The sequence below is a fragment of the Pseudomonas sp. 18-147 genome, assembly GCF_051048045.1.
Lineage (GTDB): Bacteria > Pseudomonadota > Gammaproteobacteria > Pseudomonadales > Pseudomonadaceae > Pseudomonas > Pseudomonas aeruginosa.
The window spans coordinates 1,943,653-2,052,213 of the sequence record NZ_CP182296.1; the positions used below are offsets into that span (position 1 = coordinate 1,943,653).

Annotated in this window: 109 protein-coding genes and 2 tRNA genes (2 of these 111 cut by a window edge); 59 read left to right on the forward strand and 52 right to left on the reverse strand. The window is 66.2% G+C overall.

Going from position 1 to position 108,561, the window contains the following annotated elements; all coding sequences use genetic code 11:
* The 3 genes from ACM0M4_RS09390 to ACM0M4_RS09400 all read right to left on the reverse strand — a co-directional run.
* Nucleotides 1–1,136, reverse strand: partial view of an MFS transporter gene (locus ACM0M4_RS09390; protein ID WP_003117592.1) — the 5' portion only. Its footprint begins 40 nt before the window's first position; 1,136 of the gene's 1,176 nt are visible here — the first part of the coding sequence; the start codon lies at nt 1,134–1,136; its stop codon lies off the left edge, out of view.
* A gap of 150 nt (nt 1,137–1,286) precedes the next feature.
* Nucleotides 1,287–1,757: a MaoC family dehydratase gene (locus tag ACM0M4_RS09395; protein WP_003117593.1), complete on the reverse strand. Its 471-nt coding sequence runs from the start codon at nt 1,755–1,757 to the stop codon at nt 1,287–1,289.
* Nucleotides 1,754–2,704: an alpha/beta hydrolase gene (locus ACM0M4_RS09400; protein WP_004345097.1), complete on the reverse strand. Its 951-nt coding sequence runs from the start codon at nt 2,702–2,704 to the stop codon at nt 1,754–1,756. Before ACM0M4_RS09400 ends, ACM0M4_RS09395 begins: the two co-directional genes overlap by 4 nt.
* A 246-nt stretch (nt 2,705–2,950) precedes the next feature.
* Between ACM0M4_RS09400 and fadD2 the strand changes: the two genes are divergently transcribed.
* The 4 genes from fadD2 to hrpA all read left to right on the forward strand — a co-directional run bounded on the left by fadD2 (nt 2,951) and on the right by hrpA (nt 11,049).
* Nucleotides 2,951–4,639, forward strand: coding sequence for a long-chain-fatty-acid--CoA ligase FadD2 (gene fadD2 / locus ACM0M4_RS09405; protein WP_034001235.1), 1,689 nt, complete (start codon nt 2,951–2,953; stop codon nt 4,637–4,639).
* Between the two features lie 234 nt (nt 4,640–4,873).
* A complete protein-coding gene (gene fadD1 / locus ACM0M4_RS09410; protein ID WP_003091643.1) occupies nt 4,874–6,562 on the forward strand; it encodes a long-chain-fatty-acid--CoA ligase FadD1 in 1,689 nt (562 codons plus the stop codon).
* A gap of 122 nt (nt 6,563–6,684) precedes the next feature.
* Nucleotides 6,685–6,894: an addiction module protein gene (locus ACM0M4_RS09415; protein ID WP_010791866.1), complete on the forward strand. Its 210-nt coding sequence runs from the start codon at nt 6,685–6,687 to the stop codon at nt 6,892–6,894.
* Between the two features lie 174 nt (nt 6,895–7,068).
* Nucleotides 7,069–11,049, forward strand: a complete 3,981-nt coding sequence (gene hrpA, locus ACM0M4_RS09420; RefSeq protein ID WP_003124328.1) for an ATP-dependent RNA helicase HrpA — start codon at nt 7,069–7,071, stop codon at nt 11,047–11,049.
* Nucleotides 11,050–11,121: 72 nt separating this feature from the next.
* On the opposite strand, the gene phoA is transcribed toward hrpA, so the two are convergent.
* The gene (gene phoA, locus ACM0M4_RS09425; RefSeq protein WP_019396313.1) at nt 11,122–12,552 is read right to left on the reverse strand and encodes an alkaline phosphatase; all 1,431 of its coding nucleotides are present in this window, start codon (nt 12,550–12,552) and stop codon (nt 11,122–11,124) included.
* A 204-nt stretch (nt 12,553–12,756) separates the two neighbouring features.
* Between phoA and ACM0M4_RS09430 the strand changes: the two genes are divergently transcribed.
* The 9 genes from ACM0M4_RS09430 (at nt 12,757) to ACM0M4_RS09470 (ending at nt 20,571) form a co-directional block, all read left to right on the forward strand.
* Entirely contained in the window at nt 12,757–13,194 is a 438-nt protein-coding gene (locus ACM0M4_RS09430; RefSeq protein ID WP_003160751.1) for an HIT family protein, read from the forward strand.
* Nucleotides 13,195–13,422: 228 nt separating this feature from the next.
* Nucleotides 13,423–15,489: a type VI secretion system tip protein TssI/VgrG gene (gene tssI / locus ACM0M4_RS09435; RefSeq protein WP_010791865.1), complete on the forward strand. Its 2,067-nt coding sequence runs from the start codon at nt 13,423–13,425 to the stop codon at nt 15,487–15,489.
* A 9-nt stretch (nt 15,490–15,498) separates the two neighbouring features.
* A complete protein-coding gene (locus ACM0M4_RS09440; protein WP_003107607.1) occupies nt 15,499–16,314 on the forward strand; it encodes a DUF4123 domain-containing protein in 816 nt (271 codons plus the stop codon).
* A complete protein-coding gene (locus ACM0M4_RS09445) occupies nt 16,311–16,832 on the forward strand; it encodes a DUF3304 domain-containing protein (RefSeq protein WP_004351092.1) in 522 nt (173 codons plus the stop codon). Before ACM0M4_RS09440 ends, ACM0M4_RS09445 begins: the two co-directional genes overlap by 4 nt.
* Nucleotides 16,817–17,074 carry a DUF3304 domain-containing protein gene (locus ACM0M4_RS09450; RefSeq protein ID WP_079384284.1) on the forward strand — a complete coding sequence of 86 codons (258 nt, stop codon included), beginning with the start codon at nt 16,817–16,819 and terminating at the stop codon, nt 17,072–17,074. Before ACM0M4_RS09445 ends, ACM0M4_RS09450 begins: the two co-directional genes overlap by 16 nt.
* Nucleotides 16,996–17,166, forward strand: a complete 171-nt coding sequence (locus tag ACM0M4_RS09455) for a DUF3304 domain-containing protein (protein WP_306767816.1) — start codon at nt 16,996–16,998, stop codon at nt 17,164–17,166. Before ACM0M4_RS09450 ends, ACM0M4_RS09455 begins: the two co-directional genes overlap by 79 nt.
* Nucleotides 17,163–17,366 (forward strand): DUF3304 domain-containing protein, encoded by a 204-nt coding sequence (locus ACM0M4_RS09460; RefSeq protein WP_071543491.1) that lies wholly within the window; start codon nt 17,163–17,165, stop codon nt 17,364–17,366. Before ACM0M4_RS09455 ends, ACM0M4_RS09460 begins: the two co-directional genes overlap by 4 nt.
* Entirely contained in the window at nt 17,354–17,905 is a 552-nt protein-coding gene (locus ACM0M4_RS09465; RefSeq protein ID WP_033875117.1) for a DUF3304 domain-containing protein, read from the forward strand. Before ACM0M4_RS09460 ends, ACM0M4_RS09465 begins: the two co-directional genes overlap by 13 nt.
* On the forward strand, nt 17,890–20,571 hold the full coding sequence (locus ACM0M4_RS09470) for a T6SS phospholipase effector Tle1-like catalytic domain-containing protein (protein ID WP_079741948.1): 2,682 nt from the start codon (nt 17,890–17,892) through the stop codon (nt 20,569–20,571). Before ACM0M4_RS09465 ends, ACM0M4_RS09470 begins: the two co-directional genes overlap by 16 nt.
* Before the next feature lie 38 nt (nt 20,572–20,609).
* On the opposite strand, the gene ACM0M4_RS09475 is transcribed toward ACM0M4_RS09470, so the two are convergent.
* Complete coding sequence (locus tag ACM0M4_RS09475) at nt 20,610–21,023, reverse strand: hypothetical protein (protein ID WP_003104441.1); 414 nt, start codon at nt 21,021–21,023, stop codon at nt 20,610–20,612.
* Between the two features lie 79 nt (nt 21,024–21,102).
* Here ACM0M4_RS09475 and ACM0M4_RS09480 point away from each other — a divergent pair, with 79 nt between their 5' ends.
* Nucleotides 21,103–21,606: a cysteine hydrolase family protein gene (locus ACM0M4_RS09480; protein ID WP_003119669.1), complete on the forward strand. Its 504-nt coding sequence runs from the start codon at nt 21,103–21,105 to the stop codon at nt 21,604–21,606.
* Nucleotides 21,607–21,609: 3 nt separating this feature from the next.
* Here ACM0M4_RS09480 and ACM0M4_RS09485 read toward each other — a convergent pair whose 3' ends face one another.
* Complete coding sequence (locus ACM0M4_RS09485) at nt 21,610–22,125, reverse strand: ankyrin repeat domain-containing protein (protein ID WP_031684419.1); 516 nt, start codon at nt 22,123–22,125, stop codon at nt 21,610–21,612.
* Between the two features lie 490 nt (nt 22,126–22,615).
* Between ACM0M4_RS09485 and ACM0M4_RS09490 the strand changes: the two genes are divergently transcribed.
* The 13 genes from ACM0M4_RS09490 (at nt 22,616) to ACM0M4_RS09550 (ending at nt 33,232) form a co-directional block, all read left to right on the forward strand.
* On the forward strand, nt 22,616–23,737 hold the full coding sequence (locus ACM0M4_RS09490; protein WP_003104436.1) for a beta-ketoacyl-ACP synthase III: 1,122 nt from the start codon (nt 22,616–22,618) through the stop codon (nt 23,735–23,737).
* A 2-nt stretch (nt 23,738–23,739) separates the two neighbouring features.
* On the forward strand, nt 23,740–24,351 hold the full coding sequence (locus ACM0M4_RS09495; protein WP_003104434.1) for an RNA polymerase sigma factor: 612 nt from the start codon (nt 23,740–23,742) through the stop codon (nt 24,349–24,351).
* Nucleotides 24,345–24,584, forward strand: a complete 240-nt coding sequence (locus ACM0M4_RS09500; RefSeq protein ID WP_003104432.1) for an anti-sigma factor family protein — start codon at nt 24,345–24,347, stop codon at nt 24,582–24,584. Before ACM0M4_RS09495 ends, ACM0M4_RS09500 begins: the two co-directional genes overlap by 7 nt.
* Before the next feature lie 405 nt (nt 24,585–24,989).
* Nucleotides 24,990–25,304, forward strand: coding sequence for an HvfA family oxazolone/thioamide-modified RiPP metallophore (locus ACM0M4_RS09505; protein ID WP_003091625.1), 315 nt, complete (start codon nt 24,990–24,992; stop codon nt 25,302–25,304).
* A gap of 18 nt (nt 25,305–25,322) precedes the next feature.
* Nucleotides 25,323–26,177: an HvfB family MNIO-type RiPP peptide maturase gene (locus ACM0M4_RS09510; protein ID WP_003124330.1), complete on the forward strand. Its 855-nt coding sequence runs from the start codon at nt 25,323–25,325 to the stop codon at nt 26,175–26,177.
* Nucleotides 26,174–26,908, forward strand: coding sequence for an HvfC family RiPP maturation protein (locus ACM0M4_RS09515; RefSeq protein WP_023096521.1), 735 nt, complete (start codon nt 26,174–26,176; stop codon nt 26,906–26,908). Before ACM0M4_RS09510 ends, ACM0M4_RS09515 begins: the two co-directional genes overlap by 4 nt.
* A gap of 2 nt (nt 26,909–26,910) precedes the next feature.
* On the forward strand, nt 26,911–27,501 hold the full coding sequence (locus tag ACM0M4_RS09520; RefSeq protein WP_221345531.1) for an HvfX family Cu-binding RiPP maturation protein: 591 nt from the start codon (nt 26,911–26,913) through the stop codon (nt 27,499–27,501).
* 246 nt (nt 27,502–27,747) lie between these two features.
* Nucleotides 27,748–29,064, forward strand: coding sequence for an outer membrane porin OprO (gene oprO, locus ACM0M4_RS09525; RefSeq protein WP_003104423.1), 1,317 nt, complete (start codon nt 27,748–27,750; stop codon nt 29,062–29,064).
* A 458-nt stretch (nt 29,065–29,522) separates the two neighbouring features.
* The gene (oprP, locus tag ACM0M4_RS09530) at nt 29,523–30,845 is read left to right on the forward strand and encodes an outer membrane porin OprP (protein WP_003122437.1); all 1,323 of its coding nucleotides are present in this window, start codon (nt 29,523–29,525) and stop codon (nt 30,843–30,845) included.
* 168 nt (nt 30,846–31,013) lie between these two features.
* On the forward strand, nt 31,014–31,313 hold the full coding sequence (locus ACM0M4_RS09535; RefSeq protein WP_003091621.1) for a hypothetical protein: 300 nt from the start codon (nt 31,014–31,016) through the stop codon (nt 31,311–31,313).
* A gap of 125 nt (nt 31,314–31,438) precedes the next feature.
* The gene (locus tag ACM0M4_RS09540) at nt 31,439–32,251 is read left to right on the forward strand and encodes an SDR family oxidoreductase (protein WP_003091619.1); all 813 of its coding nucleotides are present in this window, start codon (nt 31,439–31,441) and stop codon (nt 32,249–32,251) included.
* 232 nt (nt 32,252–32,483) lie between these two features.
* Nucleotides 32,484–32,906, forward strand: a complete 423-nt coding sequence (locus ACM0M4_RS09545; protein WP_003091617.1) for a hypothetical protein — start codon at nt 32,484–32,486, stop codon at nt 32,904–32,906.
* Nucleotides 32,903–33,232, forward strand: a complete 330-nt coding sequence (locus ACM0M4_RS09550; protein WP_003111657.1) for a YnfA family protein — start codon at nt 32,903–32,905, stop codon at nt 33,230–33,232. The genes ACM0M4_RS09545 and ACM0M4_RS09550 overlap by 4 nt, the downstream gene beginning before the upstream one ends.
* Before the next feature lie 78 nt (nt 33,233–33,310).
* On the opposite strand, the gene ACM0M4_RS09555 is transcribed toward ACM0M4_RS09550, so the two are convergent.
* Nucleotides 33,311–33,598 (reverse strand): hypothetical protein, encoded by a 288-nt coding sequence (locus ACM0M4_RS09555; protein WP_003091615.1) that lies wholly within the window; start codon nt 33,596–33,598, stop codon nt 33,311–33,313.
* 166 nt (nt 33,599–33,764) lie between these two features.
* Here ACM0M4_RS09555 and ACM0M4_RS09560 point away from each other — a divergent pair, with 166 nt between their 5' ends.
* A complete protein-coding gene (locus tag ACM0M4_RS09560; protein ID WP_003091614.1) occupies nt 33,765–34,148 on the forward strand; it encodes a hypothetical protein in 384 nt (127 codons plus the stop codon).
* Nucleotides 34,149–34,216: 68 nt separating this feature from the next.
* Nucleotides 34,217–38,563: a DEAD/DEAH box helicase gene (locus tag ACM0M4_RS09565; protein WP_034070682.1), complete on the forward strand. Its 4,347-nt coding sequence runs from the start codon at nt 34,217–34,219 to the stop codon at nt 38,561–38,563.
* 7 nt (nt 38,564–38,570) lie between these two features.
* Here ACM0M4_RS09565 and ACM0M4_RS09570 read toward each other — a convergent pair whose 3' ends face one another.
* Nucleotides 38,571–42,050: a PAS domain-containing hybrid sensor histidine kinase/response regulator gene (locus ACM0M4_RS09570; protein ID WP_003117605.1), complete on the reverse strand. Its 3,480-nt coding sequence runs from the start codon at nt 42,048–42,050 to the stop codon at nt 38,571–38,573.
* Between the two features lie 265 nt (nt 42,051–42,315).
* On the opposite strand from ACM0M4_RS09570, the gene ACM0M4_RS09575 reads away from it, so the two are divergent.
* The 4 genes from ACM0M4_RS09575 to ACM0M4_RS09590 all read left to right on the forward strand — a co-directional run bounded on the left by ACM0M4_RS09575 (nt 42,316) and on the right by ACM0M4_RS09590 (nt 48,135).
* Nucleotides 42,316–42,903: a GNAT family N-acetyltransferase gene (locus ACM0M4_RS09575; RefSeq protein ID WP_012613851.1), complete on the forward strand. Its 588-nt coding sequence runs from the start codon at nt 42,316–42,318 to the stop codon at nt 42,901–42,903.
* A gap of 66 nt (nt 42,904–42,969) precedes the next feature.
* Nucleotides 42,970–43,824 (forward strand): AraC family transcriptional regulator, encoded by an 855-nt coding sequence (locus ACM0M4_RS09580; RefSeq protein WP_012613852.1) that lies wholly within the window; start codon nt 42,970–42,972, stop codon nt 43,822–43,824.
* 96 nt (nt 43,825–43,920) lie between these two features.
* A complete protein-coding gene (locus tag ACM0M4_RS09585) occupies nt 43,921–46,086 on the forward strand; it encodes a TonB-dependent receptor family protein (RefSeq protein WP_003091606.1) in 2,166 nt (721 codons plus the stop codon).
* Nucleotides 46,087–46,260: 174 nt separating this feature from the next.
* Nucleotides 46,261–48,135 carry an MFS transporter gene (locus ACM0M4_RS09590; RefSeq protein ID WP_023128709.1) on the forward strand — a complete coding sequence of 625 codons (1,875 nt, stop codon included), beginning with the start codon at nt 46,261–46,263 and terminating at the stop codon, nt 48,133–48,135.
* A gap of 60 nt (nt 48,136–48,195) precedes the next feature.
* Here ACM0M4_RS09590 and ACM0M4_RS09595 read toward each other — a convergent pair whose 3' ends face one another.
* The 4 genes from ACM0M4_RS09595 to rdgC form a co-directional block, all read right to left on the reverse strand.
* Complete coding sequence (locus tag ACM0M4_RS09595; RefSeq protein WP_003091604.1) at nt 48,196–48,405, reverse strand: cold-shock protein; 210 nt, start codon at nt 48,403–48,405, stop codon at nt 48,196–48,198.
* A gap of 214 nt (nt 48,406–48,619) precedes the next feature.
* Complete coding sequence (sugE, locus tag ACM0M4_RS09600; RefSeq protein ID WP_023115145.1) at nt 48,620–48,934, reverse strand: quaternary ammonium compound efflux SMR transporter SugE; 315 nt, start codon at nt 48,932–48,934, stop codon at nt 48,620–48,622.
* Between the two features lie 139 nt (nt 48,935–49,073).
* Nucleotides 49,074–50,000: a bile acid:sodium symporter family protein gene (locus ACM0M4_RS09605; RefSeq protein WP_016852625.1), complete on the reverse strand. Its 927-nt coding sequence runs from the start codon at nt 49,998–50,000 to the stop codon at nt 49,074–49,076.
* A gap of 86 nt (nt 50,001–50,086) precedes the next feature.
* Nucleotides 50,087–51,007 carry a recombination-associated protein RdgC gene (gene rdgC / locus ACM0M4_RS09610; protein ID WP_003091601.1) on the reverse strand — a complete coding sequence of 307 codons (921 nt, stop codon included), beginning with the start codon at nt 51,005–51,007 and terminating at the stop codon, nt 50,087–50,089.
* 164 nt (nt 51,008–51,171) lie between these two features.
* On the opposite strand from rdgC, the gene ACM0M4_RS09615 reads away from it, so the two are divergent.
* The 4 genes from ACM0M4_RS09615 to ACM0M4_RS09630 all read left to right on the forward strand — a co-directional run bounded on the left by ACM0M4_RS09615 (nt 51,172) and on the right by ACM0M4_RS09630 (nt 53,159).
* Nucleotides 51,172–51,247 (forward strand) — tRNA-Val (locus ACM0M4_RS09615).
* 16 nt (nt 51,248–51,263) lie between these two features.
* Nucleotides 51,264–51,340, forward strand: a tRNA-Asp gene (locus tag ACM0M4_RS09620).
* Nucleotides 51,341–51,596: 256 nt separating this feature from the next.
* Nucleotides 51,597–52,358 (forward strand): FKBP-type peptidyl-prolyl cis-trans isomerase, encoded by a 762-nt coding sequence (locus ACM0M4_RS09625; protein WP_003091600.1) that lies wholly within the window; start codon nt 51,597–51,599, stop codon nt 52,356–52,358.
* A 369-nt stretch (nt 52,359–52,727) separates the two neighbouring features.
* Nucleotides 52,728–53,159, forward strand: coding sequence for a YkvA family protein (locus ACM0M4_RS09630; RefSeq protein ID WP_003091599.1), 432 nt, complete (start codon nt 52,728–52,730; stop codon nt 53,157–53,159).
* On the opposite strand, the gene ACM0M4_RS09635 is transcribed toward ACM0M4_RS09630, so the two are convergent.
* Entirely contained in the window at nt 53,147–53,893 is a 747-nt protein-coding gene (locus ACM0M4_RS09635; protein ID WP_003091598.1) for a substrate-binding periplasmic protein, read from the reverse strand. The genes ACM0M4_RS09630 and ACM0M4_RS09635 overlap by 13 nt on opposite strands.
* Nucleotides 53,894–53,996: 103 nt before the next feature.
* On the opposite strand from ACM0M4_RS09635, the gene ACM0M4_RS09640 reads away from it, so the two are divergent.
* Genes ACM0M4_RS09640 through ACM0M4_RS09650 form a run of 3 tightly spaced genes read left to right on the forward strand, consistent with a single transcriptional unit; the run spans nt 53,997 to nt 55,145 of the window.
* Nucleotides 53,997–54,308, forward strand: a complete 312-nt coding sequence (locus ACM0M4_RS09640) for a helix-turn-helix domain-containing protein (protein WP_003114792.1) — start codon at nt 53,997–53,999, stop codon at nt 54,306–54,308.
* 2 nt (nt 54,309–54,310) lie between these two features.
* Entirely contained in the window at nt 54,311–54,676 is a 366-nt protein-coding gene (locus ACM0M4_RS09645; protein ID WP_003114793.1) for a hypothetical protein, read from the forward strand.
* Nucleotides 54,666–55,145, forward strand: coding sequence for a tetratricopeptide repeat protein (locus ACM0M4_RS09650; protein WP_003091595.1), 480 nt, complete (start codon nt 54,666–54,668; stop codon nt 55,143–55,145). The genes ACM0M4_RS09645 and ACM0M4_RS09650 overlap by 11 nt, the downstream gene beginning before the upstream one ends.
* 13 nt (nt 55,146–55,158) lie before the next feature.
* Here ACM0M4_RS09650 and ACM0M4_RS09655 read toward each other — a convergent pair whose 3' ends face one another.
* Nucleotides 55,159–56,907 carry a bifunctional diguanylate cyclase/phosphodiesterase gene (locus ACM0M4_RS09655; RefSeq protein ID WP_034011643.1) on the reverse strand — a complete coding sequence of 583 codons (1,749 nt, stop codon included), beginning with the start codon at nt 56,905–56,907 and terminating at the stop codon, nt 55,159–55,161.
* Between the two features lie 95 nt (nt 56,908–57,002).
* On the reverse strand, nt 57,003–59,099 hold the full coding sequence (locus tag ACM0M4_RS09660) for a carboxy terminal-processing peptidase (protein WP_221345532.1): 2,097 nt from the start codon (nt 59,097–59,099) through the stop codon (nt 57,003–57,005).
* 129 nt (nt 59,100–59,228) lie between these two features.
* Between ACM0M4_RS09660 and ACM0M4_RS09665 the strand changes: the two genes are divergently transcribed.
* On the forward strand, nt 59,229–60,191 hold the full coding sequence (locus ACM0M4_RS09665) for an NAD(P)H-quinone oxidoreductase (RefSeq protein WP_003091592.1): 963 nt from the start codon (nt 59,229–59,231) through the stop codon (nt 60,189–60,191).
* Between the two features lie 60 nt (nt 60,192–60,251).
* Here the strand turns inward: ACM0M4_RS09665 and ACM0M4_RS09670 are convergent, their stop codons facing one another.
* Genes ACM0M4_RS09670 through ACM0M4_RS09695 form a run of 6 tightly spaced genes read right to left on the reverse strand, consistent with a single transcriptional unit; the run spans nt 60,252 to nt 65,442 of the window.
* Nucleotides 60,252–60,869: an HAD family hydrolase gene (locus ACM0M4_RS09670; RefSeq protein ID WP_134568645.1), complete on the reverse strand. Its 618-nt coding sequence runs from the start codon at nt 60,867–60,869 to the stop codon at nt 60,252–60,254.
* A 32-nt stretch (nt 60,870–60,901) separates the two neighbouring features.
* Nucleotides 60,902–61,897 (reverse strand): ABC transporter ATP-binding protein, encoded by a 996-nt coding sequence (locus ACM0M4_RS09675; RefSeq protein WP_003109170.1) that lies wholly within the window; start codon nt 61,895–61,897, stop codon nt 60,902–60,904.
* A 2-nt stretch (nt 61,898–61,899) separates the two neighbouring features.
* Nucleotides 61,900–62,697, reverse strand: a complete 798-nt coding sequence (locus ACM0M4_RS09680) for an ABC transporter permease (RefSeq protein ID WP_003091589.1) — start codon at nt 62,695–62,697, stop codon at nt 61,900–61,902.
* Nucleotides 62,684–63,523: an ABC transporter permease gene (locus tag ACM0M4_RS09685; RefSeq protein ID WP_016263228.1), complete on the reverse strand. Its 840-nt coding sequence runs from the start codon at nt 63,521–63,523 to the stop codon at nt 62,684–62,686. The genes ACM0M4_RS09680 and ACM0M4_RS09685 overlap by 14 nt, the downstream gene beginning before the upstream one ends.
* Nucleotides 63,520–64,329: an alkaline phosphatase family protein gene (locus tag ACM0M4_RS09690; RefSeq protein ID WP_003114798.1), complete on the reverse strand. Its 810-nt coding sequence runs from the start codon at nt 64,327–64,329 to the stop codon at nt 63,520–63,522. Before ACM0M4_RS09690 ends, ACM0M4_RS09685 begins: the two co-directional genes overlap by 4 nt.
* Before the next feature lie 54 nt (nt 64,330–64,383).
* Nucleotides 64,384–65,442, reverse strand: coding sequence for an ABC transporter substrate-binding protein (locus ACM0M4_RS09695; protein WP_023089360.1), 1,059 nt, complete (start codon nt 65,440–65,442; stop codon nt 64,384–64,386).
* 363 nt (nt 65,443–65,805) lie between these two features.
* Between ACM0M4_RS09695 and ACM0M4_RS09700 the strand changes: the two genes are divergently transcribed.
* Together ACM0M4_RS09700 and ACM0M4_RS09705 are read left to right on the forward strand one after the other, a co-directional pair.
* On the forward strand, nt 65,806–66,522 hold the full coding sequence (locus tag ACM0M4_RS09700; RefSeq protein WP_003122232.1) for a UTRA domain-containing protein: 717 nt from the start codon (nt 65,806–65,808) through the stop codon (nt 66,520–66,522).
* Between the two features lie 65 nt (nt 66,523–66,587).
* Nucleotides 66,588–67,139 carry a GNAT family N-acetyltransferase gene (locus ACM0M4_RS09705; protein WP_003122233.1) on the forward strand — a complete coding sequence of 184 codons (552 nt, stop codon included), beginning with the start codon at nt 66,588–66,590 and terminating at the stop codon, nt 67,137–67,139.
* A 42-nt stretch (nt 67,140–67,181) separates the two neighbouring features.
* Here ACM0M4_RS09705 and ACM0M4_RS09710 read toward each other — a convergent pair whose 3' ends face one another.
* The 5 genes from ACM0M4_RS09710 to minC form a co-directional block, all read right to left on the reverse strand.
* Nucleotides 67,182–68,471, reverse strand: coding sequence for a M18 family aminopeptidase (locus tag ACM0M4_RS09710; protein ID WP_034016914.1), 1,290 nt, complete (start codon nt 68,469–68,471; stop codon nt 67,182–67,184).
* 168 nt (nt 68,472–68,639) lie between these two features.
* Entirely contained in the window at nt 68,640–69,275 is a 636-nt protein-coding gene (locus tag ACM0M4_RS09715; protein ID WP_003114801.1) for an RluA family pseudouridine synthase, read from the reverse strand.
* 103 nt (nt 69,276–69,378) lie between these two features.
* Nucleotides 69,379–69,633: a cell division topological specificity factor MinE gene (gene minE, locus ACM0M4_RS09720; RefSeq protein ID WP_003091581.1), complete on the reverse strand. Its 255-nt coding sequence runs from the start codon at nt 69,631–69,633 to the stop codon at nt 69,379–69,381.
* Nucleotides 69,630–70,445, reverse strand: a complete 816-nt coding sequence (gene minD / locus ACM0M4_RS09725; protein WP_003091579.1) for a septum site-determining protein MinD — start codon at nt 70,443–70,445, stop codon at nt 69,630–69,632. Before minD ends, minE begins: the two co-directional genes overlap by 4 nt.
* A 61-nt stretch (nt 70,446–70,506) precedes the next feature.
* Nucleotides 70,507–71,298: a septum site-determining protein MinC gene (gene minC, locus ACM0M4_RS09730; RefSeq protein ID WP_003114802.1), complete on the reverse strand. Its 792-nt coding sequence runs from the start codon at nt 71,296–71,298 to the stop codon at nt 70,507–70,509.
* A 159-nt stretch (nt 71,299–71,457) separates the two neighbouring features.
* Between minC and ACM0M4_RS09735 the strand changes: the two genes are divergently transcribed.
* Both ACM0M4_RS09735 and ACM0M4_RS09740 read left to right on the forward strand, forming a co-directional pair.
* Complete coding sequence (locus tag ACM0M4_RS09735; RefSeq protein WP_003114803.1) at nt 71,458–72,396, forward strand: lipid A biosynthesis lauroyl acyltransferase; 939 nt, start codon at nt 71,458–71,460, stop codon at nt 72,394–72,396.
* Between the two features lie 67 nt (nt 72,397–72,463).
* The gene (locus ACM0M4_RS09740; protein ID WP_003091575.1) at nt 72,464–73,633 is read left to right on the forward strand and encodes a patatin-like phospholipase family protein; all 1,170 of its coding nucleotides are present in this window, start codon (nt 72,464–72,466) and stop codon (nt 73,631–73,633) included.
* Nucleotides 73,634–73,696: 63 nt separating this feature from the next.
* Here the strand turns inward: ACM0M4_RS09740 and ACM0M4_RS09745 are convergent, their stop codons facing one another.
* From ACM0M4_RS09745 to ACM0M4_RS09760, 4 genes are all read right to left on the reverse strand, one after another.
* Nucleotides 73,697–74,554, reverse strand: coding sequence for a pirin family protein (locus tag ACM0M4_RS09745; RefSeq protein WP_003116397.1), 858 nt, complete (start codon nt 74,552–74,554; stop codon nt 73,697–73,699).
* Nucleotides 74,555–74,693: 139 nt separating this feature from the next.
* Complete coding sequence (locus tag ACM0M4_RS09750) at nt 74,694–75,497, reverse strand: MlaA family lipoprotein (RefSeq protein ID WP_003114806.1); 804 nt, start codon at nt 75,495–75,497, stop codon at nt 74,694–74,696.
* A gap of 3 nt (nt 75,498–75,500) precedes the next feature.
* Nucleotides 75,501–76,862, reverse strand: a complete 1,362-nt coding sequence (locus ACM0M4_RS09755) for an alpha/beta fold hydrolase (protein ID WP_003114807.1) — start codon at nt 76,860–76,862, stop codon at nt 75,501–75,503.
* A gap of 142 nt (nt 76,863–77,004) precedes the next feature.
* The gene (locus ACM0M4_RS09760; RefSeq protein ID WP_003091551.1) at nt 77,005–77,226 is read right to left on the reverse strand and encodes a DUF2061 domain-containing protein; all 222 of its coding nucleotides are present in this window, start codon (nt 77,224–77,226) and stop codon (nt 77,005–77,007) included.
* Between the two features lie 293 nt (nt 77,227–77,519).
* On the opposite strand from ACM0M4_RS09760, the gene ACM0M4_RS09765 reads away from it, so the two are divergent.
* The 7 genes from ACM0M4_RS09765 (at nt 77,520) to ACM0M4_RS09795 (ending at nt 84,912) form a co-directional block, all read left to right on the forward strand.
* Nucleotides 77,520–78,377 (forward strand): glycine betaine ABC transporter substrate-binding protein, encoded by an 858-nt coding sequence (locus ACM0M4_RS09765; RefSeq protein WP_115288733.1) that lies wholly within the window; start codon nt 77,520–77,522, stop codon nt 78,375–78,377.
* 217 nt (nt 78,378–78,594) lie between these two features.
* The gene (locus ACM0M4_RS09770; protein WP_003091547.1) at nt 78,595–78,906 is read left to right on the forward strand and encodes a DUF485 domain-containing protein; all 312 of its coding nucleotides are present in this window, start codon (nt 78,595–78,597) and stop codon (nt 78,904–78,906) included.
* On the forward strand, nt 78,903–80,558 hold the full coding sequence (locus ACM0M4_RS09775) for a cation acetate symporter (protein ID WP_003091546.1): 1,656 nt from the start codon (nt 78,903–78,905) through the stop codon (nt 80,556–80,558). The genes ACM0M4_RS09770 and ACM0M4_RS09775 overlap by 4 nt, the downstream gene beginning before the upstream one ends.
* An 89-nt stretch (nt 80,559–80,647) precedes the next feature.
* On the forward strand, nt 80,648–82,447 hold the full coding sequence (locus ACM0M4_RS09780) for a CBS domain-containing protein (protein ID WP_221345533.1): 1,800 nt from the start codon (nt 80,648–80,650) through the stop codon (nt 82,445–82,447).
* Nucleotides 82,444–83,070 carry a 3'-5' exonuclease gene (locus tag ACM0M4_RS09785; RefSeq protein ID WP_003114810.1) on the forward strand — a complete coding sequence of 209 codons (627 nt, stop codon included), beginning with the start codon at nt 82,444–82,446 and terminating at the stop codon, nt 83,068–83,070. The genes ACM0M4_RS09780 and ACM0M4_RS09785 overlap by 4 nt, the downstream gene beginning before the upstream one ends.
* Nucleotides 83,071–83,178: 108 nt before the next feature.
* Nucleotides 83,179–83,337: a DUF3309 family protein gene (locus ACM0M4_RS09790; protein ID WP_003109182.1), complete on the forward strand. Its 159-nt coding sequence runs from the start codon at nt 83,179–83,181 to the stop codon at nt 83,335–83,337.
* Between the two features lie 450 nt (nt 83,338–83,787).
* On the forward strand, nt 83,788–84,912 hold the full coding sequence (locus ACM0M4_RS09795) for a GNAT family N-acetyltransferase (RefSeq protein ID WP_003114811.1): 1,125 nt from the start codon (nt 83,788–83,790) through the stop codon (nt 84,910–84,912).
* Between the two features lie 32 nt (nt 84,913–84,944).
* On the opposite strand, the gene ACM0M4_RS09800 is transcribed toward ACM0M4_RS09795, so the two are convergent.
* From ACM0M4_RS09800 to ACM0M4_RS09820, 5 genes are all read right to left on the reverse strand, one after another.
* Complete coding sequence (locus tag ACM0M4_RS09800) at nt 84,945–85,211, reverse strand: DUF2790 domain-containing protein (RefSeq protein WP_003091540.1); 267 nt, start codon at nt 85,209–85,211, stop codon at nt 84,945–84,947.
* A 281-nt stretch (nt 85,212–85,492) separates the two neighbouring features.
* Nucleotides 85,493–87,325 (reverse strand): ABC transporter ATP-binding protein, encoded by a 1,833-nt coding sequence (locus tag ACM0M4_RS09805; protein WP_115288735.1) that lies wholly within the window; start codon nt 87,323–87,325, stop codon nt 85,493–85,495.
* A gap of 62 nt (nt 87,326–87,387) precedes the next feature.
* Nucleotides 87,388–87,951: a peptidylprolyl isomerase PpiA gene (gene ppiA, locus ACM0M4_RS09810; RefSeq protein ID WP_003114812.1), complete on the reverse strand. Its 564-nt coding sequence runs from the start codon at nt 87,949–87,951 to the stop codon at nt 87,388–87,390.
* Complete coding sequence (locus tag ACM0M4_RS09815) at nt 87,933–88,760, reverse strand: alpha/beta fold hydrolase (RefSeq protein WP_003119699.1); 828 nt, start codon at nt 88,758–88,760, stop codon at nt 87,933–87,935. Before ACM0M4_RS09815 ends, ppiA begins: the two co-directional genes overlap by 19 nt.
* A gap of 6 nt (nt 88,761–88,766) precedes the next feature.
* Nucleotides 88,767–89,696 (reverse strand): LysR family transcriptional regulator, encoded by a 930-nt coding sequence (locus tag ACM0M4_RS09820; RefSeq protein ID WP_003091534.1) that lies wholly within the window; start codon nt 89,694–89,696, stop codon nt 88,767–88,769.
* Nucleotides 89,697–89,895: 199 nt separating this feature from the next.
* Here ACM0M4_RS09820 and ACM0M4_RS09825 point away from each other — a divergent pair, with 199 nt between their 5' ends.
* Together ACM0M4_RS09825 and azoR3 are read left to right on the forward strand one after the other, a co-directional pair.
* Nucleotides 89,896–90,213 carry a hypothetical protein gene (locus tag ACM0M4_RS09825; RefSeq protein ID WP_003091533.1) on the forward strand — a complete coding sequence of 106 codons (318 nt, stop codon included), beginning with the start codon at nt 89,896–89,898 and terminating at the stop codon, nt 90,211–90,213.
* A gap of 146 nt (nt 90,214–90,359) precedes the next feature.
* Nucleotides 90,360–91,001: an FMN-dependent NADH-azoreductase AzoR3 gene (gene azoR3 / locus ACM0M4_RS09830; RefSeq protein WP_003114814.1), complete on the forward strand. Its 642-nt coding sequence runs from the start codon at nt 90,360–90,362 to the stop codon at nt 90,999–91,001.
* Between the two features lie 104 nt (nt 91,002–91,105).
* Here azoR3 and ACM0M4_RS09835 read toward each other — a convergent pair whose 3' ends face one another.
* From ACM0M4_RS09835 to ACM0M4_RS09845, 3 genes are all read right to left on the reverse strand, one after another.
* Nucleotides 91,106–92,005, reverse strand: a complete 900-nt coding sequence (locus tag ACM0M4_RS09835) for a DMT family transporter (protein WP_115288736.1) — start codon at nt 92,003–92,005, stop codon at nt 91,106–91,108.
* A 9-nt stretch (nt 92,006–92,014) separates the two neighbouring features.
* Nucleotides 92,015–92,350, reverse strand: coding sequence for a tRNA-binding protein (locus tag ACM0M4_RS09840; RefSeq protein WP_003109191.1), 336 nt, complete (start codon nt 92,348–92,350; stop codon nt 92,015–92,017).
* 64 nt (nt 92,351–92,414) lie between these two features.
* The gene (locus tag ACM0M4_RS09845) at nt 92,415–93,179 is read right to left on the reverse strand and encodes a helix-turn-helix domain-containing protein (RefSeq protein ID WP_003114816.1); all 765 of its coding nucleotides are present in this window, start codon (nt 93,177–93,179) and stop codon (nt 92,415–92,417) included.
* Between the two features lie 146 nt (nt 93,180–93,325).
* Here ACM0M4_RS09845 and ACM0M4_RS09850 point away from each other — a divergent pair, with 146 nt between their 5' ends.
* Both ACM0M4_RS09850 and ACM0M4_RS09855 read left to right on the forward strand, forming a co-directional pair.
* The gene (locus tag ACM0M4_RS09850) at nt 93,326–94,138 is read left to right on the forward strand and encodes a UDP-2,3-diacylglucosamine diphosphatase (protein ID WP_003091510.1); all 813 of its coding nucleotides are present in this window, start codon (nt 93,326–93,328) and stop codon (nt 94,136–94,138) included.
* Nucleotides 94,135–95,190: a glycosyltransferase family 4 protein gene (locus ACM0M4_RS09855; RefSeq protein ID WP_015649197.1), complete on the forward strand. Its 1,056-nt coding sequence runs from the start codon at nt 94,135–94,137 to the stop codon at nt 95,188–95,190. The genes ACM0M4_RS09850 and ACM0M4_RS09855 overlap by 4 nt, the downstream gene beginning before the upstream one ends.
* Here the strand turns inward: ACM0M4_RS09855 and ACM0M4_RS09860 are convergent.
* Nucleotides 95,180–96,571 (reverse strand): protein CyaB, encoded by a 1,392-nt coding sequence (locus ACM0M4_RS09860; protein ID WP_003124349.1) that lies wholly within the window; start codon nt 96,569–96,571, stop codon nt 95,180–95,182. The two genes, ACM0M4_RS09855 and ACM0M4_RS09860, sit on opposite strands and share 11 nt — an antisense overlap.
* Before the next feature lie 216 nt (nt 96,572–96,787).
* Nucleotides 96,788–97,105: an Mpo1-like protein gene (locus ACM0M4_RS09865; RefSeq protein WP_003114819.1), complete on the reverse strand. Its 318-nt coding sequence runs from the start codon at nt 97,103–97,105 to the stop codon at nt 96,788–96,790.
* A 142-nt stretch (nt 97,106–97,247) separates the two neighbouring features.
* On the opposite strand from ACM0M4_RS09865, the gene ACM0M4_RS09870 reads away from it, so the two are divergent.
* The gene (locus ACM0M4_RS09870) at nt 97,248–98,261 is read left to right on the forward strand and encodes an AraC family transcriptional regulator (RefSeq protein ID WP_003114821.1); all 1,014 of its coding nucleotides are present in this window, start codon (nt 97,248–97,250) and stop codon (nt 98,259–98,261) included.
* A 22-nt stretch (nt 98,262–98,283) separates the two neighbouring features.
* On the opposite strand, the gene ACM0M4_RS09875 is transcribed toward ACM0M4_RS09870, so the two are convergent.
* The 5 genes from ACM0M4_RS09875 to ACM0M4_RS09895 all read right to left on the reverse strand — a co-directional run bounded on the left by ACM0M4_RS09875 (nt 98,284) and on the right by ACM0M4_RS09895 (nt 103,322).
* Complete coding sequence (locus tag ACM0M4_RS09875) at nt 98,284–98,928, reverse strand: ABC-type transport auxiliary lipoprotein family protein (RefSeq protein ID WP_014602687.1); 645 nt, start codon at nt 98,926–98,928, stop codon at nt 98,284–98,286.
* Complete coding sequence (locus tag ACM0M4_RS09880) at nt 98,925–99,863, reverse strand: MlaD family protein (protein WP_003114822.1); 939 nt, start codon at nt 99,861–99,863, stop codon at nt 98,925–98,927. The genes ACM0M4_RS09875 and ACM0M4_RS09880 overlap by 4 nt, the downstream gene beginning before the upstream one ends.
* Before the next feature lies 1 nt (nt 99,864).
* Nucleotides 99,865–100,659, reverse strand: a complete 795-nt coding sequence (locus ACM0M4_RS09885; protein WP_003124351.1) for an ABC transporter ATP-binding protein — start codon at nt 100,657–100,659, stop codon at nt 99,865–99,867.
* Nucleotides 100,656–101,801 carry an MlaE family ABC transporter permease gene (locus tag ACM0M4_RS09890; protein WP_003116404.1) on the reverse strand — a complete coding sequence of 382 codons (1,146 nt, stop codon included), beginning with the start codon at nt 101,799–101,801 and terminating at the stop codon, nt 100,656–100,658. The genes ACM0M4_RS09885 and ACM0M4_RS09890 overlap by 4 nt, the downstream gene beginning before the upstream one ends.
* 66 nt (nt 101,802–101,867) lie before the next feature.
* A complete protein-coding gene (locus tag ACM0M4_RS09895) occupies nt 101,868–103,322 on the reverse strand; it encodes a TrkH family potassium uptake protein (RefSeq protein ID WP_003114825.1) in 1,455 nt (484 codons plus the stop codon).
* A gap of 157 nt (nt 103,323–103,479) precedes the next feature.
* Here ACM0M4_RS09895 and ACM0M4_RS09900 point away from each other — a divergent pair, with 157 nt between their 5' ends.
* Both ACM0M4_RS09900 and ACM0M4_RS09905 read left to right on the forward strand, forming a co-directional pair.
* Complete coding sequence (locus ACM0M4_RS09900; protein ID WP_003114826.1) at nt 103,480–103,851, forward strand: YkgJ family cysteine cluster protein; 372 nt, start codon at nt 103,480–103,482, stop codon at nt 103,849–103,851.
* A gap of 64 nt (nt 103,852–103,915) precedes the next feature.
* Nucleotides 103,916–104,476 (forward strand): nitroreductase family protein, encoded by a 561-nt coding sequence (locus ACM0M4_RS09905; RefSeq protein ID WP_115288738.1) that lies wholly within the window; start codon nt 103,916–103,918, stop codon nt 104,474–104,476.
* Here ACM0M4_RS09905 and ACM0M4_RS09910 read toward each other — a convergent pair.
* The 7 genes from ACM0M4_RS09910 to ACM0M4_RS09940 form a co-directional block, all read right to left on the reverse strand.
* On the reverse strand, nt 104,457–104,936 hold the full coding sequence (locus tag ACM0M4_RS09910) for a hypothetical protein (RefSeq protein ID WP_033949542.1): 480 nt from the start codon (nt 104,934–104,936) through the stop codon (nt 104,457–104,459). The genes ACM0M4_RS09905 and ACM0M4_RS09910 overlap by 20 nt on opposite strands.
* Nucleotides 104,937–104,975: 39 nt before the next feature.
* Nucleotides 104,976–106,313: a sensor histidine kinase gene (locus ACM0M4_RS09915; protein WP_003114830.1), complete on the reverse strand. Its 1,338-nt coding sequence runs from the start codon at nt 106,311–106,313 to the stop codon at nt 104,976–104,978.
* Nucleotides 106,314–106,427: 114 nt separating this feature from the next.
* The gene (locus ACM0M4_RS09920) at nt 106,428–106,868 is read right to left on the reverse strand and encodes a Spy/CpxP family protein refolding chaperone (protein WP_003114831.1); all 441 of its coding nucleotides are present in this window, start codon (nt 106,866–106,868) and stop codon (nt 106,428–106,430) included.
* Between the two features lie 128 nt (nt 106,869–106,996).
* Complete coding sequence (locus tag ACM0M4_RS09925) at nt 106,997–107,674, reverse strand: response regulator transcription factor (protein WP_003091491.1); 678 nt, start codon at nt 107,672–107,674, stop codon at nt 106,997–106,999.
* A 10-nt stretch (nt 107,675–107,684) separates the two neighbouring features.
* The gene (locus ACM0M4_RS09930; RefSeq protein WP_003114832.1) at nt 107,685–108,047 is read right to left on the reverse strand and encodes a hypothetical protein; all 363 of its coding nucleotides are present in this window, start codon (nt 108,045–108,047) and stop codon (nt 107,685–107,687) included.
* A 175-nt stretch (nt 108,048–108,222) separates the two neighbouring features.
* A complete protein-coding gene (locus ACM0M4_RS09935; RefSeq protein WP_003091489.1) occupies nt 108,223–108,522 on the reverse strand; it encodes a YciI family protein in 300 nt (99 codons plus the stop codon).
* A 1-nt stretch (nt 108,523) separates the two neighbouring features.
* Nucleotides 108,524–108,561, reverse strand: partial view of a septation protein A gene (locus ACM0M4_RS09940; RefSeq protein ID WP_003091488.1) — the 3' end only. 550 nt of this gene lie beyond the right edge of the window; the window shows 38 of its 588 coding nt (coding positions 551–588); its start codon lies off the right edge, out of view; its stop codon occupies nt 108,524–108,526.

Genomic DNA, 108,561 nt, shown 5'->3' on the forward strand with positions numbered 1-108,561 from the left:
CCATCCAGCGTGCTGGCGCCAAGCGCGCAGGCCAGCGCCGCCAGCACCAGGGCGAGGCCGACCCAGGGCGTCGCGGCGACTCCCAGTGCCGCCACCACCAGGCCGCCCAGCGCCGCGCCGAGGCCCACGCCCAGGTGCATGGCCGAGGTGTTCAGGGCGACGCCGGCGGAACCGCTGGCCGGATCGCTGCGCAGCAGGAAGCTCTGCACCACCGGCGAGATCATCCAGCTGATCGCGCTCCAGACCATCAGTACCGGCAGGAACCCGATGCTGCCCAGGCTCAGCGGCACCGCCGCCAGCGCCAGGGCGAAGGCCGCCGGTACCAGACGCAGGGCGCGCCGGTGGCCGAGGCGGTCGGCCAGCCAGCCGCCGATATAGCCGCCGCTCAGCGCTGCCAGGCCGATCAGCAGGAGGATCAGGCTGATCTCGCTGGGCGAGCGAATACCGGCCATGCTCGCCAGGTACGGGGTGAAATAGGCGAACAGGGTGAAGTGCCCGCCGAGCAACAGGATCGATACCAGTTGCGCGAGCCACAGCGCGGGCTGGCGCAACTGCCGCAGGTAGCCTTCGCGGCCTGGCAGGTCGCCGGCCTGGCGTTGCGGCAGGTAGCGCCAGAGCAGCAGGCACAAGGGCAGCGAATAGACCGCGATGCCGGCGAAGATCCAGCGCCAGCCGAACCAGTCGCTGATCTGTACGCCCAGTGGCACGCCGAACACCAGCGAACCGCTGATGCCCATGAAGATCAGGCCGATCGCCCGGCCGCGCTGGGCCGGGGCGGCCAGCTCGGCGGCGAGCAGGCTGGCGAGGACGATCAGCAGCCCGCAACAGGCCGACATTCCCAGGCGAGCCAGGAGCAGGCCGAGATAGCCCGGAGCGAGGGCGGCGAGCGCGTTGCTGAGGGCGAACAGCAGCAGGGTCGCCAGCAGCAGGCGGCGGCGTTCGATGCGCCGGGTCAGCCAGCCGAGCAGCGGTGCGGCGAGGGCGAAGCCGAGGGAGAACAGGGTGGTGAGCTGGCCGGCCAGGCTGATGGAGACCCGCAGGTCTTCGGCCAGGGGCGGCAGGATGCCGATCAGGATGCTTTCCGCCAGGCCGGCGGCGAAGGTGGTCAGGGATAGCAACAGCAAGCGAAGGTCCATGGCGGCTCCGATTCCCGGTAAGGGGTTTCGGGCGGTGGAGTGCCTTCGGTTATCCCTGGTGATTGAGGTAAGACAGCGGACAGGGTAGAGCAGCGCGCGGCGGCCCGGCAAGTCCGCCGGGCCGGATGGCCCGACGATAGGGAAAGCCGCTCAGCCGATGCTGATCGGCGGCAGTTCGGCCAGCTCGACGCTGAGCTTCTCTTCCGGCGCCATGATCTCCGCTTCGCCGTCGACCACCTGCTTGCCTGCCTGGTTGAACACCCGCGTGGCTATGCGCACGCGGTTCTTCGGCAGCTTCTCGAGGACTTCCAGTTCGACCTTCAGGTCGTCGCCGAGCTTGACCGGACGGGTGAAGCGCAGGGTCTGGCCGAGATAGATGGTGCCTGGGCCGGGCAGCACGGTGGCGATCGCCGCGCTGATCAGGGCGCCGCTGAGCATGCCGTGGGCGATGCGTTCCTTGAACTGGGTGGTGGCCGCGTAGGCGGCGTCCAGGTGCACCGGGTTGCGGTCGCCGGAGACTGCGGCGAACAACTGCAGGTCGCGCTCGGCGATGCTGCTGGTGTACTCGGCCTTTTGCCCGACCTCTAGCTCGGCGTAGGGAATGTTCTGGACCTGGCTCATGTTCTCTCCTTTGTCGAATGATCCCGGCGGTGGCGCAGGGCCTGTTCCAGCCAGTCGATCAGGTCTTGGGTGACCGCGTCGCGGTTGCTCTCGTTGAACAGCTCGTGACGGGCCTCGGGATAGGTCTTCAGGGTCACCTGGCGCAGCCCGGCACCGCGCAGGGCGTCGGCCAGGTCGCCCAGGCGCTTGCCCTGGCTGACCGGGTCGCGTTCGCCGCCGATGACCAGCAGCGGCAGGTCGGCATCGATCTGCCGCAGGTGGGTGGGCGGGGTGATATCGGCCAGGCCGCCGAGCAGGTCCACCCACAACTGGTTGCTGCAGCGGAAGCCGCACAGCGGGTCGGCCACGTACCTGTCGACTTCCTGCGGATCGCGACTGAGCCAGTCGAAGGCCGTGCGATTGGGCTTGAACGCCTTGTTGAACGAGCCGAACGAGAGGAAGTCGATCAGCGCGCTCTTGCCCAGCGGCCCCTGGCGCCAGCGCTCGAAGCGGGCGATCAGGCGGGCGACCCGGTAGAGCGCTTGCGGCTGGTAGTTGGAGCCGGAAAGGATCGCCCCTTGCAGGCTGCAGCTGTGGTGCAGCAGGTAGGCCATGGAGATGTAGCTGCCCATGCTGTGGCCCAGCAGGAAGATCGGCAGTTCCGGGTGCTGCTGGCGGATATGGTGGTTCAGGCTGGCCAGGTCGCCGACCACCTTGCCCCAGCCGCCCTGGTCGGCGAAGTGGCCCAGCTCGTCGGCTTCGGCGGTCCGGCCGTGGCCGCGCTGGTCGATCGCATAGAAGTGGTAGCCGGCAGCGTTCAGCGCGGCGGCGAGACGCTCGTAGCGACCGGCGTGCTCGGCCATGCCGTGGGACAGCATCACCGCGCCGACGGCCGTTGCGCTCGGCCAGTGGCGGGTGTACAGCGGGGTTTCGTCGCTGGCGGGGAGCCAGTAGGCAGCGGCGGGCATGTTCGTTCCTTGTGCCGGACGGACGCGTTCCGGCGCATTCTAGCAGCGTACGCGGCTTCGTCCCGGAAAAGCGCCACCCTTGGGCACGGGCCGCTCTGGAATGGCGGGCGGCGAAGAGCGACAGGCTGGAGATTCACACTATCAATAAGGGCAGGAGGAGTATTTGCGCTGTCCGACGCAACTGCTAAGTTGCCCGATGCCCCGCACATGCGGGCCAGACCCGCTCAGGTAAGAGGACAAGAATAAATGCAACCTGAATTCTGGAACGACAAACGCCCGGCCGGCGTACCCGACAGTCTCGACTTCGCCGCCTACCGTTCCGTGGTCGAGGTCTTCGAGCGCTCCTGCAAGAAATTCGCCGACCGCCCGGCCTTCAGCAATCTCGGCGTGACGCTCAGCTATGCCGAACTCGATCGTCTGTCCGCCGCCTTCGCCGCCTACCTGCAGAAACAGACCGATCTCCAGCCCGGCGACCGCATCGCGGTGCAGATGCCCAATGTCCTGCAATATCCCATCGCGGTGTTCGGCGCCTTGCGCGCGGGGCTGGTGGTGGTCAACACCAATCCGCTGTACACCGCCCGCGAAATGCGCCACCAGTTCAAGGACGCCGGCGTGCGTGCGCTGGTCTACCTGAACGTGTTCGGCAAGCTGGTCGAGGAAGTGCTCCCGGATACGCGGATCGAGTACCTGATCGAGGCGCGCATGGGCGACCTGTTGCCGGCGCTGAAGGGTTGGCTGGTGAACAGCGTGGTGAAGTCGGTGAAGAAGATGGTCCCCGATTATCGCTTGCCCCAGGCGCTGCCGTTCAGGCAGGCCTTGAAGCAAGGCCAGGGCCATGCCCTGCAGCCGGTCAGGGGCGGCCTGGAGGATGTCGCCGTGTTGCAGTACACCGGCGGCACCACCGGGGTCTCGAAGGGGGCGATGCTCACCCACGGCAACCTGGTGGCGAACATGCTGCAGGTCCACGCCCAGCTTTCCCAGCTCGGCAAGGATGGCCTGCCGCTGATGAAGGAGGCGCAGGAGGTGATGATCGCGCCGCTGCCGCTCTACCACATCTATGCCTTCACCGCGAACTGCATGTGCATGATGGTCAGCGGCAACCATAACGTGCTGATCACCAACCCGCGCGACATCCCCGGTTTCGTCAAGGAACTGAAGAAGTGGCGTTTCTCCGCGCTGCTCGGCCTCAACACCCTGTTCGTCGCGCTGATGGAGCACCCCGGGTTCAAGGACGTCGATTTCTCCAACCTGAAGCTCACCAACTCCGGCGGCACCGCACTGGTCAGCGCCACCGCCGAGCGCTGGAAGGGCGTCACCGGCTGCACCGTGGTGGAAGGCTATGGCCTCACCGAATGCTCGCCGGTGGTGACCACCAACCCCTACGGCGAGCAGGCACGCCTGGGTACGGTGGGGATACCGGTCGTGGGCACGGCGCTCAAGGTGATCGACGAGCAAGGCAACGAGCTGCCTGTCGGCGAACGTGGCGAACTCTGCGTGAAAGGTCCGCAAGTGATGAAGGGGTACTGGCAGCGTCCCGAGGCCACCGAGGAGATTCTCGATGCCGAAGGCTGGCTGAAGACCGGCGACATCGCGGTGATCGACGAGGACGGCTTCGTGCGCATCGTCGATCGAAAGAAGGACCTGATCCTGGTCTCCGGCTTCAATGTCTACCCCAACGAGATCGAAGACGTGGTGATGGCCCATCCGAAGGTGGCCAGTTGCGCGGCGGTGGGCATTCCCGACGAGAAGTCCGGCGAGGCGGTGAAGCTGTTCGTGGTGGCCCGCGACCCCAGCCTGTCGGTCGAGGAACTCAAGGCCTACTGCAAGGAAAACCTCACCGGATACAAAATTCCGCGACAGATTGTGCTCAAGGATGCATTACCGATGACGCCTGTGGGTAAAATCCTCCGTCGTGAGCTGCGCGAAATCGCCTGATAGCCTTACAAGGCTCTGAAACGGGCATTTGCCGGGGACAGGAAAGACCGTGACCGAGACTAATGTCTCGGTCATTTTTTTGACCGAATAGGTCATGTTTGGTGCTGGTCTGCCTCTGGCAAAGCTGATAATCTCGGCGCGCCTAATAGCCCTGGGTCCAGGGTTAGCGAGCAGATCACAACAAGATGCCGCCATGAGCGGTGAAGATTAGCTGTTGCTTAGGAGTGGGCTTCCATGATCGAAAACTTCTGGAAGGACAAGTACCCAGCGGGTATTGCTGCCGAGATCAATCCCGACCAGTACCCGAACATCCTGTCGGTACTGAAGGAGTCCTGCCAACGTTTTGCCACCAAGCCCGCGTTCACCAACCTGGGCAAGACCCTGACCTACGGCGAGCTGTACAAGCTGTCCGGCGACTTCGCCGCCTACCTGCAGCAGCACACCGATCTCAAGCCCGGCGACCGCATCGCCGTCCAGTTGCCCAACGTCCTGCAATACCCGATCGTGGTCTTCGGCGCCATGCGCGCCGGCCTCATCGTGGTCAACACCAACCCGCTGTACACCGCGCGCGAACTGGAACACCAGTTCAACGACTCCGGCGCCAAGGCGGTGGTCTGCCTGGCCAACATGGCCCACCTGGTCGAGGGCGTACTGCCGAAGACCGGCGTCAAGCAGGTGATCGTCACCGAAGTCGGCGACATCCTGCCGCCGCTGAAGCGCTTCATCGTCAACTTCGTGGTCAAGCACATCAAGAAGATGGTGCCGGCCTACAGCCTGCCGCAAGCCACCAAGCTGACCGACGCGCTGGCCAGGGGCGCCGGCAAGTCGTTCCAGGAAGCCGCGCCGCAGGCCGACGACGTCGCCGTGCTGCAATACACCGGCGGCACCACCGGGGTCGCCAAGGGCGCCATGCTGACCCACCGCAACCTGGTGGCCAACATGTTGCAGTGCAAGGCGCTGATGGGCGCCAACCTCAACGAGGGCTGCGAGATCCTCATCGCGCCGCTGCCGCTGTACCACATCTATGCCTTCACCTTCCATTGCATGGCGATGATGCTCACCGGCAACCACAACATCCTGATCACCAACCCTCGCGACCTGCCGTCGATGCTCAAGGACCTCGGCCAGTGGAAGTTCACCGGCTTCGTCGGCCTGAACACCCTGTTCGTCGCCCTGTGCAACAACGAAACCTTCCGCAAGCTGGACTTCTCCGCGCTGAAGCTGACCCTCTCCGGCGGCATGGCGCTGCAACTGGCCACCGCGGAGCGCTGGAAGGAAGTCACCGGCTGCGCCATCTGCGAAGGCTACGGCATGACCGAGACCGCGCCGGTGGTATCGGTCAACCCGTTCCAGAACATCCAGGTCGGCACCATCGGTATCCCGGTGCCCTCGACCCTGTGCAAGGTGATTGGCGACGACGGCCAGGAAGTGCCCCTGGGCGAGCGCGGCGAACTCTGCGTGAAGGGTCCGCAGGTGATGAAGGGCTACTGGCAGCGCCAGGAGGCCACCGACGAGATCCTCGACGCCGATGGTTGGCTGAAGACCGGCGATATCGCGATCATCCAGGAAGACGGCTACATGCGCATCGTCGACCGGAAGAAGGACATGATCCTGGTCTCCGGCTTCAATGTGTATCCGAACGAACTGGAAGACGTGCTGGCGACCCTGCCGGGCGTCCTGCAGTGCGCCGCGATCGGCATCCCCGACGAGAAGTCCGGCGAGTCGATCAAGGTCTTCGTGGTGGTCAAGCCGGGGGCGACCCTGACCAAGGAACAGGTCATGCAGCACATGCATGACAACCTGACCGGCTACAAGCGGCCGAAGGCCGTGGAGTTCCGCGACAGCCTGCCGACCACCAACGTCGGCAAGATCCTGCGCCGCGAACTGCGCGACGAAGAGCTGAAGAAAGCGGGCCAGAAGTAAGTCCGCTGTTGCCTGAAGAAGCCCCGCCGATGCGGGGCTTCTTCGTTGCAGGCAGTCGGTTGCGGGGTGAGCGGGCCTGTGCGGACGTGCCGGCAGCGCATCACCTGCCGGAGGAACCCCCCATGGCCCGCCTCGATCCTGCCCTGGCCGAAGAAATACGCCGTCTGCCGATCAGCCGGCGTCTGGAACTGACCCAGGCATTGCTGCATCGCGCCGGCCCCGAGGTGGAGCGCCAATGGCTGCGAGTGGCCGAGGATCGCCTCGCCGACTGCCGGGCGGGCACCGCCGATGCGCTGCCGCTGGCCGAGATGCTCAAGCGACTGGGGCGCTGAGAGGGCCATCGCCCACCAGCAGCGTCGGCCGTATCGCGGCAGCGAGCGTTAACCGGGATTCGTCCTCTTCCGCTCAAATCTGCGACAATTCCGAATATTTTTCGCCTCGGCAGTGGCCGGAGCTTCTCCCGTCCTCCGCGACTGCGGCACGCTCACAGCATTCGAAAAGCCTAGATGACCGACCAGACTCCTTCCCTTGACCAACTCGTCCGGCGCCTCGACCAGGCCCAGATCAGCGACCGCCACCGCTTGCGCCGGCAGCTCCACGAACTGCGCAAGCAGCCCGACGACGCGCGCCTGGCGCAGTGGGTCGAGCGCTTCCAGACCTCCTGCGCCAAGGTCGAGGCGCGGCGCGCCAGCGTGCCGGCGATCCGCTACGACGACAGCCTGCCGATCGCCGCCAAGCGCGACGAGATCAAGGCCGCTATCGCCGCCCACCAGGTGGTGGTGATCGCCGGCGAGACCGGCTCGGGCAAGACCACCCAGTTGCCGAAGATCTGTCTGGAGCTGGGTCGCGGCATCCACGGCCTGATCGGCCATACCCAGCCGCGTCGGCTGGCGGCGCGCAGCGTGGCGACGCGGGTCGCGGAAGAGATCGGTACGCCGCTGGGCGCGCTGGTCGGCTACCAGGTGCGCTTCGAGGACCAGAGCGACGACAGCACCCTGGTCAAGCTGATGACCGACGGCATCCTCCTGGCCGAGACCCAGCACGACCGCTACCTGGAGCGCTACGACACGCTGATCGTCGACGAAGCCCACGAGCGCAGCCTGAACATCGACTTCCTCCTCGGCTACCTGAAGACCCTGTTGCACCGGCGTCCGGAGCTGAAGCTGATCATCACCTCGGCGACCATCGACCTGGAGCGTTTCTCCCGGCATTTCGACGGCGCCCCGGTGATCGAGGTTTCCGGCCGCACCTATCCGGTGGAGACCTGGTACCGGCCGCTGGCGGCGGAAACCGACGAGGAGGGCAACCGGGTCGAGGACGACCTGTCGGTGGACCAGGGCATCCTCGCCGCCCTCGACGAGATCGCCGCCCACGAACGCGAGGTCGGCAAGCGGCCCGGCGACGTGCTGGTGTTCCTCCCCGGCGAGCGGGAGATCCGCGACGCCGCGGAGATGCTGCGCAAGGCCAACCTGCGCCACACCGAGGTGCTGCCGCTGTACGCGCGACTGACCCCGGCCGAGCAGCAGAAGATCTTCCAGCCGCGCCCGGGACGCAAGATCGTGCTGTCCACCAACGTCGCGGAAACCTCGCTGACGGTGCCGGGCATCCGTTACGTGATCGACAGCGGCACCGCGCGGATCAGCCGCTACAGCTACCGCGCCAAGGTCCAGCGGCTGCCCATCGAGGCGGTGTCGCAGGCCAGCGCCAACCAGCGCAAGGGCCGTTGCGGACGGGTCGAGCCGGGCATATGCGTGCGTCTCTACAGCGAGGAGGACTTCAACGCGCGTCCGGCCTTCACCGACCCTGAAATCCTCCGCACCAACCTGGCCGCGGTGATCCTGCAGATGCTGCACCTGCGCCTCGGCGACATCGAGGCGTTCCCCTTCATCGAGCCGCCGGACGGCAAGGCGATCAAGGACGGCTTCACCCTTCTGCAGGAACTGTCGGCGGTCAACCGCGAAGGCCAGCTGACCCCGCTGGGGCGCCAACTGGCGCGCCTGCCGATCGACCCGAGGCTGGGCCGCATGCTGCTGGAGGCGGCCCAGCAGGGTAGCCTCGAGGAAGTGTTGACGGTGGCCAGCGCGCTGTCCGTGCAGGACCCGCGCGAGCGTCCGGTGGAGCGGCAGCAGGCCGCCGACCAGGCGCACGCGCAATGGAAGGACCCGGATTCCGACTTCGCCGCGCTGATCAATCTCTGGCGTGGCTTCGAGGAGCAGCGCCAGGCGCTGGGTTCCAATGCCCTGCGCAGCTGGTGCCGGAAGAACTTCCTCAACTACCTGCGCCTGCGTGAGTGGCGCGACGCCCACCGCCAACTGACCCTGATCTGCCGCGAACTGAAGCTGCCGTTCGGGCGTCCGGCCAAGGCCGAGGCGCGCAAGCCGGAGGCGAAGAAAGGCGCGTCGGCCGACAACGAACGCGAGGTACCGGGGATCGATTACGCGGCGGTCCACAAAGCGATCCTGTCCGGCCTGCTCAGCCAGATCGGGCAGAAGGCCGAGGAAGGCGACTACCTCGGCGCTCGCCAGCGACGTTTCTGGATCCATCCGTCCAGCGGCATCGCTCGCAAGCGCCCGCAATGGATCATGGCCGCGGAACTGGTGGAGACCACCAAGCTGTTCGCCCGAATGGTCGCGAAGATCGAGCCGGACTGGCTGGAGCCGCTGGCTGGGCACCTGATCAAGACCAACCACTTCGAGCCGCACTGGGAGAAGCGTCGCGGCCAGGTGGTGGCGTTCGAGCAGGTCACCCTCTACGGCCTCATCGTCATCGGTCGACGTCCGGTGCACTACGGTCCGATCGACCCGCCGGTGGCGCGCGAGCTGTTCATCCGCGAAGGCCTGGTGCGCGGCGAGATCAACAGCCGCGCCAAGTGCCTGAGCGCCAACCGGCAGTTGCTGGAAAAGCTCGACGAGCTGGAAGCCAAGGCACGCCGGCGCGACATCCTGGCCGACGAGGAAACCCTGTTCGCCTATTACGACGCGCGCCTGCCGGCGGATATCTACCAGACCGCCAGTTTCGAGAAATGGTACGCCCGCGAGCGGCAGAACCAGCCGGACCTGCTGCTGATGCGCGAGGAAGACGTGCTGGCCCGCGAAGCCAGCGAAGTCACTGCGGCGCAGTACCCGGATCGCCTGCGCCTGGGCGATCTGCACCTGTCGCTGAGCTACCAGTTCGAGCCCGGCACCGCGCGCGACGGCGTCACCGTGCGGGTACCGGCGCCGCTGCTGCCGCAATTGCCGGCCGAACGCATCGACTGGCTGGTGCCCGGCCTGCTCTACGACAAGGCGGTGGCGTTGGTGCGCAACCTGCCGAAGGCGATCCGCAAGAGCTTCGTGCCGGTACCGGACTTCGTCCGCGCCGCCCTGGAGCGCATCACCTTCGGCGAAGGTTCGCTGCCGCAGGTGCTGGGCCGCGAGCTTCAGCGCATGACCGGCGTGCGGGTAGCCGACGAGGCCTGGGCCGAGGCGGCGACGCAGTTGGACGATCACCTGCGGATGAACATTGAGGTGGTCGACGCCCAGGGCAAGTTCCTCGGCGAGGGCCGCGACCTGGCCGAACTCACCGCGCGTTTCGCCGAAGCCAGCCAGGCGGCGCTGGCGATACCCCAGGCCGACAAGGAACAGCAGCGTCCGGTGGAGGCCAAGGCCTTCGCCAGCGTCGCCGAGAAGGCCCAGCAGAAGGTCGCCGGATTGTCGATGACGGTATACCCGGCGCTGGTGGAGGAGCAGGGCGAGGTCAAGGAAGGGCGCTTCCCGACCCAGGCCGAGGCCGACTACCAACACCGCCGCGCCCTGCAACGACTGCTGTTGCAGCAACTGGCCGAGCCGGCCAAGTACCTGCGCGCCAAGCTGCCGGGGCAGACCGAGATGGGCCTGCTGTACCGCGAGCTGGGACGGGTCGAGGCGCTGGTCGAGGACATCCTCCTGGCCAGTCTCGACAGTTGCGTGCTGCAGGGCGAAAGCCTGCCGCGCGACGGCGCCGCCCTGGCCGCGCTGGCCGAGCGCAAGCGCGCTGCCTGGAACGAGCACGCCGAGCGCCTGGCACGCCTGGTGCTGGATATCCTCAAGCTCTGGCACGGCCTGCAGAAGCGCTTCAAGGGCAAGGTCGAGCTGGCCATGACCGTGCCGCTGAACGACGTCAAGGGCCAACTGGCCAACCTGGTGTATCCGGGGTTCGTCCGCGCCACCCCGCTGGAGTGGTTGAAGGAGTATCCGCGTTACCTCAAGGCCATCGAGCAGCGCCTGGACAAGGTCGCCGGCCAGGTCCAGCGCGACCGGGTGTGGAGCGGCGAGCTGGGCGAACTCTGGGCGCAATACCAGGCGCGCCTCGCCAAGCACGCCCAGGAAGGCAAGCGCGACGCCGAGTTGCAGGTGTATCGCTGGATGCTGGAGGAGTACCGGGTCTCGCTGTTCGCCCAGCAACTGGGAACCCGGCTGCCGGTCTCGGACAAGCGCCTGGCCAAGCAGTGGAGCCAGGTCGAGGGCTAGTTCCAGGGATACCGCGCGAAATGAAAAAGGCGCGCCGGTCGAAACCGGCGCGCCTTTTTCGTTCTGGTCCGATCAGTCGCGCAGGTTCAGTGCGCGACGGATGGTGAAGAACAGGTCGGTCTGGTCGGTCAGGCCGGTGACATTGGCCGCCTGCGGGCCGTAGGCGGCGATGCGCAACTGGGTGCCGGTGTGCTCCTGGGAGCCTTCCTCGGAGTTGCCGTAGCTGATCGCCAGCGGCGCGCCGTCCTTGGTCGTGAGCAGTTGGGTCAGCCCCGGCGCGGCGGTTTCCGGCGGGATGATCTGGCTGGAGTGGGCGTGGTCGGCGGTGACGATCACCAGGGTCTCGCCATCGGCCTTGGCGAAGGCCAGGGCCTTCTGCACGGCTTCGTCGAGGTCGACGGTCTCGCCGATCTGGCCGCACGGATTCGCGGCATGGTCCTGCTTGTCGATGGACGCGCCCTCGACCTGCAGGAAGAAGCCGTTCGGATTGTCCTTCAGCAGCTCGATGGCCTTGCTGGTCATTTGCGCCAGGCTCGGGATGTCGGCGGTGCGCTTCGGGTTCGCCTCGCAGCTCACCGCCGGCTGGTTCAGGTTGCCGTGGTAGGTGGCGGTCGGACCGAGCCAGCGCACTGGCATGTTGCCCGGCGCGAACAGGCCGATCAGCGGCTGCTTCTGGTTGGCGCGGCGCACGGCTTTCAGCTCGTCGAGGTTCTCGACGATCCGGTAGCCGCGGGCTTCGGCCTGGGCGCGGAGGGTCTTGCCGGCATAGCGGCCAGCCTTGGCGGTTTCCGCGAAGGTCGCGGCGCCGCCGCCGAGAACCACGTCAGGGCGGGTCTTCAGCCACTGCTCGGTGATCGAGCCGGCGCCGCCGTTCTCCAGGGCATTGCTCGGGCACTGCTTGCTGGTGGCCTCGGGACCGTAGCACTTGCGAGCGGTGACGTGGGCGAGCAGGGCGGCGGGGGTGGCGTCCTGCAGCTCGGCGGTGGAGACGTTGCCGGTGGCTTTGCCGTTGAGCTTGGCCAGCTCCAGCAGGTTGCGGTGCGGCTGTTCGTGGATATCCACGCCGATCGCGCCGTTGTACGACTTGACCCCGGTGGTCCAGGCGGTGGCGGAGGCGGCGGAATCGGTCACGTAGTCCGGCAGGCCGCTGTCCTTGTGCAGGGAGTAGTGGGTGTACTGGCCGGTCAGCGGCAGCGCATCGATACCCTTGAAGTAGCCGCCCGCGCCGCGCGCGTAGTTGCGCGCCACGGTGATCTCGGAGTCGCCCATGCCGTCGCCGATCAGCAGGATCACGTTCTTCGCCTTCTTCTTCGACAGCGACTGCTTCAGGGCCTGGGTCAGGTCCTGCTCGACGCGCCGTGCGCCGCCGTACTCGCTGAGTTCGCCACGGGCCTGGCGGTTGAACAGCGACGGATCGTCCTGGCGCGCCTGGGCCGGCAAGGCGCTGCCGAGCACGGCCATGGAGACGGCAAGAGAGAGGGCGAGGGGATAACCTGGGGTCATGACGCATTTCCCTATGTTGAGGAGGTGGCTGTGCGAGACGGCAGGGCCATCCGGCGAGTGCTACGAAAGTAGGGAAGGGTGATGACGGGCTTGTGACAATTTCTTTCGAAGTGTGTGGCGCGCGCGACGCATCACGTCGTGACGAGCGGGTAGCGAGCCGGTATGGTGCGCAGGTCTATTCCGGTTCGTTCAAGGAAAGCCTCCATGAGTCTGCACGGCGTTTACGATTCCCAGAACATCTTCGCCAAGATCATTCGCGGCGAAGCTCCCTGCTACAAGGTCTACGAAGACGAGGACGTGCTCGCCTTCCTCGATCTGTTCCCGCAGTCCTACGGGCATACCCTGGTGATTCCCAAGCACGCCGAGGCGCGCAACCTGCTCGAGATCGATGCGCAGAACCTGGCCAAGGTCATGGCCGTGGTCCAGCGCCTGACCCGCGCCCTGGTCGAGGAGGTGCAGCCGGACGGCGTGCAGATCGCCCAGTTCAATGGCGCCCCCGCCGGGCAGACGGTCTTCCACATCCATTTCCACGTCATCCCGCGCTTCAGCGGCGAGAATCTCGGCATCCATGCGGCGAAGCAGGGCGACCCTGAAGTGCTCGCACAACTTCAGGAGCGTTTGGCGCAGCGTCTGCAAGGCTGATTGCGCATGGGCCGGCCCGGTTCGGGGGCGGTCCTTCGCTCGTCGGATTTTTCTGAAATATTTTGTTACATACTGTCGAGGGTCAGGCGCGCCGCGGTTTTCCGGCGATGTGCGCAACAATTTGCACAGTTTTTTTGACGTAGCATCCGCGACATCCCGCTCTTCGGAGCGACCACGGCGAACAGGGACGCCAGCCGTGCAGGTTTTTCGAGCAACAGGGGACAGCGGATGTTCAACCCGGCCAACCAGACCCACTTCAGCCTCACCCTCGACGGCCTCCGCCATGACCTGCAGGTCCTCGCCTTCAACGGCCACGAAGGCATCAGTCGCCCCTACCGTTTCGAACTCGAACTGGTCGGAGAGCGTGCCGGCCTCGACCTCGAAACGTTCCTCCACCGGCCCGCCTTCCTCGCCTTCACCCCGCAGGGGCAGGGTGTCCACGGCCTGGTCTACGGCGCTGCCCAGGGCGATGCCGGCAAGCGCCTGACCCGCTATCGCCTCACCCTCGTCCCACACCTGGCCTACCTCGCCCAGCGCAACAACCAGCGGATCTTCCAGCACCTCACGGTGCCGCAGATCGTCGCCCTGATCCTCGAGGAGCACGGCATCCTCGCCGACGCCTACCGCTTCCAGCTCGGCACCCGGTATCCCGAGCGCGAATACTGCGTGCAGTACGACGAAAGCGACCTGCATTTCGTCCAGCGCCTCTGTGCCGAAGAGGGCATCCATTTCCATTTCCGGCACAGCGCCGAGGCGCACCTGCTGGTGTTCGGCGACGACCAGACGGTGTTCCCCCGCCTGGGCCGTCCCACCGCCTACGTGCACGACAGCGGGCTGGTCGCCGACGAACCGGTGATCAAGCGCTTCAGCCTGCGCCTGGCCAGCCGCACCACGCGCACCACTCGCCGCGACTACGACTTCGAGAAGCCGCGGCTGCTGCTGGAGGCCGGCAATCGCCCCGCTGCCGACGCCCCGGCCGAGCCGGACCTGGAGGACTACGACTACCCCGGTCGCTTCGTCGATCGCCAGCGCGGCAAGCTGCTCAGCCAGCGCGCCCTGGAGCGGCACCGCGCCGACCGGCGCCTGGGCGAAGGGGTCAGCGACCAGCCGCTGCTGGTCAGCGGGCATTTCCTGGAGATCGCCGAGCACCCGCGCGCGGAGTGGAACGACCTGTGGCTGCTCAGCGAAGTCTTCCACGAAGGCAAGCAGCCGCAGGTGCTGGAAGAGAACGTTACCTCCGACACGTCGGCCAGCACGGACGACTTCCAGCAGGGCTACCGCAACCGCTTCCTCGCCACGCCCTGGGAGGTGTTCTTCCGCCCGCCGCTGGAGCACCCGAAGCCGCGCGTGCTGGGCAGCCAGACCGCGGTGGTGACCGGCCCGCCAGGCGAGGAAATCCACTGCGACCGCTACGGCCGGGTCAGGGTGCAGTTCCACTGGGACCGCGAGGGCCAGGGCGACGACAAGAGCAGTTGCTGGCTACGCGTAGCCAGCGGTTGGGCCGGCAACGGCTATGGCGGCATCGTCATTCCGCGGGTCGGCATGGAAGTGCTGGTGGACTTCCTCGAAGGCGATCCCGACCAGCCGCTGGTCAGCGGCTGCGTCTACCACGCCGCCCACCCGGTGCCCTACGAGTTGCCGGCGAACCAGACCCGCAGCGTCTTCAAGAGCCTCAGCAGCCCTGGCGGTGGTGGCTACAACGAGCTGCGCATCGAGGATCGCAAGGGCCAGGAACAGATCTTCGTCCATGCCCAGCGCGACTGGGACGAGAACATCGAGCACGACCAGAAGATCCGCGTCGGCCACGAACGCCACGACACCGTGGAGGCGAACAGCTACAGCGAGTTCAAGGCCGAGGAGCATCACACCGTGCACGGAGAGCGCAAGGTCGAGCTGAAGGCCGATGACCATCTGACGGTCGGCGACAGCCAGCACGTGAAGCTCGGTCGTGCCTACCTGGCCAGGGCCGGGCGCGAGATCCACCTGAAGGCCGGGCAGAAGATGGTGATCGAGGCTGACAGCGAACTGACGGTGAAGGCCGGCGGCAGCTTCATCCGGCTTGACGCAAGCGGCATCGCCATCAGCGGCCCGCTGGCACGGATCAATGCAGGCGGCGCACCGGGAAGCGGCTCGGGGATCGCGATCAAGATGCCGCGGGTGCCGGGCATGGCCGACCAGGACAGCTCCGGCGCGCCACCCGAGGCGGTCGCGGCCAACCTGCCGCCGCGGCAACCGGTCTGCGAAGAGTGCCTGCTACAGGCGAAGAAAAGAGGCCAGGCGCTCGCCGAGCGCTGAGGAACCGCGATGACGCCGAACCCCCGCCATTGGGCCCGTGAGCTGTGGCAGCGCTCCCGCGATCGCGGCTTGCAGACCCACATCGATGTATTGGTCGATGCCACCGGGCTGGACGACTATCCCTTGCTCGCCGAGCATGCGCGGCAAAGCGATCCTCCGGCGCTGTTCAAATTGCTGGAGCAAACCCCGGAGGCCGCCCTGGCCGACGAGGGCCCGCTGCTGCTGCGCCTGGAAGACGGCCACGCGGCCTGGCTGGACGAACTGCTCGAACGCATCGACTGCCGCCGCCACCTGATGCTCCTGTTCAGCCCCTGGCCGTTGCCGCGCCTGGGCGAGCACCTGCGCAGCTGCACCCAGGCCGAGTGGAACCAGGGTCGTTCCAGCGGCGTACTGCGTTTCTACGAGCCGGGCCTGTTCATGGCCGTCAGCGACATGCTCGATCCCCGGCAGAGCCGTTACCTGCATGCCCCGGTTTCCAGCTGGCACTGGCTGGACCGCGACGGCCGGCCGAGGGCGCTGGCCGGTCATTACCAGGCCCACGAGACGCCGCCGCTGCAAGCGGCCCTCCGCCTGGAAGCGCACCAGGTCGCTGCCTTGCGCGCCTGGAGCGAGGCCGAAGCCTACCGCCGCGAATACTTCGTGCTGCCCCGCGAGCATGGCCTGGGCAGCCAGGAAAGCCTGCTCCAGCATCTGGTCCAGGCGCACCTGGCCGCCGACCGCCAGGGCTTGCAGGACTTCGACCAGCGCGATGCCTTCGTCGCCCAATGGCTACGCGAACAGACCCCCGGCCCCGGCTTTTCCCCGGCGGGAACGAGTCGCGCATGAACGGGCGCGGCATCGGCCTTCCCGCCCTGCTTCCGGGGCCCCTGCTGGCCGCGAGCTGCCAGAGCGGGCCGGACATGCTGGCGGCGCCGGTGATGGGTTACAACCATACGTCCGCGGCGATCAATTGGTTTTCGGTGAATGGGGCGGGTGGACCGCGTTTAGGCCCTTATCAGGGGGATGGTAGCCAGGTTTGTTGCGGAGTGATTCCAAAGAAGTGGAATCCAAATTTGAAAGCTGTCGTGGAATGGGAGAAAGATCCCAAACCGCACGCCGCTATAAGGCGAGATAAATATGGACGGTTGGATAAAGATGATTACTTGAGACATGCCTCAAGCTACACCCGACACAAGATGATCGTGGATATACCTAGATATAGTGAAAAAATATGCCTGTTGCAGGTGCATTTCCTCCCGTGTGACCAGGTCGCGGTCTCAACAACCTATTACAGCCAGGGGCATCCAGAGTACCCAGATAGAAAGTATTTTCAGAAGAGAGAGCCTTCATGCAAAAGCTCTTGAATGCAAAGGGGTTAAGGACACCTGATTGGCTGATTGCTTTACTGATAGGTTTTTTGTTTTTACAAGCGTGTCAGGCAGGCTCTGATATGGTGTCTACTCCTATCGGAGGATACAACCATACTTCGGCGGCTATTAACAGATTCAGTGTAAATGGTGCTGGCGGATTAAACCTTGGTCCATTTCAGGGGGAGCATGGCAGGTATGTTGTGGTGTCGTTCCTAGAGTTTGGAAGTCGGGCTTGAAGGCAACCGTAGAGTGGGAGGTAGTTCCTGAGCCAGGGGCTTATAAATACTGGCCGGAAAGATATTTTCAGATGGCTGGAGAAAACGTATGAGAGAGCATGGGCTCTTGTATGTTCGTCATAAGGAAGCCGTCGATATACCTCCTTGTGATAGTAAGGAGATTTGTTCGCTAAAAATACACTTTCTTCCATGTGATAAGGTTGCTACTTCAGCTGCCTGTTATACGCCGTTTCATCCTGAATATCCGAATAAAGGTTACTTTGATATGAGGGGTATGTCATGCAGAAGTTGATGAGTTTGATCTGTGTGGGAACTAAAAAGTCCATTGGGTTGGTGGTTTTTCTCAGCACCTTCTTTGGGCTGGTGGCATGCCAGGCTGGGCCTGAAGTGCTGTCTGCACCTGTCATGGGTTACAACCATACTTCGGCGGCGATTAACGAATTTACGGTGAATGGTGCCGGGGGGCCAAACCTGGGCCCTCATCAGGGCGGAGGTGGGCAAGTATGTTGTGGCGTGATTCCAAAGTACTGGGTGCCGGGTTTGGAGGCGATTGTAGAGTGGGAAATTGATCCTAATCCTAAGGCTGAGCTAAAGCGAGATCGGTACGGGAGTCTGGATATGCAGGACTATCGACGACATGCTAAAAATTACACGCATCACAAGGCGGTTGTTGAAATACCTAGGTATGAAAGGCCTGGGCCGATAAGAGTTCACTTTCTGCCTTGCAATCAGGTTCGTGTAACTGCTGCGGCCACTTCTCCGGGGTACCCTGGATATCCTTATAACTATCCGATGGTTATGGAGAGAGTGGCAGAATGTCCGAAGAAATAAATGTCTTGCGAGAAGATATTCGTGTGACTGTCAGTGTTGCTCCTGAATTTCCGAAGGAAAGGCTTCTTCCGCTTGAGCCAAGTGTTCTCTCTAAGAATATAAGTCGGCAGGTAAAAGAAGAGCGGAAGTATAATGAGGAAAAAATCAAGCGGGATAGGGAGGGTGGCGGAGAAAGCAGTGGAATACCTTGTTGTAAAACTCTGCATGTGAGCATAGGCTATGATGGCACTAATAATAATGATCGGGCTGATGGTGCATCATTGCCGCCTTCTAGAAGTAATGTGGCAAAGCTATTTCATGCTTCTGTCGGAGAAGGTTCCGTGCAGGAAGGGTTGGGTTTCTTTCGATATTACTGCCCTGGGGTTGGTACGGTATTTCCAGATATTCGGGAATATACTCCGTCGAGTCTCGGTTTGATTGCGGCGGCAGGTGGGGAGAACAGAGTAAACTGGGGAATAACCCGCTTGGTTGATGTTTTGCAAGGAACGCTTACCCCAGAAAGTCCTCTTCTGCTAGATGAGTCTCAAACAATGATTAAGAACATGGCAACCAATGGAATTGCCAAGGTTCTAACCGGTGGGTTGTTGGAGAACGGCGAGAAAAAACGCCGAGCTGCCTTGGAGCCAAAACTCAAGGAACTGGAGGAAAAGCTTCGCCAGCGTCAGGACTCAGGGCAGAAACCGCATATCCTGGCCATGCGTTTGTATATCTATGGATTCTCCCGTGGGGCGGCGGAGGCACGAGCCTTCGCCAACTGGCTGCAGGAGCTGACTCGGGCCAGCGGTGCCGATGGCCGGGTGGAATATCGCTTCGCCGGCCTGCCGATCTCCATCGAGTTCCTCGGCCTTTTCGATACCGTGGCGGCAGTTGGACTGGCGGATAGCGCGCCGTTCGCCGCCGGACATATGGATTGGGCCGACGGCACCATGCGGCTGCCCGACGAAGCCCAGGTTCAGTGCCTACCGACCACATTGCCGGAAGACTGCGCTTTTCTGAAACGTTGCGTGCATTTGATCTCATGCCATGAGCAGCGTGCCAGTTTTCCGCTGGATTCGATCCGCCGTCGCGACCTGGATGCCAACGGACGTCGTACGGGGCCTTCCTGCTATCGGCAGGGTACGGTGGAATATGCATACCCTGGTGTTCACTCGGATGTTGGAGGGGGTTATGGCGTTGGCAACCAGGGTAAGGCGGTGGGAGGTTCGGAATTCCTGCTATCCCAGATAGCGCTGCAGCATATGTATGCGGAAGCTTTTGATGCCGGTGCTCCTTTGCAGGTTCCCAAATCAGCCGTTCATCCGGACTTTCATGAAGTCTGGCGGGAGATGACGCCTGAAACCGAAGCGGAGTTCAGCGTCTCCGAAGAACTTGCCACCCGTTTCAACGCCTGGCAGGCCCAGGCCAAGGCCGGCCCCCTGGAAGAGGTGATCCGTCGCGAGACCGCGTTGATCACCGCCTGGCGCATCGACCGCTATGCCGGCGGGCTGCGCAACAAGGCGTTCTTCGCCAATGTCCCGCCGGACATGCCGGAAGCCCAGCAGAAGGCCTGGGAGGCCCTGCACAAGCGGCGTAGCCGGGAGTACGCGGCCGCCCTGCAGGGCGAGCCGCTCCCGCCGATGAGCGCCGCCGAACAGGCGGAGTGGGATCGCAACGTGGCGCTGATCGGCGGCGAGGACAAACTGCGCGACCTGCGGGTGGAGAAGCAGTTCGATCCGCCGCTGGACCAGCGCCAACTACTCGGCGCCGCCGCCGAGTTCGCTCATGACTACAAGGGCGACTGGGGCGTGCTCGACGACGGCATGACGGTGGGCGGAGTGATCGACCTGCTGCTCGGCGGCACCGTATTCCTGATCAACGAGGAAGACGAAGCCGAGGAATACAGCCAGATCCACCACGACGGCAGCGCGCGCTACCACCAGTTGTTCAGCGCTCCCGACCGGGTGGCGCCGGGCCAGGAAAAGCTGGTGGCGCTGTTCGACGAACAGGTGCACGACTCCCGCGCCTGGTTCATGAACACTTCGGCGATAGGCCCGCGAGAACCCTTCACCGACTACTTCCGCTATCGCCTGGTGCATTTCGACAACGAGTCGAACAAGCGGCTCTCGGTACTGGCCACCGCCGGGCGGGTGGTAGGCGTAGGGGTGATGCTGGCCAGCGTCGGCCTCAGCGTCAAGCGTCGCGATCCGCGGATGCTGCTCGGGCTGTTCCTGCCATCGCTGGCGCGTCCGCTGCTGAGCGGCAAGGTCGGCCTGCCGGAGATCAGCGCTTTCGACCCGCTGACCGGGATCGCCTTGCCGATGGTCGGCGGGGCGGCGCTGGACAACCTGCGGGCCTTCACCTGCGAGCCTGGCGACAAGGTCGAGCAGATCGGCCAGTTGCCGCCACCGCCGCCGCTGGCGGTCGCGGCGGTGCAATCGCCCGCATTGCAGCAGGTGCTGCTGGCTCAGCAGACCGTGGAGGCGCTCAACGCGCGCGACCTGGGCAGCCTGGCCGGGCTGGTGGCCAAGGCCGAACTCACCCAGGCGCCCGCGGCGGCGACGCCGGCCTGGCTCGCCGAGGCGAAGCAGGCCTTGCAGGACATGGGTACGGAGCAGGCGCAACCGCCGGACCCCGGCTCGGCGCCGGGCTGGCTGCAGCGCGGCAAGGACCTGATGGAATCGCTTTGAACCTCGACCGGCGAACGCGGCCGACCTGTCGCCCCGGATCATTCGGTGCGGATGTCGAACCCGCTGCTGGCCTCGCTGACGATACGGAAGCGCGCGTTGCCGTCCGCGGCGATCCGGGTTCTCAGCTCGCGGTTCAGCAGGCCCTTGCCGCAGAGAGTGTCGTCCTGGGTATCGATGCCGATACCGACCACATGCTCGCCCGCCGGCACCTGGAAGCTGGCTTCCTCGCCGACGCCGATGCGCGCGGCGACCTGGCGGTCGATAAGGAACGCCACGTAGCAGCCGCCGCCCAGGTAGCCATAGTCGCGGTGGACTTCCAGCCGGCCGCCACCGCTCACCGGTTGCTGGTAGCCGAGCAGGCGTTCGGCGGGGATCGCCCGGGTCTTCTCGGCGGGAACCGAGGAACAGCCGGCCAGGAGGAAAAGGATCGCTACGGCGTACATCGGGCGCATGAAGGCTCTCCGTCGAAAGGTTCCCTCAGGCTAGCCCAGTTTCGCTGGAGCGCGGAGCGACGGGGCGGAGTGGGCTAGAATGCCTGGCCTGTTCTTCCGGAGCCGACTACCGATGCGCCAGGCCCTGCTGATCGTCGACGTGCAACCCTGTTTCGCCCCGCCGGACTGGCTGCTGGAAGGCATCGGCCAACTGCTCGGGCGGATGCCCTCGGTGGCCAGCGTCGAGCGCCATGACGAATCCCGTACGCCGTTCCAGCGCCAGCTCGGCTGGCGACCGCCGCTCGACGATGCCTGCCTGGTGGCGGCCGACCGGGTCTTCGTCAAGCATGGCTACCTGCCGACGGCGGAACTCGTCGACCATCTGCGTGCGCTGCGAGCGGAACGGGTGCTGGTATGCGGCATCCAGGCCGACACCTGCGTGCTCGCCGCCGGCTTCGCCCTGTTCGACGCCGGCCTGCAACCGACCCTGATCGGCGACCTGGTGCTCGGCTCCTCGCTGGATCGCTCGGGGGAGCTGGGTGTGCGCCTGTGGAAGCATCATTTCGGCCAGGTCGTCAGCCTGGCCGAGGTGCTGGCGGATTGAGGCTCAGTGGGGCCGGCTGAGCAGCGCGACCGTGGCCTCGGCATTCATCATCCGCGCTGCCGCCAGCGGCGTCAGCCCGGCGGCGTCCTGGGCGTCACGACGGGCGCCGTGGGCCAGCAGGCTGGCGGCGACCTCGGCCTGGTTGAACATGGCCGCCATCATCAGTGCGGTCTTGCCGTCGGCCGAGGCGCCCTCGACGTCGGCGCCGCCGGCGAGGAGCAGTTCGACCATCGCCAGGTCGCCCTTGAACGCAGCGCCGGCCAGCGGTGTCTGCCCGGCCAGGTTGCGCAGGTCCGGGTCGGCCTTGTAGGCCAGCAGCAGGCGTACCGTGTCGGCGTGGCCATGGTAGCTGGCCAGCATCAGCAGGCTGTCGCCCTTGTGGTTGCGCAGGTTCGGCGGCAGGCCCTGTTGCAGCAGTTGCTCGAGGCGCTGGCTGTTGCCCTGGCGGGCCAGGTCGAACAGCTGGTGGATGAACTCCTGGGTTTCCATATCCAGTTCTGGACGAGGGCTATCGGTCATGGGGCTGCTTCCTTGTGAATACCGGGTTTGCCGAATGATAGGCGGCCTTGCCGAGGTGGGCTGTTGAGCATTGCCTATGGGGCGGGTTGGCAAATTCAATCGATGGTTGGGGTGGGAAGGTGCCAGCCTGCTGTGACCGGAAGCCGGCCTGGTTGCGTCGTCTTTACAGTTCGATACGGATATCGGTGGCGAAAACGGGGAAAATAAACCGATCGTGCGCCTATCGGCTGTGCCCGGCGCGCACTCTGGAATATCCTTGGCGCCTTCGATACCACTGAGCGGTGCGCGCGCTTGCCGAAGCGAGGCGGTGGCACACTGCGCAATGGCCGACCTTGCCCGGGCCCTGTACGAAAGCGCGTCGCCAACGTCTTTTCGTAGAGCGCCCGGCATCGCCGCGAGCGAACCCGTTTCCGGTGCCGGCCCCAGGCGGGCACCGCTATGCCTAATCGGCCCCGTTCGACGGCGGCCCAGCGAGAGAAGAGGAACAACTGTGCATAAAGCCGTCATCAGCGGAACCGGTCTTTATACTCCGCCCTACAGCATCTCCAACGATGAGCTGGTGGAGAGCTTCAATACCTTCGTGCGCCAGTACAACGACCAGCACGCCGAGGCCATCGCCAAGGGCGAACTGGAGGCGCTGGCCGAGTCCAGCTCGGCGTTCATCGAGAAGGCGTCCGGCATCAAGAGCCGCTTCGTGATGAACAAGGAAGGCATCCTCGACCCGCAGCGCATGGTTCCGTACCTTCCCGAGCGCAGCAACGACGAGTGGTCGATCCTCTGCGAGATGGCCGTGGCCGCCGCCAGGGAGGCGCTGCAGCGTGCCGGCCGCAGCGCCGCCGACATCGACGGGGTGATCGTCGCCTGCTCCAACCTGCAGCGCGCCTACCCGGCGATCGCGGTGGAGGTGCAGGCCGCGCTGGGTATCCAGGGCTACGGCTACGACATGAACGTGGCCTGCTCCTCGGCCACCTTCGGTATCCAGGCCGCCACCACCGCGATCCAGACCGGCCAGGCGCGGGCGATCCTGATGGTCAACCCGGAGATCTGCACCGGCCACCTGAACTTCCGCGACCGCGACAGCCACTTCATCTTCGGCGACGCCTGCACCGCGGTGATCGTCGAGCGCGCCGACCTGGCCGTGTCGAAGCACCAGTTCGACATCGTCAGCACCAGGCTGCTGACCCAGTTCTCCAACAACATCCGCAACAACTTCGGCTTCCTCAACCGCGCCGACGAGAGCGGTATCGGCAAGCGCGACAAGCTGTTCGTCCAGGAAGGCCGCAAGGTGTTCAAGGATGTCTGCCCGATGGTCGCCGAGCTGATCGGCGAGCACCTGGCGGCCAATGAAATCCAGGTCGCCGAGGTCAAGCGCTTCTGGCTGCACCAGGCCAACCTGAACATGAACCTGCTGATCACCCGCAAGCTGCTCGGCCGCGACGCCGAGGCGCACGAGGCGCCGGTGATCCTCGACAGCTACGCGAATACCAGTTCCGCCGGCTCGGTGATCGCCCTGCACAAGCACCAGGACGACCTGCCCAGCGGCGCCATCGGGGTGCTCAGCTCGTTCGGCGCCGGTTACTCGATCGGTAGCGTGATCCTGCGTAAACACTGATCGTGGCGGCGCCTACCGACGCCGAGCTGCTGCCGCGCCTGCTGGCCGGCGAGCAGCGAGCCTTCCGCGAGCTGGTTGGCGCCTACCAGGGCGCCATGCGGGCCGTGGCCTGGGCGATCATCGGCAGATCGCATACCGAGGAAGTGGTGCAGGACGCCTGGCTCGCGGCGGTTCGCGGGCTGGACGGGTTCCAGGGGCGTTCGAGCCTGAAGACCTGGCTGCTGACCATTACCGCCAATACCGCCAAGAGCCGCTTGCGCCAGGTTCGCCGGGAAGTTTTCCTCGACGACCTGCCGGGGCCCCATGGTACGGTGGATGACCAGCGCTTTGCCGCCGACGGTCACTGGAGCCAGCCGCCGCACGCCTGGCACGAGGATTCGCCGGAAGCCCTGCTCGCCGAGGGCGAACTGCGCGATTGCCTGGACAAGACCCTCAACGGTCTGTCCGAGCTGCAGCGCAGCGTGCTGACCCTGCGCGAACGCCAGGGCTTGGAGCTGGAGGAAATCCGTGATCTCCTGGATATCACGCTTTCCAATGTCCGGGTGCTGCTGCATCGCGCCCGCCTGAAGGTCTTCGCCACCCTGGAGCATTTCGAGGAGACCGGCCAATGCTGAGTTGCAAGGAACTGGTCGCCCGGTCCAGCGACTTTCTCGATGGGCAACTGGACTTCCGCGGACAACTGGCGGTGCGCAGCCACCTGCTCATGTGCCGGCATTGCCGGCGCTTCATCCGCCAGATGCGCCTGACCCAGGCGACCGTGCGCCATCTGCCGGAAGGGCCGGGGCCGGAACTCGACCGTCTGGCCGCGCATCTCTCCGAATTGCGCAAGGACGCCGCGCGGCGCTGAGCCGGGGTACCCTCGACACCAAGCCGCCGCCCGCGATTCGTGGGCGGCGGCTTTTTCGTTTCCGCTATCCGGCGTGGGCGAACCGGACCCGGCCTGGCGTGGGCGGCTCTCCCTTCCGCGTGACGAGGTCGAGGAGTGTGGCTGGGCTTGGCGGATATCGCTGCGCGATATGCGCCCTACGGAGGGGCGGCAATCCGTTTCGCTGGGCGAGCATCCGAAGTCGAGGAGAACGCCTGGGACCTGGCGAATATCGCCGACCGATATTTCTCCAGCAGGGGCAATCCCTGAGTTCAGGCAAAGGGACGGGAAATTTTTTTCGACTCCGCTGTAACGCCGCCGGGGGTGCTCCGTCCATTGGAGCGAGGACGCCATACCGGCGCCCGCTACCAACTTCAGGAGTTACCCATGAAAAAGATTTCCCTCGCTTCCTCCGTCGTCGGCGCTGCTCTGCTCGGCGTAGCCAGTGTCGGCGCGCATGCCGCGCAGAATCCCTTCGCCGTGCAGGAGCTGAGCAGCGGCTACAGCGTGGCTGCCGCCGAGAAGGCCAAGGAAGGTTCCTGCGGCGAGGCCAAGTGCGGTGCCGACAAGGGCAAGCGCGAAGCCTCCAAGGCAGGTCATGAAGGCAGCTGCGGTGCGGATCGCAAGGCCAAGGAAGGTTCCTGCGGTGGCGAGAAGAAGGCCGGCGAAGGCAACTGCGGCGCCGACAAGAAGAAGTCGTAAGGCCTGAGGAGACGGACCATGCAACGGGAATTCGTCAGCGGCGCCGGGCTAGGCCTGCGTCGCGCGCTGCTGGAGCCGTTCGGCGCCGGCGATGAGGTCCGGGTCGACTTCCTCGAGGTCGCCCCGGAGAACTGGATCGGCATCGGCGGCCGTCTCGGCCGCCAGTTCCGCGAGCTGACCGAGCGCCTGCCGTTCCTCTGCCATGGTCTGTCTCTCAACCTCGGTGGCTACGCCCCGCTGGACATGTCGTTGCTGCGCGCGATCAAGGGTTTCATCGAGCAGCATGACATCCGTGCCTACAGCGAGCACCTGTCGGCCTGCGCCGACGACGGCCAGCTCTACGACCTGATGCCGCTACCGTTCAGCGACGAATCGGTGCGCCGGGTCGCCGAACGGGTCCGGGTGGTACAGGACGTCCTCGAGCGGCCGTTGATCGTCGAGAACGTCTCGGCGTATGCGCGCTTGCCGGGCGAGCTGGAAGAGGTCGATTTCGTCCGCGCGGTACTGGAGGAAGCCGATTGCCAATTGCTGCTGGACGTCAACAACGTCTACGTCAACGCCTGCAACTTCGGTTTCGACGCCCACGCCTACATCGCCGCGATGCCCAGCCGGAGGATCGCCTACCTGCACATGGCCGGGCACGACGAGCAGGGCGCCAGCCTGAAGATCGACACCCATGGCGCGCCGGTCTGCGATCCGGTCTGGGAACTGCTGGCACATGCCTATGCCTGCCATGGCGAACGCCCGACGCTGCTGGAGCGCGATTTCAACCTCCCGCCACTGAGCGAGCTGTATGCCGAAACCGATCGCATCCGCGAGCTGCAGCGGCGCAGCGGTGAAGCGCAACTGCGCAGCCTGGGGTACGGCACATGAACCACACGACCTTGCAACGGCGTTTCGCCGCACGTATCCGCGATCCGCAGCAGGCCTTGCCGCCCGGCATCGCGACGGAGCGCATGGCGATCTACGAGGAACTGTTCTTCAACAACCTGGACGGTTTCATCAGCAGCGGTTTCCCGGTCCTGCGCCAGTTGTTCGACGAGCCGCGCTGGCATCGCCTGGTGCGTGCCTTCATGCGCGAGCATCGCTGCCGCACACCGTACTTCAGGCAATTGGGCGAGGAGTTCATCGGCTGGCTGCAGGACGGCTACCGCGCGGAGGAGGGCGATCCGCCCTTCCTGCTGGAGCTGGCTCACTACGAGTGGGTCGAGCTGGCCCTGTCGCTGGCCGAGGCGCCTGTCGAGACGCTGCCGCAGGCCTGGTCGTGGTCGCCACTGGCCTGGCCGCTGGCCTATCGCTGGCCGGTCCATCGCCTGGGGCCGAGCCATCGGCCGATGGAGCCGCCGGCCGAGCCGACCTGCCTGCTGGTCTGGCGCGATCCGGCGGAGCGGGTGCGCTTCCTGCACCTGTCGCCATTCGCCTATCGCCTCGCGCAGCGCCTGAGCGAGGAGGGCGAGGCGCCGGTGGCGCTGCTGCCGTTGTTGCGCGAGTTGGCCGGAAGCTGCGGCCTGAGCGCCGACGTGGAGTATTTCGAAAATGCCTTCGCCTTGCTGGAGGACTGGCACGCCCAGGGCATCCTCATGGGCGAGGGCGCTCTGGAGTGATGATGAAGACTGTCTTCCTGCGTTTACAGCATGCCCTCGACGTCACCCGTCGAGCGGATTTCCTCGCCCCGCTGGCGCTGCGCCTGTACCTGGCGCCGGTGTTCTGGATGGCCGGCAGCCAGAAGCTGGCGGACATGCCGGCCACCATCGAGTGGTTCGGCAATCCCGACTGGGGACTCGGCCTGCCGTTTCCCGAACTGCTGGCCTGGCTCGCCGCGCTGAGCGAGGCCGGTGGCGCCGTGCTGCTGTTGTGCGGCCTGGCCGTGCGCTGGATCAGCCTGCCGCTGATGGTGACCATGCTGGTAGCGATCTTCGCCGTGCACTGGCCGAACGGCTGGCAGGCGATCGCCGATCCGTCCGCGCCGTTCGCCAACGCCCAGGTGCTGGAGGCTGGCCAGAAGCTGGCGCGAGCCCGGGAAATCCTGCGCGAATACGGCAACTACGACTGGCTGACGTCGAGCGGAAGCTTCGCCATCGTCAACAACGGCATCGAGTTCGCCGCGACCTACCTGGTGATGTTGCTCGCGCTGTTCTTCGGCGGCGCCGGCAAGTGGCTTTCTGCTGACTTCTGGATTGCTCAAAAATTGCGCTGAGATTTCTACCCATATCGAATAACCCGAAAGGCCCGTAGTAGAGGGCTTTTCGCGTTATTCGCATTGGAGATAAAAAGTTCATCTGTAATGAAACATTTATCTCCATGCAATTTGGCTGCAATCTGCCATCGCCAAGATTCCCCCCAACACAAAGGGGCCGCCTTACGGCCAGCGCGGAACAAGGGGCGCGCTGTAGCCAGGCACTCGCGTGTTGCCAATGCACACACCATTAAGGGGAAATCTTCGATGATCCGTAAGCACTCGCTCGGCTTCGTTGCCAGCGCTCTGGCTCTGGCCGTATCTGCCCAGGCGTTCGCCGGCACCGTGACCACCGACGGCGCCGATATCGTGATCAAGACCAAGGGCGGCCTCGAAGTCGCCACCACCGACAAGGAATTCAGCTTCAAGCTGGGCGGTCGCCTGCAGGCCGACTACAGCCGTTTCGACGGTTTCTATACCAAGAATGGCAACACCGCCGACGCCGCCTACTTCCGCCGCGCCTTCATCGAACTCGGCGGAACTGCATACAAGGACTGGAAATACCAGATCAACTTCGACCTGTCGCACAACACCGGCAGCTCCGACAACGGCTATTTCGACGAAGCTTCGGTCACCTACACCGGCTTCAACCCGGTCAACCTGAAGTTCGGTCGCTTCGACCCCGACTTCGGCCTGGAAAAGGCCACCAGCTCCAAGTGGGTGACCGCTCCCGAGCGTAACGCCGCCTACGAACTGGCCGACTGGATCAACACCCACCAGGACGGCATGGGCGCCCAGGTCAACTCGACCCTCGCCGACATGGCCTACCTGTCCGCCGGCGTATCCGCCAAGGACGCCGACGACAGCGACGGCGACAGCGTCAAGCAGTTCAACTTCCGCGGCGTGTTCGCGCCGATGCACGAAGCCGGCAATGTTCTCCATGTCGGCGTGAACTATGCCTACCGCGACCTCGACGACACCGCCTTCGACTCGCGCATCCGTCCGCGCCTGGGCATGCGCGGCATCGCCACCAGCGGCGGCAACGACGCCGGTGACAACGGCAACCGCGCGACCTTCGGCGGTGTCTCCAACTCGCCGGCCGGTTCCTACAAGGACGATAGCGTCTGGGGCCTGGAAGGCGCCTGGGCGATGGGCCCGTTCTCGGCCCAGGCCGAATACCTGGCACGCAAGCTGAAGGCCGATGACAACGCCTACAAGGACATCAAGGCCAAGGGTTACTACGCGCAACTGGCCTACACCCTGACCGGCGAGTCCCGCCAGTACAAGCTGGAAGGTGCCAAGTTCGACTCCGTCAAGCCGGAAAACAAGGAAATCGGCGCCTGGGAAGTGTTCTACCGCTACGACAACATCAAGGTGGAAGACGACAACGTGGTCGCCGATACCGCCACTCGCGAAGTCGGCGACACCAAGGCCAAGGCCCACAACCTGGGCGTGAACTGGTACGTCAACGATGCGGTGAAGATCAGCGCGGCCTACGTCAAGGCGAAGACCGACAAGATCACCAACAACAATGGCGACGATGACGGCGACGGCTTCGTGACCCGTTTGCAGTACGTGTTCTAAGAAGCGACAACGATCTGCTCCTGTTTTCGGCCTCGCTCCGGCGAGGTCTTTTTAATCGCTTCCTTACCCGGTTGTGGCGATGTTGGCAGCCTGCAACCGGGTCTTTCTTTCGTTACAGGTCTACCCGCAGGTACTGGCAGGAATATCCGAAAGCCAGACGGTTATCGGCAGAAACTCTTGGTTTTCATTGCAGTCATGCAATCTTCGCAAGGTTGCCGCAATATATGAAACAAACTGTTACATCTGTCGCCCGGACCTGATGCCTCTAGGCCTGCGCCCTTATCCGACGGCCTCATCCAGGCGCTATCCGGCTGCCTGTCACAAAAGCTTTCGCGCTTTGCAGTCTCGCTGTCACAACCCATCCAGATGATCCCCCTCCAGCAGCGCCGGCCGGCGACAGAACCGGCCGTTTCCGCGCTGCTCAAGACCATTCGAAATCCGAACAGGGGACTTACCTGATGATTCGCAGACACTCGTGCAAAGGGGTGGGGAGCAGTGTTGCCTGGAGTTTGCTGGGCCTGGCGATTTCCGCGCAGAGCCTGGCCGGGACCGTGACCACCGACGGTGCCGACATCGTGATCAAGACCAAGGGCGGCCTCGAAGTCGCCACCACCGACAAGGAATTCAGCTTCAAGCTCGGCGGCCGCCTGCAGGCCGACTACGGCCGCTTCGACGGCTACTACACGAACAACGGCAATACCGCCGATGCCGCCTACTTCCGCCGCGCCTACCTGGAGTTCGGCGGCACCGTCTACCGGGACTGGAAGTACCAGATCAACTACGACCTGTCGCGCAACGTCGGCAACGACAGCGCCGGCTACTTTGACGAAGCTTCGGTCACCTATACCGGCTTCAACCCGGTCAACCTGAAGTTCGGCCGCTTCTACACCGACTTCGGCCTGGAAAAGGCCACCAGCTCCAAATGGGTCACCGCGCTGGAGCGCAACCTCACCTACGACATCGCCGACTGGGTCAACGACAACGTCGGTACCGGTATCCAGGCCAGCTCGGTGGTGGGCGGCATGGCTTTCCTCTCGGGCAGCGTGTTCAGCGAGAACAACAACGATACCGACGGCGACAGCGTCAAGCGCTACAACCTGCGCGGCGTGTTCGCGCCGCTGCACGAGCCGGGCAACGTGGTGCACCTGGGCCTGCAATACGCCTATCGCGACCTGGAGGACAGCGCGGTGGATACCCGGATCCGCCCGCGCATGGGCATGCGCGGCGTCTCCACCAATGGCGGCAACGATGCCGGCAGCAATGGCAACCGCGGTCTGTTCGGCGGCAGTTCGGCAGTCGAGGGGCTGTGGAAGGACGACTCGGTCTGGGGCCTGGAAGGCGCCTGGGCGCTGGGTGCCTTCTCGGCCCAGGCCGAGTACCTGCGGCGCACGGTCAAGGCCGAGCGCGACCGCGAGGATCTCAAGGCCTCCGGCTATTACGCGCAACTGGCCTACACCCTCACCGGCGAGCCGCGCCTCTACAAGCTGGACGGCGCCAAGTTCGACACCATCAAGCCGGAGAACAAGGAAATCGGCGCCTGGGAGCTGTTCTACCGCTACGACTCGATCAAGGTCGAGGATGACAACATCGTCGTCGACAGCGCCACCCGCGAGGTCGGCGACGCCAAGGGCAAGACCCATACCCTGGGCGTCAACTGGTACGCCAACGAGGCGGTGAAGGTTTCCGCCAACTACGTCAAGGCGAAGACCGACAAGATCAGCAATGCCAACGGCGACGATAGCGGCGATGGCCTGGTGATGCGCCTGCAGTACGTGTTCTGAGGCGCTCGGGCCCCGTCCGGCGGGCGGGGCTCGTTTCCGCAGGATGTTACCCGCGTCATGAAATTGCCTGGTGGATGTCCGGGCGGGCCGCCCAGCTTGACCCAGGGCACAGATCGCATGGCGGCATCTGGCTATGCTGGTCCCTCGGAAACGCTCTGGGAGGGACTGATGATCGGCTGGGGACGTGCCTGTATTGGCGTCGGGGGGCTGCTGTTGCTGGGCCAGTTGCTGGGGGGCGCCCTGCTGCTCGCGGACGACGGCGAAGCGACGCTGGCGGTCGAACACTTCTGGCAATTCGTCTTCCTGATCCCGGCGATCCTGGTGGCACTGGGAATGTTCGTCCTGCAGCATCACGTGGGTTCCTTCGCCCAGTTGTACCGCCGGCGTCTCGATGGCGCCTCCTACCTGCTGGTTTCCTGCGGCATCGCCCTGGTCCTGGGCAAGCTCTGCGTCCTGCTGCTCGCCTGAGCCCCTCGCGCGGCCCGGCATGTCCGGGTTTGCCCGAGGCATTCAGCTTCCTGATTTAGCCGGAGGGCGCTGAAACCCTTGGTTACACTGGCCTTCATCACACGAACAGGAAGGCAGGACCCCCTATGCAAAACCGCATGATGATCACCGGTGCCGGCTCCGGGCTGGGGCGCGAAATCGCCCTGCGCTGGGCGCGTGACGGCTGGCGCCTGGCGCTGGCCGACGTCAACGAGGCCGGCCTGGCGGAAAGCCTGAAACTGGTGCGCGAGGCGGGTGGCGATGGCTTCACCCAGCGTTGCGACGTACGCGACTACAGTCAACTGACCGCGCTGGCGCAGAGCTGCGAGGAGAAGTTCGGCGGCATCGACGTCATCGTCAACAACGCCGGGGTGGCCTCCGGCGGCTTCTTCGGCGAGTTGTCCCTGGAGGACTGGGACTGGCAGATCGCGATCAACCTGATGGGCGTGGTCAAGGGCTGCAAGGCCTTCCTGCCGTTGCTGGAGCGAAGCAAGGGCAAGATCGTCAACATCGCCTCGATGGCGGCGTTGATGCAGGGCCCGGCGATGAGCAACTACAACGTGGCCAAGGCCGGGGTGGTGGCGCTTTCGGAAAGCCTGCTGGTAGAGCTGGCGCTGGTCGAGGTCGGCGTCCATGTGGTCTGTCCTTCGTTCTTCCAGACCAACCTGCTGGACTCTTTCCGCGGCCCGAGCCCCGAGATGAAGCACCAGGTCGGCAAGTTGCTGGAGAGTTCGCCGATCAGCGCCGCCGACATCGCCGACTACATCCACGCCGAAGTGGCCAAGGGCAGTTTCCTGATCCTGCCCCACGAGCAGGCGCGGATGGCCTGGAGGATCAAGCAGCAGAATCCCCAGGCGATCTATGACGAGATGACCGCGATGGCCGGCAAGATGCAGGCCAAGCGTCAGCGCCAGGCCTGAGTGGAAATGGCTGCAGGCCAGCAGGGGCGCGGCTTTGCACCATTGCGGTGCGGCGCAGATAGTGCTTGCCCAAGGCGGTGCGATCGAGTAGCTTGAGTCACCGGCCTGCCTGCCGAAGTACGTTGGACCCCACAAGAAGCCTCGCTCATTTGCGAGGCTTTTTGCTTTTCCGCCCTCGCGCCCTGTGCTAGAAGGCTGCCTCTGCGAGTCCGTTCTGTTCTGGAGTACCCCTGTGGAGTCTGAATCCATCGTCTATGGCTGCATCCGCGACTGGCCGGGCGATTCGATGGAGCGGCGCATGCGTCGTGCCGCCAACCGCCGCGTGCTGGACAGCCTGCCGGGCGGCGAGGCCTGGCCGTTCCTCGGACGCGAGATGTTCAGCCGCTGCGAGCAGTCCGGGGCCGGGCTCTACCAGACCCAGATCATCCACTTCGGTGCCAGCTACCAGGCCATCGAATACGAGTGGAGCCTGTGGGTCGAGCAGTTCGAGGCGTTGCTCAGGCGCCTCTACTGGGCCAGCGCGGTGGTCCACCTGGAGACCGAAGTGAACGGCAGCCATACCTTTCGCTGGGAGTCCGAGCGTGGCTTCCATACCCCCCAGGAGAGCGACCTGCAGGTCCGCTGCGCCTGGGAGCGGGAGGGCGGGCGGCGGTGATCAACTACTTCTGGTTCGTCCTCGCGGCGTTCTGCGAGATCGCCGGCTGCTACGCTTTCTATCTCTGGCTGCGGCTGGGCAAGAGCGCCCTGTGGGTGCTGCCCGGCCTGCTCAGCCTGACCCTGTTCGCCTTGCTGCTGACCCGCGTGGAGGCCAGCTACGCCGGCCGCGCCTATGCCGCCTATGGCGGCATCTACGTCGCCGCGTCGCTGTTCTGGCTGGCTTTTGTCGAGCGCTCGCGGCCGCTATGGAGCGACTGGCTGGGCGTGGCCTTGTGCGTGGTCGGTGCCAGCGTCGTGCTGTTCGGCCCGCGCCTGTCTCAGTGACTCAGGCGGGGTGGGTGGCGCGCCCGTCACGGGCGCCGGACCCCGCCGTCCCGGGCCGCCGCACCCCGAACCGGCGGATCACTGCGAAGTGTTGCGCTGTACGTCACCTTTTTCCTGATCCAGTTCCTTGAGCATCTGCGCGTAGGCATCGCAATCGCTCGGCCGGTTCTGTTCCGAGCGGGCTTCCTGGCGCTGGCGCAACTGCTCGTTGAGTTCCCTGGCCCGTTGCGGGTTCTTCTGGGTGATCGAGGCGACCTTGGTGGCGACTTCCTTGCCCATCTTTTCCGCCTCCGCTTCGGAACAGGCGAAGACCGGCGTGGCGACCAGCAAGGCGCAGGCGCTGGCGAGGGCGAAAAGCGGTTTCATGGCGTACTCCTGTGGGGTGGTCCTGAGCGGTGGAGCCCGGTCGAGCCGACAAAGTTCAGCCGCAACGCCGGACGGCGACCGATTCGAACCCTCGCGGCGGGTTGCGGGTCGCACGCATAGAGAGGGTGCGAAGGACCCTCGTTGCTTATGCCGCAGGAGGTATGCCATGACTCACGATTGGGATCTGGTCGAACGGTTGCTGCTGGAGGTCCGGCAGTCCGCCCATGAGAACTTCGCCCCGCGCGCCCATGCCGAACGCCTGGCCGAGGAACGCTCCCAGGCCGGGCAGCGGGTCGGCGACATGGATGCGTTGAAGCAGAAGGCCGCCGACTACGAGGCGATCCTGCTGGAGGGCGGCTTCATCGAGCCGCGTCCGGAAGAGCAGGGCGGCAATGGCGAGAACTTCGTCCTCACGCCGCGCGGCGAGCGCCTGCTCGGCCTGATCGGCGGCGAGACGCCGAAGGCCGCCGAGGCTCGCCGGCTGCTCGAGGAGAACGGCAGCGAAGCGCTGCACGCCGAGCGCTTCGACCGTTTCGTCGCCGGGCTCTGAAACTGCGCCCGACGGGCGATCGGCGGGGCTTGTGAGTCGCCCGCGGCGCCACCATAGTGCGGAGCATGATGCCTATTTCATCCTCTTCCGCCCGCCGCGCCGAGCCGGCTCCGCGGCCCCTGGCGGAGTTCCATCCCGCCGTCCGCCAGTGGTTCGAACGCCACTTCGCCGCGCCCACGCCGGCCCAGGTCGAGGCCTGGCCGGCGATCCGCGAGGGGCTTTCGACCCTGGTCGCCGCGCCCACCGGTTCGGGCAAGACCCTGACCGCCTTCCTCGCCGCCATCGATGCCCTGGTGGTGGAGGGGCTGGCCGCCGGCGGCGAGTTGGCGGATGCTACCCAGGTGGTCTATGTCTCGCCGCTGAAAGCGCTGTCCAACGACATCCGCATCAACCTGGAGCAACCGCTGGCTGGCATCCGCGAGGAACTGGCGCGTCTCGGCCTGCCCGACGTCGATATCCGTAGCGCGGTGCGCACCGGCGATACGCCGCAGGTCGAACGCGGAGCGATGCGCAAGCGCCCGCCGCACATCCTGGTCACCACGCCCGAATCGCTGTACATCCTGCTCGGCTCGGAGTCGGGCCGGCAGATGCTTGCCGGGGTGCGCAGCGTGATCGTCGACGAGATCCATGCCCTGGCCGGCAGCAAGCGCGGCAGCCACCTGGCGCTGTCGCTGGAGCGCCTGCAGGCGCTGTGTCCGCGACCGCTGCTGCGGATCGGGCTGTCCGCCACGCAGAAACCGATCGAGAAGGTCGCGCGCTTCCTCGTCGGCGCCAGCGGCAATCCGCGCGATCCGGCCTGCCGGATCGTCGACATCGGCTATACGCGCCCCCGCGACCTGGGCATCGAGGTACCGCCGGTGGCGCTGGAAGCGGTGATGTCCAACGACACCTGGGAGCTGGTCTACGACCGCCTGGCGCACCTGGCCGGCGAGCACCGCACCACCCTGGTGTTCGTCAACACCCGGCGCATGGCCGAGCGGGTCACCCGCTTCCTCGCCGAACGCCTCGGCAGCCGCCAGGTGGCGGCCCACCACGGCAGCCTGGCCAAGGAGCTGCGCCTGGATGCCGAGCAGCGCCTCAAGGCCGGGCAATTGAAGGTACTGGTGGCGACCGCCTCGCTGGAGCTGGGCATCGATATCGGCGACGTCGAGTTGGTCTGCCAGTTGTCGTCGCCGCGCTCCATCGCCGCCTTCCTGCAACGGGTCGGGCGTTCCGGGCACAGTGTCGGCGGCACCCCCAAGGGCCGGTTGTTCCCGACCTCCCGCGACGACCTGGTGGAATGCGCGGCGCTGCTCGACAGCGTGCGCCGTGGCGAGCTGGACAGCCTGGTGCTGCCACGCCAGCCGCTGGACGTGCTGGCGCAGCAGATCGTCGCCGAAGTGGCCTGCCAGGAGTGGCGCGAGGACGACCTCTATCGCCTGGTGATCCGCGCCGAACCCTACGCCGGGCTGGAGCGCGAGCGCTTCGACGAAGTCCTGCGGATGCTTGCCGAGGGCTACCACTCACGCCTCGGCGTGCGCGGCGCCTATCTCCATCGCGATGCGCTCAACGGCCTGCTCCGTGGCCGCCGTGGCGCGCGGCTGACCGCGCTGACCTCGGGCGGGACCATTCCCGATACCGGCGACTACAGCGTGCTGCTGGAGCCGCAGGGCCTGCTGGTGGGAACGGTCAACGAGGACTTCGCGGTGGAGAGCCTGGCCGGCGACGTGTTCCAGCTGGGCAACACCTCGTACCGGATCATCCGCATCGAGCCGGGACGGGTACGGGTCGAGGACGCCCAGGGCCAGCCGCCGAACATTCCGTTCTGGCTGGGTGAGGCGCCGGGGCGCAGCGACGAGCTGTCGGCCAGCGTGGCGCGCCTGCGCGACACCCTCGACGAGCTGCTCGGCGAAGGCCAGGCATTGCCGGAAGGGCAGCGGCTGGAGCCAGCCATCGCCTGGCTCGGCGCCACCCTCGGGCTGGACGATGGCGCCGCGCGGCAGATCGTCGAGTACCTGGCCCGCGCCCGCCAGGCCCTGGGTGGCCTGCCCGGGAGCCGGCGGCTGGTGATGGAACGCTTCTTCGACGAATCCGGCGGCATGCAACTGATCATCCACAGTCCCCACGGCAGCCGCCTCAACCGCGCCTGGGGCCTGGCGCTGCGCAAGCGTTTCTGCCGCAGCTTCAACTTCGAGCTGCAGGCGGCGGCCACCGAGGACGCGATCATCCTCTCGCTGTCCACCAGCCACAGCTTTCCCCTCGACGAGGTCTGGCGCTACCTGCATTCGGCGAGCGCCGAGCACCTGTTGGTACAGGCCGTGCTCGACGCGCCGCTGTTCGGCGTGCGCTGGCGCTGGAACCTGACCACCTCGCTCGGTTTGCCGCGCTATGCCGGCGGTCGCAAGGTGCCGCCGCAACTGCTGCGGATGAAGAGCGAGGATCTGCTGGCCAGCGTGTTCCCCGACCAGGTGGCGTGCCTGGAGAATATCGTCGGCGAGCGCGAGGTGCCCGATCACCCGCTGGTGGCGCAGACCCTTGACGACTGCCTGCACGAGGCGATGGATTGCGAGGGCTGGCTGGCCCTGCTGCGCGACATGGAGAGCGGCGCGGTGGACTTGCTGGCGCGCGACCTGCCGGCGCCTTCGGCGTTGGCGGCGGAGATACTCACCGCGCGTCCCTACGCCTATCTCGACGATGCGCCGCTGGAGGAGCGGCGTACCCAGGCGGTACAGAATCGCCGCTGGAGCGATCCCGAGTCCGCCGACGACCTCGGCGCCCTGGACCTTGAGGCGATCGAGGCGGTGCGTGGCGAGGCCTGGCCGGAAGCGCGCAACGCCGACGAGATGCATGAGGCGCTGAACAGCCTGGGCTTCCTCACCTCGGGCGAGGCCGAGGCCAATCCGGGCTGGGGGGAATGGCTTGCGCAACTGTCGGAGCAACGCCGCGCCGGACGCCTGGACTGCGCAGGCAGCACTCTCTGGCTGGCGGCGGAGCGCCTGCCGGCGATGCGCCTGGTGCATCCCGCGGCGAAGGTACCCGACGCTTTCCAGGCGCCTCGCGGCTATCCGCCGCCGGACTCGGCGGAAGCGGCGACCGTGGAGCTGACCCGCGCCCGCCTGGGTGGCTTCGGGCCACGCACGGCCGGGCAGTTGGCGGCCGACCTGGGCATCGGCCTGGCCGACCAGCAGTACGCGTTGGCCGCCCTGGAGCGCGAAGGCTATGTGCTGCGTGGCCGCTTCAGTCCTGGCGCGACGGAAGAGGAGTGGTGCGAACGCCATCTGCTGGCGCGCATCCATCGCTATACGGTGAAGCGCCTGCGCCGGGAAATCGAGCCGGTGCAGCGCGCCGATTTCATGCGTTTCCTGTTCGACTGGCAGCGCCTGGCGCCGGGCACCCGTGGCCGGGGTGCGGAGTCCCTGGCTACGGTGGTCGAGCAGCTGGAAGGCTTCCAGGCCGCGGCGGCCGCCTGGGAAAGCGAACTGCTGGCAGCGCGGGTGGCCGACTACGCCAGCCATTGGCTGGACCAGCTGTGCCGTTCCGGACGCATCGTCTGGGCGCGCCTGGCCGGACGCAGCAAGGCCGCCGGCGGTCCGCTGCGCAGCGCGCCGATCGTGCTCCTGCCGCGCCGCGAGCTGGGGCTCTGGAGCGTCCTGCAGCGCGACGCGCCGGAGCCGGAACTGTCGCCGCGCGCGGCCAGGGTACTGGAGGTGCTGCGCGAGCAGGGTGCATCGTTCTTCGACGAACTGAGCCAGGATGCCCACCTGCTGCGCAGCGAGCTGGAGAACGCCCTCGGCGAGCTGGTCTCGGTCGGCCGGGTCAACGCCGACAGCTTCGCCGGGCTGCGCACCCTGCTGATGCCGGCGGACAAGCGCAGCCGCCAGGAGCGCCGCTCGCGCGGCCTGCCGGGCGGCATGCAGGACGCCGGGCGCTGGGCGCCGCTGCGCCGGGCGAAGGCGGAAGAGGCGGGGCAGCGTTTGCCGGCGGAGGTTCTCGAACATGTCGCCCGGACCTTGCTGCGGCGCTATGGGGTGGTCGCCTGGCGCCTGCTGGAGCGCGAAGCCGACTGGCTGCCGCCGTGGCGCGAGTTGCTGCGCGTCTACCATCGCCTGGAAGCGCGCGGCGAGATTCGCGGCGGGCGCTTCATCGCCGGCCTGGCCGGCGAGCAGTTCGCCTTGGCGGAAGCGGTCGGCCTGTTGCGCGAGGTGCGCAAGCGACCGCCGGACGGGGCGATGCTGGTGGTGTCGGCGGTCGATCCGTTGAATCTGGTCGGCGGCCTGCTACCCGGCGAACGGGTGCCGGCGGTGACCGGCAACCGCCTGCTCTATCGAGACGGAGCGCCGCTGGCGGCGCTGGTAGCCGGCAAGGTGCGGATGCTAGCGGAAGTCGACGGCGAGACCGCGCAGCAGATCCGTGCGCTGCTGATCCGCCGTCACTGAGGCCCGCTCAGCGCAGGCTCAGATGGCGGCTGAGCAGGGCCCGCAACGCGGCCGGCTTGACCGGCTTGGACAGGTAGTCGAGGCCGGCGGCGTGGATCTCCGCCACCAGTTCCGGCCGCGCGTCGGCGCTGATCACCACGCCCGGCACCGGCTCGCCCAGGCGCGTGCGCAGCCAGGCCATCAATTGCGTACCGGTCTCGCCGTCGTCCAGGTGATAGTCGATCAACGCCAGTTGCGGGCGCATCTCGCTGTCCAGCAGCGTGGCGCATTCCTCGCGGCTGCGCGCGGTCCAGACCTGGCAGCCCCAGCGGCTGAGCAGGCTGTTCATGCCGGCGAGGATGCTGTCCTCGTTGTCCACGCAGAGCACCTGGGCGCCGTTCAGCGCCTGCGCCGGTTCGGCCTTGTGGCCGTTGGCCAGGGCCGGCGGCGCCTGCCGCGCCAGCGGTACGCGGACGCTGAAGACGCTGCCCTTGCCCGGCCAGGAACGTACTTCCAGCGGATGGCCGAGGACCTTGCAGAGCCGGTCGGCGATCGCCAGGCCGAGACCGAGGCCTTTCTCCGCGCGGGTCTGGTGGCTGTCCAGGCGCTTGAACTCTTCGAAGATGACTTTCTGCTTGTCCGGTGGGATGCCCGGCCCCTGGTCCCAGACCTCCAGGCGCAGGTAGCCGTCCTCGCGGCGCACGCCGAGCAGCACGTGGCCCTTGGCGTAGCGGAAAGCGTTGGTCAGGAAGTTCTGCAGGATGCGCCGCAGCAGCTTGATGTCGCTGTCCACCCGCAGCTGGCTGCCGCGCAGGCGGAAATGCAGGCCCTGTTCCTGGGCCAGCGCCTTGAACTCGACGCCGAGGGCATCGTAGAGGTTGTTCAGCGGGAATGGGTTGCGTTCGGCGCTGACCCGGCCGCTTTCCAGGCGCGAGATGTCCAGCAGGTCGGTGATCAGGTCCTCGGCGGAACGCAGCGACGAGTCGAGGTGCTGCACCAGGTCGCGGACCTCGCCGGGCAGCGCGTCCTGGTGGGCGAGGGCGGCGGAGAACAGCCGCGCGGCGTTCAGCGGCTGCATCAGGTCGTGGCTGACGGCGGCGAGGAAGCGGGTCTTCGACTGGTTGGCGGCCTCGGCGTTGCTCTTCGCCTCGCTGAGTTCCTGGTTCAACTGCGAGAGTTCCTGGGTACGCTCCTGGACCCGCTGTTCCAGCGACTCGTTGGCGCCCTTGAGGCCCTGTTCGGCCTCGCGGTAGGCAGTGATATCGGTGAAGCTCATGACGAAGCCGCCGCCGGGCATCGGGTTGCCGATCAGCTCGATGACCCGGCCGTTGGGGAACAGCCGCTCGGAGGTGTGCGGAGTGCCCTGGCGCATCCAGTACAGGCGCTTGGCCACGTGCATGTCCGGATCGCCGGGCCCGCACAGGCCGCGATCAGCGTTGTAGCGGATGATGTCGGCGATCGGCCGGCCGACGTAGATCAGCCCGTCCGGGTACTCGAACAGCTCCAGGTAGCGGTGGTTCCAGGCCACCAGGCGCAGCGACTGGTCGACCACGCTGATGCCCTGGGTGATGTTCTCGATCGCGCCCTGCAGCAGGGCGCGGTTGAATTGCAGCACCTCGGAGGCTTCGTCGGCGATCCGCACCACGTCCTCCACCTGCATCTCGCGCCCTTCGATGGCGGCCTTCACCACCGCCCGCGCCGAGGACGCGCCGAGGACCCCGGCGAGCAGGCGCTCGGTGTGCGCGATCCACTCGTTGTTGGCGGTCTGGTTCGGGGTGAAGCCCTTGCCCTGGCGGTAGGCGAAGCGGATGAAGCTTTGCCGCGCGCGTTCCTCGCCGACGAAACGCGCGGCGAGCATCAGCAGGTCTTCCACCTGCACCGCGAGCATGAAGCGCGAGTTCTGCCGCTGGGAGATCTCCTGGCCGATGAAGCGGCTGGCCTGCCAGTGCTCGGACACGCGGGTGCGCGAGAGCACCGAGACCAGGCCGAACAGGGCGAAGTTGCCGACCAGCGAGATCAGCACGCCCTGGGTCAGCGGCTCGATCGGCAGGCCGAAGGGATTGCTTGCCAGCCAGGTCAGGCCGGGGATGCGCTCCAGCGGCCAGCCGAGGCCCTTGGCCACCACCGGCAGGACCAGCGTATAGGCCCACAGCAGCGAGCCGGCGGCGAGGCCGGCGAAGACCCCGCGGCGGTTGGCCTGTTTCCAGTACAGCGCGCCGATCATCGCCGGGCCGAGCTGGGCGATGGCGGCGAAGGCGATCTGGCCGATGGTCGCCAGGCTGGCGCTGGAGCCGAGCAGGCGGTAGGCCACGTAGGCGAGCAGCAGGATCACCGCGATGCTCACCCGGCGTACGGTCAGCAGCCAGTGACGGAAGGCCTCGAAGGGCCGTTCGGTGTCCTTTTCCCGGCGTCGCAGCAGCCACGGCAGGAGCATGTCGTTGGAGACCATGGTCGACAGCGCGACGCTGGCGACGATGACCATTCCGGTGGCGGCCGAGGCGCCGCCAATGAATGCCAGCAGGGCCAGCGCCGGGTGCGCCTCGGCCAGCGGCAGGCTGATGACGAAGGAGTCCGGCATTACCCCGGCGGGCAGGTGCAATTGGCCGGCGAGGGCGATCGGCACCACGAACAACGCGGCCAGCACCAGGTAGATGGGGAACACCCAGCGCGCCAGGTTGAGGTCGCGCGGCTCGATGTTCTCCACCACGGTGACGTGGAATTGCCGCGGCAGGCACATGATCGCGGTCATCGCCACGCCGGTCTGCAGCAGCATCGCCGGCCAGTGCACGGTCTCTTCCCAGTAGTCGGCCAACTGCGGCGCGGCGCGGGCCTGGGAGAAGAGATCGGCGAAGCCGTCGTAGAGGCCGAAGGTGACGAAGATGCCCACGGCGAGGAAGGCGGTGAGCTTGACCAGCGACTCGAAGGCGATGGCCAGGACCATGCCGCGGTGGTGTTCGGTGACATCCAGGCTGCGGGTACCGAAGACGATGGTGAACAGCGCCAGCACCAGTGACACGATCAGCGCCGTGTCCTGGGCGCGGGTACCGGTGGAGTCGGCGCCGGAGCCGATCAGCAGGTTCACCCCGAGGACGATGCCTTTCAGTTGCAGGGCGATGTAGGGCAGCACGCCGACCATGCAGATCAGCGCCACCACCACCGCCAGCGCCTGCGACTTGCCGTAGCGGGCGGCGATGAAGTCGGCGATGGAGGTGATGTTCTCCTGCTTGCTGATCATGATCATCTTCTGCAGCACCCAGGGCGCGAACAGCATCAGCAACACCGGTCCGAGGTAGATCGGCAGGAACGACCAGAGCTGGTCGGTGGCCTGGCCGACCGCGCCGAAGAAGGTCCAGCTGGTGCAGTACACTGCCAGGGAGAGGCTGTAGACCCAGGCGCGCAGGCGGGGTGAGAGCGGGGTGCGGCGACGGTCGCCATAGAAGGCGATGGCGAACAGGATGGCCATGTAGACCAGGGCGACCACGGCGATCAGCCCGATGGACAGCGACATGCGAACTCCGATGATGTCCCCGCGTGAAGCTGGCGTGAGGCGGGGGTCTTGCTTTCGCGCCAGTTTCGCACTTGTCGGCCCGCGCGTCAGGCCGCCTGCGACCAAGGTCGCACGCATGCTTGAGCCGGACGCGCGGAGTTGGTAGCGTGCCGGGCTGCGTGAGCGCGGACGGCCCCGGCGGCCGGCTGTCCGTTCATCGTAGCCGGTTTCGGCTGCGGCACTAAACGCGGCCGCTACGCTCTGATGGGAGCGGAGTTTTGCGTCGATGTCGAGGAGGGCGCCCATGTTCAAGCCGCTACCGATCACCCTGCAGCGCGGAGCCTTGCGTCTCGAGCCGCTGGTGGAAGCGGACATTCCCGAGCTGGTGAGCCTCGCCGAAGCCAACCGCGAGGCGCTGCAGTACATGGACGGACCGACGCGGCCGGACTGGTACCGCCAGAGCCTCGCCGAGCAGCGCGAGGGCAGGGCGTTGCCGCTCGCCGTCCGCCTCGGCGTGCAACTGGTCGGGACCACGCGCTTCGCCGAGTTCCTTCCCGCCTTGCCGGCCTGCGAGATCGGCTGGACCTGGCTCGACCAGGCCCAGCACGGCAGCGGCCTGAACCGCATGATCAAGTACCTGATGCTCAAGCATGCCTTCGACAACCTGCGCATGGTCCGCGTGCAGCTCAGCACGGCGGCGAGCAACCTGCGCGCCCAGGGCGCCATCGACAAGCTCGGCGCGCAGCGCGAGGGCGTGCTGCGCAACCACCGGCGGCTGGCCGGCGGGCGGCTAGACGACACCTTCGTCTACAGCATCACCGACCACGAATGGCCGCAGGTCAAGGCGGTGCTGGAAGCCAGCTTCACCGGCTGAAGCCGGTTCCGTCGCTCCTGCGGTATGCTGGGCGGCCCGTCCGGACGGGCGAACGAGGAGACGGCAGTGCCGGACGAGACGAGCGGAGAACACACGCATTTCTGGCGCGCCGCCGAACTGGGCGGCGTCGAACTGCTGCACGCGCGCTATGTGGAGCAGCGCTTCGCGCCGCACGTGCACAGCAGCTTCGCCCTGGTCATCATCGAGCAGGGCGCGCAGCGCTTCCGCCATCGTGGCGGCGAGCACCTGGCCCCGCTGGGCAGCATGGTGCTGATCAACCCCGACGAAGTGCACACCGGCTCCAAGGCCCATGATGCCGGTTGGCTCTATCGCGGCTACTACCCGGAAATGGAACAGATCGACGGGATTCTCGACGAGCTGGAAATCCATCATGGCGGCGTGCCGCGCTTCGCCGACAGCGTGATCCACGACCAGCCCCTGGCACGCGCCTTCGTCCACTTGCACCGCCTGCTGGCCGAGCATGCCGACAGCCTGGAAACCCAGACCCGCTGGCGTGAGACGGTGCTCGCCCTGTTCCGTCGCCACGCCCGCCTGCCAGAAGCGCCGAAGGCCGGGCAGGAGCCGTTGCCGGTGGCCCGTGCCCGCGAACTGCTGGCGGCGCGGTTGCTCGATCCGCCTTCGCTGGAGGAACTGGCGGCGGCGGTCAATCTGTCCCCGTTCCATTTTGCCCGGGTCTTCCGTCGCGCCACCGGCATGCCGCCCCACGCCTGGCTCAGGCAGCGCCGCCTGGAGCAGGCCAGGGCACTGCTCAAGAGCGGCCGGGCGCCGCTGGAGGTGGCCCTGGAGCTGGGCTTCGCCGACCAGAGCCACCTCGGTCGCCAGTTCAAGCAGGCCTACGGCGTGGCACCGGGTGAATACCGCTCGGCCTGCGCGCGCTCATCCTTGACGATCTACGAATAAGTCAAGCTCACATTTGCAAATCATTTGTATTTACGTTCTTTACGATTTGCCGTAATTTTGCGCCCCACTTTTTCCTGCGTCCCTGGGGGAGCCTCGATGTCGTCCGTGAGTTCGTTGTCGCGCCTGGCCGTCGCCATCGCGCTGGGTGTGTCCATGCAGGCGGCGCAGGCCGAAGAGGAAGCCAAGGAGCTGGGCACGGTCACCGTGGTCGGCGACTGGCTGGGCGAAGCCGACCAGGCGGTGGTGCAGAACCATCCCGGTGCGCGCAGCGTGGTGCGTCGTCGGGAAATGCTCGAGAGCGGTGCGCAGAACGTCCGCGACGTGCTGCGCAAGGTGCCCGGCGTGCAAGTGCAGGACAACAACGGTACCGGCGGCAGCGACATCTCCCTGAACGTCGGGGTGCGTGGCCTGACTTCACGCCTGTCGCCGCGCTCGACGGTGATGATCGACGGCGTGCCGGCGGCGGTGGCGCCCTACGGCCAGCCGCAGCTGTCGATGATGCCGCTGTCCATCGGCAACCTGGAGAGCATCGACGTCGTGCGCGGCGCCGGCTCGGTGCGCTACGGCCCGCAGAACGTCGGCGGGGTGATCAACTTCGTGACCCGGGCGATTCCGGAGAAGTTCTCCGGCGAAATCGGCACCACCATCGAGCATGCCGGCCACGGCGGCTGGAAGAAGCTCAACCAGGCGTTCCTCGGCGGGACCGCCGACAACGGCCTGGGCGTGGCGCTGCTGTATTCCGGGGTGAAGGGCGCCGACTACCGCGACGGCAACAACGACAACGATATCGACGACGTGCTGCTCAAGACCCATTGGCAGCTCACCGACAGCGACCAGTTGGCGGCCAACTTCCACTACTACGACGCCTACGCCGATATGCCGGGCGGCCTGACCCAGGCGCAGTACGACGACGATCCCTTCCAGTCGGTGCGCGACTGGGACAACTTCCGTGGTCGGCGCAAGGACTTCTCGCTGAAGTACACCCGCCAGGTCGACGACCTCACCCAGTTCGAGGTGCTCACCTACTACAGCGACAGTTTCCGCGGCAGCAGCATCGCCGCGCGCAACCTCAGGACCATCACCTCGTACCCGCGCGACTACCATGTGTTCGCGGTGGAGCCGCGGGTCTCGCGGATCTTCTTCGCCGGCCCGACCACCCAGGAGATCGGCATCGGCTACCGCTACCTGAAGGAAGCGATGAACGAGCGCGCCAGTCAGCTGGCCCTGGTCGACAATGTGCCGACCGTGCGTCCCGGCTCGGACGGCCATACCTACCAGGACCGTACCGGCGGTACCGAGGCCAGCGCCTTCTACATCGACGACAAGATCGATGTCGGCAACTGGACCATCACCCCCGGCATCCGCTTCGAGAAGATCGACAGCGACTGGCGCGACCGCCCGGTGCTCGGCCTGAACGGCAAGCCGGTGCAGGAGAAGAAGCGCAGCAAGGACTACAACGAACCGCTGCCGGCGCTGAGCCTGATGTATCATTTGAGCGACGAGTGGAAGCTGTTCGCCAACTACTCCGAATCGTTCGGCAGCCTGCAGTACTTCCAGCTCGGCCAGGGCGGCAGCGGCAACGATACCGCCGCCGGCCTGGAGCCGGAGAAGGCCAAGACCTACGAACTGGGCACGCGCTACGACAACGGCAGCTGGGGCGGCGAGATCACGCTGTTCTACATCGACTTCGACGACGAGCTGCAGTACGTCAGCAACGACGTCGGCTGGACCAACCTCGGCGCCACCAAGCACCAGGGCATCGAGACTTCCGGCCACTATGACTTCGCCGCTCTCGATCCGCGCCTGGACGGCCTGTCGGTCTACGGCAGCCTCACCTATACCCGCGCCACCTACGAAGGCGACATTCCCTCCTTCAAGGGGCGCGACCTGCCGCTCTACTCGCGCCAGGTGGCCACCGCCGGGGTGCGCTACGAGGTCGACCGCTGGACCTACAACCTCGACGCCTTCGCCCAGTCCATGCAGCGCGCGCCAGGGCTGAGCACCGACAGCCAGGGCAACTTCACCCACAACTACATCACCGAGCCCAGCGCCGACGGCCAGTACGGCGACATTCCCGGCTACGTGACCTGGAATGCCCGCGTCGGCTACGACTTCGGCCCGCAGGCGTCGAACCTGAAGCTCGGACTCGGGGTGAAGAACCTGTTCGACAAGCAGTATTTCACCCGCTCCAGCGACAACAATTCGGGAATCTACGTGGGTCAGCCGCGAACGCTGTTCATGCAGGCCAGCGTCGGTTTCTGAATATTCGGATGCGACTTGGCGCATCGTCCGACGACAGGCGTCCTGCGGTAACGCGGACGCCTGTTCTATGATGGGCGCGGAATTTCCATCGGAACGCTGTGGCCTGATCCGCGGTCCATGCAGTCCAATCGATGACGGGCTTCCTTTCGGCGGCCACGCAAGGTAACAAGGACGATGACCCAACATTCGCAATTCGCCCTGCTGGGCAAGCGGCGTTTCCTGCCGTTCTTCATCACCCAGCTGCTCGGCGCCTTCAACGACAACATCTTCAAGCAGTCGCTGATCCTCGCCATCCTCTATCACCTCAGCGTCAGCGGCGACCGCAGCCTGCTGGTCAACCTCTGCGCACTGCTGTTCATCCTGCCGTTCTTCCTGTTCTCGGCACTGGGCGGACAGTTCGGCGAGAAGTACAACAAGGACGCGCTGATGCGCGCGCTGAAGCTGGCCGAGGTAGGCATCATGCTGGTCGGCGCTGCCGGCTTCGTCTTCGGCAGCCTGCCGCTGATGTTCGTCGCGCTGTTCGCCATGGGCACCCACTCGGCGCTATTTGGCCCGGTGAAGTATTCGATCCTGCCCCAGCACCTGCACGAGGACGAACTGGTCGGCGGCAACGCGCTGGTGGAGATGGGCACCTTCCTGGCGATCCTGGCCGGCACCATCGGCGCCGGCGTGCTGATGTCCCATGCGCATTACGCGGCGGCGGTGGCCACCGCGGTGGTGCTGGTGGCCGCCTGCGGCTACCTGGCCAGCCGCGGCATTCCGCGAGCGGCGGCGGCGCTGCCGGGGTTGAAGCTCGACTGGAACATCTTCGCCCAGTCCTGGAGCATCCTCCGCCTGGGGCTCGGCCAGCGCCCGGCGGTCTCGCGCTCGCTGGTGGGCAACTCCTGGTTCTGGTTCCTCGGCGCGGTCTACCTGACGCAGATCCCGACCTTCGCCAAGGAATGGCTGCACGGCGACGAAAGCGTGGTGACCCTGATCCTCACCGTGTTCTCGGTGGGCATCGCGCTGGGCTCGATGCTTTGCGAGAAGCTTTCCGGTCGCAAGGTGGAGATCGGCCTGGTGCCGTTCGGCTCGATCGGCCTGACCGTCTTCGGCATCCTCCTCTGGTGGCACGCCGGCGGCATTCCCCCAGGCGAGGTGCCCTACGACTGGCTGGCGGTGCTGCGCCACCATGAGACCTGGGCGGTGCTGGCCGACATCCTGTTCATCGGCATTTTCGGCGGCTTCTATATCGTACCGCTGTACGCCCTGATCCAGGCGCGCACCGACGAGGACAAGCGGGCCCGGGTGATCGCCGCCAACAACATCCTCAACGCCCTGTTCATGGTCGCCGCTGCGCTGGTCTCGATCCTCTTCCTCAGCGTCGCCAAGCTGTCGATCCCGCAGCTGTTCCTCGCCCTGTCGCTGATGAACGTCGCGGTGAACGTGTACATCTTCAAGATCGTCCCGGAATTCACCATGCGCTTCCTGGTCTGGCTGCTCAGCCACACCATGTACCGGGTCCGGCATGTGAACCTGGAGGCGATCCCGGACGAGGGAGCGGCGGTGCTGGTGTGCAACCACGTCTCGTACGTGGACGCGCTGCTGATCGCCGGCTCGATCCGGCGGCCGGTGCGCTTCGTCATGTACTACAGGATCTTCTCGCTGCCGGTGCTCAACTTCGTCTTCCGCACCGCCGGCGCGGTGCCCATAGCGGCGCGCCACGAGGACGAAGGGATCTACGAACGCGCCTTCCAGCGCATCGCCGACTACCTGAGGGACGGGGAGCTGGTGTGCATCTTCCCTGAAGGCAAGCTGACCGCCGACGGCGAGATGAACGAGTTCCGCGCCGGGATCGAGCGGATCATCGAGGAAACCCCGGTTCCGGTGATCCCCATGGCGCTGCAGGGCCTGTGGGGCAGCTTCTTCAGCCGCGACCCGAACAAGGGCTTCTTCCGCCGCCTGTGGTCGCGGGTAAGCCTGGTGGCCGGCGAATCGGTGGCGCCGGGGGCGGTGGAGCGCCTCGACCTGCAGGCGCGGGTGACGAGCTTGCGCGGCGAAGCTCGCTGATCGATCCGCAGAAACGAAAAAGCCCCGGCGATGCCGGGGCTTTTTTTGGCGAACTACAAGTTAGATAACTTGTACTTCGTCGGCTTGCAGGCCTTTCTGGCCGTTGACGACCACGAAGGAAACCTTCTGGCCTTCCTGCAGGCTCTTGAAGCCGGTGCCCTGGATGGAACGGAAGTGAACGAACAGGTCGTTACCGCTTTCCGGGGTGATGAAGCCGAAGCCTTTGGCGTCGTTGAACCATTTTACGGTGCCGTTCTGACGATTCGACATGGTGTAACTCCTGAAACAAAGTTGATTGCGGCGACGGAAATATCCGAGCCGGTAGGTACTGAGTTGCAAAGAGTACGAGGAGCCGAGGCGATGAGCGGACCGAGATCTACCACACCAGGTCACGATTCACTGTGACCCAAGCAAGCACAGTGGTCGCAGAGTACGCGATAAAACTGCGGAAAGCGATACCCCTCGGAGCATATTCGATGGATGTCTAATGGCTCAGCTTGAGGCCGACCAGTCCGCAGACGATCAGCGCGACGCTGGCCAGGCGCAGCAATGCCATGGATTCGCCGAACAGGACGATCCCGGCGATTACTGTGCCGACCGCGCCGACCCCGGTCCAGACGGCATAGGCGGTGCCCAGCGGCAGGTGCTTCATGGCCAGGCCGAGCAGGCCCAGGCTGACCAGCATGGCGAGCACCGTGAGGACCGTGGGAAGCGGCTTGCTGAAGCCTTCGGTGTATTTCAGACCAACGGCCCAGCCCACTTCGAACAGGCCGGCGAAAAACAGGATGATCCAGGACATGGCGATCTCCAGGGCAACGGGTGGCGGGGCCGTCCCCATTCGATCACCGGCCGGAGGCGGGTGGTGAGGTCGTCCTCACTGCGTGCGGTATTTTGCATGGTTCATCGGTCGGGACAAGGCTTCCCGACCGGGACCCAGTTCAACGCGGCGTACGCCGGAACAGGGCGGCCAGCAGCGAACCGGAGAGATTGTGCCAGACGCTGAACAGCGCGCTGGGCACCGCTGCCAGGGGCGAGAAATGGGCGTTGGCCAGCGCCGCGCCGAGCCCCGAGTTCTGCATGCCGACTTCGATGGCCAGGGCCTTGCGCTGTGCCAGCGGCATGCCGGTCAGCTTGCCGGTGAGATAGCCGAGCGACAGGCCGAAGCCGTTGTGCAGCATCACCACGGCCATGATCAGCAGGCCGGACTCGGCGATCCGCGCCTGGCTGGCGGCCACCACCGCGGCGATGATCACCACGATGCTGAATACCGAGACCAGCGGCAGCACCTCCGCCACCTGCCGGGTGCGCTCGCCGAGCAGGCGCTGTGCCAGCAGGCCGAGGGCGATGGGCACCAGCACCACCTGGAGGATCGACAGGAACATCGCCGCGAACGACACCGGCAGCCAAGCCGAAGCCAGCAGCCAGACCAGCGCCGGCGTGACCAGCGGGGCGAGCAGGGTGGTCACCGAGGTGATCGCCACCGACAGGGCGACATCGCCACGGGACAGCCAGGTCATCACGTTGGAAGCGGTGCCGCCGGGGCAGCAGCCGACCAGGATCACGCCCACCGCGATCTCCGCCGGCAACTGCAACAGGCGGCAGAGCAGCCAGGCCAGGCCGGGCATGATGACGAACTGGGCCAGCACGCCGATCAGCACCCGTATGGGGTGCCGGGCGACCTCGCGGAAGTCTTCGCCCTTGAGCGTCAGGCCCATGCCGAACATCACCAGGCCGAGCAGCGGCGCGATGGCGACGGTGAGCGGGAGGAACCAGGCCGGCCGGAAGAAGGCGAGGATGGCGAACAGCAGGACCCAGAACGGGAAGCTGGCGCTGACGAAACGGCTCAGGGCGGTCAGGGCACGCATGGGCTTTCCTTGTTATTGGACGGCCGCCAGTCTGCCATGCCGGGCGCGACTCTCCCAGCGGCGGGCGCCGCCGGGAGAGCGGGGCGTCAGACGCCCTGGGGGATTTCTTCGCCGCCGAGGGCCTCGAAGAGCGCCGGAAGGAATTCGGCGAAGGTCAGCATCATCAGGGTGAAGCTGGCATCGAGCTGGCCGAGGGCGTCTTCGCCGCCGTCCTTTTCCGCCTGCTCCTGCAGCAGGTCTTCGAAGCGCAGGCGCTTGACCGCCAGCTTGTCGTCGAGGACGAAGGACAGCTTGTCCGACCAGGCCAGGGACAACTGGGTGACCAGCTTGCCGGCGGTGAGATGCAGCTGGATTTCCTCGCTGGTCAGGTCCTGGCGCTTGCAGCGGACCACGCCGCCATCCTCGTGGGTGTCGCGCAGCTCGCATTCGTCGAGCACGTGGAAGTCGCCGGCGGCTTCCTGGGTCTTGACCCAGTCGGTGAGGGTCGCGGTCGGCGCGACCTTCACGCTCAGCGGGCGTACCGGCAGGGAGCCGAGCGCTTCGCGCAGCGTCGAGAGCAGGTCTTCGGCCTTCTTCGCGCTGGCCGAGTCGACCAGGATCAGGCCGAGGCTTGGCGCGATCGCGGCGAAGGTGCTGGAGCGGCGGATGAAGGCGCGCGGCAGCAGGGTCTGGACGATCTCGTCCTTCAACTGGTCGCGTTCCTTCTTGTAGACCTTGCGCATCTGCTGGGCCTCGATCTCGTCGACCTTTTCCTTCAGTGCGTCACGCACGACGCTGCCCGGCAGGATGCGCTCTTCCTTGCGTGCCGAGATCAGGAAGAAGTCCTGGCTGACGTGTACCAGCGGTGCGTCCGGGCCTTTGCCGAACGGCGCGGTGAAGCCGTAGGTGGTCAGCTCCTGGCTGGCGCAGGGGCGGGCGGGTTTTTCGCCGAGGGCTTTCTCGAGGGAATCGGCATCCAGTTGCAGATCCTGGGTGAGGCGGTAGACGAGCAGATTGCGGAACCACATGGGGTCGTTCTCTCCGGGCACAAAGGACCCATTATTCCGCCGCTGGCGGCTCAGGCCAACCCCGGTCCGTCGCTAACTCCTTGGAACGGCAGAAAATTTTTTTCATCGAGGGGCTTGCCAGGGGGCGAATCGCTCCGTAGAATGCGCCCCACTTCGAGAGTGAAGGGTGATTAGCTCAGCTGGGAGAGCATCTGCCTTACAAGCAGAGGGTCGGCGGTTCGATCCCGTCATCACCCACCAATCTCGCAAGTTACGCGCAGCGGTAGTTCAGTCGGTTAGAATACCGGCCTGTCACGCCGGGGGTCGCGGGTTCGAGTCCCGTCCGCTGCGCCATTTCCTTCCTTCGCTGTATCTCTTGCGCTTCCTTCCCGCTTCATAATTCGACGTTTTTCGACGCTTCCTTTCCGCTGTTCTTCTGTCCTCGTTCCACGCGTTCGTTCTGCTATCTCCTTCATTTTTCGGAAAGTTCGGCCTTGAACTTATCCGCGCGCACCTGTTCCTATTGCCCATAGCCACTGGTCGCGACAGCCTGCTAAGCTCGCGGCTTCATCGAATATGCCCGAGCGGCGAACAGATTAAAGGACTCAGCATGAAACAACATCGGTTGGCAGCAGCGATCGCACTGGTCGGTCTGGTTCTCTCCGGCTGCGATTCGCAGACCAACGTTGAGTTGAAGACCCCGGCGCAGAAAGCTTCCTATGGTATCGGCCTGAACATGGGCAAGAGCCTGTCCCAGGAAGGCATGGACGACCTGGATTCGAAAGCCGTCGCCAAGGGCATCGAAGACGCCCTCGGCAAGAAGAAGCAGCAGCTCACCGATGAAGAGCTGACCGAAGCCTTCGCCTTCCTGCAGAAACGTGCCGAGGAGCGGATGGCCGCCATCGGCGACGAAAACGCCAAGGCCGGCAAGAAATTCCTCGAGGAAAACGGCAAGCGCGACGGCGTGACCACCACCGCTTCCGGCCTCCAGTACGAAATCGTGAAGAAGGCCGATGGCCCGCAACCGAAGGCCACCGACGTGGTGACCGTCCACTACGAAGGCCGCCTGACCGATGGCACCGTCTTCGACAGCTCCATCGAGCGCGGCAGCCCGATCGACCTGCCGGTCAGCGGCGTGATCCCGGGTTGGGTCGAAGCCCTGCAACTGATGCACGTCGGCGAGAAGATCAAGCTGTACATCCCCAGCGAGCTGGCCTACGGCGCGCAGAGCCCGAGCCCGGCGATCCCGGCCAACTCGGTACTGGTCTTCGACATGGAACTGCTCGGCATCAAGGATCCGTCCAAGCCGGACGCGGAGCCCGAGGCCGGTGCCGCAGCGCAGCCCGAAGCCAAGGCGGACGCGAAGAAGTAATTCTTCCGCCGCGATGCATGAAACGCCCCGTCCATGACGGGGCGTTTTCATTTGCGGATTCGGCTGAACCCAGGCGCTGCCGCGAGGGTCTGAAAACAGGTCGAGGGCACGGCCGGTGTTACCCTTATGCACACATTTGTCGCACGTCGACCCGACCTACGGTATTGACCTCGGGTTGTCCGTTGCGCTAGGTCAAACCCTTGATTTTCAATGCTTTTAGAGCATTGTCTAAAAAGTGTCCGATCTGTCGGAAAGCCTGTAGCGACGGGCTTCTCGCCGACGGAAGGGGGGGCTGTTCACAAGGTTATCCACAGTATGCGTGGATAACCCGGAGAGCCTCGGCGGCAAGCGCTTGAGCGAGGTGGAAGGATGGATGCACCACGAGGATTCAGTCGTTACCTGGGGATCGCGGAACGTTTCCTGGCCCGTGGCCGGGTGCCCGCCTTGTTGATTGCGGTAGCACGCAAGCGCTCGCGCCTGAAGCTGGTGAAGAGCGACCTGCGCCTGCTGCAGGAACTGCTGGTGGCCTGGGTTCGCGGCGAATACCGCGGACTCAGCCGCCAGGCGTTGCTCTCGGTGATCGCGGCGCTGGCCTATTTCCTTTCGCCGGTGGATATCGTCCCCGACTTCATCTTCGGTGTCGGCTTGCTCGACGATCTCGCCGTCCTGGCCTGGGTAGTGCGTCGCTGGCAGTCCGAGCTGGATGCCTTCAAGGTCTGGCGCGACGCCCAGGCCGTCGAGACGCAGCAGGCGCTGCGAGAGCTGCCGGCTCCCAGGGCGGAGCGCGTTCAGGGTTCCTGAGGGGTTCGCAGGCTGTTTTCCAGCAGGCGCTCGATGCTGCCGTCCCTGACCATCTCGTCGAGCACCCGGTCCATACTTTCGACGGGGACCGGCAGTTGTCCGCCATAGATGCAGTGCATCCGATAGCTCTGCAGTACCAGCGGACTGACGCTCAGGCCCAGCTCGGGATGCTGGCGCGTCAGGTAGAGCAGCGGGCGGCGCATGTCCACTGCGGCGTCCAGGCGCGAACGCTTGAGCATCTGCACGCGACTGGCCAGGTCGCGGGTATCTTCGCGGCGAATTTCCCCGGCAGCGAAGGCCTGCATGAGATCGTCCGCGTAGACATAGCCTAGACTTGTACCCAGGGTCTTGCCGCGCAGCTCGGCGAAGTCGCGGATCGCCGGACGGTCGTCGCGCTGCAGCAGGACGTCCTGCTCTTCGAAGAGGGCGGGAGACCAATGGTAGCGTTCGGGTTTGCTATCCCATCCGGGGTTGGAGTTGCAGATCACGTGAATATGTCCGCTGGCCATGAAGCCGTCGATCCTTCGGTTCGGCGTTTCCACGAAACGCAGCGACAATCCCAGCCGCTGCGCGACCCGCTCCCCCAACTGGCGGGTGAAGCCGCCTTGCAGCTGGTGATCGACGATGTCCACATAGGGCATGCCGTCGGCGGGGCTGAAGCCCCAGCGCAGCTCGCCGGCGAAGGCCTGTCCGACTCCCAGCAGGATGCACAAACCAAGACTTCTCCGGCGCACCCGTGGGCTCCTCCACCAGGCAGACTGTGTGACCAGGGCAGCAGTATAGCCAGTCCGCAGCGGCGCGGTGCCTGATAAGATGGCGGCTTGCAAGGAGACCGACATGAATGTCCAAGTGATCACGCGAGACGGCGAGGCGGAATACGCGGTGTTGCCCTGGGCCGAATACCAGGCGTTGCTGGCCGCCGCTGGTCGCCCGGCCGCCAGTGTCGCGGTGGAGACGACCGCGCCGGCGCCGCCTTCCGCGAGTCTGCTGGAGCGCCGCGAGGCGCGCGGCCTGAGCCTGGAACAGGTGGCCCGGGAGGTCGGTATCAGTCCTTCCTACATGGCGATGATCGAACGCGGCGAACGCGAGGCCAGCGAGGCCATCCTGTTCGCCCTGGAGCGTGTGCTGGGCAAAGCGACGGGGGCCTGACCTTGAGTGTGCTGATCAGCCGTAAACACTGGGATAGCCTGCTGCTGGAAATCGAGGATGCGCGTCGCCAGCGTCATCTGCTCACCTACCGGGCGCTGATCGAGCGCCTGCAGCTGCCGACTCCGGCGATGACCACCCTCACTGCGGCTCTCGAGCACCTGGCATCGCTGGATGCGCGCTCGGGGCGTCCGTTGCGCAGTTCGCTGGTCATCAGCCAGGGCGCAAGCCGCTTGCCACGCACCGGTTTCTTCGAGTGCGTGGAGCGCCTCGGGCGTTTTTCCGGTCCGCCGGACGGCCCGGCCGCGGCTGGCTGGCATGCGGCGGAAGTGGTCCGTGTCTTCGAATTCGAGTATCCCGATGAACTCTGAATGGATCTGGCGCCTGCGCGCCCGCCTCGGTTACGGCGTGGCCCGGCAGTTGCTGGGCTGGCCCTGGCTGGTCAAGCAGCCGCGAGCCTGGCAGTGGATGCAGGGGCAGTTCTCGCGCATGGCCAACCTCGGACACCGTGACGCCCAGGCGTTCTACGGTCACCTGCTGCTGTTCCGTGGACAGGGCTTCGGCGCGCGCGAGGAGGGACTGCGCCTGCTGCGCCTGGCTGCCAGCGCGGGTGATGGGAAAGCGGCCTACCAGCTCGGCGTGCAGGCGCTCAAGGGCGACAGCCGGCAAGCGCCCGACGCGCTGGCAGCCAGCCGCCACTGGGCGCAAGCGGCAGAGGCGGGCCACCCGCTGGCGGCGCGCAAGCTGGCGGAACTCTACCGCGATGGAGGCCCGGGCCTGGCGCCGGACAGCGAGCGCGCCGAGCACTATGCGCAACGGGCGTCCGCGCTCGGTCTCTAGCTGAACGAACGGTTCAGGCGGCCTCGATCAGGTGCAGGCTGTAGCCTGGCACCGCCTTGGCCTGGCGCTTGGCCTCGGAGGCCAGCGTCGCCAGGTGCGCGGCATCCATTCCCTGGCAGGCTTCGGCCGGTAGATGCACCACGCCGACGGATAATGACAGCAGCGGGTACTCCTCGCGCTGGCCATGGCGGTTGTGCGCAACGAAACAGCCGGCTTCCAGGTGCTCGCGGCTGTAGAAGCGCTGGCATTGGCTCTGGAAGGTTTCCAGCAACCGGTCGATCCGTGTGCGCCAGTCCTCGGGGCCGAGCACCAGCATGAAGTCGTCGCCGCCGATGTGGCCGACGAAGTCGCTGCCCGGGTCGATCCGTTCGCTCAGGCACTGTGCCAGGCACAGCAGGACCTCGTCGCCGCGGGCGTAGCCGTAGAGATCGTTGAAGGGTTTGAAGCTGTCGATGTCGATGTAGCAGATCACCGCCTCGCGCCTTTGTTGCAGCAGGCGTTCGAGGCATTGCTGGATCGGCACGTTGCCGGGAAGCAAGGTGAGCGGATTGGCGTGTCGCGCCTGCTGGAGCTTTTCCTCGGTGATCAGCCTGAGCACGTCGATCACCCGGCCCATGCCCGCATAGTGCCCGCCGCGGGTGACGATGAAATCTTCCTCGATACGCTGGCGTGCGCGGCTGGTCAGCAGGCGGCTGACCTGCTGCAGGGTCTGGCCGAGTTCCACGGCGAGAAAATCGTCGCTCATCAGGCGGCTGATCGGCTTGCGCAGGAACAGGTCGCAGGCGAAGGGCCGGAGCAAGGCGTCGGTGAGCGCGTGGCGATGGACGATGCCGATGGGACGCCCCTCTTCGTCGAGGATCGCCAGGGAGTTCAGGTTGGCCTGGCGGCGGAAGATTTCCACCACTTCCTGGGTCGAGGTGCGAACGTCGACCGCGCGCTGTTCCAGCAGCAGCGCACGCAGGTCGCCGTGCTCGTCGCTGGAAGACTGGCTGGGGGCGCCAGCGCTGGGCAGCATCTGTTGTACGTCGCTCGCCGGGTGTTCCTGCGGGCGGCCGAACAGATAGCCTTGCACCAGGTCGACCCCCATCTCGCTAAGCACCGCCAGTTCCTCGGGCAGTTCGATGCCTTCGGCGATGACCTGGGCGCGAGAGGCTCGGGCCATCTTCAGGATGGAGCCGACGAACTCGCGTTTCACGGTGTCCAGGTGGATGCCGTCGACGAAGTGGCGGTCGATCTTCACGTAGTCCGGACGCAGTTCCGACCACAGGCGCAGGCTGGAGTAGCCAGCGCCGAGGTCGTCGAGGGCGATGGAGAAGCCCATGGCGCGATAGTGGTGCAGCGCGGTGTCGAGCAGGTCGAAGTCGTCGATGGGGGTCTGTTCGGTCAGTTCGATCACCACCCGGTTCGGCGAGATCCCCAGCTGTTGCAGCAATTGCAGGGTGCGGCCGGGCGGATGGCCGGCTTCGAGGAGGGACTCCGGAGAGACGTTGAGGAACAGCATGGCGTCGCCCTGGATGTCGCGGAAGCGGCTGAAGGCGCGTTGTCGGCAGAGCAGTTCCAGTTCGCTCAGCCGTCCGCATTGGCGGGCCACGGCGAACAACGCCAGGGGCGAGTGCAGCGGGCTGTTGGACGGACCGCGGGTTAGCGCTTCGTAGCCGACCAGACGCCGTTCGGAAAGCGAGAGGATGGGCTGGAACAGGCAGTGCAGGTCGCCGTGGGCCAGGATGCTGTCCAGGGCGCTCAACTGCTCGGTGACGGTCATGGAACGCTCTCGTCGCAATGAAAAAGGGCCGGTTGTGCAACCGGCCCCGTATTTCACGACAGTCCCATGACTGTTTTATGACGCTCCCGCTGAACTCAGTGCTTGGCCACCGCCGAGTTGAGGTTCAGGTAGTCCAGCAGGATGTGCCCGGACTCGGTGAGGTAGGCGTCGTCCTGCGGCTTGGTCTTGTCGTCCTCTTCCGGCAGGGCGTTCTCGTCCTCGCGCTTGAGTTCCTTCAGCGGCTCCTGGCCCTTGGACTTGCGCAGGGCGTTCTCCATGGCCAACTGGCGGTTCTCGATGCTGGTCTGCTGGGCGCGGCGCTTGGCCTCGTTCAGGCTGACGGTCTTCTCCTTCATCAGCTCCTGGGCCAGCGCCAGGCGCTCGCGGGCGTAGACGAAGTCGGCGTTGTTCTCGGTGCGCGCGTCGTGCTGGGCCTTGAGTTGCGCGAGGAACGGCTTGAACGGGTTGGCCTCGTCCTTCACCACCGGGCGGATGGTGTCCCAGGGCATCGAGTCGGGCAGGGCGCTTTCGCCGATTTCCTTGTCGTCGACGATGGACGGGTAGCTGATGTCCGGGATCACGCCCTGGTGCTGGGTGCTCTGCCCGGAGACTCGGTAGAACTTCGCCAGGGTCAGCTTCAGTTCGCCGTGGTTGAGCGGCTGGATGGTCTGCACGGTGCCCTTGCCGAAGGTCTGTCCACCGAGGATCAGCGCGCGGTGGTAGTCCTGCATGGCGCCGGCGAAGATCTCCGAGGCGGAGGCCGAGAGACGGTTGACCAGCACCGCCAGCGGGCCGGTATAGAAGGCCTTGCCTTCGTCGTCGTTGAGCACGTCGACGCGGCCGTCGCTGTTGCGCACCAGCACGGTCGGGCCCTGGTCGATGAACAGGCCGGTCAGCTCGGTGGCTTCCTGCAGGGAGCCGCCGCCGTTGTTGCGCAGGTCGAGGACGATGCCGTCGACCTTGTCCTTCTGCAATTCGGCGACCAGCTTCTTCACGTCGCGGGTGGTGCTCTTGTAGTTCGGGTCGCCGGCGCGGTAGGCCTTGAAGTCCAGGTAGAAGGCCGGCAGGTCGATCACGCCGAGCTTGTAGCTGCGGCCTTCGTGGTCGACCTTGATGATGGATTTCTTCGCCGCCTGGTCCTCCAGCTTCACCGCCTCGCGGGTGATGGCGACGATCTTGCTGGTCTGGTCGTTCGGCGCGTTGCTCGCCGGAATCACTTCCAGGCGTACCTGGGAGCCTTTCGGCCCACGGATCAGCTTGACCACTTCATCCAGGCGCCAGCCGACCACGTCGACCATTTCGCCCTTGCCCTGGGCGACGCCGATGATCTTGTCGGAGGTGGCGATCTGCTTGCTCTTCGCCGCCGGGCCGGCCGGCACCAGGCGTACGACCTTGACGTAGTCGTTGTCGCTCTGCAGCACCGCGCCGATGCCTTCCAGCGAGAGGCTCATGTTGATGTCGAAGTTTTCCGCGTTGTCCGGCGACAGGTACTGGGTGTGCGGATCGTAGGACTGGGCGAAGGCGTTGATGTAGGCCTGGAAGATGTCTTCGCTGCGGGTCTGCTTCAGGCGCGACAGCTGGTTCTTGTAGCGCTTGGTGAGCTGTTCCTGGATCGCCTTGTCGTCCTTGCCGGTGATCTTCAGGCGCAGGACCTCGTCCTTCACCTTCTTGCGCCAGAGGTCGTCGAGCTCTGCGGTGTCCTTCGCCCAGGGGGCCTTCTCGCGGTCGATCAGCAGGCTCTCGTCGACGCTGAAGTCGATCTTGTCGACGCCCTTGTCGAGCATCGCCAGGGCGTAGTCGAGACGGCCTTTCAGGCGGTCGAGGTAACGCTTGTAGATGACGAAGCCGGGATCGAGATCGCCGCTCTTGAGGAAGTCGTCGAACCTGTTGCGCCAGCGATCGAACTCGGCGATGTCGCCGGCGGTGAAGTACATCCGCGCCGGATCGAGCATCTTCAGGTAGCTGTCGTAGATCTTGGCCGAGCGTTCATCGTTCAGCGGCGGCTTGTTGTAGTGGTGCCGCTTGAGCAGCTCCACCACGTTGAGGCTGGCGATGACCTGCTCGCGGTCCGGCTGCAGGCTGTCCCAGGAATTCTGGGCGCTGCCGACGGAGACGGCGGTCGAGGCGAACAGCGGCAGCGAACTGGCGCCGAGGAGGAGCAACAGGGCGGTACGGGGCAGAAAACGCTTCATGCTGATTCGACTGATCGCGGAGTAATGACGCATATTAGGCCTTATTAGCCGGCGCCGGGTTCCCTTGGCGCAATGCAAAAAGCCCGACTCTGGGTGATCGGGCCGTGACAACCCCACTATGGAGGCAGCGTGAACGCATTGCAAGGTATCGAAGGTCGTGTCGAGTGGTCGGAAATCGCCGCCCCGTCCTGCGGTCAGGGCGAAATCCGCATCCGCGTGGCGGCCGCCGGACTCAACCGCGCCGACCTGTTGCAGAAGGCCGGCCTCTACCCGCCGCCACCCGGCGCCAGCCCGGCGCTGGGGCTCGAGTGTGCGGGTGTGGTCAGCGAGGTGGGCGCGGGCAGCACCTGGCAGGTCGGCGACCGGGTCTGCGCGCTGCTCGCCGGCGGCGGCATGGCCGAGGAAGTGGTGGTGGACGCGCGCCACGTACTGCCGGTCCCGGCAGGGCTGAGCCTGGCGGAGGCGGCGGGGATTCCGGAGGTCTACGCCACGGCCTGGCTGAACCTGTTCCAACTGGCGGCGTTGCAGCCCGGCGAGAAAGTGCTGCTGCACGCCGGCGCCAGCGGCGTCGGTTCGGCCGGCATCCAACTGTGCAAGGCGTTCGGCAACCCCTGCTGGGTCAGCGTCGGTTCTGCCGAACGCCTGGCCTACTGCGAATCCCTGGGCGCCGCCGGTGGCGCGCTGCGCAAGCAGAGCCTGGAATCGCTGCGCGATTTCGCCCCGTTCGACGTGATCCTCGACCCGGTCGGTGCCCGCTATGCCGGGTTGAACCTGGAGCTGCTGCGGAGCGACGGGCGCTGGGTGATCATCGGCCTGATGGGCGGCCGCGAGGCGCAACTGGACCTGGCACAACTGCTAGGCAAGCGTATCCAGTTGACCGGCTCGACCCTGCGTACCCGCGATACCGAGTTCAAGGCGCAGTTGATCGCCGAGCTGGGGTTGAAGGTCTGGCCATTGTTCTCCGCCGGGAAACTCCGTGCGCAGCTGGAGCGAACCTTCCCGATCGGCGACGCCGAGGCGGCGTTCGAGGCGTTGGCGAGCAACCAGGTGCAGGGCAAGGTCGTGCTGGTGGTGGACCCGTCGCTGGCCTGAAGAGCCGCTTCGGCGACGCGATGGAAAGCGCGATCCGCTCGCGCTTTCGCAGCGAGCCTGTCAGCGCCAGGCGTTGACCGGCCAGCCCATTTCCTTGGCGTAGGCGAGCAGGGTCGGGTCCGGATTGACCGTATTCGGATGGCCGACCAGCTTCAGCAGCGGCAGGTCGTTGCGCGAATCCGAGTAGAACCAGGCGTCGGCCAGTTGGCGATCGTCTCCTTCCAGCAGGTCGAGCAGACGCAATACCTTGCCTTCGCGATAGGTGAGGGTGCCGAGGGTGCGGCCGGTGTAGTGTCCGTCGAGCACTTCGAGATCGATGGCGAGGACTTCGTCGACGCCGATCCGCGCCGCGATCGGCTTGACCAGGTGCACCCCGGATGCGGAGACGATCAGCACCCGGTCGTTGGCGCTGCGGTGGCGCGCCAGGCAGGCGCAGGCGTCGCTGTAGATCAGCGGCTCGATGACCTCCTCGACGTAGGCTTCCACTTCCCGCTCGACTTCCTCGACGCTGCGACCGATCAGCGGTTGCAGGGTGTAGTCCATGTACAGGTCCATGGACAGCTTGCCCTCGGCGTACTGCTCCATCAGTTCGGCGTCGCGGCGGACGAAGGATTCGTCGACCCAGCCGAGACTCGCCATGCGCTGGCTCCACAGGCTGGAGCAGTCGCCGTGGATCATGGTCTCGTCCAGGTCGAAGATCACCAGGCTCATCAAGCTACCTCTCGAATACTGTTGCGATCGATGACCAGCGTCAGCTGACTGCCGGCCGGATACAGGCGGTCTGCGCTGCGGTTGAGGACGTCGACGGTGAGTTCCACCCCGGCGGCCTCGACGCGGTAACGGATCACGTTGCCGAGCAGACTGTGCGAGCGTACCAGCGCCGGCACGCCTTCGCTCGGTTCGTTGCCCAGGCGCAGGGATTCCGGGCGGATCGCCACCTGTTGCGCGCAGGGCTGGCCGAGCAGGCGGCTGGCCTGTTCGGCGTCGAGCAGGTTGTAGTTGCCGATGAAGCCGGCGGCGAAGGCGTTTTCCGGCGCGGTGTAGAGGGTCTCCGCGTCGCCGCTCTGGACGATGCGTCCGGCGTTCATCAGGACGATGCGGTCGGACAGGGTCAGCGCTTCTTCCTGATCATGGGTGACGAACACCGTGGTCAGCCCCAGCTCCTGCTGGATGCGGCGGATCTGTTCGCGCAGGTGCTTGCGGATGCGCGCGTCGAGGGCCGACAGCGGCTCGTCGAGCAGCAGCAGGCGCGGGCGCGTCACCAGCGAGCGGGCCAGCGCCACCCGCTGGCACTGGCCGCCGGAGAGCTGGTGCGGGTAGCGTGCGGCGTACTCGCCCAGTTCCACCAGTTCGATGGCTTCGGCGACCCGCTGCTTCAGTTCCGCCGCCGGCACCTTCTGCATGCGCAGGCCGAAGGCGACGTTCTGTTGCACGGTCATGTTGGGGAACAGCGCGTAGCTCTGGAACACCATGGCGATCCCGCGCTTCTGCGGCGGCAAAGGCACCACATCCTCGCCGTCGATGAGGATGCGCCCGCTGTCGACCTCGGTCAGCCCGGCGATGCAACGCAGCAGGGTGGACTTGCCGCAGCCGCTGGGGCCGAGCAGGGTGACGAACTCGCCGCGGGCGGCGGCGAAGTCGATATCGCGGAAGATGCTGGTGGCACCGTAGCTCTTGTCGAGCTGTTCGACGCTGACGAACGACATGATCAGGCCTTGTCCTTGTTCAGTCGGTTGGCCGCCCAGGTCAGGACCAGGACGAACACGAAGTAGGAGACCACCACTGCGCTGGTGTAGTGGCCGCTGCTGTTGCGCATGTTGTTGAGGAACACCTGCAGGGTCTCGTAGCGGGTACCGACCAGCAGGTTGGCGAAGACGAATTCGCCGATGAGGAAGGAGAACGACAGCAGCAGGGCCACCATCACGCCCTTGCGCAGGTTCGGCAGCACGACCAGCAGCGCCGCCTTCCAGGTGCTGGCGCCGAGCAGGTGGGCGGCGTCCATCAGGTCGCGCAGGTTGATCGCCTGCAGGTTGTTGGTGATCGCCCGGTACATGAACGGCAGGGCGATGGTGAAGTAGCAGCCGACCAGCACCCAGGGCGTGCCGATCATTTCCAGCGGCCCGCTGGCATAGAGTTGCAGCAGGCCCACCGAGGAGACGATCGGCGGCACCGCGAAGGGCAGCAGGATGAGCACGTTCATCACGCCGTCCAGGCGCGGGAAGTGGTAGTGGATGACGAACATCAGCGGCAGGATCAGCAACACGCTGAACGCCAGGGCGCCGAAGCAGACCAGCAGCGAGCGGGCGAAGGCCAGCAGGAAGCGCTGGTCGCTCCACAGCGTCAGGTACCACTTCAGGGTCAGGCCGTCCGGCAGCAGGGTCGCCGACCACTGGGTGGCCAGCGAGTAGAGCAGGGTCGCCGCCAGCGGCAGGACCAGGATCAGGAACAGCGCGCAGACCACCAGGCGATGGTAGAGCGCGGCAGGACGTCGATCAGCGCGCGACATGGTAGCTCCTGCGCAGCAGCCATTGGTGGACCAGGGTGATCAGGGTCATCAGGCCGACCAGCACCATGGCCAGCGCGCTGGCCATGTTCGGGTCGGGGAACACGTCGCCGGCGACCAGCGCGCCGATGCGGATCGGGATCACGTTGAAGTTGCCGGTGGTCAGCGAGTACACCGTGGCGTAGGCGCCGAGGGCATTGGCCAGGAGGATGACGAAGGTGCCCAGCAGTGCCGGGGTCAGCACCGGGATGCCGATGTGTCGCCAATACTGCCAGCCGTTGGCGCCGAGCAGCGCGGCGGACTCGCGCCAGTCCTCGCGCAGGGCGTCGAAGGCCGGGTAGAGCAGCATCACCCCGAGGGGGATCTGGAAATAGGTGTAGAGGATTATCAGGCCGGTCTTCGAGTAGAGATTGAAGTCGTCGATCCAGCCGGCCTGCTTGAGCAACAGGGTCAGCGCGCCGTTGAAGCCGAGCAGGATGATGAAGGCGAACGCCAGCGGTACCCCGGCGAAGTTGCTGGTCATGTTGGAGAAGGCCATGACGAAGTCGCGCAGGCGGCTGTCGACGTGGCGCAGCGAATGGCTGCCGAGCACCGCGATGAGCAGGCCGAGCAGGCTCGACCAGCCGGCGATCTCCAGGCTATGGTGGATCGCCTGGCGGTAGAAGGGCGAGCCGAACAGCTCGAGGTAGTTGGCCAGGCTCCAGGCATCGCTGGCCTTCAGGCTGTTCAGCGCGACCCAGGCCAGCGGCGCTATCTGGAAAATCACGAAGAACGCCGCGAAGGGCAGCAGGAACAGCAGCGCCAGCCATTTGCCGGAGAGTCGTTTCATGGGGCGAGCAGCTCCCGGCAGACGGGTTTGTCGTGGGCGGCGCCGAGGATTTCGCAGAGCGTGCCGCAGAGGTCGGTCTGCAGCGGTTGCGCCAGGTCGTCGCGGCTGAAGGCGTCGCCGAAGACGAACAGCGGCACCTCGCGCTCCTCCTCGAGGATGCCGCCGTGGCTGCGGTCCTCGTTCATTCCGTGATCGGCGGTGATCGCCACCTGGTAGCCGGCCGCCAGCCACTGGTGCAGGTATTCCGACAGCAGTGCGTCGGCGCGCCGCGCGGCGTTGCGGTAGGCGGGGCTGGCGAGGCCGTGCCTGTGCCCGGCGTCGTCGATGTTCATCGAGTGGACCAGCATGAAGTTCGGTGCGTGCCGGCGGCGCAGGCTTTCCGCGTCGGCGAACAGGTGCGAGTCCGGATAGTGGTCGCTCCAGTAGAAGTGTCCGCGCTGGATCGGCAGTGCGCTGTCGTCGGTGTGGCGGTCGCGGGCCGGGTCGAACGGCGCGCGGTTGTACAGTTCGCTGACCCAGTGGTAGGCCGCTGCCGCGGTACTCAGGCCGGCCGCGCGGGCGTAGTGGAACAGGCTCTGTTCCTGGCTCAGGCGGACCACGTCGTTGTGCAGGATGCCGCTATCGATCGGCGGCACTCCGGTGAGGATGCATTCGTAGAGCGGCCGGGACAGCGAAGGCAACTCGCATTCCAGGCGGTACGACTGGCCGCGGCCGGCGCCGCAGAGGGCCTGGAGATGCCCCATGCAGTCGCGGGCGACGCTGTGGTTGAGGCCGTCCAGCAGGACGAGGATGACGTCGTGGCGCATTCGGGGTATCCGTCGATGCGGGGCGGCCGCCGGGGAGGGCGGCCGCGCTCCGCGTCACTGCATGTTGATGATCACCGCTTCCTGCCACTGCCGCGGCAGGCGCTTGGAGGTTTCCTCCCAGGCCTTGGCGTCCTTGATCGGCTGGGCCTTGGCGTACTGCTCGTTGGGCAGCAGTTGGGCCTTCACGTCGTCCGGCAGGGGCAGGCTCTCGGCGCGGATCGGTCGCGCGTTGCCCTTGGCCAGGTTGATCTGTCCGGCGTCGCTGAAGATGTACTCGCGGGCGAGCTTGGCGGCGTTCGGGTGCTTGGCGTACTTGTTGATGATGGTGGTGTAGCCGGAGATCACCGAGCCGTCCGAGGGGATCAGAACCTCGAAGCGCTCCGGGTCGATCTGCTGGCGGTAGCTGAGGCCGTTGAAGTCCCAGACGATGCCGACTTCGACCTCGCCCTTTTCCAGGGTGGCGATCACCGGGTTGGTCAGCGACAGGCGGCCCTGCTTGGCGATCTTGCCGAAGAACTCCAGGCCCGGCTTGATGTTCTTCTCGTCGCCGCCGTTGGCGATGGCCGCGGCGAGCACCCCATTGACCGCCTGGGCGGCAGCGCTGACGTCGCCGATGGTGACCTTGTACTTGCCCTGCAGCAGGTCGGCCCAGCTGTGCGGTACGTCCTTCACCAGTTGTTTGTTGACGATGAAGGCGATGGTCCCGGTGTAGGCGAGTGCCCAGTGGCCGTCCTGGTCCTTGGCCCAGGCCGGGATCTGTTCCCAGGTGCTCGGCTTGTACGGCTGGCTGACGCCCTGCTGCACGGCGATGGGGCCGAAGGCGGCGCCGACGTCGCCGATGTCGGCGCTGGCGTTGTCCTTCTCGGCCTTGAACTTGGCCAGCTCCTGGGCCGAACTCATGTCGGTATCCATGTGCTTGAGCCCATACTTGCTCTCAAGGTCCTTCCAGGTGTCCTTCCAGTTCGCCCAGCTGTCGGGCATGCCGACGCTGTTGACCTGGCCTTCCTTGCGCGCGGCCTGTTCCAGCGCCTGCAGGTCCGCTTCGGCGGCCAACGCCAGGCCGCTGCCGAGGGCGATGGCGGTTCCCAGCAATGAAGCAAGCATGCGTTTCATTCGGTGCTCCTTCGTTCGAGAGGTTCGGTCGGGCAGCCTCGGGAGTTCTCGACGCTCCTTCGGGCGGGACTGCCGCGGGTGTGGTCTAGATCAGCAAGACCCAGGCCAATCTAGAGCCGCTGGATGACGGTTTCATGTCAGCTAGCCGCGCCTGGCATCGCCGCGGCTTGCATCCGCAGAAGCGTAGACCATGCTTAAGCCCTCGATTCCATGGGCGCCGGGCGCCTCCGGGAAGACCGTTGTCTTGTACCTGTCACGTCCCGGTCATCTGGGTTTCCTAGCATCGGACGAGCCGGAGGCACAGGGCGGGCCGGCGGAAATGCCCCTTGTTGGGGCTGGACTAGACCAATAAGGAAGCTGTCGATGCGTGACGAAGCGCTACCCACCGTAACGGCGATCTGCCGGGCGCTCAGCGAGCAGATCGGCCATGGTCTGCTGCCGGCGGGTGGCAAGCTGCCGGCCGAGCGCAAGCTCAGCGAGCTGTTCGCGACGACCCGGATCACCCTGCGCGAGGCGCTGATCCAACTGGAGTCGCAGGGCCTGATCTACCGCGAGGAGCGCCGCGGCTGGTTCGTCTCCCCCGAGCGGCTGGCCTACAACCCGCTGGTCCGCAGTCACTTCCATGCGATGGTCAGCGAACAGGGCCGGGTGCCGGCGACCGAGGTTCTGTCGGCCCGGCAGATGCCGGCGAGCGCGGCGGTCTGCGAGCTGCTGGAGCTGCCGGCGCTGTCCAGCGTTTACCAGATCCGCCGGGCGCGGCGGGTGGACGGGCGGCTGGTGCTGTATGTCGAGCACTACCTGAACGCGCAGTACTTCCCCGGGATCCTCGGCCACGACCTGACCCGCTCGCTGACCGAACTCTATGCCAGCGAGTACGGCATCCACTATGGGCGGGTGCGTTTCGACATGGTGCCCACGGCACTGCATGCCGAGGCTGCGGCGCCGCTGAAGGTGGCGGTGGGCAGCCCGGCCCTGCGTATCAGCCGGATCAACCGCGACCAGCGTGATCGGCTGATCGACTGCGACCTGGAGTTCTGGCGCCACGACGCCATCCATATCAGCGTCGAGGTACCGCAGTAACGCCACGCGTCGACGACCTGCGGCACCTTCTGCGAGGATGGGGCTCCGGGAAAAGGAGCCCTCGCATGTTCATACTGCCGATTTCGTCCGACCTGCACCTGGAGCTGCTCGACCAGCCGCGCGCGGAGGAGCTGTTCCGCCTGGTGCGTGCCAACAGCGAGCACCTGGCGCCCTGGATGCCGTGGGTGCCGCTGACGCAAAGCGTGGACGATACCCGCCGTTTCATTGGCGAAGGCCAGCGGTTGTGGGCGGAGCGCAGGAGCTGCCGCTGCGGGATCGTAGAATCCGGATGCCTGGTCGGCGTCATCGACCTGCACGACTTCACCGAGGACAGTCGCAGCGCCAGCATCGGCTACTGGCTGGCGGCGTCCGCGCAAGGGCGCGGGCTGCTGGCCAGCGCGCTGGGGAAGACGATCGAGCTGGGTTTCCTTGGCTACGACCGGCAGCGCCTGGTGATCCGCTGTTCCACCGAGAACCTGCGCAGCCAGCGCGCCGCCGAGCGCCAGGGCTTCCGGCGCGACGGAGTGATCCGGGCCAACGAGATCATCGCCGGGCGTGCCCACGACCATGCGATCTACACGCTGTTGCGCAGCGAATGGCACGCTGCGCACGCCTGAGTGGCCCCGGGCGAATGCCCGGGGCGTGAGCGCGCCTGGCGCTCAGGGCAGCTCGCTGCTGGCGTAGAAGGCGCCGAGCACCTTGACCAGGTGCGCCAGGTCATGGCTACCGGCCAGCTCGCGAATCGAGTGCATGGCGAAGGTCGGCAGGCCTATGTCGACGGTGCGCACGCCGACCTGGCTGGCGGTGATCGGGCCGATGGTCGAGCCGCATCCCATGTCGCTGCGGGTCACGAAGCTCTGCACCGGCACTTCGCTGTCCTGGCAGAGGTGGCGGAAGAAGCCGGCGGTTTCGCTGTTGGTGGCATAGCGCTGGTTGCTGTTGATCTTGATCACCGGACCGCCGTTCAGCGCCGGGCCATGGTTGGCGTCGTGCTTGTCGGCGTAGTTCGGGTGTACGCCATGGGCGTTGTCGGCCGAGACCAGCAGCGAGCGCTGGATCGCCCGGCTGAAGGCGTCGCCTTCCGGCAGCAGGCGGCGCAGTACCTGTTCGAGGAACGGACCGTCGGCGCCGCAATGCGAACAGGAACCGACTTCCTCGTGGTCGGTGCAGACCAGGATGCAGTTCTCGTCGCCTTCGGCGTTGAGCAGGGCTTCCAGGCCGGCGTAGCAGGACAGCAGGTTGTCCAGGCGCGCCCCGGCGATGAACTCGTCGTTGAGACCTACCACCGCGGCGGACTGGGTGTCGTAGAACGACAGCTCGTAGTCCAGTACCACGTCGGCGGTGATGCCGTGCTCGCGCAGCAGCTGTTCGTCGAGCAGCAGGCGGAAGTCGGCGGCCTCGCCCGGCGCCAGCTGGGCGATGATCGGCGGCAGTTCGTTCTGCGCGTTGATCGGCCAACCCTCGTTGGCGGCGCGGTTGAGATGGATGGCCAGGTTGGGGATTACCGCGATGGCCTTGCGGAAGTCGACCAGGCGGCTTTCCAGCTTGCCATTGGCGCGGAAGGTGACGCGCCCGGCCAGCGACAGGTCACGGTCGAACCAGGGGGCGAAGAGGGCGCCGCCATAGACTTCGACGCCGAGCTGGAGGAAGCCGTTGCGAGCGATCTCCGGGTTCGGCTTGACCCGTAGGCAGGGGCTGTCGGTGTGCGCGCCGACCAGGCGGAAGCCGCTTTCCAGGGGCGAGCGACGGCCCAGGCGGATGGCGATCAGCGACGAGTCGTTACGGGTCACGTAGTAGCGGCCGCCGGTTTCGGTGTGCCAGGCGTCGCGCTCGTCGAGGCGGCGGTAGCCGGCGGCTTCCAGGCGGCGGGCGAGGCTGGCGGTGGCATGGAAAGGCGTGGGCGAGGCCTTGAGGAAATCGATCAGGCCCTGGTTGAGTTCTGCGCGCATAGTGGCTCCGGACGGCAATCCATGCAGTCTATCGTATTGTCCGACGGGGTTCAGGTCGTTGGCGGCGGGGCCGGCCAGAAAAAGCGGAAGCTGGTCGTTGTATGGCAAGACGGGGTACCGGAAATCGGCGGGCGGCGTCCCGGCGGGCCGGGACGCGGCGGGGAAGGCTCAGAACGGCGCCGGCGACTCGAAGCGCAGGCGTTCGCCGCTCTGCGGATGGGTCAGGCACAGCAGGCTGGCGTGCAGGCACAGGCGTTCGTGGGCGGCGAGGGCTTCGGGGTTGGCGTAGAGGCGGTCGCCGAGCAGCGGATGGCCGATGGAGAGCATGTGCACGCGCAACTGGTGCGAACGGCCGGTGATCGGCGTCAGCTCGACCCTGCTCCAGCGTTCATGACGCTCGATCACACGCCAGAAGGTCAGGGCGTGGCGGCCGTGCTCGAAGTCCACCACGTGACGCGGCTTGGTCGGCGGGTCGTAGCGCAGCGGCAGTTCGATGCGCCCGCTGTCCAGTTCCGGCAGGCCCCAGCAAAGGGCGGTATAGGCTTTCTCGGTCTCGCGGTCGTGGAACTGGCGGGACAGCTCGCGGTGGCTGTCGGCGTCGCGGGCGAGCACCATCAGGCCGGAGGTTTCCCAGTCCAGGCGGTGGACGATGCGGGCCTCGGGATAGCCGTTTTCCTGCAGGCGGGTGACCAGGCAGTCCTTGTTGTCATCGGCGCGGCCGGGCACCGACAGCAGCAGGGTGGGCTTGTCGACCACCAGCAGGGCGTCATCCTGGTGAACGATTCGGATCTGGGACAGCGGCATAGCGAACGGGCTCATCGCCGGGAGGCGGCAGGGAGCCTGGCGGGCAGGCTCGGTGAAACGACTGCGGCGGCCAATGGCCGCCGCAGTATGGACCCTGGGCGAATCAACGATCCGGCAGGGTGATGTTGAGTTCCAGGATCGAGCAGTTGCCCTGGTTCTCCAGTTCCACCTGGATCTGCTCCTGGTCGATCGGTACGTACTTGCGGATCACTTCCAGCAGGTCTTTCTGCAACTGGGGCAGATAATCCGGCTGTGCGCGCTGGCCACGTTCGTGGGCAACGATGATCTGCAGTCGTTCTTTCGCGATGGAAGCGCTGTTCTGCGATTTCCGACTGCGAAAGAAGTCTAAAAGGCTCATTCACGTCCTCCGAACAGTCTTTGCAGGAATCCTTTCTTCTGCACATCGAGGAATCGATGCGGTATTTCCTTGCCGAGCAGGCGGTCGACCGCATCGCTGTACGCCTGGCCGGCGTCGCTCTGCTCGTCGAGGATCACCGGCACGCCCTGGTTCGACGCCTTGAGCACGGCCTGGGATTCCGGGATCACCCCGAGCAGGCGGATGGCGAGGATCTCCTCGACGTCGTCGACGCCGAGCATCTCGCCCTTGGTGACGCGCTCCGGGTTGTAGCGGGTCAGCAGCAGGTGTTCCTTGATCGGCTCCTCGCCTTTCTCGGCGCGCTGCGACTTGCTTGCCAGCAGGCCGAGCATGCGGTCGGAGTCGCGTACCGAGGAAACCTCGGGGTTGGTCACGACGATCGCTTCGTCGGCGAAGTACATGGCCAGGTGGGCGCCTTTCTCGATGCCCGCCGGGGAGTCGCAGATGATGTATTCGAAATCCTTGCGCAGTTCGGCCATGACTTTCTCGACGCCTTCCTTGGTCAGGGCGTCCTTGTCGCGGGTCTGGCTGGCGGCCAGGACATGCAGGTTTTCGAGGCGCTTGTCCTTGATCAGGGCCTGGGTGAGGGTGGCCTCGCCGTTGACGACGTTGACGAAGTCGTACACCACGCGGCGTTCGCAGCCCATGATAAGGTCGAGGTTACGCAGGCCGACGTCGAAGTCGACGATGACGGTCTTGAAACCGCGCAAGGCCAGGCCGGTGCCGATAGCTGCGCTGGTGGTGGTTTTACCGACGCCACCCTTACCGGAAGTGACTACGAGAATTTTGGCCAAGGTGATTCACCCCAATGAAAAACGTAAGAATTCTGGTCCCTGAAAGTGGCGGCAGTATCCGTTAAAGGCGGGTGATGTTCAACACGTCACCCGACAGGCTGACGTGCACTGCCTTGCCCCACTGCGGGCTGCGTCGCAGGTCCTCCGCGACCTTGTAGTTACCGGCGATGGAGACCAGTTCGGCGGCCAGCTGCTGGCAGAAGATTCGCGCCGTGGCGTCGCCTTTCACGCCGGCCAGTGCGCGTCCGCGCATCGGGCCGTACACATGGATGTTTCCGTCGGCGAGAAGTTCCGCGCCGGGACTGACCGCGGCCAGCACGATCAGGTCGCCGCCGGCGGCGTAGATCTGCATGCCGCCGCGCACCGGGGTCTTCACCACCTTGGTCGGGCGGCTGACGGGCTCGGCGGGCTTCTCTTCCGCCTTGGCCGGCTCGGGCCTGGCTTCACCGGCGCTCGGGCTGGGCTCTTCGGCAGGCTTGCGCGGGGCGCTGTCCTTGATGTCCAGCGGTCGTTCGCGGGCGCCCGAGGGCGGCAGCACCGGCAGGTCCAGGGCCTGGGCGGCGGCGATGTCCTCCTCGCGCCCGGCGCGGATCGCCAGGGTGCGCAGGCCGTGGCGGCGACAGACCTCGAGGAGCGCCGGCAGGTCGAGGCGGCCTTCGCCTTCGGGCAGCTTGTCGAGGGCCATGACCAGGGGGGTGTCGCGGAAGAAGTTGGGCGCTTGCGCCACTTTGTCGGCGAGTTGCCGTTCGAGCCTCGCCAGGTCGTTGTGCGCCAGTTCGAGGATGGTCACCGCGAGCATGCTGCCCTTGAGCTGGAATACGGGGTCTTGATCGAGGAGGTCGGCTTGGCTCATGGGGCTTGTCGGTCGTTGAATTGCAGGGACTTATAACGAGAACGCCGGATGCCCGCAAGCGTGGCAGATAGCCGGGGCGGCATCGATCGGCAACGCGGCGTCCCGCCGGGACGGCGGGCAGGGTAGAATGGCGGGCTTTGATCGTCGTCGGAACCGTCCATGGATCGCCCCCGTTTCTCCAGCGCTTTCCTCCATCCCCGCTACTGGCCGCTCTGGTTCGGCCTGGGACTGCTCTGGCTGGTGGTGCAGTTGCCGTATCCCGTCCTGCTGATGCTCGGCCGTGGCCTGGGGGCGCTGATGTACCGCTTGGTCGGCTCGCGCCGCGAGATTGCCGCGCGCAACCTCGAACTGTGCTTTCCGGAAAAGTCGCCCGCCGAACGCGAGCGTCTGCTGAAGGAGAACTTCGCCTCCAGCGGCATCGCCTTCTTCGAGATGGCCATGAGCTGGTGGTGGCCGAAGGCGCGCCTGGCCCGTCTTGCCCATATAGAAGGCCTGGAGCATCTGCGCGAGGCCCAGGCGCAGGGCGAGGGGGTGATCCTCATGGCCCTGCATTTCACCACCCTGGAGATCGGCGCGGCGCTGCTCGGCCAGGTGCACACCATCGACGGCATGTACCGTGAGCACGACAATCCGGTGTTCGACTATGTCCAGCGCCGTGGCCGCGAGCGGCACAACCTCGATGCCACCGCCATCGAGCGCGAGGACGTGCGCTCGATGCTCAAGGTGCTGCGTGGCGGCCGCGCCATCTGGTACGCACCGGACCAGGACTACGGCGCCAAGCAGAGCCTGTTCGTGCCGCTGTTCGGCATCCCGGCGGCCACCGTCACCGCCACCACCAAGTTCGCCCGCCTGGGCCGGGCGCGGGTGTTGCCGTTCACCCAGAGCCGCCTGGCCGATGGCAGCGGTTATCGCCTGACCATCCACCCGCCGCTGGAGGACTTCCCCGGCGAGAGCGAGGAAGCCGATTGCCTGCGGATCAACCAGTGGGTCGAGCGCTGCGTGCGCCAGCAGCCCGAGCAGTACCTGTGGGCGCACCGGCGTTTCAAGACCCGCCCGCCAGGCGAAGCCAAGCTCTATCCGAAACGGCGCAAGCGCTGAGGACGGGCATTCCGGACGCGCGCGGGGTCTGGCTATACTCGCCGCAGTTCATGACGGAAGCCCCGCTGTGTCCGATCCCCTTGCCCCACGTCCGCCGCTCACCGGCCTGATCCTTTCCGGGGGCGGCGCCCGCGCGGCCTACCAGGTCGGGGTCCTGGCCGCCATCGCCGACCTGCTGCCGGACAGTGCCGGTAATCCTTTCCCGGTCATCGTCGGTACTTCCGCCGGCGCCATCAACGCCGTTGGCCTGGCTTGCGGCGCCCTGCAATTCCGCCAGGCGATCCAGCGCCTGACCGCGGTCTGGCAGGGATTCCGCACCGAACATGTCTATCGCAGCGACTGGCCGGGCGTGACCCGCCAGGCCTCGCGCTTCCTCGGCCATAGCCTGCTCGGCCTGGGGCGGCGGGTGCCGGTGGCGTTGCTGGACAACCGGCCGTTGCATGAGCTGCTGGCACGTGAGCTGGATTTTTCCGGGATTCATGCGGCGGTGCGCCAGCGCCAGTTGCGCGCGGTGGCGGTGACCGCGTTCGGCTACGAGTCGGGGCAGGCGGTGACCTTCTACCAGGGGCGCGCGACCATCGATCCCTGGGTACGCCATCGGCGCCTGGGCATTCCCACCCGCCTGGAGCTTCGGCACCTGCTGGCCAGCGCGGCGATCCCGCTGCTGTTCCCGCCGGTGCGGATCAACCGCGAATACTTCGGCGACGGCGCGGTGCGTTCCCAGGCGCCCATCAGCCCGGCGTTGCACCTGGGCGCCACGCGGGTGCTGGTGATCGGCGTCAGCGGCAACCCGGCCACCGGTGGCGACAGTGCCATGACCGGCCTGCCGCCGTCCGACCGACCGCCGAGCCTGGCGCAGATCGGCGCCCACCTGTTGAACAGCACCTTCATCGACAGCCTGGAAGGCGACATCGAGCAGTTGCAGCGGATGAACCAGATCGGCCAGTTGGTGGCGCCGGAGGTGCGCCGCCAGGCGGGTGGGCTGGAGCCGGTGGAGGTATTGCTGGTGTCGCCGAGCCGGCCGCTGGACGAGATCGCCGCGCGGCACTACCGGGAGCTGTCGCGGGTGCTGCGGCTTTTCCTGCGCGGTCCCGGAGCGACCCGCGCCAGCGGGGCGGGGGTATTGAGCTACCTGTTGTTCGAGCGCGGCTATTGCAGCGAACTGATCGAACTGGGCTACCACGATGCGATGGGCAAGCGGGCGGAACTGGAGCGCTTCCTGCGGATCGAGCGGTAAACCTTATTCAGGACGGGACAGGCGGAAGGAAAAAACCGCCCCGAAGGGCGGCTCGCGCACGGCTCAGACGGCCAGGACACCGTCGCGATAGTCGCGTAGCGCCTGCTCGATTTCCTCGCGGCTGTTCATCACGAACGGACCGTACTGGACGATCGGCTCGCGCAACGGCTTGCCGGCGAGCACCAGTACCCGGGCGCCGGCTTCGCTGCGCAGGCTCAGTTCCCCTTCTTCGGACAGCCGAGCCAGGCGATTGGTGGCGATTTCCACCGGGCGTTCGCCTTCCACCGTCAGGCTGCCTTCGTAGACGTACAGCAGCACGCGATGGCCGTCCGGCAGGCGCGGGGCGATGCGGCCGCCGGCAGGCAGTTGCAGGTCGTAGTAGTGCGGCTCGGTGTCCGGCCTTTCCACGGCGCCGATCTGCTGCGCCTGGCCGTCGTCGAAGCGACCGGCGATCACCGTGACCTTCACGCCTCCGGCGGTTTCCAGGCGCGGCACGTCTTCCGGCTCGATATCGCGATAGCCGGCCGGGGCCAGCTTGTTCTTCGCCGGCAGGTTGACCCACAGCTGGAAGCCACGCATCGCGCCTTCCACCTGTTCCGGCATCTCGCTGTGGATGATGCCGTGGGCGGCGGTCATCCACTGTACGCCGCCGGGCTTGAGCAGGCCGCGATTGCCGAGGTGGTCTTCGTGGCGCATACGCCCTTCGAGCATGTAGGTCACGGTCTCGAAGCCGCGGTGCGGGTGCGAAGGGAAACCGGCGACATAGTCATCCGGGTTCTGGGTATCGAACTGGTCGAGCATCAGGAACGGGTCGAAGCGTTCCGGGGACGGGCCGCCGATCACGCGGGTCAGGCGGACGCCGGCGCCATCGGAGGCGGGGTGGCCGGTATGCAGTTCGAGGACATCACGGTAGCGGGTCATGGGAACCTCCTGGTTCGTGTATGGCTCGATGATAGTCCTCTACGATCGATATATGGATGCGAGTTTTATGTGATTCCTATCGATTTATTGAATCGTTCTGAGGAAAAGAAACCGCCGCACAGGGCGGCGGTTCTTCGTCTCACTCGGCGATCTGCAGCTTGCGCGCCTCGGTATAGATGTAGCGCAGTTTCTCGTACTCGAACGGCGAGTTCATCTGGCCGTAGCGGAAGCTGGTGTTGTAGCGCTTGTCCACCACGCGCAGGGCGGTGATCTCCGGGTGGTCGCCGCTGGCCTGGGGAACGTTGAGGTAGTTCACCTGGTATTCGCCGACGTAGTCCACCACCAGTCCGCCGGTGTCGCGCAGGTTGGACGGGCCGAGGATCGGCAGCACCAGGTAGGGGCCGCTGCCCACGCCGTAGAAGCCGAGGGTCTGGCCGAAATCCTCGCTGCGCTTGTGCAGGCCCATCCTGGTCGCAGGGTCCCACAGGCCGAGCACACCGAAGGTGGTGTTGAACAGCAGCCGCGCGGTGGTTTCCATCGCCGCCTTGCCCTTCAATTGGGCGAGGTTGTTCAGCAGATTGGGCACGTCGCCGAGGTTGTCGAAGAAATTGCTCACGCCGCTGCGGACGAAGTGCGGGGTGACGTATTCGTAGCCTCGTACCACGGGCAGGAACACCCACTCGTCGAAGCGATAGTTGAAGTGGTAGACCCGGCGGTTCCAGGATTCCCAGGGATCGTACATGTTCAGTGCGTCGAGGGTGGCGCGCTCGAATTCGCGTTGATCCAGGCCGGGATTGAACTTGAGTTGGTCCAGTGGACGGCTGAAACCGTCGCCGTCGAGCTGGCGTGGCGGCAGTTCGGCCGGCGCGGCGGCCTCGTCGGCCTGGGCGCTGGCGGCAGCGCTCAGCAGAAGGGCGAACATCCAGTGTGCGGTTCGGCTCATCGATCAGTTTCCTGCCTGCTGGGTGAGGGCCGCGCTGGCGACCTGGGTCTGTCCGGCAGCGGGCGTGGCGAAGAAGTCCAGCATGTCCTGCGCGTTGACCTTGTAGTTGAGGTTGCCGCAGTGACCGCCATAGGGATAGACGGTCAGGCGTTCGCCGAAGGTTCGGCGGAGGAAGCCGAGGTCGCCCGGGCCGAGGATGACGTCGTCGGCGTTGTGCATCACGGCGATCTTCGGGCTGTCGTGCAGATAGTCCTGCAGCTTGTAGAGGCTGACCTGGTTGACCAGTTGGGTCAGGCTGCCGCCGTCGTAACGGGCTCGCCACATCGGGATCAGTTGCTCGGTCATGTAGCACTCGAAGTCGCACTGTAGCGCGCGCTTGAAGAAGGGCTCCAGGCTGGTGCCTTCGTTGATCGGGTAGTTCGGCGGGGTGATCAGGCCGCGACGGTTGACCAGGTCCGAGGTGAAGGCGATGTCGGCGGCGGAGAAGCGGAACGAGGTGCCGATCAGCATGGCCATTTCTTCGTTGCTCAGGCGTTGCTTCGACTGCTGGAAGTCGTAGAGCATGGCGTCGTTGATGTCGACGTAGCCTTTCTGCCGGAAGTAGCGGGTCAGCTTGCTCAGCACCACCTCGTAGAAGGTGCGCGAGTCAGTGATGCCCTTGACCTGGGTTTCCACCAGTTTGTCGAGGTTGCTCACCGAGGTGTAGAGGTTCACCGGTGGGTTGAGCAGCAGCACTTTCTTGAAGTTGAAGCTCCGGCGGCTTTCGTCGAGGTGGCTGACGAACGCGGCGTTCAGCGCCCCCAGGCTATAGCCGGTGAGGTAATAGTCGGTCACCGGCAGGTCGCGCTGCTGCGCGCGCACCGCCTGCATCACCCGGTACAGGTCATCGGCGTCGTCGCTGGAAAAGCCCGGTGTGGCGAAGCGCGAGGCGCTGGCCATGAAGTCCCAACTGGTCGGCGAGGACAACTGCACCACGTGGTAGCCGGCCTGGTAGAAGAGCTTCTTCAAGTATTCCGGGAAGCTGCTAGCGTAGTGGGCGCCAGTCCCGGCAATGATGAAGATCAGCGGCGCCGCATGATCCTGGCGGGCCAGGCGGTAGCGCAGCTTCTTCACCGGCCAGAAGTTGTCCGGCAGGGCGAACTCGCGCTCCGGGCGCAATTTCAGGCTGTAGTCCTTCTGGTCGATGTCCTCGCTGTGCGGAAGCTCGGGACGCAGTTCCGGCGGCGTGGTGGCGATGGTCGCCTCGAACGGGTTGGTCAGTGGATAGCCGTAGCTCGCGGCGTCCACGTCCCGGGCCTGCGCCAGATTGGCACAACCGAGGGCGAGGCCGCCGAGCAGGGCAGCGAAACGGAGGAAGTGGGGCATCGGGGGAATCCCTTCGAGGGAAAAGTACTGAGTGAATATACTGCCGCTATGACAACTGCAAGCCTCAGTAGTGCAGTGGGTTATTGCAGCCAGCGTTCCAATCGGTCTTTCCCGCCTCTTGCCGTGCCTCGCGAATATCCCTTCAGGCGTGGCGGTGCAGCCAGCCATGGGCGCTAGCCGGGCGCGGCGCGCCGTCTTTCTCGAAGCGTTTCCAGATCTTCTCGTGGAAGTAGAAACCGACCGAGTTGCACAGCGGCTCGACCGCCGCCACCAGCCCGCCGACCGCTATGCTGCCGGTCAGCGCATAGGCCACGCTGAAGGCGATGATGAAGTGCATGACGGTGAAGGTCAGGGTCTTGAGCATGGCTGCTCTCCTTTGATCGAGAATCATTCCTCTTTGGCGAAAGCCTATCCAGGCGCTCGGCCAAGCGGAAATCGGCCTGTCCAATCGAGTGCATAGAGCGCTTCGATCGCACTGTCTCGGAGCACATCCGCAGCGTGCCGCAGCGCAGTTCGAGGCATGTCGTTATCGGGTGCGATGGGTGTCGTTCTCAGAGCAGTCCGCCGTCCGGGCGCGCCGATGATGGACGGCGGCACCGCAGAGTGCCGCGACCGCCGGGGAGCGTCCCCGTCGGCATAGAACAAGGGGTACGTCTGATGCGAATGATGCGACGACTGTTGTGCTGGAGTGCGGGCCTGGCAATGTCGGCGGCTGTGGGGGTGGCGGCCGCGGCGGACAAGCCGGTGATCACCATCGGTTACGTGGACGGCTGGTCGGACAGCGTGGCGACCACCCATGTGGCCGCCGAGGTGATCCGCGAGAAGCTCGGCTACGAGGTGAAGCTGATGCCGGTGGCGGCGGGGATCATGTGGCAGGGCGTGGCGCGCGGCAAGCTCGATGCCATGCTCTCGGCCTGGCTGCCGGGCACCCACGGCGCCTACTACGAGAAGATGAAGGATAAGGTGGTCAACCTTGCCATCAACTCCCCGGACGCACGCATCGGCCTGATCGTCCCCGAATACGTGAGCGCCAACAGCATCGCCGACCTCCAGGCGCAGAAGGACGCTTTCGGCGGCCGCGTGGTGGGTATCGATGCCGGCGCCGGGGTGATGATCAAGACCGACGAGGCGATCAAGCAATATGGCCTCGACTACAAGCTGGTGGCCAGTTCCGGCAGCGGCATGATCGCCGAGCTGACCCGTGCCGAGAACGAGAAGAAGCCGGTGGTGGTGACCGGCTGGATTCCGCACTGGATGTTCGCCAAGTGGAAGCTGAAGTTCCTCGACGATCCGAAGAAGGTCTATGGCGATACCGAGCATGTCGACACCGTCGCCAACCCGGCGCTGGAGGCCAAGGCCAAGCCGGTCTGGGAGTTCCTGAAGAAGTTCGGCTGGAAGGATGGCAACGAGGTCGGCCAGGTGATGCTGGCGATCCAGGAGGGCGCCAAACCCGAGGATGCGGCGAAGCAGTGGGTGGCGGCCAACCCGGGACGGGTCAAGGACTGGGTGCAGTAGCACGGCTGGTTCGATCGGGGAACGCCGTGCCCGGGCAACCGGGCACGGCGTTTTTCCTTGCCGAAGGCTGGCTCCGGAATCTGCCGGAAGGCCCGGGAATACCGGTCTAGAGCGGCTGGCGAAACGCTACGACTAAAGTCGTCTGGAGCGCTTGCACCAGCGTCCTACAGTGGATATCGACGACATTCCGCGTCACCCCGCTGTGAGGATAAAAACAATGAACGACAGCATCTACCAGCGGATTGATACCAATCCGCGCTTCAAGGAGTTGGTGGCCAAGCGAGAGCGTTTCGCCTGGATACTTTCTTCGATCATGCTTGGCCTCTACGTGATATTCATCCTGCTGATCGCTTTCCAGCCGCAGCTGCTGGGCGCGCGTATCAGTCCCGATTCGTCCGTGACCTGGGGCATCCCGATGGGTGTCGGACTGATCCTTGCCGCGTTCATCCTGACCGGCCTGTACGTGCGTCGCGCCAACGGCGAGTTCGACAGCCTGAACCAGGAAATCCTCAAGGAGGCGCAGCAATGATCGCTCGTCTCCTTGCCGCGCTCGGCCTTGCGGCCTTCGCTCCGGCCCTCTGGGCCGACGCGCTGACCGGCGACGTGCAGCGCCAGCCGCTGAACGTCTCGGCCATCGTCATGTTCGTCGCCTTCGTCGGCGCGACCCTCTGCATCACCTACTGGGCATCCAAGCGCAACCGCTCGGCGGCCGACTACTATGCCGCAGGCGGCCGCATCACCGGCTTCCAGAATGGCCTGGCGATCGCCGGCGACTACATGTCGGCGGCATCCTTCCTGGGTATTTCGGCGCTGGTCTTCACTTCCGGCTACGATGGCCTGATCTACTCGATCGGCTTCCTGGTCGGCTGGCCGATCATCCTCTTCCTCATCGCCGAGCGCCTGCGCAACCTGGGCAAGTACACCTTCGCCGACGTCGCCTCCTACCGCCTCAAGCAGAAGCAGATCCGCACCCTGTCGGCCTGCGGCTCGCTGGTGGTGGTGGCGTTCTACCTGATCGCGCAGATGGTCGGCGCCGGCAAGCTGATCGAGCTGCTGTTCGGCCTCAACTACCATGTCGCGGTGGTCCTGGTGGGCATCCTGATGGTGCTCTACGTGCTGTTCGGCGGCATGCTGGCGACCACCTGGGTGCAGATCATCAAGGCCGTGCTGTTGCTTTCCGGCGCCTCGTTCATGGCGATCATGGTGCTCAAGCACGTCAACTTCGACGTCAGCACGCTGTTCTCCGAAGCCATCAAGGTGCATCCGAAGGGCGAGGCGATCATGAGTCCGGGCGGCCTGGTTAAGGATCCGATCTCGGCATTCTCCCTGGGCTTCGCGCTGATGTTCGGCACCGCCGGGCTGCCGCACATCCTGATGCGCTTCTTCACCGTCAGCGACGCCAAGGAAGCGCGCAAGAGCGTGTTCTACGCCACCGGTTTCATCGGCTACTTCTACATCCTGACCTTCATCATCGGTTTCGGCGCGATCCTGCTGGTCAGCACCAACCCGGACTTCAAGGACGCCACCGGCGCGCTGATCGGCGGCAACAACATGGCGGCGGTGCACCTGGCCGACGCGGTGGGCGGCAGCCTGTTCCTCGGCTTCATCTCGGCGGTGGCCTTCGCCACCATCCTCGCGGTGGTCGCCGGGCTGACCCTGGCCGGGGCCTCGGCCGTCTCCCATGACCTGTACGCCAGCGTGTTCAAGGGCGGCAAGGCCAACGAGAAGGACGAGCTGCGGGTCTCGAAGATGACCACCGTGGCCCTGGGCGTGGTCGCCATCGTGCTCGGCATCCTCTTCGAGAAGCAGAACATCGCCTTCATGGTCGGCCTGGCCTTCTCCATCGCCGCCAGCTGCAACTTCCCGGTGCTGCTGCTCTCCATGTACTGGAAGAAGCTGACCACCCGCGGCGCCATGATCGGCGGCTGGATGGGCCTGATCACCGCGGTGGGCCTGATGGTCCTCGGCCCGACCATCTGGGTGCAGATCCTCGGCCACGAGAAAGCCATCTACCCGTACGAGTACCCGGCGCTGTTCTCGATGATCGTCGCCTTCGTCGGTATCTGGTTCTTCTCCATCACCGACAAGTCGGCGGCGGCCGACGAGGAGCGGGCGCGCTTCTTCCCGCAGTTCATCCGTTCCCAGACCGGCCTGGGCGCCTCTGGCGCGGTGGCCCACTAAGCGCTACGTGAAGACGTAGCCCGAGGCGGCGGCCGGATTTCCGGTCCGCCGCCTTTCGTTTCAGCGTCCCGGTTACAGCGAGATGAGCCATGCCTGACAGTTTCAACTTCGCCTCGCCGCCCTTCGACCAGTTGCGTCCCCATCAGCGCGAGACCCTCAAGCAGGCCCTCAGCGTAGGCTACTACGCGCCGGGGGAAACCTTGCTGGAGGCCGGTTCGGCGGTCCCCGGGCTGTTCGTCCTGCTCAAGGGCGTGGTCGAGGAGCGCGGCGACGACGGGCGAGTGTTCGCCCAGTACGCCGCGGACGACCTGTTCGACGTCCGCGGGCTGTTCTCCGGCAGCAGCAAGCATCGCTACCTGGCGATCGAGGAAAGCATCGTCTACGAACTGCCGGCCAGTTGCTTCCACCAGTTGTGCGGGGAGAACCCGGGTTTCGCCCGGTTCTTCCAGGCCGACCTGGCGGCCAAGCGCCAGTTGGCCCAGCGCGACGGGCAGAACCTTGCCAAGTTCATCCTTACCCGCATCGCCCGCGAGCACTTGCTGCCGGCGCTGGAGGTGGAGGCCTCGCTGTCCCTCGGCGACGCCGCGCGCCTGCAATTGAGCCACGGCGCCGATGCCCTGCTGGTGCGGCTGGAGAGGGACGGGCCCGAGCTCGGCATCGTCACCCGCACCGACCTCATGAGCGCGCACTTCCGCGACGGGCGCAGCGAGCTGGAGGCTATCGGGCCGTTGGCCCATGGTCCGCTGGCCAGCGTCGAACTGGGCGATTTCCTGTTCGACGCGATGATCCTCATGACGCGCCAGCGTATCGAGCGGGTCGCGGTCACCGAGGACGGTCAGGTGATCGGCCTGTTGCACCTGACCCAGGTGCTCAGCCTGTTCTCCACCCATTCCCACGTCCTGGCGCTGCGCATCGCCCGCGCCGACGACCTCGGCGACCTGCGCCGCTGCGCGGAAACCCTGGACACCCTGATCGCTACCCTGGCCGGCAACGGTATCCGCCTGCGCTTCATCATGCAGCTGGTCAGCGCGCTCAACGAGCAATTGCTCGAACGGCTTTTCGAATTGTTGCTGCCGCCAACCCTGCGCGGGCGCTGCTGCTTGCTGGTGATGGGCAGCGAAGGACGCGGCGAGCAGTTGCTGAAGACCGACCAGGACAATGCCCTGGTCCTGGCCGACGATCTGCCGCAGGAACAGGCCCTGGCGATGATGCAGCGCTTCAGCGCGGCCTTGCTGGAGTTCGGTTATCCGCCCTGTCCCGGAGGGGTGATGGCCAGTCGGCCGGAATGGTGCAAGCCGCTGGCGGCCTGGCAGGCGGAGCTGCGCGGGACGCTGCTGGAGGGCAAGCCGGAGCAGCTGTTGCGCCTGTCGATCCTGGCCGATGCCTGGCCGGTGGCCGGCAACCTGCAGCTGTTCGAGCCGTTGTGTCGGCAACTGCGCGGTTTCGCCGACGGCGGCGAGCGCTGGCTGGCGGATATCGCGGCGGCGGCCCTGCAATTCGATACGCCGCTGACCTTCCTCGGCCAGCTGAAAACCCAGGACGCCCGCCTCGATCTCAAGCGCGGCGGGATCTTCCCCATCGTCCACGGCATCCGCACCCTGGCCCTGCGCGAAGGCCTGGAGACCCGCGGGACCCTGGCACGGATCGAGGCGCTGAAGCGACACAAGGTCCTCGAAGCACGCCTGGCGGACGACCTGAGCGAGTCTTTCGAGCTGTTCCTGCAACTGCGCCTGACCCGCCAGTTGGCCGGCCAACGCGACGGTCGCCAGCAGGGCCTGGACGTCAGCGGCATGAGCCGCCACGATCGCGACATGCTGCGCTACGGCCTGCATGTGGTGAAGAAGTTCAAGCAGAGCGTGGCCCGTCAATTCCACCTGGAGACCCGATGAACACCATGGTCAAGTTGCCCGACAGCCGCTGGCCGGGCTGGCGCCGCCGGCTGTATTGGTGGATGCACGAGGCGGTCGAGGCGGAGGAAGTGATCTCCCTCGATCTCGAGACCACCAGCCTCGACCCGCGTCGTGCCGACATCCTCAGCATCGGCGCGGTGCTGGTGCGGCGCGGCAAACTGGTCATGGGCGAGCGCCTGGAACTCTACGTCGAGCCGCCGCCGAGCCTGGATGCGGAGTCGATCCGCATCCACAAGCTGCGCCGCGCCGACCTGGAGGGACAGTTGCAGCTGGAGCAGGCCCTGCGCCAGGTGCTGGCGTTCATCGGCGACCGACCGCTGCTGGGCTACTATCTGTCGTTCGATGTCGCCGTGCTGAATCGGCACCTGCGCCAGCTCCTCGACCGACAGTTGCACAACCCCTCCATCGAGATTTCGTCGCTGTACCACCGGAAGGTCAGCCGGCATTTTCCCGACGCACACATCGACCTGCGCTTCGACACCCTGGCGCGGGCCCTGGATGTGCCGGTCAGCGGTCGCCACACCGCCCTCGGCGACGCCCAGGCGGTGGCGCTGATGTTCATGCGTCTGCTCAAGGGGCCGGCGCCCAAGGTCATCCACTGAGGCTGGAGGTCGCGGATTTATTGAATCTTCGTTGCTCGGCGGGGGTCGAGAACTACAAGGGCGGAATCTCCCGCCCTTTGCCCCATGAGCCGAACAGGAGCGACGCCCATGAGTCTCGGTACGATTCTTCTGATCATCCTGATCCTGCTGCTGATCGGCGGCCTGCCGGTCTTTCCTCATTCGCGCAACTGGGGCTACGGGCCCTCGGGGATCATCGGCGCATTGCTGGTGGTGCTGTTGGTCCTGTTGCTGCTGGGCATGATCTAGGGCCCGATCGGGAATGCCGTCGCGGCGGGTATCGGCGGATAACGCCTCCGGCGTTATGCGCCCTACGCGGAGGGTTCCAAGCTTTCGCTCTGCGCTGGGGTAGGGTGAATAACCGCATCGCGGTTATCCGCCGTCGCGGCGGGTATCGGCGGATAACGCCTCCGGCGTTATTCGCCCTACGCGGAGGGTTCCCAGCTTTCGCTCCGCCGTTGCGGCGGGGTATCGGCGGATAACGCCTCCGGCGTTATTCGCCCTACGCGGAGGGTTCCCAGCTTTCGCTCCGCCGTTGCGGCGGGGTATCGGCGGATAACGCCGTTGGCGTTATGCGCTCTACGTAGGATGGATCGAAGCCTTCGCTTGGTGAAGGGCGGTTTCATCGCGGGTCCGCCGAGCGCTTTTTTTCCATCGACCGGCTTCACTTGCCTTGCGTCTCGCGCCAGACTGGCGCGCATGCCGATCCAGACGCTTGCCACCCTTGCCGATATCGACGCCGCCGAGTGGGACGCCTTGCTGCCTCCCGCCCAGCCATTCCTGCGTCATGCTTTCCTGTCCGCGCTGGAAGACAGCCACAGCGTGACGCCCGCTACCGGCTGGCGCCCGGCTCATCGCGTGCTGCGCGATCCGCAAGGGCGGCTGTGCGCGGCGCTGCCGGCCTATGTGAAGGCGCACTCGTACGGCGAATACGTGTTCGACTGGAGCTGGGCCGACGCCTGCCAGCGGGCCGGTATCCGCTACTACCCGAAGCTGCTGGTAGGGGTGCCCTTCACCCCGGTCGCCGGTGCGCGCCTGCTGGGCGAGGACGAAGGGTTGCAGGGGCTGCTCGCGTCCCTTGGCGAGGAGGCCGAGGCGAGCGGTCTGTCGAGCATCCATGTGAATTTCACCGACGCCCGGGCGGACACTTTGCTTGCCGCGCGTGACGGTTGGCTCGAACGCCTGGGTTGCCAGTACCACTGGCACAACCGCGGCTATCGGGACTTCCAGGACTTCCTCGAGGCCCTCAGTTCGCGCAAGCGCAAGCAACTGCGCAAGGAGCGCGAACAGGTCGGCGGACAGGGCATCGAGTTCGAATGGCGGGAAGGCGGCCAGTTGTCCGAACTGGAGTGGGATTTCGTCTATCTCTGCTACGCCAACACCTACCTGGTGCGCGACCGCGATCCCTACCTGAGCCGCGAGTTCTTCGGCCTGCTGGCCGAGCGCATGCCGGAGGCGATCCGCGTGGTCTTCGCCCACCAGCGTGGCAAGCCGGTGGCGATGGCGTTCAGCCTGGTCGCTGGAGATACCCTGTACGGGCGCTACTGGGGATGCCTGGCCGAGTTCGACCGGCTGCACTTCGAGACCTGCTTCTACCAGGGCCTGGAATTCGCCATCGGCGCCGGCCTGGCGCGCTTCGACGCCGGCGCCCAGGGCGAACACAAGCTGATCCGCGGTTTCGAGCCGGTGCTGACGCGCTCCTGGCACTACCTGGCACATCCCGGTCTGCGCGATGCCGTGGCGCAGTTCCTCGAACAGGAGCGGGCGGGTGTGCGCGCCTACGCCGAGGAGGCCCACGGCCTGTTGCCCTACCGCCAGGCCTGAAGGGGGCCGGAACGATAGGGCGTGGCGTCCGCTCAGCCGTTGCTGGTGCTGCCGCCCCATTCGAGGAAGCGGATCTTGTGCAGCTCGCCGCTATGGTCCTCGTAGACCACGGTCACCGGCACTACGCCGGTCCTGGTCGAATTGTCGGTACGGTGCAGGACATTCTTCACGTCCAGTTGCATGCCGTAGTGGTATTCCTCGACCGGCAGGCCGCGGCCCGGGTCCTTGTCCACGTCCTGGGCGAAGGCCATGGGGGCGAGGCTGGTGATGACGGCGGACACGACAGAGGCAAGTTTCATTCTGTGATTCTCCGTAGCGATGGGGCGAAATCCCCGGTACCGAGCACTGGCATCCTTGGTCGTCCGTGGCCGACGCCAGGTGGACGGGGACGATGCGGCAGGCGTCGGGATCGAGCCGGGGCACGGGTTCGATAAGAACACCGTTTCGCTGGCGGAAAAAATCGAAGCGCGTGCTAGTCGAGATCGACGGCGGTGATGATTGCCGCGAAAAGGCCCGTTGCAGAGCCTTTGACAAGGTCACCCAGGCCGGGCGGCGCGAGCCGCCGCCCGGTGCCGAGGCTTCAGTCGACGCCGACGAAGCCGCCGGTCTGGTGTTGCCAGAGGCGCGCATAGAGGCCGCCATGGGCGAGCAACTCGGCATGCGTGCCGCTTTCGGCGATGTGGCCCTTGTCCAGCACCACCAGGCGGTCCATGCGCGCAATGGTCGACAGGCGGTGGGCGATGGCGATCACCGTCTTGCCCTGCATCAGGGTCTCCAGGCTTTCCTGGATCGCCGATTCGACTTCCGAGTCCAGCGCCGAGGTCGCTTCGTCGAGGATCAGGATCGGCGCGTCCTTGAGCAGCACCCGGGCGATGGCGATGCGCTGGCGCTGGCCGCCGGAGAGCTTCACTCCGCGTTCGCCGACATGGGCGTCGAAGCCGCGGCGGCCCTCGGCGTCGCTGAGCAGCGGGATGAACTCGTCGGCGCGAGCCTTGCGCACCGCTTCCATGAGTTCCGCGTCGCTGGCGCCGGGGCGGCCGTAGAGCAGGTTGTCGCGGATCGAACGGTGCAACAGCGAGGTGTCCTGGGTGACCATGCCGATCTGCGCGCGCAGGCTTTCCTGGGTCACCCCGGCGATGTCCTGGCCATCGACCAGGATGCGTCCGCTCTCCAGGTCGTACAGGCGTAGCAGCAGGTTGACCAGGGTCGACTTGCCGGCGCCGGAAGGTCCGACCAGGCCGATCTTCTCGCCGGGCCGGACCTTCAGGTCGAGACCCTGGATCACGCCGCTGCCCTTGCCGTAGTGGAAGGCGATGTGCTCGAACTCCACCTCGCCGCGCTCTACCCGCAGCGGCTGGGCGTCCTCGCGGTCGACCACCTTGCGCGGCAGGGCGATGGTCTGCATGCCATCCTGGACCTGGCCGATGTTCTCGAAGATGCCGCCGACCACCCACATGATCCAGCCGGACATGTTGTTGATGCGGATCACCAGCCCGGTGGCCAGGGCGATGGCGCCCACCGAGATCAGCTCCTGGCTCCACAGCCACAGGGCCAGGCCGGTGGTGCCGGTGATCAGCACGCCGTTCATCACCGTGATGGTCACGTCCATGGAGGTCACTACGCGCCCGGCGCGTTGCGACTTGAGGGTCTGGTCGCCGATCGCTTCGCGGGCGTAGTCCTCTTCCTGGCGGGTGTGGGCGAACAGCTTCAGCGTGGTGATGTTGGTGTAGCCGTCGACGATCCGCCCCATCAGCTTCGAGCGCGAATCCGAGGCCTCCACCGAGCGGCGCTTGACCTGGGGAACGAAGTAGGCGAGGGCGCCGACGTAGGCGAACACCCACAGCACCAGAGGGATCATCAGGCGCCAGTCGGCCTCGGCGAACAGCACCAGGGCGCTGACGGTATAGATCAGCACGTGCCAGAGGGCGTCCACCACCTGCACCGCCGAATCGCGCAACGAGTTGCCGGTCTGCATGATGCGCTGGGCGATGCGCCCGGCGAAATCGTTCTGGAAGAAGCCGAGGCTCTGCTTGAGCACGTAGCGGTGGTTCTGCCAGCGGATCAGGTTGGTCATGCTCGGGTTGATGCTCTGGTGCACCAGCATGTCGTGCAGGGCGTTGAACAGCGGGCGCAGGACCAGCGCCACCACCGCCATCCAGATCAGTTCGTTGGCGTGCACGCGGAAGAACTCCGCGCTGGGCGTGCTCTGGGCGAGATCGACGATGCGGCCGAGGTAGCTGAACAGCGCCACCTCGATCAGCGCGACGATCAGGCCGACCACCAGCAGGGCCAGGAACACCGGCCAGACCTGGCGCAGGAAGTAGACATAGAAACGCAGCACTTCGCTGGGCGGCATGCGTTCGGAAGCACTGCGGAACGGGTTGATCAGACGTTCGAAACGACGATAAAGCATGATGGCTCTCTTCTGGAGCGGGCCCGTCCTGGGCCCGCCGGATCAAGCCCCTGCGGCTGGACTCAGAGGCGTTTGGCGGACAGGATCACCACGTCGTCGCTCGGCACGTCGGCGAAGCCGTTGCGGCGGGTGGTGGGAACCTTGGCGATCTGGTCGACCACGCCCATGCCACGCACCACCTTGCCGAACACGGCATAGCCGAAGTCGCGGGCACCATGGTTGAGGAAGTCGTTGTCGGTCAGGTTGATGAAGAACTGGCTGGTGGCCGAATCGACCACTCCGGTACGGGCCATGGCGAGGGTGCCGCGCTCGTTGAGCAGGCCGTTGTCGGCCTCGTTCTTGATCGGTGCACGGGTCTTCTTCTCCTGCATGCCGGCGCTGAAGCCGCCGGTCTGCACCATGAAGCCCGGGATCACGCGGTGGAACAGGGTGCCGTCGTAGTAGCCGCTGTCGACGTACTCGAGGAAGTTCTTCACGCTGATCGGCGCCTTGGCCGGATCGAGTTCTACCTCGATCTCGCCGAGGCTGGTGGCGATCAGGACGTGCGGCTTGGCGGCAGGCGTGGCGGCCAGCAGGGAACCGGCGAAGAGCAGGGTGCAGGCGGCGATCAGGAGACGTTTGAGCATGGTTGTTCCTTGGTTTTATCGATATCGGCGAGGAAGCCGAGCAGGGTGGTGTTGAAAATCTCGGGTTGGTCCATCGGCGTGGCGTGGCGGGAGTCCTCCACCACCACCAGGCGGGCGTCGGCGATCCGCTCGCAATAGGCCTGCTTCAGCGATACCGGCGTGTAGTCGCGATCCGCGCTGATCACCAGGGTCGGACAGGCGATCTCGGCCAATCGTTCCTGCACGCCCCAGCCGATGATCGCGTCGAGGCTGGCCAGGTAGGCGCGCTTGTCGTTCTCCGCCCAGCGCGCCTCGATCTTCTCTCGCAGCCCGGCCTGTTCCGCCTTGGGAAACAACAGCCGGCCGAGGGCGCGGCCGATGGTCCGCAGGCTGAGCAGGCGCGAGAGGAGCTTGCGCTTGGCCACCTCCAGATGTTCGCGAGGCTTGCGCGGGATGACTTCCGGAGTGCTGTTGACGATGGTCAGGCTGCGCAGCAGGTCGGGTCGGTCGCAGGCCAACTGGAAGCCGATCATCCCGCCCATGCTGATGCCGACCAGGTGTACCGGGCCGCAGCCGAGCCGGTCGAGCAGCGCCGCGCAGTCCTCGGCGAAGCCGGCCATGCTGTAGCCGCCGCGCGGCTTGCCGGAGCGGCCGTGGCCGCGCAGGTCCGGGACCAGCAGGCGGTAGTGGCCCAGCAGGGCCGGCAACTGGTATTCCCAGTCGCGGGCGCTCGAACCGAGACCGTGCAGCAGCAGGACCGGCGCGCGCTCGGTGGGACCGGGGTGGTCGTCGTAGACGAGGGTGCAGTCGCGGTGCTGGAAGTCAGGCATCTGCGTTCACTCGGCGGCCGGTTCGGGCGCCGCGAAGGGCGCGTTGAGCGGTACGTTGGCGAACGACTTGAGCATTTCCATGAGGATCTGGCTGGCCGGGCCGAGCGGCTTTTCCTTGTTGGTGTAGAGGTAGAAGCGGCTCTGCCGCACGCCGCCCTGGCTCAGCGGCAGCGGCTTGAGCTGGCCACTCTGCAGTTCGCGCTCGATGATGTGTCGCGGCAGCCAGGCGAAGCCCAGGCCGTTGCCGACGAAGGTCGCCGCGGTAGCCAGGCTGCCCACCGTCCAGCGCTGTTCGGCGCCCAGCCAGCCGTGGTCGCGCGGCTGTAGCCGGCCGCTGTCGCGGATCACCACCTGCATCTGGGTTTCCAGGTCCTGGTGGGTCAGTTCGCGTTGCAGGCGGTGCAGCGGATGGTCGGGGTGGGCCACGGCGACGAACTCGACCACGCTGAGGTCGGCGCCGAGGTGGCCGGGAATGATCAGGCCGCTGATCGCCAGGTCGGCGGCGCCCTGGATCAGCGCTTCCTCGACGCCGGAGAGCACTTCCTCGCGCAGCAGCACGCGACAGCCGCGGCTCTGCGGCATGAAGGCGGACAGCGAGCGGACGATCCGCGCGGTGGGGTAGGCGGCGTCCACCACCAGGCGCACCTCGGGTTCCCAGCCCTGTTCCATGTGGTGCGCCAGTTCCTCCAGTTGCCCGGCCTGCTTGACCAGTTGCCGCGAACGGCGCAGCAATACTTCGCCGGCCTCGGTCAGCACCGCCTTGCGTCCGTCGATGCGCAGCAGCGGCACGCCGAGCTGTTCCTGCATGCGCGCCACGGTATAGCTGATCGACGATTGCGAGCGGTGCAGGGCTTCCGCGGCCTGGGCGAAGCCGCCGTGGTCGACCACCGCCTGCAGGGTCCGCCATTGGTCCAGGGTTACGCGTGGCGCTTTCATTTCCGCCTCCTCGAATGCAGGGATGCCTCGCCGGCGTTTCCGCGGCCGGCAGGCGATGACGAGTGCGCCGGAGGGGCGACTTCGCTTATCGTGTCGTCGGCGTCCTGTACGGGGTAGCTGTCCATTCTCTTGACGTACGGGATGCCGTGGTTTTCAGGGTGTTGCCATTTTTCCATCTGTCGCTACCGGGAGTCCGGCCATGAAAAGGCTTTGCTGTTTCGCACTATCGCTGCTGCCCCTGTCCGCTTTCGCCTATCCGATCGAGGTCGACCCGCAACTCAACGGCACCGAGGTCTCCTACAGCACCCAGGACATCGGGCGCGACATGGGCGCGATCCTTCTCACCAACCTGGGAGGCCAGGCGGCAGAGTGCACGGCGGTGTTCCGCAACGGCCCGGAGACCCCGAAAGTGCGCAAGGGCGTGATCCAGCCCGGGCAGAACAGCAACTTCACCGCGCAATTCGGCCGCGACATCATCAAGTTGCGGATCAAGCTGACCTGCAAGATCGCGAAATAGAGCGTTCTCTCACCGAAAGACTAGGTGGTGCCTGTTTATAAATCAACCTGGTCGATATTTAACAGCGGTTTTTTCAACTTTTTAATCGATTAATCATTCTCTACCCTCACCTCCATCGTTGTAGCGCAGTGGGTGGAGGTCGAGTCATGTCCCGTGTCCTGGTTATCGAGAGCAGTGCCCGCCAACGGGGCTCGGTTTCCCGCCTGCTGACGGCGGAATTCATCTCCCACTGGAAAATCGCGCATCCCGCTGATCGCTTCCAGGTCCGCGACCTGGCGCGCGAGCCGCTGCCGCACCTCGATGAATTATTGCTGGGAGCCTGGACCACCCCCTGTGATGGCCATAGCGCTGCGGAAAGGCGCGCCCTCGAGCGTTCCAATCGCCTGACCGAGGAGTTGCGGATGGCGGACGTGCTGGTGCTGGCGGCACCGATGTACAACTTCGCCATTCCCAGCAGCCTGAAGAGCTGGTTCGACCATGTGCTGCGCGCCGGCCTGACCTTCCGTTACGCCGAGCAGGGGCCGGAAGGCCTGCTACAGGGCAAGCGCGCCTTCGTTCTCACCGCCCGCGGCGGGATCTACGCCGGCGGTGGTCTCGATCACCAGGAACCCTATCTGCGCCAGGTGCTGGGCTTCGTCGGCATCCACGACGTCACCTTCATCCACGCGGAGGGCATGAACATGGGCCCGGAATTCCGTGAGAAAGGCCTGGCGCGAGCCCGTGAGCGGATGCGGCAGGCGCTGGAAACCGACACCTCCCTTTGCGTCCCTCTGCCAACGCTCCGGTGATTGGACGCAGCACCCGGTCGAACCCCTTCCCCCCGCGTGTTCGACCGGGTTTTTTTATTCACTGCGGACTTTCGATGGTTGCCGGTGTGACGGCCGGGGCGGATTCAGGCGCGCTCGGGATCGCCTCGTTCGTCGCCGACTGCGGTTTTCCTGCCCCGTGCACCGAGGCGCGCCGACAGCACGATGGCGAGGATGATCAGGGCACCGCCGAGGAACATCCGCGGCCCCGGCGTCTCATGGAACAGCAGCCAGGCGAAGGCGATCCCGTAGACCGGCTCCAGGGCGAATACCAGTGCCGCGGTGCGGGCCTTGACCACCGCCAGGCTGGCCACGAACAGGCTGTGCGCCAGGCCGGTGCAGAAGACGCCCAGCAGGGCCAGCCAGAGCCAGTCGAGAGCGGGTGGCGCCGGTAGTTCGCCGACCGCGAATGGCAGCAGGCACAGGGCGACTACCAGGTTCTGCCAGAGCGCCGCCTGCACCGGGCCGACCTGCCCGCTGTTGCTACGGTTGGCCAGCGACAGCAGGGCGAACAGCAGGCCGGAAAGGATCGCCCAGAGCAGGCCGAGGGTGGCGCCGCTGGCGAGGTCGAAGTTCGGCGTGACCAGCACCAGGCCAAGGCTGACCAGGACCACCAGCAGTCCTTCCGCGAGATGAATGCGCTCGCGGAAGAGCAGCCCTTCGAGGATTACCGTGAAGGCCGGGAAGCTGGCGAAGCCGAGGGTGGCGATGGCCACGCCGGCGGTCTTCACGGCGATGAAGAAACTCACCCAGTGGCCGGCCAGGAGCAGGCCGCAGAGCGCCAGGCGCAGCCATTGCGCGGGTCCCAGGGCGCGCCAGGCCTGGCCCGCGAGGCGGGCGAAGAGGCCGAGGGCGAGCACCGCGAACAGCGCACGACCGAACACGATCACCCCGGGGGAGGCGCTGGCCAGCTTGCCGAACACCCCGGTCAGGCCGAAGAGGAGGGCGCCGCCGTGCAGGGCGGCGAGGGCGGAACGTCGATTCATGGGGATCCTTCAGGCCAGGCGCGCACCGTTGGGCAGGGGCTTGTCGAAGCCGGCCAGGACCACCTTGTCCTCGCTATCGTAGACCCCGGTGACCAGGACCTCCGAGCGCACCCCGGCGATCTGCTTCGGAGCGAAGTTGCAGACGCAGAGGACCTGGCGTCCGACCAGTTGCTCGGCCTGGTAGTGTGCGGTCAGTTGCGCGCTGGAGGTGCGCAGGCCGAGCGGTCCGAGGTCGACCTCGAGGACATAGGCGGGTTTGCGTGCCTTGGGGTTGGGAGCGGCGCTGAGGATGGTGCCGACGCGCAGTTCGACGCGTTCGAAATCCTGCCATTCGATGATGTCCATGCTGACTCCTGTTCTGTCGATGGGCAGAGAGTAAGGAGTCGTGACGGATTTGTCTGTCGTGCGGCTAGCCGGTTTTGTCGCGGGACTCGCGACGCAGTTGTCGCGGGGTGACGCCGAACTCGCGGACCAGCGCTGCGGTGAAGGCGCTCTGCGAGGCGTAGCCGACCCGGGCGGCGATCTCGCCCACCGCCAGGCTGCTCTCCAGCAACAGTTCGTGGGCCTGGTGCAGGCGTCGGCTGCGCGCGTAGTCCATGGGCGTCTGTCCGGTCTCGGCGAGGAACAGGCTGTGGAAGCGCGCCACCGAAAGACCGGCCAGCCGCGCCAGGTCGGCTACCTGTAGCGGATGGGCGGCATGGCGGTCGAGGTAGGCGTCGAGGCTGGCCAGTGGCAGGCGGGGCTGCTGGCGCGGCGGCTGGCGCTCGCTGGCCAGGCTGGCGAGGAGCAGGCCGGCGCCCTGGTGGGCGATCACCGGGTCGTTGATCGGGCCGCTGGCCAGCCAGTTCACCAGTTGACCCTGGGCGGGCGTCAGCGACAGCGCCTGCGGTCGCTCGAACAGCCGCCTGCCGGCTTCGGCGTGTTCGCCCAGGCCCAGCAGCAGGCTGCCGTCGCAGGGCAGGTCGAGGACCAGGCAGCGGCTGCCGGAGGGACTCGAGCAGGCATGCCGGGCTTGCGCCGGAACCACCGCGAAGGTCTGCCGCAACACGCGGCTGCCGCGCCCCTCGACCTCGAAGTCGAGGCAGCCGCTGAGGCCCAGGACCAATTGGGCATGGTCATGGCTGTGGACGATCTGGTCGTGGCTGTAGTGGCGCAGGGAAAGGATCGAACCCATGGCGAAGCTCCCGGAGGCAGGCGCCCAGTCTACCCGCTGGCGCCGGCGACAGACAGCCGGGCCCTGTCACGCAACGGTCGCCGGCCTGTCACAGTCGTTTCACCGGCGCCGGCCAAGATCGGAAAAACACCGTCGGAGACCCGCCGATGAGCACCGCGCAACGCTTCACCTCGAACCGCAAGCAGCGGGTCCGGACCCTGTGGATCTCGGATGTCCACCTGGGGACGCGGGATTGCCAGGCCGAACACCTGGCGGCGTTCCTCAAGCGCTACCACGCCGATCGCATCTACCTGGTGGGCGACATCATCGACGGCTGGAAGCTGCGCGGCGGCATCTACTGGCCGCAGGCGCACACCAACGTGATCCGCCGCCTGCTCACCCTGAGCAAGCGCGGCACCGAGGTGATCTACGTCACTGGCAACCATGACGAATTCCTGCGCCGCTATTCGAGCCTGATCCTCGGCAACATCCGCCTGGTCGACGAGGCGGTGCACAGTACCGCCGACGGCCGCAAGCTGCTGGTGATACACGGCGACCAGTTCGACGTGATCACCCGCTACCACCGCTGGCTGGCGTTCCTCGGCGATTCCGCCTACGAGTTCACCCTGCTCCTCAACCGTTGGCTGAACCACTGGCGGCGGCGCTGGGGCTACGGCTACTGGTCGCTGTCGGCGTACCTCAAGCACAAGGTCAAGACCGCGGTGAACTTCATCAGCGACTTCGAGGAAGCCATCGCCCACGAGTGCCACAAGCGCGGGCTCGACGGGGTGGTCTGCGGGCACATCCACCATGCCGAGATCCGCCGCATCGAGGGCGTCGATTACCTCAACTGCGGCGACTGGGTGGAGTCCTGCACGGCGCTGATCGAACACTGGGACGGCAGCATCCAGCTCTACCGCCTGGCCGAGGAGCAGGCGCGGCTGGCGGCGCAGGCCGCGGCGGTCGAGCCGGCGGCATGAGGCTATTGATCGTCAGCGACGCCTGGTTACCGCAAGTCAACGGAGTCGTCACCAGCCTGCTGGCCCTGCAGCGCGAGCTGGAACTGCTGGGCCACCAGGTACGGGTGCTGTCGCCCGCCGACTTCCGCTGCCTGCCCTGTCCCAGCTATCCGGAAATCCCCCTGGCCTGGAACCTCTGGCGCCTCGGCGGGCTGATCGAGGCCTTTGCCCCGGATGCCGTGCACCTGGCCACCGAGGGGCCGCTCGGCTGGGCCGCGCGGCGCTGGCTGGGCAAGCGCGGCCTGGACTTCACCTCGGCGATCCATACGCGCTTTCCCGAATACCTGCGTGACCGCTGTCCGTGGCTGCCGTTGTCCTGGGGCTATGCCTTCCTGCGCACCTTCCATCGGCCGAGCCGGGCGGTGCTGGTGAGCACCCCGCGCCTGCGCGACGAGTTCTGCGCCTGGCGCTTCCAGCACCTGCGGCTGTGGCGCAAGGGCGTCGATACCGAATTGTTCCATCCCGCCGAGACACCTCCGGCGAAAGAGCGGCCGCCGGTGTTCCTGTATGTCGGGCGGCTGGCGACGGAAAAGAACCTGGAGGCGTTCCTCGATCTCGAACTGCCGGGCGAAAAATGGCTGGTGGGCGACGGCCCGCAGCGGGCGGCGCTGGAGCAGCGCTATCCACAGGCGCGTTTTCTCGGCTACCGCCATGGCCGCGCGCTGGCCGACGCCTACCGGGCGGCCTCGGTGCTGGTGTTCCCCTCGCTGACCGATACCTATGGCCTGGTGATGCTCGAAGCCCTGGCCTGTGGCGTGCCGGTGGCGGCCTTCGCCGTGCCGGGGCCGCTGGATGTATTGCAGCAGGGCGTGACCGGGGTCATGCACGAGGATCTTGGCGAAGCCTGCCGCCAGGCGCTGGCGCTGGATCGCCAGGCCTGCGGGTGCTGGGCGCGAGAACAGTCCTGGCGGGTTTCGGCGGAGGAGTTCCTGGCTCTGCAGGCGAGCGGCCCGCGGACTGCGCCGGAATGGCGCGACGAACTGCCGGCGGCGTTCGACGAACTTAGAGGATGACCTTGTCGCGCAGGCGTTCGGCGGCCTGTTGCAGGGCCTGGATGACCCGTTCCTTGTCGTAGTTCTGGATGTTGTTGGTGTCCAGGTACATGGAGAAGCCGGGCAATTCGTGCTCGACGTAGCTGGGCGCGGCGCCGAGGTCGCGGCGCGAGTCCACCACCTGGTAGATCTGCACCGGGCGGCTGAAGCCCTTGACCGCGATCTGGCCCTTGTCGCGGCACATGATCACGTCCTTGATCAGCGAGTAGGTCTCGTGGGAAATGAGGATTTCGCCGGCTTCCGAGGCGCTTTCCAGGCGGCTGGCGAGGTTCACCTCGCGGCCGATGATGGTGTAGTCCATGCGCGTGTCGGCGCCGAAGTTGCCCACCGTGCAATAGCCGGTGTTGATGCCCATGCGGATTTCCAGCGGCTTGGTGATGCCCTGGGCCCGCCACTGCTGGCGCAGCACCTTCATGTGCTTGCGCATGGCGATGCCCATCGATACCGCAGCCACCGCGTCCTTCTTCGCGCCCTGGGTGCTGGGGTCGCCGAAGAACACCATGACGCAGTCGCCGACGAACTTGTCGATGGTGCCGCCGTACTTGAGGGCGATCTTCGACATTTCGTTGAGGTAGTTGTTGAGCAGGTCGGTCAGGGCCTCGGCTTCCAGTTCCTCGGATAGCTCGGTGAAGCCGCGGATGTCGGAGAAGAACACGGTGAGCTTCTTGCGCTGGGTTTCCAGGCGCACGCTCTTCTTGCCGCTGAAGATCATTTCCCAGACCTGCGGCGACAGGTACTTGGCCAGGTTGCGCGCGAGCCGCGCGGCCTTTTCCTGCTCGCGGGCGATCTCCTGGCGCACCTGGGCCAGGCGCAGGCCCTGCTGGTGGCCGAAGAAGGCGGTGATGCAGATGTACAGTCCGCAGAACAGGATGCTGACCGCGGCCACCTCGACCGGGGTATTGCCCAGCAGCGGCGGGGCGACGAGCACGGCGACCAGCAGGGCGCTGCTGGCCGATACCAGCAAGGCCATGCCGAGCAGGCGCAGGCCGCCGATGACCAGCGCGGTGAAGCTCAGCACCAGCAGGAACATCAGGCTGGGCACCACGGAGAAGCCGAGCAGCGCCATGCCCAGGCCACAGTGCACGGCGTCGACCGCGAGCAGGGCGCGGGTCACCTTGCGCGGGTCGTGCTGGCGGAAGCGCTGGCCGAGGTGGTACGCCAGGTGCGGGTAGAGCAGCGCATAGGGCACCATCCAGAGGATGCCGTAGCTGAAATACTGGGTGTAGGTTCCCGCCGCGATGCTGGCGCCACAGGCGATATAGGCCAGCACGCGCGAATAGTATTCACGCATGGACGCGACGGACCGGCTCGTCGGCGAGCGGTCGGGGAGGGTAGGCTTCATGCGCTGGAGAGGATCCCTGTGTATTTTCGTCCCGGCTCGGCCTCGTGAGCTTTCCGCCTGGGGAATGGCGGGTGGCCAGGTTGCTGGCGGAATCTTAACCAAGCGTTTGCGCGGCGGCCAGTGACAGCTGATCGATAGTTCAGGAAAGCGCGCCGATCCGGGACCGACGGTCGTCCCGGGGGAGCGACCGGCCCGGGGGCCAGCCGCGCGGATGGGTCAGAAGCGGATGCGGCCGGTGAAAGCGTCCTTGAGCATCACCCAGTCGCCCATGAACGACCACAGCGGGTACTTGAAGGTGGCCGGGCGGTTCTTCTCGAAGACGAAGTGGCCGACCCAGGCGAAGCCGTAGCCCACCAGCGGCAGCGCCAGCAGCCATAGCCACTGCTGGCTGGCCACGGCGTGGAAGAGCACCGCCAGCACCAGCAGGCTGCCGACGTAGTGCAGGCGGCGGCACACCGCGTTGCTGTGTTCCTGCAGGTAGTAGGGGTAGAACTCGGCGAAACTGTGGAAACGCTCGTCATCAGGGCTGCTCATGGAATGCCTCCTCTCGTTGTGTCCGCGCAGTGTAGTGCGGGCCGCACGATGTCGCGGATGACATACAGGGCCAGTTTAGTATCCTTGGGCCGCCAGGCCGGACGACGGTCGGCGTGCCTCCCGCCAGAACAAGAAGAGACCGATGCCGGAACGTACAACCTTGTCCAGCTGGGTCCAGGGCATCGTCCTCGCCCTGGAGCTGGAAGGCCTCGACGGACGCCAGCTGTTCGCCGAGCTGGGCCTCGACTACCAGGCCTTGCAGGACCCCGACGCGCGCTTCCCGCAGGACGCCATGAGCCGTCTGTGGCAGCGTGCGGTGGCGCTCAGCGGCAACCCGGCGATCGCCCTGAACATCGCCCGGGTCCGGCGCCCGGCTTTCCACGTCGTCGGCTATGCGCTGATGTCGAGCCGCAACCTGGCGGAAGGCTTCGCGCGCCTGGAGCGCTACCAGCGGATCATCGCGGAAGCGTCCGACCTGACTTTCCGCCGCACGCCGCAGGGCTATCGAATCGGCGTCACGGTGCATGGCGATCGCCTGCCGGCGCCACCGCAGAGTGCCGAATGCTCGCTGGCCTACCTGGTGGACATGGTCCGCTGGATCACCGGCCGGTCGCTGGACCCGCTGGCGGTGGAACTGCCCGGCGCGCCCCGCGAGCCGCTGGCACCCTATGTCGAGCTGTTCCGCGCGCCGCTGCGCTTTCACGCCGAGGAGTTCGCGCTGGTGTTTTCCCGCGTCGACCTCGAGACGCCGCTACCCTCGGCCAACGAGGCGCTGGCCCAGTTGCACGATCGCTTCGCCGGCGAATACCTGGCGCGTTTCAGTACCAGCCGCATTACCCATCTGACCCGGCAGACCTTGTGCCGGCTGCTGCCGCAGGGAGAACCCAAGCGCGAACGGGTGGCCCAGGCGCTGCACCTGTCGCAGCGCACCTTGCAACGGCGCCTCCAGGAAGAAGGCACCAGCTACCAGCAACTGCTCGACGACACGCGCCGGGATATGGCCGAACAGTATCTCCAGCAGCCCGGCCTGACCTTGCTGGAAGTCGCCTACCTGCTGGGTTTCGCCGATCCGAGCAATTTCTTCCGGGCATTCCGCCGCTGGTTCGGCTGCACGCCCAACGAATACCGGGCGCGCCGCCAGGAGCGCCCGGGCTAGTCGCCAGGCCAGGCGGGACGCTTCAGGGCTGCACGGCGGGTTGCGCCGAGGCCTGGCGTAGGGTCCAGTCGAGAACCTGGGCCGACAGCGTATCGCCGGCCTTGCCGAAGGCGCTGACCACCGCCGCGACCTTCTTGCCATCCACCGGCTGGCTGACCTCGAAACGCCGGCTGGCGACCACGCGCTTGTCGTCGGTACGCACCAGGCGCGCGTCGTAGCGGATCAGCGCGCTGGCCTGGCCGTTCGGGTACTCGGTCTGGAAGGCGCGAAGGTCGCCGCCCAGTTCGAAATCGGCCTGCAGGTTGCTGTCGTCGCTGCTCAGGCCGCGGACCCGGCCGTCGGCCTGGAACGCCTGCATCAGACGATCGCGCAGCAGCGACGGCGCCGGATCGCTCCAGCGCGCGCCCTGGTACACGCTGATTTCGTCGCCGTGCGGGCGCACCGCGATGCGCGGGCTCTCCAGCACCAGGCTGGTACGCGGCCGGGCGATCCGCAGCGACCAGTCGACCGGCCGCGCGGCGGCGCTGGCCGGAGGGTTGTGCACCGGTAGCAGGTAGACCTGGAGGACCTGCGCCTCCGGCAGGATCGAGCAGGCGCCGAGGGTGGCGAGCGCGGCCAGGCCGGCGGCCAGGGACAGGCGACGCAGCAGGCGAAGGGCGAGCCTCATGGGGTGAACTCCTTGGTTTTTTCCCGGCCCAGCAGGTAGTTCGCCGGGTTCTCTTCCAGGCGCCGGCTGATTCCGCGCAGTGCCGCCAGGGTATCGCGCAGTTCGCTGACCGCCGGGCCCAGCTCGGCGAGTCCCTGGATGCCGCCGTCCAGCGAGTGGCGATTCTCGCTGATCAACTGGTCGAGGGTGGCGCTGGTGCGCTCCAGCGAAGCCATGGTCTTGTTGGCGTTTTCCAGCATCCCCTTGCCTTGCTCGTTGAGCAGGCCGTTGGCGCTGCGCATCAACTCGCTGGCCTGGGCCAGGGCGGCGTTGGCCTGCCTGCTCGCCTGGGCCAACTGCTGCATCACCGCGCTGACGTTCTCGCGCTCGGCGGAGAGCGCGCCGGTGGCCTGGTCGAGATGGTCGAGGGTGCGGCTGATGCGCGCTGTGTTTTCCTCGGAGAGCAGGTTGCTGAAGCGCGCGATGAGCTGGTTGATGTTGCCCATCAGGTCTTCGCCGTTGCTCAGTAACTGGGTCAGCGGCGAGGGCGTGGCGACGATCACCGGGATCTTCCCGTCCTTGCCCTCCAGCATCGGGCTGGCGGGCGTGCCGCTGCTGAGCTGGATGATCGAGGTGCCGGTGATCCCGGTGAGCGCCAGCTTGGCGGTGGTGTCCTGCTTGATCGGCGCGCTGGCCACCACGCGGATGCGTGCCCAGACCTTGCGCGGGTCCTTCGGATCGAGGCGGAGGAAGGCCACGTCGCCGACCTTGATCCCGCTGTACTGCACCGAGCTGCCCTGGGAAAGGCCGCTGACCGCTTCGTTGAAGACGATGTCGTAGTAGTTGAACTTGCCCTCCGAGCCGGACTTGGCCAGCCACAGGCCGAAGAGCAGGGCGGCGCCGATCACGATCACGCTGAACAGGCCGATCAACACATGGTGGGCTCGGGTTTCCATCTCAGTGATTCTCCGGCACGGCGGCGGCTTGGTGGGCGGCGCGCCCGCGCGGCCCGTGGAAGTATTCGCGAACCCAGGCGTCGTCGGTGGCGGCGACCCGTTCCAGGGTGTCGACCACCAGGACCTTCTTCTGCGACAGCACGGCGACCCGGTCGCAGATGGTGTACAGGGTGTCCAGGTCATGGGTGACCAGGAACACGGTCAGGCCGAGGGCGTCGCGCAGGGTACGGATCAGGTTGTCGAAGGCCGCCGCGCCGATCGGGTCGAGGCCGGCGGTGGGCTCGTCGAGGAACAGGATGTCCGGGTCCAGCGCCAGGGCGCGGGCCAGGGCGGCGCGCTTGATCATGCCGCCGGAAAGCGAGGCCGGATACTTGTCGCCGGCGTTGGCCGGTAGCCCGGCCAGGGCCAGCTTGACCTGGGCCAGGTGCTCGGCGTCGGCGCGCGGCAGGCCGGCGTTCTCGATCAGCGGCAGGGCGACGTTCTCCACCACGGTAAGCGAGGAAAACAGCGCGCCCTGCTGGAACAGCACGCCGAAGCGCCGTTCGACCAGGGAGCGGCGCTCCTCCGGCAGTTGCAGCAGGTCTTCGCCGAACACCCGCACGCTGCCGGAGGTCGGCCGGCGCAGGCCGACGATGCTGCGCAGCAGCACCGACTTGCCGGTGCCGGAGCCGCCGACCACGCCGAGGATCTCGCCGCGACGGACGTCGAGGTCGAGGTGCTCGTGGACCACCTGGGCGCCGAAACGGTTGCACAGGTCGCGGACCTGGATGATCGCCTGCGGGTTGTCCTGGTTCACCAGCCCATCTCCATGAAGAACAGCGCGGCGAGGGCGTCGAGCAGGATCACCACGAAGATCGAGTGGACCACGCTGGTGGTGGTGTGCTCGCCCACCGACTGGGCGCTGCCGCTGACCTTGAAGCCTTCCAGGCAGCCGATCACGGCGATCAGGAAGGCGAACAGCGGGGCCTTGCTGATACCGACCAGGAAATGCTGTACGCCGATTCCGTCCTCCATGATCGACAGGAACATCGCCGGCGGGATGTCCAGGGTCCAGGCGCAGACGGTCATGCCGCCGACGATGCCGCAGAGCATGCCGACGAAGGTCAGCATCGGTAGCGATACCAGCAGCGCCAGCACCCGCGGCAGCACCAGCAGCTCGATGGGGTTGAGGCCGAGGGCGCGGATCGCGTCGATCTCCTCGTTGGCCTTCATCGAGCCGATCTGCGCGGTGAAGGCGCTGGCGGTGCGGCCGGCCATGAGGATCGCGGTGAGCAGCACGGCGAACTCGCGGAGGAAGGAGAACACCACCAGGTTGACCGTGTAGATGGTCGCGCCGAAGTTGGCCAGCACCGTGGCGCCGAGGAAGGCGATCACCGCGCCGACCAGGAAGGTCAGCAGGGCGATGATCGGCACCGCGTCCAGGCCGCTCTTCTCGATGTTCGCCACCAGCGGCGTGACCCGCCAACTGGCCGGGCGGACCAGGCTGCGGAACAGGGTCTCCAGGGTCAGGCCGATGAAGCCGAGGAGTGCCTTGAGGTGCAGCCAGAAGGTCTCCATGGCACAACCGATGCGAGCCAGCAGTTCGATGGCGGTGGTTGGCGGCTTGGGTTTCTCCGGCTCGCAGAAGTCGTGCAGGGCGTGGCCGACGGTCTTCAGCAGGGCCTGGCGCTCGCGCGGCAGGCCGGGCTCCAGCTCGGCGAGGTCGGCCAGGCGCTCGGCGCCGAGCAATTCGGCGAGCAGGGCGGCGCCGGCGGTATCCAGGGCGCCCAATTGGCTCAGGTCGAAGCTGGCGTTGCCCGCCACTTCGCTGCGCAGGCGCGTCACCTCGCGCTCCAGAGCCGTGTAGTGGGCGAGCGTCCAATCACCTATGGCTCTGACGCGGGCGGGCTGGGTGGAGCTATCCAGGCTCACGTGGCCGGGTTGCGGCTGTGTCGTCATGGTGCAGAAGCTTACACCGGCTTTTCAGTCCCTGAGTAGAGCCATTGCAGACAGGCCCGTGAGCGCTCAGTGGCGCCAGAACGCCGGGGTCAGCAGGACCAGCACGGTGATGATCTCCAGGCGACCGAGCAGCATGCCGGCTGCCAGCAGCCACTTGGCGGCGTCCGGCAGGCTGGCGAAGTTGCCCGAGGGGCCGATGATGGGCCCCATCCCCGGGCCTACGCCGGCCACGGTACTGGCGGCGCCGGTGAGCGCGGTCATCCAGTCCAGGCCGATCAGCGACAGGCCGAGGGCGAGCAGGCAGACGACGATCGCGAAGAAGAACGAGAAGGTCAGGATCGAGCGGACGATTTCCTCGTCCAGGCGATGGCCGTTGTAGTTCTGCTTGAGCACTGCGCGCGGATGGATCAACTGGTAGAGGTTGGCCTTGAGCAGGGTATAGGCGACCTGGAAGCGGAAGATCTTGATACCGCCGGCGGTAGAACCGGAGCAACCGCCGATGAAGCCGAGGTAGAAGAACAGCATGATCGAGAAGTGCCCCCACATGCTGTAGTCGCCGAGGGCGAAGCCGGTGGTGGTGACCACCGAGGTGACGTTCACTGCGACGATGCGGAAAGCATCCATCCAGGGCAGCTTGGAGGTTACCGCGTACCAGGTGCCCATCAGCAGCCAGGTCACCAGCAGCAGGCCGAGCAGGCCGCGGACCTGCTGGTCCTTGATCAGCGCCTTGCGGTGTCCGCGCAGGGTGGCGACGTAGAGCGCGAACGGCAGGCTGCCGAGGATCATCACCACTACCGCGGTCCAGTGCACCGCTGGCTGCTTCCACTTGGCCAGGGATTGGTCGGAGGTGGAGAAACCGCCGGTGGAAATCGCCGACATGGCGTGGTTGACCGCGTCGAACGGGCTCATGCCCGCGCCCCAGAAGGCCAGGCTGCCGAGCAGGGTGATGCCGACATAGGTGGCGACGATGTACTTGGCGACCATGTGCGAGCGTGGCAGGACCTTTTCCGAGCGGTCCGAGGATTCGGTCTGGAACAGGCGCATGCCGCCGATCCGCAGCATCGGCAGGATCGCCACGGCCATGGCGATGAAGCCGATGCCGCCCAGCCAGTGCAGCAGAGAGCGCCAGATGAGGATGCCCGGGGACATGTCGTCCAGCCCGCTGAGCACGGTGGAGCCGGTGGCGGTGATTCCCGACATGCTTTCGAAGAAGGCATCGGTGTAGCTGATGTGCTGCTGCAGGACGAACGGCAGGGCGGCGAAGATGCATACCAGCACCCAGCTCGATACGGTGAGCATGTACATGTCCCGCGGGCGCAGGTGGACATGCTCGGGACGTCCCGGCAGGACCAGGCCGAGGCCGGTGACGAAGGTGGCGACGCTGGACCAGATGAATGCCTGGATGCCTTCGGTACGGTCGAAGGCGAGCATGGTCAGGATCGGGACCAGCATGCTGGCGGCCAGAGTGATCAGGAAGATGCCGATGATGAAACCGAGGATACGTAGGGTCGGCAAGGCCATGGATCGTGGGGCTCTGGGCTGTGGCGGACCGGCCATTCTACCAGCCGTCCGCGGAGAGTAAATCTGCCGCTGCACCCCTCTTCACAGCTGCCGCGAAATCGCTAGAATCTCGCTTCGCCCGCCGGCGCTCGCCGGTTTCTCTGGTGTTCTGCCAACCATGTCCACTGACAATCCGTGTCTTACCTGCGGCGCCTGCTGTGCGCATTTTCGTGTGTCTTTCTATTGGGGCGAGTGCCGTTCCGCAGGTGGCGTCGTGCCCGACGAACTGACCGTCCGCATCAGCCCGCAGATGGTTGCCATGAGCGGTACCGAGAACAAGCCGGCACGCTGCGTCGGGCTGCTCGGTGAGGTCGGTTGCGGCGTTCGCTGCACCGTCTACGAGCAGCGCTCGAGTACCTGCCGCGAGTTCGAGGCGGCCTGGGCCAACGGCCAGCCCAACCCGGCCTGCGATGCCGCGCGCGCCGCCTACGGCCTGCCGCCGCTGACCCCGCCGCTGCAGCCGCACCTGGCGCCGGGACGGGTCGCCTGAGAGCGGGCGTGAGCCTGGCGATTGCGTCTACAATGGCGATTTCGTTTCTGACAGGAGTTCGCCCATGGAGGCTCTCGACGCCTTGCTCACTCGCGTTTCCCACGCCCGCCTGAGCGATCCCGCGCCCTCGCCGGAGCAGCTCGACCGGCTGTTCCGGGTCGCCTTGCGTGCCCCGGACCACGGGCAACTGCGGCCCTGGCGCTTCATCCTGGTAGAGGGCGAAGGCCGCCGGGCCCTGGGCGACCTCTACGCCCGCGCCCTGGCGAGCCGCCAGCCGGACGCCGCCGAGGAAGCGCTGGCCAAGGCCCGCAACATGCCGCTGCGCGCACCGCTGCTGGTCGTGGCGGTCGCTTGCCTGCAGGACCACCCGAAGGTGCCGCACGCTGAGCAACTGCTGGCTGCCGGCTGCGCCGCCCACGGCCTGGTGCTGGGCGCCTATGCCCAGGGACTGGGGGCGATGTGGCGGACCGGCGAGATGGCCACCGATCCGGTGGTGCACGCCGGCCTGGGGCTCGGCGAGCAGGAGCGGATCATCGGCTTCGTCTACCTGGGTACGCCGATGGGCGAGTTGCGCACGCCGGTGGAACTCGACCCGTCGGCCTTCGTCAGCGCCTGGCCGGGCTGAGCGGCAACAGCAGGCGTACGCACCAATACGCGCCCTGGGCGTGCCAGAGCAGTCGTCCGCCCTGCCAGCCGGCCAGTTGTCGGGCGGCTTCCACGGCCGCCGGCAGCCAGCGCCGGCCTTCTTCCGCCTGGCCGAGGATGTCCAGGCGCAGCCGGCCGTGGCGTGCGTCCAGCGCCGGATTCAGTGTGATGCGCTGCCACGGGCGGGCCTGCGCGGCGCCGCCGAGCAGGCCGTAGAGCGCCTCGTGCAAGGCCGGGCGCCAGCTTTCCAGCGGCCAGGTGCCGCGTTCCGGCAGGTTCAGGTCGAGGCGCGCCCAGCGATGCCGCAGTTGCTGGGCGACCTGTCCCAGCTCGACCGCCAGGACCAGCGATTGCGGTTCGTCGCCGGGAGGTTCCGGCGGCGGCGCGATGGCCTGGGCGAGCGGGCGTTCATCGAGGAACAACGAAGCGGGAAGAGTCATGCCGGATGCTCCTGGGGAATTGTTCATCTGGGCGCGGCGTCATTCGGTCGCCTTGCGCCGTAGCGGCAGGCTGAGGGTGGCGATGAAGCCGCCGTCGGGATGGTTGCCCAGGCGCAGGTGCCCGCCGTGACGCTCGATGGCGCGGCGGGCGATGGCCAGGCCCAGGCCGTGTCCCGGGCTGCTCTGGTTGGGTGCGCGGAAGAACGGCTCGCCCAACTGCTCCTGCAGTTCGGCGGCGATGCCTGGCCCATGGTCGCGGACGCTCAGGCGCAGGTAGTCGCCGGCGCTGCTGGCACGCACCTCCAGGGGTTGGCCGACGGGGTTGAAGCGCACGGCGTTGCGCAGCAGGTTGTCTACCGCGCGTTCGAACATGTCCGGCCAGCCGTCGATGCTCAGGTCAGGCGCCACCTCCAGGCGGATATCCTGTTCCGGAGCCAGCAGCAGGGCGTCTTCGCGCAGCCGCTGGAGCAGCGGTAGCAGGGCGATCCGTTGGCTCGCGCCGGGTTCGGCGTCGAGCCGGGCGAGGGCGAGGATCTCGCCGATCAGCGCTTCCAGGCGGTCGCATTCCTGTTCCAGGCGCGGCCACATCTGCGCCCGCGCTTCCGGTTCGGCGCGTTCGGCCAGGGCCAGGGCGATGCGCAGGCGAGCCAGCGGCGAGCGCAGTTCGTGGGATACGTCGCGGAGCAACTGACGCTGGCTGCCGATCAGGCTTTGCAGGCGTTCGCCCATGCGGTTGAAATCGCGCGCCAGGGTGCCCAGTTCATCGCCGCGCCGCGCCAGGCGGGCCAGGCTGTCCTTCTGGTAGGCGGTCTGGCCGAGGTCGTGCACGGCGCGCCGCAGACGGTTCAGCGGACGGGTGATGGACAGCGTCAGCAGCAGGCTGAACAGGGTCAGCACCACCAGTGCGATGCCCAGCGCGCTGAGCGGCCAGAGCAGGCTGCCGCGGTGCCAGGCCTCCAGCTCCGGGTGCGGGATGCGGTAGATGAACAGATAGGTATGGTTGCTCTGCGGGCTGACGTATTCCTGGCTCAGCTGGCGCCAGGGGAAGCGCGGCAGGTTGCGGTCGCTGGTGCGCGGCGGGCGGTGGTGAGGGCGCGGCAGGTAGGTGCCGTCGACCAGGCGCTGGCCGCTTTCATCGAGCACCTGGATGGAAATCCCGTAGTCGCGACGGCGTTGCTCCAGCAAGCCCTGGGCCGCGTAGCTGCCCTGTTCTTCGTAGAGGGCGGTCCACTGCTCGGCGAGATCCTTCAGGCCAGGATGGCGGGCTATGATCCAGGTGTCCTGGTTCAGCGCACGACCCAGCAGGATGGACAGCCCGGCGACCAGCAGCAGGGCCAGCCAGAAGGCGGCGAGGATTCGCCAGAAGAGTGAACGCATGGTTTTCCTGTTGAATCGCATGTTGGGCCGGCCGCGAGGGTAAACCCCTAGGATATGCGATTCCGGCTGGTCGGAAGACCGCTACCGGAGGACCCGGTAGCGGTGGCTCGGACGTCAGTTGGACTTCTTGTCGGCCTTCCATTGCTGGAATTCGGCCCACTCTGCCTTGCGCTGCTCGCGCTTCTTCTGCAGTTCGTCGAACTTCTTCTGCTGCTCGGGGGTGAGCAGGGCGCGGATGTCCTTCTGGGTCTTCTCGTGGCTGGCCTTGAGTTCGTCCTTCAGGGCCTTCTGCTCGGCCGCCGGCAGCTTGGCCAGGTAGCGCTGGGTGATCTCGTGGCGGGCCTTCATTTGTTCGCCCATCAGTTTGCCCATCTGCTGGCGCTGTTCGCGGGTCAGGTCCAGTTCCTTCATCGGGCCGCCATGCCGGGGACCGTGCTGGCCCATCATGTGGCCGCCTTCCATCGGCGGGGGTGGCAGGTCGTTGGCGGCGGGCGCGGCCATGGCGAAGGTCGGCAGGGCGGCGGCGATGAACAGGGCGGTTAGCGTCTTGCGCATGGTGTTTCTCCTTTCTGGGTCCGGCCATTTACCGGATGAGCCCAGTCTAGGGAGGTCAAGGTCAAGCGCGGTCAGCCCTGGGTAAAGCTTGGGTAAAGACCTTGTGTCGGCGGGCTGACGAAACCCGCTCAGTGGCTGTAGTAGTAGCCGCGGCCGCGCAGGGCGAGGATGCGCGGGCTGCCGTCGGGGTGGCTGCCGAGCTTCTTGCGCAGGTTGCTGACGTGCATGTCCAGGCTGCGGTCGTAGAGGGTCAGCTTGCGGCCCAGCGCCAGTTGCGCCAGGGCCTGCTTGTCCAGCGGCTCGCCGGGCTGGCGCAGGAGCGCTTCGAGGATGCGGCTTTCGGAAAGGGTCAGGCTGATCTCCTGGCCGTCGATCTGCGCCACGCCGCGCGTCAGGTTCAGCGACAGGTCGCCCAGTTGCATCTGCGCGCTGGGTTGCGCCGGGTGGGTTCGCCGCAGCACGGCGCGCAGCCGTGCGGTGAGTTCGCGCGGGTCGCAGGGCTTGGCCAGGTAGTCGTCGGCGCCCAGTTCCAGACCGAGGATGCGGTCCAGCGGCTCGCCGCGGGCGGACAGCATCAGCACCGGCAGGTCGGGATGGTCGCCGCGCAGTTGCTTGAGCAGTTCCAGGCCGCTGCCGTCCGGCAGCATCACGTCGAGCACCACGGCATCCGGTGTCTGCTCGGCGAGGGCGCGACGGGCCTGGGCGCCGTCGTGGCTGGCACGCACGGAGAAACCTTCCTGGACCAGCCAGGTACCGAGCAGCTCGCAGAGCTCCCGGTCATCGTCGATCAACAGCAGTTCGCTCATCGAGTGTCGCTCAATTGATCCATTCGCGTCGCTGTCGCCGGCGGCCGCGGCTCAGGGCACCGAGGACGAACGCGAGCAGGGCCGTGGCGGCGCCGGCGACATACCAGGTCTGCTCTTCCGTGAGCAGTGGCGGTTGCCGCTGCGCCTGGGCCGCCTGCAGCTGCTCGCGCAACTGGCGGTTCTCCTGGCGCATACGACTGACCAGTTCGTCGCGCTGGCGTTCCGTTTCCACCAGGCGGCGCTCCAGTTCGGCGGTAGCCTGCGTAATGGAAGGTTGCGCGGCTGGAATCGGTGCTGGCGCGGGTTCCTCGGCCAGGGCCAGGGAAGCTCCCAGGCTCAGCAGCAGGCAATGGGCAGCGGATGGACGCATCATGACTCCTTGTACCGATGAAGCGACGGATTGCACTGTCTTCCGGTTCGCCCTTCCGGCTTGGCGAAAGCGCCGGGCCGGCCTGGTTGCGCTGCGGCGGGCACCGGAAAGCGGCGTCCGGTGCGAAAACGTTTGCCGGGAGGGCGACCGGGCCGGCCGCCGGTACCCGGCGACTGCCTCAGGGCAGGACTTTCTTGAACGGCTTGACCACCACCTCGGCGTACACCCCGGCGGCCCGGTAGGGATCGGCCTCGGCCCAGCTCTGCGCCGCGGCCAGCGAATCGAATTCGGCGACGATCAGGCTGCCGGTGAAGCCGGCGGCGCCCGGGTCGTTGCTGTCGATCGCCGGGTGCGGGCCGGCGAGTACCAGGCGGCCTTCTTCCTTTAGCTGTTCGAGACGGGCCAGGTGGGCCGGGCGGCTGGCCAGGCGGCGTTCCTGGGAAGCGGGGATGTCACGGGCGATGATCGCGTAGAGCATGTCAGTCCTTGGGCTTTTCGCCGGTATCGGCGTCGTGCA

Excerpts from the sequence above, each read along its gene's own strand:
- ACM0M4_RS09630 (WP_003091599.1), top strand. The coding sequence starts at position 52,728 with ATGGATGCACCACGAGGATTCAGTCGTTACCTGGGGATCGCGGAACGT.
- ACM0M4_RS09590 (WP_023128709.1), top strand. The coding sequence starts at position 46,261 with ATGACCCAACATTCGCAATTCGCCCTGCTGGGCAAGCGGCGTTTCCTG.
- ACM0M4_RS09930 (WP_003114832.1), bottom strand. The coding sequence starts at position 108,047 with ATGATGCGTCCATCCGCTGCCCATTGCCTGCTGCTGAGCCTGGGAGCT.
- ACM0M4_RS09715 (WP_003114801.1), bottom strand. The coding sequence starts at position 69,275 with ATGCCGCTGTCCCAGATCCGAATCGTTCACCAGGATGACGCCCTGCTG.
- ACM0M4_RS09575 (WP_012613851.1), top strand. The coding sequence starts at position 42,316 with ATGTCGAGGAGGGCGCCCATGTTCAAGCCGCTACCGATCACCCTGCAG.
- ACM0M4_RS09890 (WP_003116404.1), bottom strand. The coding sequence starts at position 101,801 with ATGACGACACAGCCGCAACCCGGCCACGTGAGCCTGGATAGCTCCACC.
- ACM0M4_RS09910 (WP_033949542.1), bottom strand. The coding sequence starts at position 104,936 with ATGACTCTTCCCGCTTCGTTGTTCCTCGATGAACGCCCGCTCGCCCAG.
- ACM0M4_RS09430 (WP_003160751.1), top strand. The coding sequence starts at position 12,757 with ATGAGTCTGCACGGCGTTTACGATTCCCAGAACATCTTCGCCAAGATC.
- tssI (WP_010791865.1), top strand. The coding sequence starts at position 13,423 with ATGTTCAACCCGGCCAACCAGACCCACTTCAGCCTCACCCTCGACGGC.
- ACM0M4_RS09765 (WP_115288733.1), top strand. The coding sequence starts at position 77,520 with ATGCGAATGATGCGACGACTGTTGTGCTGGAGTGCGGGCCTGGCAATG.
- ACM0M4_RS09815 (WP_003119699.1), bottom strand. The coding sequence starts at position 88,760 with ATGCCTGACTTCCAGCACCGCGACTGCACCCTCGTCTACGACGACCAC.
- ACM0M4_RS09395 (WP_003117593.1), bottom strand. The coding sequence starts at position 1,757 with ATGAGCCAGGTCCAGAACATTCCCTACGCCGAGCTAGAGGTCGGGCAA.
- ACM0M4_RS09650 (WP_003091595.1), top strand. The coding sequence starts at position 54,666 with ATGAACTCTGAATGGATCTGGCGCCTGCGCGCCCGCCTCGGTTACGGC.
- ACM0M4_RS09775 (WP_003091546.1), top strand. The coding sequence starts at position 78,903 with ATGATCGCTCGTCTCCTTGCCGCGCTCGGCCTTGCGGCCTTCGCTCCG.
- ACM0M4_RS09800 (WP_003091540.1), bottom strand. The coding sequence starts at position 85,211 with ATGAAACTTGCCTCTGTCGTGTCCGCCGTCATCACCAGCCTCGCCCCC.
- ACM0M4_RS09895 (WP_003114825.1), bottom strand. The coding sequence starts at position 103,322 with ATGGCCTTGCCGACCCTACGTATCCTCGGTTTCATCATCGGCATCTTC.
- ACM0M4_RS09465 (WP_033875117.1), top strand. The coding sequence starts at position 17,354 with ATGCAGAAGTTGATGAGTTTGATCTGTGTGGGAACTAAAAAGTCCATT.
- ACM0M4_RS09640 (WP_003114792.1), top strand. The coding sequence starts at position 53,997 with ATGAATGTCCAAGTGATCACGCGAGACGGCGAGGCGGAATACGCGGTG.
- sugE (WP_023115145.1), bottom strand. The coding sequence starts at position 48,934 with ATGTCCTGGATCATCCTGTTTTTCGCCGGCCTGTTCGAAGTGGGCTGG.
- ACM0M4_RS09840 (WP_003109191.1), bottom strand. The coding sequence starts at position 92,350 with ATGGACATCATCGAATGGCAGGATTTCGAACGCGTCGAACTGCGCGTC.
- ACM0M4_RS09520 (WP_221345531.1), top strand. The coding sequence starts at position 26,911 with ATGAAGACTGTCTTCCTGCGTTTACAGCATGCCCTCGACGTCACCCGT.
- ACM0M4_RS09805 (WP_115288735.1), bottom strand. The coding sequence starts at position 87,325 with ATGCTTTATCGTCGTTTCGAACGTCTGATCAACCCGTTCCGCAGTGCT.
- ACM0M4_RS09485 (WP_031684419.1), bottom strand. The coding sequence starts at position 22,125 with ATGACCGATAGCCCTCGTCCAGAACTGGATATGGAAACCCAGGAGTTC.
- ACM0M4_RS09855 (WP_015649197.1), top strand. The coding sequence starts at position 94,135 with ATGAGGCTATTGATCGTCAGCGACGCCTGGTTACCGCAAGTCAACGGA.
- ACM0M4_RS09625 (WP_003091600.1), top strand. The coding sequence starts at position 51,597 with ATGAAACAACATCGGTTGGCAGCAGCGATCGCACTGGTCGGTCTGGTT.
- ACM0M4_RS09795 (WP_003114811.1), top strand. The coding sequence starts at position 83,788 with ATGCCGATCCAGACGCTTGCCACCCTTGCCGATATCGACGCCGCCGAG.
- ACM0M4_RS09470 (WP_079741948.1), top strand. The coding sequence starts at position 17,890 with ATGTCCGAAGAAATAAATGTCTTGCGAGAAGATATTCGTGTGACTGTC.
- minE (WP_003091581.1), bottom strand. The coding sequence starts at position 69,633 with ATGAGCCTTTTAGACTTCTTTCGCAGTCGGAAATCGCAGAACAGCGCT.
- ACM0M4_RS09915 (WP_003114830.1), bottom strand. The coding sequence starts at position 106,313 with ATGCGTTCACTCTTCTGGCGAATCCTCGCCGCCTTCTGGCTGGCCCTG.
- ACM0M4_RS09675 (WP_003109170.1), bottom strand. The coding sequence starts at position 61,897 with ATGTCGTTCGTCAGCGTCGAACAGCTCGACAAGAGCTACGGTGCCACC.
- ACM0M4_RS09450 (WP_079384284.1), top strand. The coding sequence starts at position 16,817 with ATGCAAAAGCTCTTGAATGCAAAGGGGTTAAGGACACCTGATTGGCTG.
- azoR3 (WP_003114814.1), top strand. The coding sequence starts at position 90,360 with ATGTCCCGTGTCCTGGTTATCGAGAGCAGTGCCCGCCAACGGGGCTCG.
- ACM0M4_RS09900 (WP_003114826.1), top strand. The coding sequence starts at position 103,480 with ATGTCCACTGACAATCCGTGTCTTACCTGCGGCGCCTGCTGTGCGCAT.
- ACM0M4_RS09925 (WP_003091491.1), bottom strand. The coding sequence starts at position 107,674 with ATGAGCGAACTGCTGTTGATCGACGATGACCGGGAGCTCTGCGAGCTG.
- ACM0M4_RS09445 (WP_004351092.1), top strand. The coding sequence starts at position 16,311 with ATGAACGGGCGCGGCATCGGCCTTCCCGCCCTGCTTCCGGGGCCCCTG.
- ACM0M4_RS09510 (WP_003124330.1), top strand. The coding sequence starts at position 25,323 with ATGCAACGGGAATTCGTCAGCGGCGCCGGGCTAGGCCTGCGTCGCGCG.
- ACM0M4_RS09595 (WP_003091604.1), bottom strand. The coding sequence starts at position 48,405 with ATGTCGAATCGTCAGAACGGCACCGTAAAATGGTTCAACGACGCCAAA.
- ACM0M4_RS09845 (WP_003114816.1), bottom strand. The coding sequence starts at position 93,179 with ATGGGTTCGATCCTTTCCCTGCGCCACTACAGCCACGACCAGATCGTC.
- fadD2 (WP_034001235.1), top strand. The coding sequence starts at position 2,951 with ATGCAACCTGAATTCTGGAACGACAAACGCCCGGCCGGCGTACCCGAC.
- ACM0M4_RS09880 (WP_003114822.1), bottom strand. The coding sequence starts at position 99,863 with ATGGAAACCCGAGCCCACCATGTGTTGATCGGCCTGTTCAGCGTGATC.
- ACM0M4_RS09745 (WP_003116397.1), bottom strand. The coding sequence starts at position 74,554 with ATGACCCGCTACCGTGATGTCCTCGAACTGCATACCGGCCACCCCGCC.
- ACM0M4_RS09875 (WP_014602687.1), bottom strand. The coding sequence starts at position 98,928 with ATGAGGCTCGCCCTTCGCCTGCTGCGTCGCCTGTCCCTGGCCGCCGGC.
- ACM0M4_RS09710 (WP_034016914.1), bottom strand. The coding sequence starts at position 68,471 with ATGCGCGCAGAACTCAACCAGGGCCTGATCGATTTCCTCAAGGCCTCG.
- ACM0M4_RS09860 (WP_003124349.1), bottom strand. The coding sequence starts at position 96,571 with ATGAAGCCTACCCTCCCCGACCGCTCGCCGACGAGCCGGTCCGTCGCG.
- ACM0M4_RS09865 (WP_003114819.1), bottom strand. The coding sequence starts at position 97,105 with ATGAGCAGCCCTGATGACGAGCGTTTCCACAGTTTCGCCGAGTTCTAC.
- ACM0M4_RS09400 (WP_004345097.1), bottom strand. The coding sequence starts at position 2,704 with ATGCCCGCCGCTGCCTACTGGCTCCCCGCCAGCGACGAAACCCCGCTG.
- ACM0M4_RS09755 (WP_003114807.1), bottom strand. The coding sequence starts at position 76,862 with ATGCCCCACTTCCTCCGTTTCGCTGCCCTGCTCGGCGGCCTCGCCCTC.
- ACM0M4_RS09870 (WP_003114821.1), top strand. The coding sequence starts at position 97,248 with ATGCCGGAACGTACAACCTTGTCCAGCTGGGTCCAGGGCATCGTCCTC.
- ACM0M4_RS09560 (WP_003091614.1), top strand. The coding sequence starts at position 33,765 with ATGACTCACGATTGGGATCTGGTCGAACGGTTGCTGCTGGAGGTCCGG.
- ACM0M4_RS09685 (WP_016263228.1), bottom strand. The coding sequence starts at position 63,523 with ATGAAACGACTCTCCGGCAAATGGCTGGCGCTGCTGTTCCTGCTGCCC.
- ACM0M4_RS09415 (WP_010791866.1), top strand. The coding sequence starts at position 6,685 with ATGGCCCGCCTCGATCCTGCCCTGGCCGAAGAAATACGCCGTCTGCCG.
- ACM0M4_RS09850 (WP_003091510.1), top strand. The coding sequence starts at position 93,326 with ATGAGCACCGCGCAACGCTTCACCTCGAACCGCAAGCAGCGGGTCCGG.
- ACM0M4_RS09670 (WP_134568645.1), bottom strand. The coding sequence starts at position 60,869 with ATGATCCACGGCGACTGCTCCAGCCTGTGGAGCCAGCGCATGGCGAGT.
- ACM0M4_RS09605 (WP_016852625.1), bottom strand. The coding sequence starts at position 50,000 with ATGCGTGCCCTGACCGCCCTGAGCCGTTTCGTCAGCGCCAGCTTCCCG.
- ACM0M4_RS09505 (WP_003091625.1), top strand. The coding sequence starts at position 24,990 with ATGAAAAAGATTTCCCTCGCTTCCTCCGTCGTCGGCGCTGCTCTGCTC.
- ACM0M4_RS09570 (WP_003117605.1), bottom strand. The coding sequence starts at position 42,050 with ATGTCGCTGTCCATCGGGCTGATCGCCGTGGTCGCCCTGGTCTACATG.
- ACM0M4_RS09935 (WP_003091489.1), bottom strand. The coding sequence starts at position 108,522 with ATGCTCTACGCGATCATCGCCCGTGACATCCCCGCTTCCCAGGAACGC.
- ACM0M4_RS09535 (WP_003091621.1), top strand. The coding sequence starts at position 31,014 with ATGATCGGCTGGGGACGTGCCTGTATTGGCGTCGGGGGGCTGCTGTTG.
- ACM0M4_RS09565 (WP_034070682.1), top strand. The coding sequence starts at position 34,217 with ATGCCTATTTCATCCTCTTCCGCCCGCCGCGCCGAGCCGGCTCCGCGG.
- ACM0M4_RS09440 (WP_003107607.1), top strand. The coding sequence starts at position 15,499 with ATGACGCCGAACCCCCGCCATTGGGCCCGTGAGCTGTGGCAGCGCTCC.
- hrpA (WP_003124328.1), top strand. The coding sequence starts at position 7,069 with ATGACCGACCAGACTCCTTCCCTTGACCAACTCGTCCGGCGCCTCGAC.
- ACM0M4_RS09680 (WP_003091589.1), bottom strand. The coding sequence starts at position 62,697 with ATGTCGCGCGCTGATCGACGTCCTGCCGCGCTCTACCATCGCCTGGTG.
- ACM0M4_RS09760 (WP_003091551.1), bottom strand. The coding sequence starts at position 77,226 with ATGCTCAAGACCCTGACCTTCACCGTCATGCACTTCATCATCGCCTTC.
- minC (WP_003114802.1), bottom strand. The coding sequence starts at position 71,298 with ATGAGCCAAGCCGACCTCCTCGATCAAGACCCCGTATTCCAGCTCAAG.
- ACM0M4_RS09790 (WP_003109182.1), top strand. The coding sequence starts at position 83,179 with ATGAGTCTCGGTACGATTCTTCTGATCATCCTGATCCTGCTGCTGATC.
- ACM0M4_RS09655 (WP_034011643.1), bottom strand. The coding sequence starts at position 56,907 with ATGACCGTCACCGAGCAGTTGAGCGCCCTGGACAGCATCCTGGCCCAC.
- ACM0M4_RS09735 (WP_003114803.1), top strand. The coding sequence starts at position 71,458 with ATGGATCGCCCCCGTTTCTCCAGCGCTTTCCTCCATCCCCGCTACTGG.
- ppiA (WP_003114812.1), bottom strand. The coding sequence starts at position 87,951 with ATGCTCAAACGTCTCCTGATCGCCGCCTGCACCCTGCTCTTCGCCGGT.
- ACM0M4_RS09460 (WP_071543491.1), top strand. The coding sequence starts at position 17,163 with ATGAGAGAGCATGGGCTCTTGTATGTTCGTCATAAGGAAGCCGTCGAT.
- ACM0M4_RS09480 (WP_003119669.1), top strand. The coding sequence starts at position 21,103 with ATGCCTGGCCTGTTCTTCCGGAGCCGACTACCGATGCGCCAGGCCCTG.
- ACM0M4_RS09750 (WP_003114806.1), bottom strand. The coding sequence starts at position 75,497 with ATGAGCCGAACCGCACACTGGATGTTCGCCCTTCTGCTGAGCGCTGCC.
- ACM0M4_RS09690 (WP_003114798.1), bottom strand. The coding sequence starts at position 64,329 with ATGCGCCACGACGTCATCCTCGTCCTGCTGGACGGCCTCAACCACAGC.
- ACM0M4_RS09780 (WP_221345533.1), top strand. The coding sequence starts at position 80,648 with ATGCCTGACAGTTTCAACTTCGCCTCGCCGCCCTTCGACCAGTTGCGT.
- phoA (WP_019396313.1), bottom strand. The coding sequence starts at position 12,552 with ATGACCCCAGGTTATCCCCTCGCCCTCTCTCTTGCCGTCTCCATGGCC.
- ACM0M4_RS09500 (WP_003104432.1), top strand. The coding sequence starts at position 24,345 with ATGCTGAGTTGCAAGGAACTGGTCGCCCGGTCCAGCGACTTTCTCGAT.
- fadD1 (WP_003091643.1), top strand. The coding sequence starts at position 4,874 with ATGATCGAAAACTTCTGGAAGGACAAGTACCCAGCGGGTATTGCTGCC.
- ACM0M4_RS09660 (WP_221345532.1), bottom strand. The coding sequence starts at position 59,099 with ATGAAGCGTTTTCTGCCCCGTACCGCCCTGTTGCTCCTCCTCGGCGCC.
- ACM0M4_RS09820 (WP_003091534.1), bottom strand. The coding sequence starts at position 89,696 with ATGAAAGCGCCACGCGTAACCCTGGACCAATGGCGGACCCTGCAGGCG.
- rdgC (WP_003091601.1), bottom strand. The coding sequence starts at position 51,007 with ATGTGGTTCCGCAATCTGCTCGTCTACCGCCTCACCCAGGATCTGCAA.
- ACM0M4_RS09585 (WP_003091606.1), top strand. The coding sequence starts at position 43,921 with ATGTCGTCCGTGAGTTCGTTGTCGCGCCTGGCCGTCGCCATCGCGCTG.
- ACM0M4_RS09695 (WP_023089360.1), bottom strand. The coding sequence starts at position 65,442 with ATGAAACGCATGCTTGCTTCATTGCTGGGAACCGCCATCGCCCTCGGC.
- ACM0M4_RS09825 (WP_003091533.1), top strand. The coding sequence starts at position 89,896 with ATGAAAAGGCTTTGCTGTTTCGCACTATCGCTGCTGCCCCTGTCCGCT.
- ACM0M4_RS09785 (WP_003114810.1), top strand. The coding sequence starts at position 82,444 with ATGAACACCATGGTCAAGTTGCCCGACAGCCGCTGGCCGGGCTGGCGC.
- ACM0M4_RS09475 (WP_003104441.1), bottom strand. The coding sequence starts at position 21,023 with ATGCGCCCGATGTACGCCGTAGCGATCCTTTTCCTCCTGGCCGGCTGT.
- ACM0M4_RS09700 (WP_003122232.1), top strand. The coding sequence starts at position 65,806 with ATGCGTGACGAAGCGCTACCCACCGTAACGGCGATCTGCCGGGCGCTC.
- ACM0M4_RS09515 (WP_023096521.1), top strand. The coding sequence starts at position 26,174 with ATGAACCACACGACCTTGCAACGGCGTTTCGCCGCACGTATCCGCGAT.
- ACM0M4_RS09920 (WP_003114831.1), bottom strand. The coding sequence starts at position 106,868 with ATGCGCAAGACGCTAACCGCCCTGTTCATCGCCGCCGCCCTGCCGACC.
- ACM0M4_RS09770 (WP_003091547.1), top strand. The coding sequence starts at position 78,595 with ATGAACGACAGCATCTACCAGCGGATTGATACCAATCCGCGCTTCAAG.
- ACM0M4_RS09905 (WP_115288738.1), top strand. The coding sequence starts at position 103,916 with ATGGAGGCTCTCGACGCCTTGCTCACTCGCGTTTCCCACGCCCGCCTG.
- ACM0M4_RS09555 (WP_003091615.1), bottom strand. The coding sequence starts at position 33,598 with ATGAAACCGCTTTTCGCCCTCGCCAGCGCCTGCGCCTTGCTGGTCGCC.
- ACM0M4_RS09835 (WP_115288736.1), bottom strand. The coding sequence starts at position 92,005 with ATGAATCGACGTTCCGCCCTCGCCGCCCTGCACGGCGGCGCCCTCCTC.
- oprO (WP_003104423.1), top strand. The coding sequence starts at position 27,748 with ATGATCCGTAAGCACTCGCTCGGCTTCGTTGCCAGCGCTCTGGCTCTG.
- ACM0M4_RS09540 (WP_003091619.1), top strand. The coding sequence starts at position 31,439 with ATGCAAAACCGCATGATGATCACCGGTGCCGGCTCCGGGCTGGGGCGC.
- ACM0M4_RS09705 (WP_003122233.1), top strand. The coding sequence starts at position 66,588 with ATGTTCATACTGCCGATTTCGTCCGACCTGCACCTGGAGCTGCTCGAC.
- oprP (WP_003122437.1), top strand. The coding sequence starts at position 29,523 with ATGATTCGCAGACACTCGTGCAAAGGGGTGGGGAGCAGTGTTGCCTGG.